The 100,695-nt window shown below is 70.8% G+C and carries 83 protein-coding genes and 1 pseudogene; 32 read left to right on the top strand and 52 right to left on the bottom strand.

Features of this window, described 5'->3' with window-relative positions; translation table 11 throughout:
- Positions 1–378, top strand: a 378-nt coding sequence (locus AB0B66_RS30745) for a transposase (protein ID WP_360536517.1), incomplete at its 5' end; no start/stop codon positions are given.
- Here AB0B66_RS30745 and AB0B66_RS30740 read toward each other — a convergent pair.
- From AB0B66_RS30740 to AB0B66_RS30730, 3 genes are all read right to left on the bottom strand, one after another.
- On the bottom strand, positions 357–1,898 hold the full coding sequence (locus AB0B66_RS30740; protein WP_360536515.1) for a protein kinase: 1,542 nt from the start codon (positions 1,896–1,898) through the stop codon (positions 357–359). The two genes, AB0B66_RS30745 and AB0B66_RS30740, sit on opposite strands and share 22 nt — an antisense overlap.
- A 57-nt stretch (positions 1,899–1,955) precedes the next feature.
- A complete protein-coding gene (locus AB0B66_RS30735) occupies positions 1,956–2,153 on the bottom strand; it encodes a hypothetical protein (RefSeq protein WP_360536513.1) in 198 nt (65 codons plus the stop codon).
- A 149-nt stretch (positions 2,154–2,302) separates the two neighbouring features.
- Positions 2,303–3,730, bottom strand: a complete 1,428-nt coding sequence (locus AB0B66_RS30730) for an RICIN domain-containing protein (RefSeq protein WP_360536511.1) — start codon at positions 3,728–3,730, stop codon at positions 2,303–2,305.
- A 277-nt stretch (positions 3,731–4,007) separates the two neighbouring features.
- Between AB0B66_RS30730 and AB0B66_RS30725 the strand changes: the two genes are divergently transcribed.
- On the top strand, positions 4,008–5,138 hold the full coding sequence (locus tag AB0B66_RS30725) for a substrate-binding domain-containing protein (protein ID WP_360536509.1): 1,131 nt from the start codon (positions 4,008–4,010) through the stop codon (positions 5,136–5,138).
- Between the two features lie 31 nt (positions 5,139–5,169).
- On the opposite strand, the gene AB0B66_RS30720 is transcribed toward AB0B66_RS30725, so the two are convergent.
- The 15 genes from AB0B66_RS30720 to AB0B66_RS30650 all read right to left on the bottom strand — a co-directional run bounded on the left by AB0B66_RS30720 (position 5,170) and on the right by AB0B66_RS30650 (position 26,874).
- The gene (locus tag AB0B66_RS30720; protein ID WP_360536507.1) at positions 5,170–6,540 is read right to left on the bottom strand and encodes a family 43 glycosylhydrolase; all 1,371 of its coding nucleotides are present in this window, start codon (positions 6,538–6,540) and stop codon (positions 5,170–5,172) included.
- 90 nt (positions 6,541–6,630) lie between these two features.
- Positions 6,631–8,079 (bottom strand): glycoside hydrolase family 43 protein, encoded by a 1,449-nt coding sequence (locus tag AB0B66_RS30715; protein WP_360536505.1) that lies wholly within the window; start codon positions 8,077–8,079, stop codon positions 6,631–6,633.
- A gap of 349 nt (positions 8,080–8,428) precedes the next feature.
- Positions 8,429–9,340: an ion transporter gene (locus AB0B66_RS30710; protein ID WP_360536503.1), complete on the bottom strand. Its 912-nt coding sequence runs from the start codon at positions 9,338–9,340 to the stop codon at positions 8,429–8,431.
- Between the two features lie 145 nt (positions 9,341–9,485).
- Complete coding sequence (locus AB0B66_RS30705; protein ID WP_360536501.1) at positions 9,486–12,275, bottom strand: AAA family ATPase; 2,790 nt, start codon at positions 12,273–12,275, stop codon at positions 9,486–9,488.
- 177 nt (positions 12,276–12,452) lie between these two features.
- Positions 12,453–13,775: a diguanylate cyclase gene (locus tag AB0B66_RS30700; RefSeq protein WP_360536499.1), complete on the bottom strand. Its 1,323-nt coding sequence runs from the start codon at positions 13,773–13,775 to the stop codon at positions 12,453–12,455.
- Positions 13,772–14,254 (bottom strand): VOC family protein, encoded by a 483-nt coding sequence (locus tag AB0B66_RS30695; protein ID WP_360536497.1) that lies wholly within the window; start codon positions 14,252–14,254, stop codon positions 13,772–13,774. Before AB0B66_RS30695 ends, AB0B66_RS30700 begins: the two co-directional genes overlap by 4 nt.
- A gap of 15 nt (positions 14,255–14,269) precedes the next feature.
- Positions 14,270–15,223, bottom strand: a complete 954-nt coding sequence (locus tag AB0B66_RS30690) for a thioredoxin (RefSeq protein ID WP_360536495.1) — start codon at positions 15,221–15,223, stop codon at positions 14,270–14,272.
- 147 nt (positions 15,224–15,370) lie between these two features.
- Complete coding sequence (locus AB0B66_RS30685; RefSeq protein WP_360536493.1) at positions 15,371–17,284, bottom strand: translation factor GTPase family protein; 1,914 nt, start codon at positions 17,282–17,284, stop codon at positions 15,371–15,373.
- A 232-nt stretch (positions 17,285–17,516) separates the two neighbouring features.
- On the bottom strand, positions 17,517–18,116 hold the full coding sequence (locus AB0B66_RS30680) for an antibiotic biosynthesis monooxygenase (protein WP_360536491.1): 600 nt from the start codon (positions 18,114–18,116) through the stop codon (positions 17,517–17,519).
- 105 nt (positions 18,117–18,221) lie between these two features.
- Positions 18,222–18,797 (bottom strand): DUF2199 domain-containing protein, encoded by a 576-nt coding sequence (locus AB0B66_RS30675; RefSeq protein ID WP_360536489.1) that lies wholly within the window; start codon positions 18,795–18,797, stop codon positions 18,222–18,224.
- A gap of 165 nt (positions 18,798–18,962) precedes the next feature.
- A complete protein-coding gene (locus tag AB0B66_RS30670) occupies positions 18,963–20,642 on the bottom strand; it encodes a GDSL-type esterase/lipase family protein (protein WP_360536487.1) in 1,680 nt (559 codons plus the stop codon).
- Between the two features lie 89 nt (positions 20,643–20,731).
- Complete coding sequence (locus AB0B66_RS30665; RefSeq protein ID WP_360536485.1) at positions 20,732–22,501, bottom strand: ABC transporter ATP-binding protein; 1,770 nt, start codon at positions 22,499–22,501, stop codon at positions 20,732–20,734.
- Positions 22,498–24,183, bottom strand: coding sequence for an ABC transporter ATP-binding protein (locus AB0B66_RS30660; protein WP_360536483.1), 1,686 nt, complete (start codon positions 24,181–24,183; stop codon positions 22,498–22,500). Before AB0B66_RS30660 ends, AB0B66_RS30665 begins: the two co-directional genes overlap by 4 nt.
- A gap of 132 nt (positions 24,184–24,315) precedes the next feature.
- A complete protein-coding gene (locus AB0B66_RS30655) occupies positions 24,316–25,281 on the bottom strand; it encodes a DUF389 domain-containing protein (protein WP_360536481.1) in 966 nt (321 codons plus the stop codon).
- A 15-nt stretch (positions 25,282–25,296) separates the two neighbouring features.
- A complete protein-coding gene (locus AB0B66_RS30650; RefSeq protein WP_360536479.1) occupies positions 25,297–26,874 on the bottom strand; it encodes an MFS transporter in 1,578 nt (525 codons plus the stop codon).
- 226 nt (positions 26,875–27,100) lie between these two features.
- Between AB0B66_RS30650 and AB0B66_RS30645 the strand changes: the two genes are divergently transcribed.
- From AB0B66_RS30645 to AB0B66_RS30635, 3 genes are all read left to right on the top strand, one after another.
- Positions 27,101–28,126: a cation diffusion facilitator family transporter gene (locus tag AB0B66_RS30645; RefSeq protein ID WP_360536477.1), complete on the top strand. Its 1,026-nt coding sequence runs from the start codon at positions 27,101–27,103 to the stop codon at positions 28,124–28,126.
- Between the two features lie 182 nt (positions 28,127–28,308).
- Complete coding sequence (locus AB0B66_RS30640) at positions 28,309–33,759, top strand: carboxyl transferase domain-containing protein (protein ID WP_360536475.1); 5,451 nt, start codon at positions 28,309–28,311, stop codon at positions 33,757–33,759.
- Positions 33,760–33,971: 212 nt separating this feature from the next.
- Positions 33,972–37,271 (top strand): NACHT domain-containing protein, encoded by a 3,300-nt coding sequence (locus AB0B66_RS30635; RefSeq protein ID WP_360536473.1) that lies wholly within the window; start codon positions 33,972–33,974, stop codon positions 37,269–37,271.
- 76 nt (positions 37,272–37,347) lie between these two features.
- On the opposite strand, the gene AB0B66_RS30630 is transcribed toward AB0B66_RS30635, so the two are convergent.
- The gene (locus AB0B66_RS30630) at positions 37,348–37,761 is read right to left on the bottom strand and encodes a MarR family transcriptional regulator (RefSeq protein WP_360536471.1); all 414 of its coding nucleotides are present in this window, start codon (positions 37,759–37,761) and stop codon (positions 37,348–37,350) included.
- 94 nt (positions 37,762–37,855) lie between these two features.
- On the opposite strand from AB0B66_RS30630, the gene AB0B66_RS30625 reads away from it, so the two are divergent.
- Entirely contained in the window at positions 37,856–39,643 is a 1,788-nt protein-coding gene (locus tag AB0B66_RS30625; RefSeq protein WP_360536519.1) for an ABC transporter ATP-binding protein, read from the top strand.
- Positions 39,644–39,659: 16 nt separating this feature from the next.
- The gene (locus tag AB0B66_RS30620) at positions 39,660–40,142 is read left to right on the top strand and encodes a hypothetical protein (RefSeq protein WP_360536468.1); all 483 of its coding nucleotides are present in this window, start codon (positions 39,660–39,662) and stop codon (positions 40,140–40,142) included.
- Positions 40,143–40,151: 9 nt separating this feature from the next.
- Here AB0B66_RS30620 and AB0B66_RS30615 read toward each other — a convergent pair whose 3' ends face one another.
- The 3 genes from AB0B66_RS30615 to AB0B66_RS30605 all read right to left on the bottom strand — a co-directional run bounded on the left by AB0B66_RS30615 (position 40,152) and on the right by AB0B66_RS30605 (position 43,991).
- Positions 40,152–40,406, bottom strand: coding sequence for a hypothetical protein (locus tag AB0B66_RS30615; RefSeq protein WP_360536466.1), 255 nt, complete (start codon positions 40,404–40,406; stop codon positions 40,152–40,154).
- A 66-nt stretch (positions 40,407–40,472) separates the two neighbouring features.
- Positions 40,473–42,347, bottom strand: coding sequence for a hypothetical protein (locus AB0B66_RS30610; RefSeq protein ID WP_360536464.1), 1,875 nt, complete (start codon positions 42,345–42,347; stop codon positions 40,473–40,475).
- Positions 42,348–42,446: 99 nt separating this feature from the next.
- Complete coding sequence (locus AB0B66_RS30605; protein WP_360536462.1) at positions 42,447–43,991, bottom strand: MFS transporter; 1,545 nt, start codon at positions 43,989–43,991, stop codon at positions 42,447–42,449.
- A 151-nt stretch (positions 43,992–44,142) separates the two neighbouring features.
- On the opposite strand from AB0B66_RS30605, the gene AB0B66_RS30600 reads away from it, so the two are divergent.
- Together AB0B66_RS30600 and AB0B66_RS30595 are read left to right on the top strand one after the other, a co-directional pair.
- The gene (locus AB0B66_RS30600) at positions 44,143–44,775 is read left to right on the top strand and encodes a TetR family transcriptional regulator (RefSeq protein ID WP_360536460.1); all 633 of its coding nucleotides are present in this window, start codon (positions 44,143–44,145) and stop codon (positions 44,773–44,775) included.
- Entirely contained in the window at positions 44,772–45,803 is a 1,032-nt protein-coding gene (locus AB0B66_RS30595; protein ID WP_360536458.1) for an alcohol dehydrogenase catalytic domain-containing protein, read from the top strand. The genes AB0B66_RS30600 and AB0B66_RS30595 overlap by 4 nt, the downstream gene beginning before the upstream one ends.
- A gap of 62 nt (positions 45,804–45,865) precedes the next feature.
- Here AB0B66_RS30595 and AB0B66_RS30590 read toward each other — a convergent pair whose 3' ends face one another.
- On the bottom strand, positions 45,866–47,542 hold the full coding sequence (locus AB0B66_RS30590; protein ID WP_360536456.1) for a cellulose binding domain-containing protein: 1,677 nt from the start codon (positions 47,540–47,542) through the stop codon (positions 45,866–45,868).
- 435 nt (positions 47,543–47,977) lie between these two features.
- Between AB0B66_RS30590 and AB0B66_RS30585 the strand changes: the two genes are divergently transcribed.
- Positions 47,978–48,400, top strand: coding sequence for a hypothetical protein (locus AB0B66_RS30585; RefSeq protein ID WP_360536454.1), 423 nt, complete (start codon positions 47,978–47,980; stop codon positions 48,398–48,400).
- A 66-nt stretch (positions 48,401–48,466) separates the two neighbouring features.
- Here AB0B66_RS30585 and AB0B66_RS30580 read toward each other — a convergent pair whose 3' ends face one another.
- Positions 48,467–48,784 (bottom strand): hypothetical protein, encoded by a 318-nt coding sequence (locus tag AB0B66_RS30580; protein WP_360536452.1) that lies wholly within the window; start codon positions 48,782–48,784, stop codon positions 48,467–48,469.
- Between the two features lie 170 nt (positions 48,785–48,954).
- On the opposite strand from AB0B66_RS30580, the gene AB0B66_RS30575 reads away from it, so the two are divergent.
- Positions 48,955–49,335: a DUF2255 family protein gene (locus tag AB0B66_RS30575; protein ID WP_360536450.1), complete on the top strand. Its 381-nt coding sequence runs from the start codon at positions 48,955–48,957 to the stop codon at positions 49,333–49,335.
- Between the two features lie 2 nt (positions 49,336–49,337).
- Here the strand turns inward: AB0B66_RS30575 and AB0B66_RS30570 are convergent, their stop codons facing one another.
- From AB0B66_RS30570 to AB0B66_RS30560, 3 genes are all read right to left on the bottom strand, one after another.
- Positions 49,338–50,345: a GNAT family N-acetyltransferase gene (locus AB0B66_RS30570; protein ID WP_360536448.1), complete on the bottom strand. Its 1,008-nt coding sequence runs from the start codon at positions 50,343–50,345 to the stop codon at positions 49,338–49,340.
- Positions 50,342–50,734 carry an HIT domain-containing protein gene (locus tag AB0B66_RS30565; protein WP_360536447.1) on the bottom strand — a complete coding sequence of 131 codons (393 nt, stop codon included), beginning with the start codon at positions 50,732–50,734 and terminating at the stop codon, positions 50,342–50,344. Before AB0B66_RS30565 ends, AB0B66_RS30570 begins: the two co-directional genes overlap by 4 nt.
- 150 nt (positions 50,735–50,884) lie before the next feature.
- Complete coding sequence (locus AB0B66_RS30560; protein ID WP_360536445.1) at positions 50,885–51,196, bottom strand: STAS domain-containing protein; 312 nt, start codon at positions 51,194–51,196, stop codon at positions 50,885–50,887.
- A 190-nt stretch (positions 51,197–51,386) separates the two neighbouring features.
- Here AB0B66_RS30560 and AB0B66_RS30555 point away from each other — a divergent pair, with 190 nt between their 5' ends.
- The 3 genes from AB0B66_RS30555 to AB0B66_RS30545 all read left to right on the top strand — a co-directional run bounded on the left by AB0B66_RS30555 (position 51,387) and on the right by AB0B66_RS30545 (position 53,883).
- On the top strand, positions 51,387–52,229 hold the full coding sequence (locus AB0B66_RS30555) for a PHP domain-containing protein (RefSeq protein ID WP_360536443.1): 843 nt from the start codon (positions 51,387–51,389) through the stop codon (positions 52,227–52,229).
- A 108-nt stretch (positions 52,230–52,337) separates the two neighbouring features.
- Positions 52,338–52,910 carry a hypothetical protein gene (locus AB0B66_RS30550; RefSeq protein ID WP_360536441.1) on the top strand — a complete coding sequence of 191 codons (573 nt, stop codon included), beginning with the start codon at positions 52,338–52,340 and terminating at the stop codon, positions 52,908–52,910.
- Between the two features lie 55 nt (positions 52,911–52,965).
- Complete coding sequence (locus tag AB0B66_RS30545) at positions 52,966–53,883, top strand: NAD-dependent epimerase/dehydratase family protein (RefSeq protein WP_360536439.1); 918 nt, start codon at positions 52,966–52,968, stop codon at positions 53,881–53,883.
- Here AB0B66_RS30545 and AB0B66_RS30540 read toward each other — a convergent pair.
- A complete protein-coding gene (locus tag AB0B66_RS30540) occupies positions 53,880–54,848 on the bottom strand; it encodes a WYL domain-containing protein (protein ID WP_360536437.1) in 969 nt (322 codons plus the stop codon). The two genes, AB0B66_RS30545 and AB0B66_RS30540, sit on opposite strands and share 4 nt — an antisense overlap.
- Before the next feature lie 67 nt (positions 54,849–54,915).
- Here AB0B66_RS30540 and AB0B66_RS30535 point away from each other — a divergent pair, with 67 nt between their 5' ends.
- Positions 54,916–55,470 (top strand): DUF664 domain-containing protein, encoded by a 555-nt coding sequence (locus AB0B66_RS30535; RefSeq protein ID WP_360536435.1) that lies wholly within the window; start codon positions 54,916–54,918, stop codon positions 55,468–55,470.
- Positions 55,471–55,485: 15 nt separating this feature from the next.
- Here AB0B66_RS30535 and AB0B66_RS30530 read toward each other — a convergent pair whose 3' ends face one another.
- Positions 55,486–57,144 carry a hypothetical protein gene (locus AB0B66_RS30530; protein WP_360536433.1) on the bottom strand — a complete coding sequence of 553 codons (1,659 nt, stop codon included), beginning with the start codon at positions 57,142–57,144 and terminating at the stop codon, positions 55,486–55,488.
- 40 nt (positions 57,145–57,184) lie between these two features.
- Here AB0B66_RS30530 and AB0B66_RS30525 point away from each other — a divergent pair, with 40 nt between their 5' ends.
- Positions 57,185–57,613 carry a GNAT family N-acetyltransferase gene (locus AB0B66_RS30525; protein WP_360536431.1) on the top strand — a complete coding sequence of 143 codons (429 nt, stop codon included), beginning with the start codon at positions 57,185–57,187 and terminating at the stop codon, positions 57,611–57,613.
- A 41-nt stretch (positions 57,614–57,654) separates the two neighbouring features.
- Here the strand turns inward: AB0B66_RS30525 and AB0B66_RS30520 are convergent, their stop codons facing one another.
- Together AB0B66_RS30520 and AB0B66_RS30515 are read right to left on the bottom strand one after the other, a co-directional pair.
- On the bottom strand, positions 57,655–59,217 hold the full coding sequence (locus tag AB0B66_RS30520) for a DUF4185 domain-containing protein (RefSeq protein ID WP_360536429.1): 1,563 nt from the start codon (positions 59,215–59,217) through the stop codon (positions 57,655–57,657).
- A gap of 77 nt (positions 59,218–59,294) precedes the next feature.
- Positions 59,295–60,407: a glycoside hydrolase family 172 protein gene (locus AB0B66_RS30515; protein ID WP_360536427.1), complete on the bottom strand. Its 1,113-nt coding sequence runs from the start codon at positions 60,405–60,407 to the stop codon at positions 59,295–59,297.
- Between the two features lie 183 nt (positions 60,408–60,590).
- On the opposite strand from AB0B66_RS30515, the gene AB0B66_RS30510 reads away from it, so the two are divergent.
- Together AB0B66_RS30510 and AB0B66_RS30505 are read left to right on the top strand one after the other, a co-directional pair.
- Complete coding sequence (locus AB0B66_RS30510; protein ID WP_360536425.1) at positions 60,591–61,562, top strand: LacI family DNA-binding transcriptional regulator; 972 nt, start codon at positions 60,591–60,593, stop codon at positions 61,560–61,562.
- A gap of 68 nt (positions 61,563–61,630) precedes the next feature.
- Entirely contained in the window at positions 61,631–63,139 is a 1,509-nt protein-coding gene (locus tag AB0B66_RS30505) for an FGGY-family carbohydrate kinase (RefSeq protein WP_360536423.1), read from the top strand.
- Between the two features lie 2 nt (positions 63,140–63,141).
- Here AB0B66_RS30505 and AB0B66_RS30500 read toward each other — a convergent pair whose 3' ends face one another.
- Positions 63,142–63,537: a hypothetical protein gene (locus AB0B66_RS30500; protein ID WP_360536523.1), complete on the bottom strand. Its 396-nt coding sequence runs from the start codon at positions 63,535–63,537 to the stop codon at positions 63,142–63,144.
- On the opposite strand from AB0B66_RS30500, the pseudogene AB0B66_RS30495 reads away from it, so the two are divergent.
- Together AB0B66_RS30495 and AB0B66_RS30490 are read left to right on the top strand one after the other, a co-directional pair.
- A pseudogene (locus AB0B66_RS30495) lies at positions 63,422–63,667 on the top strand (hypothetical protein); the annotation flags it as partial. The gene AB0B66_RS30500 and the pseudogene AB0B66_RS30495 overlap by 116 nt on opposite strands.
- A gap of 287 nt (positions 63,668–63,954) precedes the next feature.
- Positions 63,955–64,392: a hypothetical protein gene (locus AB0B66_RS30490; RefSeq protein ID WP_360536521.1), complete on the top strand. Its 438-nt coding sequence runs from the start codon at positions 63,955–63,957 to the stop codon at positions 64,390–64,392.
- A gap of 86 nt (positions 64,393–64,478) precedes the next feature.
- On the opposite strand, the gene AB0B66_RS30485 is transcribed toward AB0B66_RS30490, so the two are convergent.
- Positions 64,479–64,835, bottom strand: a complete 357-nt coding sequence (locus AB0B66_RS30485) for a hypothetical protein (RefSeq protein ID WP_360536421.1) — start codon at positions 64,833–64,835, stop codon at positions 64,479–64,481.
- A 72-nt stretch (positions 64,836–64,907) separates the two neighbouring features.
- Between AB0B66_RS30485 and AB0B66_RS30480 the strand changes: the two genes are divergently transcribed.
- Positions 64,908–65,477 carry a DUF1349 domain-containing protein gene (locus AB0B66_RS30480; RefSeq protein ID WP_360536419.1) on the top strand — a complete coding sequence of 190 codons (570 nt, stop codon included), beginning with the start codon at positions 64,908–64,910 and terminating at the stop codon, positions 65,475–65,477.
- A 10-nt stretch (positions 65,478–65,487) separates the two neighbouring features.
- Here AB0B66_RS30480 and AB0B66_RS30475 read toward each other — a convergent pair whose 3' ends face one another.
- The 5 genes from AB0B66_RS30475 to AB0B66_RS30455 all read right to left on the bottom strand — a co-directional run bounded on the left by AB0B66_RS30475 (position 65,488) and on the right by AB0B66_RS30455 (position 69,767).
- Complete coding sequence (locus AB0B66_RS30475; RefSeq protein WP_360536417.1) at positions 65,488–66,576, bottom strand: phosphotransferase; 1,089 nt, start codon at positions 66,574–66,576, stop codon at positions 65,488–65,490.
- Between the two features lie 67 nt (positions 66,577–66,643).
- The gene (locus AB0B66_RS30470; protein WP_360536415.1) at positions 66,644–67,270 is read right to left on the bottom strand and encodes a response regulator transcription factor; all 627 of its coding nucleotides are present in this window, start codon (positions 67,268–67,270) and stop codon (positions 66,644–66,646) included.
- Complete coding sequence (locus AB0B66_RS30465; RefSeq protein WP_360536413.1) at positions 67,267–68,301, bottom strand: histidine kinase; 1,035 nt, start codon at positions 68,299–68,301, stop codon at positions 67,267–67,269. The genes AB0B66_RS30470 and AB0B66_RS30465 overlap by 4 nt, the downstream gene beginning before the upstream one ends.
- Positions 68,291–68,863, bottom strand: coding sequence for a hypothetical protein (locus AB0B66_RS30460; protein ID WP_360536411.1), 573 nt, complete (start codon positions 68,861–68,863; stop codon positions 68,291–68,293). Before AB0B66_RS30460 ends, AB0B66_RS30465 begins: the two co-directional genes overlap by 11 nt.
- A gap of 55 nt (positions 68,864–68,918) precedes the next feature.
- A complete protein-coding gene (locus AB0B66_RS30455; RefSeq protein ID WP_360536409.1) occupies positions 68,919–69,767 on the bottom strand; it encodes an alpha/beta hydrolase in 849 nt (282 codons plus the stop codon).
- Positions 69,768–69,867: 100 nt separating this feature from the next.
- Here AB0B66_RS30455 and AB0B66_RS30450 point away from each other — a divergent pair, with 100 nt between their 5' ends.
- Positions 69,868–70,314: an SgcJ/EcaC family oxidoreductase gene (locus AB0B66_RS30450; RefSeq protein WP_360536407.1), complete on the top strand. Its 447-nt coding sequence runs from the start codon at positions 69,868–69,870 to the stop codon at positions 70,312–70,314.
- A 6-nt stretch (positions 70,315–70,320) separates the two neighbouring features.
- Here the strand turns inward: AB0B66_RS30450 and AB0B66_RS30445 are convergent, their stop codons facing one another.
- Positions 70,321–70,896: a hypothetical protein gene (locus AB0B66_RS30445; RefSeq protein WP_360536405.1), complete on the bottom strand. Its 576-nt coding sequence runs from the start codon at positions 70,894–70,896 to the stop codon at positions 70,321–70,323.
- A gap of 246 nt (positions 70,897–71,142) precedes the next feature.
- On the opposite strand from AB0B66_RS30445, the gene AB0B66_RS30440 reads away from it, so the two are divergent.
- From AB0B66_RS30440 to AB0B66_RS30420, 5 genes are all read left to right on the top strand, one after another.
- Complete coding sequence (locus AB0B66_RS30440; RefSeq protein ID WP_360536403.1) at positions 71,143–72,720, top strand: right-handed parallel beta-helix repeat-containing protein; 1,578 nt, start codon at positions 71,143–71,145, stop codon at positions 72,718–72,720.
- Positions 72,721–72,922: 202 nt separating this feature from the next.
- The gene (locus AB0B66_RS30435; RefSeq protein ID WP_360536401.1) at positions 72,923–74,167 is read left to right on the top strand and encodes an SGNH/GDSL hydrolase family protein; all 1,245 of its coding nucleotides are present in this window, start codon (positions 72,923–72,925) and stop codon (positions 74,165–74,167) included.
- Between the two features lie 202 nt (positions 74,168–74,369).
- Complete coding sequence (locus AB0B66_RS30430) at positions 74,370–75,410, top strand: hypothetical protein (RefSeq protein ID WP_360536399.1); 1,041 nt, start codon at positions 74,370–74,372, stop codon at positions 75,408–75,410.
- Between the two features lie 73 nt (positions 75,411–75,483).
- Entirely contained in the window at positions 75,484–77,226 is a 1,743-nt protein-coding gene (locus AB0B66_RS30425) for an ABC transporter ATP-binding protein (RefSeq protein ID WP_360536397.1), read from the top strand.
- Positions 77,223–78,989, top strand: coding sequence for an ABC transporter ATP-binding protein (locus tag AB0B66_RS30420; protein ID WP_360536395.1), 1,767 nt, complete (start codon positions 77,223–77,225; stop codon positions 78,987–78,989). Before AB0B66_RS30425 ends, AB0B66_RS30420 begins: the two co-directional genes overlap by 4 nt.
- 1 nt (position 78,990) lies before the next feature.
- Here the strand turns inward: AB0B66_RS30420 and AB0B66_RS30415 are convergent, their stop codons facing one another.
- The 3 genes from AB0B66_RS30415 to AB0B66_RS30405 form a co-directional block, all read right to left on the bottom strand.
- Positions 78,991–79,548: a DinB family protein gene (locus AB0B66_RS30415; protein ID WP_360536393.1), complete on the bottom strand. Its 558-nt coding sequence runs from the start codon at positions 79,546–79,548 to the stop codon at positions 78,991–78,993.
- Positions 79,549–79,670: 122 nt separating this feature from the next.
- Positions 79,671–80,273, bottom strand: coding sequence for a pentapeptide repeat-containing protein (locus AB0B66_RS30410; RefSeq protein ID WP_360536391.1), 603 nt, complete (start codon positions 80,271–80,273; stop codon positions 79,671–79,673).
- A gap of 10 nt (positions 80,274–80,283) precedes the next feature.
- Entirely contained in the window at positions 80,284–80,571 is a 288-nt protein-coding gene (locus tag AB0B66_RS30405) for a hypothetical protein (RefSeq protein ID WP_360536389.1), read from the bottom strand.
- Between the two features lie 664 nt (positions 80,572–81,235).
- Between AB0B66_RS30405 and AB0B66_RS30400 the strand changes: the two genes are divergently transcribed.
- The gene (locus AB0B66_RS30400) at positions 81,236–81,799 is read left to right on the top strand and encodes an NUDIX hydrolase (protein ID WP_360536387.1); all 564 of its coding nucleotides are present in this window, start codon (positions 81,236–81,238) and stop codon (positions 81,797–81,799) included.
- On the opposite strand, the gene AB0B66_RS30395 is transcribed toward AB0B66_RS30400, so the two are convergent.
- Entirely contained in the window at positions 81,796–82,959 is a 1,164-nt protein-coding gene (locus AB0B66_RS30395) for an XRE family transcriptional regulator (protein ID WP_360536385.1), read from the bottom strand. The genes AB0B66_RS30400 and AB0B66_RS30395 overlap by 4 nt on opposite strands.
- A gap of 619 nt (positions 82,960–83,578) precedes the next feature.
- On the opposite strand from AB0B66_RS30395, the gene AB0B66_RS30390 reads away from it, so the two are divergent.
- The gene (locus AB0B66_RS30390) at positions 83,579–84,193 is read left to right on the top strand and encodes a hypothetical protein (protein ID WP_360536383.1); all 615 of its coding nucleotides are present in this window, start codon (positions 83,579–83,581) and stop codon (positions 84,191–84,193) included.
- On the top strand, positions 84,190–85,623 hold the full coding sequence (locus tag AB0B66_RS30385) for a hypothetical protein (RefSeq protein ID WP_360536381.1): 1,434 nt from the start codon (positions 84,190–84,192) through the stop codon (positions 85,621–85,623). The genes AB0B66_RS30390 and AB0B66_RS30385 overlap by 4 nt, the downstream gene beginning before the upstream one ends.
- A 145-nt stretch (positions 85,624–85,768) precedes the next feature.
- On the opposite strand, the gene AB0B66_RS30380 is transcribed toward AB0B66_RS30385, so the two are convergent.
- The 5 genes from AB0B66_RS30380 to AB0B66_RS30360 are packed head-to-tail and all read right to left on the bottom strand — an operon-like array spanning position 85,769 to position 92,813.
- Entirely contained in the window at positions 85,769–86,944 is a 1,176-nt protein-coding gene (locus AB0B66_RS30380) for a macrolide family glycosyltransferase (RefSeq protein WP_360536379.1), read from the bottom strand.
- Positions 86,937–88,253, bottom strand: a complete 1,317-nt coding sequence (locus AB0B66_RS30375) for a condensation domain-containing protein (protein ID WP_360536377.1) — start codon at positions 88,251–88,253, stop codon at positions 86,937–86,939. The genes AB0B66_RS30380 and AB0B66_RS30375 overlap by 8 nt, the downstream gene beginning before the upstream one ends.
- The gene (locus tag AB0B66_RS30370; RefSeq protein WP_360536375.1) at positions 88,250–88,483 is read right to left on the bottom strand and encodes a phosphopantetheine-binding protein; all 234 of its coding nucleotides are present in this window, start codon (positions 88,481–88,483) and stop codon (positions 88,250–88,252) included. Before AB0B66_RS30370 ends, AB0B66_RS30375 begins: the two co-directional genes overlap by 4 nt.
- Positions 88,480–91,347 carry an amino acid adenylation domain-containing protein gene (locus tag AB0B66_RS30365; RefSeq protein WP_360536373.1) on the bottom strand — a complete coding sequence of 956 codons (2,868 nt, stop codon included), beginning with the start codon at positions 91,345–91,347 and terminating at the stop codon, positions 88,480–88,482. Before AB0B66_RS30365 ends, AB0B66_RS30370 begins: the two co-directional genes overlap by 4 nt.
- Entirely contained in the window at positions 91,344–92,813 is a 1,470-nt protein-coding gene (locus tag AB0B66_RS30360) for a class I adenylate-forming enzyme family protein (RefSeq protein ID WP_360536371.1), read from the bottom strand. Before AB0B66_RS30360 ends, AB0B66_RS30365 begins: the two co-directional genes overlap by 4 nt.
- Positions 92,814–92,960: 147 nt before the next feature.
- Between AB0B66_RS30360 and AB0B66_RS30355 the strand changes: the two genes are divergently transcribed.
- Together AB0B66_RS30355 and AB0B66_RS30350 are read left to right on the top strand one after the other, a co-directional pair.
- A complete protein-coding gene (locus AB0B66_RS30355; protein ID WP_360536369.1) occupies positions 92,961–94,421 on the top strand; it encodes a condensation domain-containing protein in 1,461 nt (486 codons plus the stop codon).
- Between the two features lie 208 nt (positions 94,422–94,629).
- Entirely contained in the window at positions 94,630–95,922 is a 1,293-nt protein-coding gene (locus AB0B66_RS30350; RefSeq protein WP_360536367.1) for a cytochrome P450, read from the top strand.
- A gap of 58 nt (positions 95,923–95,980) precedes the next feature.
- On the opposite strand, the gene AB0B66_RS30345 is transcribed toward AB0B66_RS30350, so the two are convergent.
- From AB0B66_RS30345 to AB0B66_RS30330, 4 genes are all read right to left on the bottom strand, one after another.
- Positions 95,981–97,606, bottom strand: a complete 1,626-nt coding sequence (locus AB0B66_RS30345; RefSeq protein WP_360536365.1) for a pectate lyase — start codon at positions 97,604–97,606, stop codon at positions 95,981–95,983.
- 411 nt (positions 97,607–98,017) lie between these two features.
- A complete protein-coding gene (locus tag AB0B66_RS30340) occupies positions 98,018–99,073 on the bottom strand; it encodes a hypothetical protein (RefSeq protein WP_360536363.1) in 1,056 nt (351 codons plus the stop codon).
- Between the two features lie 2 nt (positions 99,074–99,075).
- Positions 99,076–99,585 (bottom strand): SigE family RNA polymerase sigma factor, encoded by a 510-nt coding sequence (locus AB0B66_RS30335; protein ID WP_360536361.1) that lies wholly within the window; start codon positions 99,583–99,585, stop codon positions 99,076–99,078.
- A gap of 196 nt (positions 99,586–99,781) precedes the next feature.
- Entirely contained in the window at positions 99,782–100,591 is an 810-nt protein-coding gene (locus AB0B66_RS30330) for an NAD(P)H-binding protein (RefSeq protein WP_360536359.1), read from the bottom strand.
- Between the last annotated feature and the right edge of the window lie 104 nt (positions 100,592–100,695).

Below are 100,695 nucleotides of genomic sequence, written 5' to 3'. Positions count from 1 at the left end.
CAGCAGTGGCGCGGCGGCCAGCTGACCCCGGTCGACCGCTGGTACCCGTCGACCAAGACCTGCGCCCCATGCCGGACCGTCGCCCCCGCGATGCCTCTGCATCAGCGCACGTTCATCTGCGGCTCGTGCGGGTATCAGGCCGACCGGGACCTCAACGCCGCGGTCAACCTCGCCATCTGGGCCGAGCAGCACCACGCCCAGATCCGGGACCTCCACGCAGGGGGCCCGGTCACCAACGCCCGCCGAGGGGAAGGCCCTGGCCCGCGCACACGCGCAGGCGAAACCAGCCCCGACGACGCGGGAACCGCACCCACCCCACGCGGGGCGAGGAGCGGACGCCCGAGAAGGGCGCTGTCTCACAACTCCACCGAGTTATGAAACAGGCCGTAGGGCTTCGGCTTCTTCGGCGGCTTCGGTTTGCCGCCGTGCGGCTCGGGTTCGGCGGCGGGGCGGTGCGCTTCCGGGGTCGCCTGGACCGCGGCCGGAGCCGATGCACCACTGATCACGTCCACATTGCTCTGGCAGGCCGTGCCGTCCAGCTCGAACCGGGCGGGCAGGCCGGCCGACGCTCTTGCCGTGCCCGCGAGCGCGACGGCGGACGGGCTGCCCGCGACGAGCGCGGTGCGGCCGGTGACGACCACGCGCGGGCCGTCCTGGCGGACCTCCCCCGCACGGACACCGCCGACCCGCCAGCCGTCGGGGACCGTGAAGGTGAGCTGCCACCGCTGCGGGCGGCGGCCTGACGCGCCGACGGCGAGCGATGCGGTGTACTCGGTTCCGGCCGTGTGTATCTGCAGGCTGACGTGGCATGACTGCGCCGGCGGGGTTGTCTGGGTGGCGTCGGCCACGTCCGGGCCCGCGTTCAGCACCAGCACGCCTACCAGGCCGGTGACGGCGAGTGCCCCGGCCGACAGTCCCGCTCGGCGGCGGCGCGGCATGGTCCGCACGGCTGCGGCCACCCGGCCGGCCACGTCGGTGACCGGGTTCGGGTCGCGCCGGGTCAGTTCGGCGGGCAACGCCAGCAGGCGGGTGTGCGTCCGCTCGTCAGCCGCCTGCGCGAGGCGAGGCTCGGGAACGCTCCACTGTTCCAGGCCGGCGACCAGCTCGGCGGCGGTGGGCCGATCGTCGGGGTTCTTGGCGAGGCAGCTCAGGCACAGTTCTCTGATCGCCGGCGGCATGCCTGGCACGGGTGGCAGAACGTCCGGTGGGCTGAACACGTGCTGGCGCAGCCGCCGCGTCGGGGTGGTCGGCTCCCATGGCAGGTGCCCCGACAGGCACCGGTACATGACCATGCCGAGCGAGTAGACGTCGCTGGCCGGGGTCACCGCGCTGCGCCCGGTTACCCGTTCCGGTGCGATGTAGTCGACGGTCCCGACCAGTTCGTCCTCCTGGCCGTCGTCGAAGCCGGCCAGGACGCAGATACCGAAGTCGAGCACCTTGACCCCGGCCGCGGTCAGCATGATGTTGGCGGGGGTGACGTCGCGGTGGACGATGCCGCGCGCGTGGGCTGCGGCCAGGGCCGCGGCGACCTGCGCGGTGATCGAGAGGGTGGCCTGCCAGCCGAGGCCGGTGGCGGCCTCTCGCAGCGTCTGCCGCAGGGTGACGCCGTCCACCAGCTCCATGACCAGGTACGGCTGCTCGTGGCCGTCGAGCCGCTGCTGGCCGTAGTCGTAGACGCTGGTGATGCGCGGATGGCTCAGGCCCGCGACGGCGAGCGCCTCGGCCCGCAGCAGGCGCAGGTTGTCCGGCTGCGCGACCAGCCGCGGGGAGAGCATCTTGACCGCGACGGTACGGTGCAGGACCTGGTCGTAGGCGCGCCACACGACCGCCATGCCACCGGCGCCGACAGGCTCGACGAGCCGGTAGCGCCGGCCGAGCACCACGGGTTGATCTGTCACCGCACTGATCTACCCGGCCTCTGGCGGCGTTAACGTCGATCCGGCCGCCAGAGCCGGTCAGGCGAACCGGCCGTCGGCCGACTCGGCCCCGAGGCTGGCCGCCGCCTGGATCTGCCGGGCGTTCACCGAGGCCTCACACGGTGCCGGCTCACCGCAGTTGGCGCAGGACTGGTCCTCCACCGAGACGGGGTGATGGGTGCGCAGGAGCTCAGCGGCCGTGCTGACCACGACACTGTCGGCGTCGAACAGATACACAGGGGCCCCTCGGTCTCAAGCCTGTCGCGTGGCGACTGTTGCCGAGGGATAGCCGCCGATCCTGCCGGTTAAACATGTCCACGTCGGAGGTGGTGTGGCCGATGCCGGGTCGAGCGCCCGCCGGGCGCGGGCACTCGACCCGGCGTGGATCAGGCGGTGGACCGGCTCCACTGCTGGTTGTTGCCGGTGCCGCAGGTGTACTGCTGGATGTCGGCCCCGTCGCCGGTGCCGGAGCTCACCACGTCGAGGCACTTGCCGCTGTGCCGGGCGACGATCCGGAAATAGCTGCCGACGGCCTGCCACTGCCACTGCTGGTTCGTGCCGCTGCCACAGGCGTACTGGATGACGTTGGCCCCGTCGGCCGTCGACGCGCTCGCCACGTCCAGGCACTTGCCGCTGTTCTGGTTGACGATGCGGAAGTACCCACTGCCGGCGTCGGCGAACTCCCACTTCTGGTTGCCGCCGCCGTTCCAGGTCCACTGCTTGACCTCGGCGTTGTTGGCCGTCGACTGGTTCACCACGTCGATCACCTTGCCGCTGTTGCGGTTGCTCACCCGGTAGTAGGGCGGCGCGACGCCGGTGACGGTGCCCGCGGCCGCGTCGATGGTGACCTGCGGATACCAGCTCAGGCTCATCGTCGTGGCGCTCGGGAAGGCGATCGGCAGCCAGACGTACTGGGAGTCGCCGACCGGCCCGCCCCACGCGCCCGCCCAACGGTCCCCCATGTACAGGTAACTGGTCGCGGCGGTGCCCTGGATCGTCAGCACGAACGTCGACTGGGACCGGAACGTCGTCGAATCGCCGACGTTGGTCCAGCCGCTCCACGGGCCGGTGATGCTCGACGCGGTGGCGTACTTGGCCTGGTTCGGCGACCAGCCGGTCAGCCCCGAGGTGATCAGGAAGTAGGTGCTCCCCCGCTTGAACAGCGCGGGCGCCTCCCGGGCCGCGTCGTTCCAGAAGTTGCCCACCAGAGACCCGATGCCGAGGTAGTCGGCGGTCAGCCGGTAGATGTGCAGGTCACGATTCTCGTCGGCGGCCGAGAGCATGTACGCCGTGCCGTTGTCGTTGTAGATGGTGATGTCCCGGGACATGTGGCCGAGCGGCCGGAAGCTGCCCTGGTAGGTGTAGCTGCCGTCGACGGTGTCCCCGAGGGCGACCGCCGCCCTCGCCTCGCCGTAGTCCGAGCCGTTCTCCTTGTGCATCCACATCACGTACTTGCCGGTGGCGGCGTTGTAGATCACCTTCGGGCGCTCGATGTTCGCGACGCCGAGTTCGGCCGCCGACGACTGGGTCAGCACGTTGTTGCGAAACTCCCAGGTGCGCAGGTCGGTGGAGCGGTAGGCGGCCACCGCCTTGAACGTGTTGTCGGCGTTGCGGCTCTCCCCGAACCAGTAATAGTAAGCGCCGACCTTGAGGACCCCGCCGCCGTGCGCGTGCACGACGTTGCCGCCGGTGTCGGTGAACTGGGTGCCGTTGGTGACGGTGACGGGTGCCGCCTGCGCCGGCGGGACCGCCACGCCCAGCGACGCCACGATCGCGGCCACCGTCAGGGCCGTGAGCCGTCCACTCCTTCTCATCTCGCGTCCTTTCCCTCGGATAGCGGTGACACGTCGGTGACATCTTCGTAATCGGACGGGTCCGGTTTCCCCACAGTTCGGTGGCAGTCGTTCACGGTCGTACACAAACGAACGTCGGCCGCGGTGCGAACTTCGTCGATTTTTTCGGGGAAAGATCTGTTACGGTCAGGACCGCTCGACAAGCTGACGATGCCGACGAAAGGCACCGGTCAGCGCCGCCTTGTCGCGCGCTCCGCCGGGGCGACCCGGGCCGACCCATCCGGCGCAGGAGGCGCCCATGACGACGCAGCGACTCTTCGGCGTCCAGCGGCAGGAACTGCTCCTCGACGAGTTGCGCAGGCACGGTGCCGTGCGGGTGCGCGACCTCGCCCGCGAGCTGGCCGTCAGCGAGCTCACCATCCGCCGTGACATCGACTCCCTGGCCAGGCGCAACCTGGTGACGAAGGTGCACGGTGGCGCGACCCTGCCCACCCCCATCAGCCGCGCGAACCGGCCCCGGCAGGCGCGCGACCGGTTCACCATCGGCATGGTCGTGCCGTCGCTCGACTTCTACTGGCCGCTCATCGTCAGCGGGGCACGTGCGGCGGCGGCCGCCCTCGGGGTGAACCTGCAGCTGCGCGGTTCGAGTTACGAGCCGGACGAGGACCGCCGCCAGATCAGCCGGCTCGTCGAGGCCGGCCAGGTGCAGGGCCTGCTGCTCGCGCCGAGCCTGGACGGCGAGCGGGCGCACGAGATGGTCGACTGGATCGGCCGCCTGCCGGTGCCGACGATCCTGGTGGAGCGCCAGCCCGACCGGTGGACCTCGACGCCGCGGCAGATCGAGTGCGTACGCAGCGATCACTCGCTGGGCATGGAGATGGCCGTGCACCACCTGCACCAGCACGGGCACCGGCGGATCGCGCTGCTGCTGTCCAAGGGCAGCCCCACCTCGGCGTACCTGCTGCAGGGCTGGCGGGTCGCCTGCGCCGACCTGGGCATCTCGGATGCCATCGTGGTGCGCGAGTCGGTCGCGCTGACCACCCCCGGCCACCGGCAGATCATCCACAACGTGCTCGGCGAGTGCCGGCGCGCCCAGGTCACCGCGCTGATCGTGCACAGCGACCCCGACGCGATCTCGGTCGCCCAGTACTGCGCGGAGAAGGGCGTCAGCATCCCCGACGACCTCGCCATGGTCTCCTACGACGACGAGGTGGCCCACCTCGCCGAGCCCTCGCTGTCGGCGGTGCGCCCCGCGAAGACGCACGTCGGCCGCGTCGCGGTCGAGCTGATGGTGTCCCGCCTGCTCGACGGCGAACGCCGCCCCTCCCAGCGCGTCCTCATCGCCCCGGAGCTGTTCGTGCGCCGCTCCTCCCTCACCCGCAGCCGCCCCGCTGAAAAGCGAAGGAAGGGCACCTTCTACAACGCATAGCGATAAGAAGGTGCCCTTCCTTCGCTTTCGGTCAGAGGGTGGGGACGACGGGGGCGATGGTGCCGTCGGTGTTGAAGCGCATCGGGTCGACAGTCACCTCGCGGTTCATGCCGTCGCCGGCGGGGATGGCGAAGCGGTGGTAGGCGATGTACCAGGTGTCGGTGGTCGGGGCCTTGACGACGGAGTGGTGGCCGGGGCCCTTGACGCCGAGGCTGAGGTTCTTGGACAGGATGGTGCCGCGGTGGGTCCACGGGCCGAAGGGGGACGTCGCGGTGGCGTACTCGACGTGGTAGTTCTCCGAGCGGGTGTCGTCGACCGAGTACGACAGGTAGTAGACGCCGTTGCGTTTGAACGCGAACGGGGCCTCCCGGAAGTTCGGCAGGCTGAACGTCCGCACCTGCGCCGCGTCGAAGGAGATCATGTCCGCGTTGAGGCGCACCCCGTACGCGTAGCCGTTGCCCCAGTACAGGTACGACTGGCCGTCGTCGTCGGTGAAGACGTGCGGGTCGATCATCTGGCCGCTGCGGAACCCGGCGGCCACCAGCGGCCGCCCGAGCGGGTCGGTGAACGGGCCGGTGGGGCTGGTCGAGGTCGCCACGCCGATGTTGGTGTCGGCGCAGAAGTAGAAGTAGTACCGGCCGTTGCGGTAGGCGATCGTCGGCGCCCAGGCCCGGCTGTCCGACCAGCTGATCTGGGGTCCGAGGTCCAGGATCGTGCCGTGGTCGGTCCAGGTGAGCAGGTCGGTGGAGGAGAACGCCTTGAACCTGGTCGAACTCCAGCCGCTGTAGCCGTCGGTGGTCGGATAGACGTAGTAGCGGCCGTTGAGGTAGGCGATGTTCGGGTCGCCGTACAGGCCCTTGATGACGGGGCTGCGCCGCCCGGCCACCCACGGCGCGGTGACCTGGAACGAGCTGTCCGCCGCGAAGGTGCCGGGGTTGGTCGTCGACGGGTCGATCCAGAGCTCGTTGTTGCGGTGGCGCAGGTAGCGGCCCGGGAAGTTGGCCGACTCCAGGCGCACCGAACCGGTGGCCGAGCCGTCCCGCACGCAGAAGCTCGCGTCCGCCAGGAACGTGGTGCTGCCGCTGTTGGCCTCCAGCCGGATGCGGTAGTCCCGGTGCCGCAGCCACATGCCGTTGGCCGCCTGGAACGACACGCAGCCCGCGCCGCCGGCCAGCGCGGGCGTCACGGTGAAGGTCGCATCGCTCTTGGCCAACGCCGAACTGCCCGAAGTGACCGCGGCGACGCTGCCGAGGTAGTCGCTGTGCCGGACGTAGGAACCGGGGAGGTTGACCGACTGCAGCGACCGCGCGCCGGTCGGGATCTCGGCGGCCGTCGCCGGTTCGCCGCCCGCCACGGTCAGCAGAGACGCGGTCAGGCAGACGGTCAGCGCTCGGGAGATCACCCTGCGCCTGCCATGGGGGGAGGTTGTCACGGGGCCTCGCTCTCGGGAACGGGTGTGCCCCGGACACGGCTGCCCGGGGCACATCACGGATCAGCTGGTGATGAGGCGGAAGGTCGCGTCGGAGCGTTCGGTGGCGGTGCTGATCGGGTCGAGGCGGAGCAGGTAGTTGTAGTGGCGGATATAGCGGCTGGTGTTGTTGTAGGACTGGTACGACACCGCCGACGAGTCCGCCAGCCCGGCGACCTGCCGGAACGTGGCGTCCGCGGCGAACTGGGCCGAGCCGTCGCCGCGGACCAGGGCGAAGTCGTAGTTGCTGTGCCGCAGGTAGTAGCCCGGGAAGTTCACCGACTCGAACGACACGTAGCCGGAGGCCGAGTTCGCCAGCCCCGGCACGAGCCGCCACTGCGAGTCGGCGAGCGGGCTGACGTTCGGGTCGATGCGCGCGTCGAAGTTGGCGTGGCGCACGTACCGGTCGGTGAAGTTGAACGACTGCACCCGCCGCGCGGTGCCGCTGCCCCACCTGGCGCGCAGGCGGTCGTACTGCGCCTGGGTGATGCCGACGATGGAGCCGTGCCGCTTGTGGCTCGCGCCGAGCGAGTACTCGGAGGCCGCGCGGACCCGGTAGGTGCTGGTGGCGGCAAGGTTGGTCGAGGTCAGCGGAAGGTAGCCGCGACCGCTGGCGTACTGGTCGACCCACAGGCCCCACTCGTTGCGGCCGTTGTACTGGTGCAGGATCGGTCCCTCGACCTGCGCGCCGGTCATACCGAGGTGGGAGATGTCGCCGAGCCTGGTCCAGCCGCTGAGCAGCTGGTTGCTGCCCTCGATCGAGATCTGCCCGTCGCCGGACGCGCGGATGTAGCGGTACCCGCCGACGCTGCCGGGGATCTCCAGGATCTGGGTGTCGATGATGCCCTGGCTGCCGGGCCGGTCGATGTACGGCTGCGCGGCGGTGAAGGTGCGGAAGTCGGTGGTCCGGGAGTACCAGATGCGGGCCTTGTCCACGCCGTTGCGCGGCGAGATGGTCGCCCAGTAGACGAGGTAGTTCCCGGCGGCCGGGTCCCAGATCGCCTCCGGCGCCCATGCGCAGCCCGCACCGCTGATGCCCCCGGCCACGTCGACCAGCCGCGGCGCGGACCAGGTCACCAGGTCGGTGGACTCCCACACGACCAGCGACGTGCTGCCGGCGTGCTGGGCGGCGTCCCAGCCCTTGCCGCTGGCGATGCGCAGGTCGGTGGCGAGCAGGAAGAACCTGTCACCGGCCGGGGAGCGCACGATGCTGGGGTCGCGTACGCCGAGTTCGCCGACGTTGGAGCGCAGCACCGGTTGGGAGTAGTTGAGGTCGGTCCAGCGCAGACCGTCGGTGCTGGTGGAGAAGTAGATCTGCTCACCGCTGGCGCTCTCGCCGGTGAAGTGGGCCATGAGGTACGCCGCGTAGGTCTCGGCGGCCGCCGCGGGCGACGGCAGCGTGGTGAGACCGAGGGAAAGCAGCAGGGTGGCGGTGAGTCCGCCGAGCCCGAGCCGCCGCAACCGTTGTGTCATTCGTTCCTCCTCGGAACGTCAGTGCGGGCCTGCTGAACGGGTCCGGACTTCAGCGCACGACGGCATGGCGGCACGCGCCACCGGCATCGCTGCAGTCGGGCGGATCCGCGCCGGGCACGGCAGGGCGCCGCGCGGCAGGCGGCTGTGAACGGTCACACCCGCGCCTCGGGAAACCCTGGTGTCCGCCGGGGATCCAGAGTCGAGCCTGGTCAACTGCAGGTGCGGGCGCGGTGTTTCCCGTACCACACGGGAAGGTTAAGCCCGTGTTAGGAGAATGTTAGCGATAACATTCATGGTGTCAAGACGGTCGATCGATACCCGCGAAAGAATTTCGGTGCCGCGGCCGCCGTCAGCGCCGGGTCTGGTCCCGGTCCACCCGCAGGTCGCGCTCCAGCTCGTCGAGCAGGGTGCGCAGATCGTCGAGACGCCTGCCGACCGCGAGCCGGTCGACCTCGCCCAGTTCCGCGCCGCCGCCCGCGGGTGGCGTGAGCGGCTCGGCCTGCTCCAGGCGGCGGGCCTCCTCCATCGAGTTGATGATCACGCCGACCAGGATGTTGACCAGCAGGTTCGCGGTGATGAGCACGTAGCTGATGTAGAAGACGAGCGTCCACGGCGACAGCGCCATGCCCTGCTCGATGAGGTCGGGCAGGTTCTCCAGCGACAGCAGCACGAACAGGGTGAGCACGGCGCTGCCGATGGTGCCGTACTGCTCGGGCTGGTGCTCGGCGAAGACCAGCCAGCCGGCCATGCCGTAGACGTAGAGCACGACCACCGCCAGCGCCAGGAAGCCGCCCACACCCGGCAGGCTGCGCAGCAGCGCGGTGACGATGGTGCGCAGGCCCGGCATGAAGCGCATCAGCCGCACCACCCGCGCGATCCGGATGACCCGCAGGATCGCCGAGTCGCCGTGCAGGCCCGGGACGAACGCCGCGGCGACCACCGCGAGGTCGAAGACGTTCCAGCCGTGCCGGAAGAAGTCCAGCGGACGCCTGCCGTAGCTGAGCATTCGGATCGCGATCTCGACGACGAACACCGCCCGGAACAGCCACTCCAGCACGGTCAGCCAGCCGGCCGACCGCAGCTCGGGATAGGTCTCCAGGCCGAGGATGACGGCGTTGGCCGCGATCGCCGACACGATCGTGATCTCGAAGCCGCGGGAGGCGGCGACCCTGGCGCACCAGGCCGTGATCCCGGAGGGCGGTGCGGGTGCGGGCGCGACGTCGGCGTCAGCCGACGCGGTGCGTACGAGAAGCTGGCTCATGCCCCGATCCGGGTCGTCGACCGGCGGGTGCACGTCCGGATCGGACGGACCGCACCGGTGAGCGGAAATGACATGGGCGCCACCTTACGGGCAGCCACCGCGACGGCCGCCGGGGCCCACACCGGCGACCGGCTCGGCCGGTGTGCTAGCCGGCCGCCGCCGCGCGATCCTCCACCGTGGACGCGCTGACCGCGATCTCGACCCGGGAGCGCAGCCCGAGTTTGGCCAGGATGCTGGACACGTGCGACTGTACGGTGCGGGGCGACAGGAACATCTGCGCCGCGATGTCGGGATTGGACCGGCCCTCCGCGACGGCGAGCGCGACCTTGTGCTCGGTGTCGCTCAGGGCGGCCCAGCCGTGCTTCGGGCGGCCGCGCGTACCGCGTACACCCTGCCTGAGCCCTGCCTGCCGCGCGCGGGCGCGGGCCCGGTCGATGTCGCGCTGGGCTTCCAGGTCGGTGTAGAGCGCCACCGCCGCCGCCAGCTCGTCCCGGGCCGGCTGGAGGCGGCCGGCCGCGGCGAGCAGCACGGCCGCGTGTTCGCGGGCGTAGCCCTCGTGCATCGGCCAGCCGGTCTGCGCGAACCACGCCGCCGCGGCCAGCAGCTGCGCAGGGTCTTCGTGCAGCAGCCCGGCGCAGAACGCGGCGGTGCCCTCGACGCTGTCGATGGCCTGCCGGCTCAGCAGATCGGCCGTGGTGTCGGCGAGCACCCGCAGGCGGCCGGTGTCACCCGCTGCGTACGCCAGCCGGGCCAGGTCCGCGCACAGGCGGTAGCCGATGCAGCGAGGGCTGAAGGTCGGCGGCTGCTCCCAGATCGGAAACAGGATGTCGAGGGCCGCGCCAGGACCCGCCTCGTTCTCCTCCGCCAGGGCCTGGGCCCAGCGCAGCGGGGCCGTGAACGGTGCCTCCAGCACCCTGGCGGTCGCCAGTTCGTCCAGTTCCGGATCGAGGGTGCGCGCCTGGCCGCGGTGCATGGCGACCAGTGCGGCAAGGCCCCGCAGCGCCGGGGCCTGATGCATCGGGTCGGGGCAGTCCAGGGCGGCGCGGATCTCGGCCAGCGCGTCGTCCCAGCGTCCGCGCAGGAACAGCACGTTGGCGCGCAGCAGTTGCGCGCTGGTCAGATAGACCCCACCCGTGTCGCGGTTGCGCCGCATGGCGGCGTCGAGAACCAGGTCCAGTTCGGCCGGGCGGTCCAGCGCGAACAGGCACATCGCCCGGACCACGAGCGGGTCCACGATCATCGTGGCGTCGCCGTGGTCGAGCGCGGTCATCGCGTCGGTGTTGAGGTCGAGCGCCTCCAGCACCCGGCTCTGCGAGAACCGGAGCACCGCGAGGGTGTTGTGGCCGTACGCCTGCGCGACGGCGTCGCCGGTCGCCAGGCCGGTGCGCAGCGCATCGCCCGCCAGCCGGTCGGCGGTGTCGAACTCGCCGATCAGCAGCCGGCACACGGCGGCGAAGCCGTACAGGCGGCCGGGGTGCGCCGGCGCCAGCCGGGCCGCGTCCTCACCCGCGGCCGCGGCCTGCTGCAGCCGCCCCTGGCGGAAGTAGCCGTCCATGCGCAGTTCGAGCAGCTGCGTCCGGGTGGCCGGCGACTGGAAGGCGGCGAGCTGGTCGTGCAGGACCTGCTCGGCGTCGTCGGTCTGGCCGGCCCACAGCAGCGCCCGGATCAGCGCGAGGTTCAGGCTGGTCGCGGCCCTGTCGTCGGGGGCCGCGGCCGCGGCGGCACGCAGCAGGGTCACCGCCAGGTCCGGGGCGCGTACGGTCAGCTGTGGCGCCGCCGTCATCAGCCACTGCCCGTGTTCGGCATGGTCGAGCTGGGCGAGGTGCTCGGCGATCCGCTCGACGTCGGCGCCCCGGTCCATCAGCGCCTGGGCGGCTCGCTGGTGCAGCACGCCATGCACCGAGGACGGGGCCTGCCGGGCGAGCCCCTGCCGGATCAGATCGTGGCGGAACTGCAGCCCGGTGTCGGTTTCGACGAGCAGTCCCGCGCCGGCCGCCGCGGTGAACGCCTCGGCCAGCTCCAGCACCGGGGTCTCCAACACCGCGGCCAGCAGCGGCAGGTCCACGTTCCCGCCGAGCACGGCGGCGCGCTGCAGCACGGCCTGGGTCTGCGGTGGCAGCGGGCCCAGCCGCGACATGATCATCGCTTGTAGCGATTCCGCGGGGGGCGTCTCGTGGTCGGTCTCCGCCCGCCCCTGGCTGATCCGCAGCGCGCCGTCCCGGGACAGGCCCGCCACCAGCTCGGACAGGTAGAGGGGATGGCCTTGCGCGGCAGCGACCAGGTTCGCCAGCTGCGGCCCGGTCGGCGCGCCGACGGTCGCCTCGACCAGCTCGGCGACCGCCTGCGGGTCCAGCGGCGGCAGGGTCATGCGGTGCGCGCCCTTGGCGGCCATGCTGCGCACCAGCAAGCGCATCGCCTCGCCGCGCGGCTCCGGGGCCGCGGCCAGCACCAACAGCAGCGGGTACTGCGCTATGCCGCGGCACAGCCGGTGCAGGACCACGATGCTCTGCGCGTCGGCCCACTGGACGTCGTCGACGAGCACGGCCACCGGACCGGCGGCACACCAGTCGTCGACCAGGTCGAGCATCGCCTCGGTGACGACGAAGTCGTGACCGGCCGCGCCGGGCTGCCGGTCCGCGCCCTCGCCCCGCAGCAGCGCCGCGACCCGGGCCTGGTTCGCCTGGCCCCCGGTCGTCAGCACGTCCAGGCACGCCCCGGCGACCGCGAACGGCAGGTCCTGTTCCAGCTGCTCGCCCGTCGCGCGCAGCACCCGCATCCCCAACCGGTCGCAGTATGCCGCGACCACGTCCAGCAGCGCCGACTTGCCGATGCCCGCCTCGCCCTCGACCAAGGTCGCTGAGCCCCGGCCGGCGACGGCCTCCTCGGCCGCTGCCTGCAGCGACAGCACCTGCGGCTCACGGCCGAACAACGTCATCGGCACACCCCCGATTCACCGTGCGGCCCCGTTGACCATCACGGATCCGCGTTTCGTGACGACAGCACACGAACGGCGCGGAAACCGGCGTCCAGGCCCGGGCAGGCTGCGGGCGACGCAGGTGACCCGCCGGTAACCAGCGTACGGCGATCGGCCGGGCTGCGCCGGTGTGCCGGGTCAAGCGGTGGGCGGGCTGTGCACGCGGTCGCGGCCGGCCCGTTTGGCGGCGTAGAGCGCGACGTCGGCGCGGCGTACCAGCTCCTCGCCGGTCAGGCCGTCCTCGGGATACGTGACCACGCCCAGGCTCGCCGTGACCCGGACCGTGTGGCCCTGAAACTCGATCGGGGTGTGCGACAGTGCCGCCCGCACCCGCTCGGCGGTGCGCAGGGCCGCGTCGCGGCCGGTGTCGGGCAGCAGCACCGCGAACTCCTCCCCGCCGTGCCGGCCGGCCAGATCGGTGGAGCGCACCTGCCCCTGGAGGATCTTGCCGACTTCGCGCAGCACCAGATCACCGGCGAGGTGCCCGTACTCGTCGTTGACCGCCTTGAAATGGTCGAGGTCCAGCAGGATCAGCGAGAACGGCGCCCCGCGAAGGCGGGCGTGGTCCAGCTCGCGAGCCATGCCGGCGCGCAGCGCGCGGCGGTTGGGCAGCCCGGTCAGCGGGTCGGTCGTGGCCAAGTCGACCAGCTCCGCCCTGCGCTGCGCGATGCGTCCGGCCATCGTGTTCAGCGCCTCGGCCAGTTCCCGCAGCTCACCGCGGGAGTTCACCTCCGCCCGGATGGCGTAGTCGCCCTCGGCGTACCTGGCAGCCGCCTGCGTGAGGCGGCGGACATCATGGACCAGGCCGCGCGAGAACACCCAGCCCAGCCCGAGCGCCACCACCATGCCGGTCAGACCCGCCCCGATCGTCAGCCGGCGGCTGTGCGCACCGGCGGACAGCACCTGCTCGTGAAGATCGGTGTAGTCGAGCAGCAGGGCCCCGACGATGCCGTCGTCGGAACCACGGATCGGGACGACCATCACCTTGACCGCCGATCCCCCGTCCCCGCGGCTGACGTTGCGGATCAGCCCGTCGCGCAGCGTGGCGGCGATCTGGCCGTCGGGGTCGGCGCGCAGCCCCGGCGTCCCGGCGGGCATCGTGTCGGCGAGGCTGCCGCGCCGCAGGTCGACGATCTCCACCTCGCCGCCGGTCTGGCGTTTGAGGTTGTCGAGGTAGGGCTGTACGGCGGCGGGGTCGAGCTGGCTACGGCCCTGCGCACCGTCGCCTATGTTCGCGGCGATCACCCCGGCCAGCTGCTGGGCCTCGGCCTGGGCGTCCCGCGCGGCAGCGATGCGCTGCTCGCGTTCGGCGATCAGTCCGATCAGCGGCAGCAGCGAGCCGACCAGCAGGAACGCCACCGCCAGCCGCGGGCCGACCCGGGTCGGCCAGGCGAGCTCGTGCCATCGCCGCCGGAGTTGCGGAAACCCGCGTCGTTCCCACCAGGTGTGCCGCCCGGTCACCGCCCCGGTGCCCGCTCCTTGACCTCCTGCATCAGCCATCCGTTGCCGTCCGGGTCGGTGAACGTGGCGAACGAGGCGTAACTGCGGCCATCGGGGGCCCGGCCGTCCACCCGCTCCGGGAAGCCGTTGTCATAGGTGTTGTGGAACACCGGGCTCACCTCGACTCCCCTGCCGAGCAGATCCGCGCGGGCCCGGTCGAGGTCGTCGACGACGAGGTAGGTGCCCTGGACCGTGCCCGGCGCTGCCGGGGTGAGCCCCCGGCCCAGATGGACCGAACACGCCGACCCGGGCGGCGTCAGCTGCACGATCCGGAACCTCGGCCCGGCCTCGTAATCCGCGTCGAGACGCCAGCCCAGGCCGCGGTAGAAGTTCAGGGCGCGGTCGACGTCGGCCACCGGGAGGACGACGACCTCGACCTTCATGTCCACGGCCGGCGGGACGACGGCGTCGGTCGGCCGGTCTGGCTGCGCGCTGTTCATGCTGACCTCCTGTGATCACCCGAACGTGAACGCGTACGCCTCGGCGCCGGGCTCGGCGAACGTGATCTCCACGGTGCGCTCGCGGACGTCGCCGCGTTCGCGTACGAGCTGGTAGAGCCGTCCTTCATCGAGCACGCCCGCGCCGTTCTCGTCGACGTCCACGCCGTGCGAACGCCCCGGCGGGCGGCCGTCCACGAGTACCCGGAACGCCATCGGGCCGCGCTCGCCCGGGGACAGGACCAGGTGCGCGTCGCGCGCATGGAACCGGCAGGCCAGGGTGCCCCCGGCGCGGGCGTGCACGACGCTCTCGCGTTCGGCCGTCCACTCGCCGGCGAGCGCCCAGTGGTTGAGGCGCAGCTCTGCGGGCAGTTCATAGGATCGCGGCTCGTCGAACGCGATCCCGCCCCGCGAGGCGAAGTTCTCGCCGCGCGCGTAGCCCAGATACGTCTCGGGCGAGCGCAGGTGCGTCCAGTCCGCCTCGGCCTCCACGCCGTCGCCTTCGACGTGGGTGGAGACCAGCGCCCGCTCCACCCCGAGCAGCCGCTGGAGGACCTGCTCGGAGCGCTCGTAGCGGCCCTCGCCGAAGTGCTGGTCGCGGACCACGCCGGCGGCGTCGAGGAAGTAGAGCGCGGGCCAGTAGTGGTTGTCGAACGCCCGCCAGACGGCGTAGTCGTTGTCGACCGCGACCGGATAGTCGATCTCCCGCGCCGCCACGGCCTGCCGGACCCGGCCGCTGTCGCGCTCGAACGTGAACTCCGGCGTGTGCACGCCGACGACGAGCAGGCCGTCGTCGCGGTAGGCCTGCGACCAGGCACGCACGTACGGCTGGGCGCGCAGCCAGTTGATGCACGTCAGCGTCCAGAAGTCGACCAGCACGGCCCGGCCGCGCAGCTCCGGGCGGTCGAGCGGCGCGATGTTCAGCCACTCGCTCGCCCCGTCGAACGCCTGCAGGTGCACCGGCTCGGTCATGGTCGCCCTATCGCGATGGCGTGGTCGTCATGTCTTTCACCTCTCCGCTGATGTTAAGTGGCGGATCGGCTGCGGGAATGGCTATCCGACGCGGCCCCGGCCCGGAATGCGACATACCGCGCGGTGCGGCCGAGGCCGCCCATCCGGTCATCGCCGTCGCCTGCCGGACGTCGCCGCGCGGACCGGCCGGTAACCCGCGAACGCCGACTCCAGCACGCCTTCGCCGCCGGTCGCCTCCGGCAGCACCCGGTGCAGCTCCTGCGCGTCGGCGGCGGTCAGCGTCGCGACGAGCGTCATCTCGTCGCCGCGCGCGACCTGGTCGCCCACAGCCGCCCGCAACCTGCTGAGCAGGCTCAGGACCGGCCCGAGCGCCCAGGCCGGGAGGTCGAGGGTCACCCGGGCCAGCGGCTCGCACACGATGGTGCCGGACGCGGCCAGCGCCTGCGCCAGCACCAGCGGGGTCAGCTTGCGGAAGTCCGCGGACGTGCTGTCCGGCCCGCGCAGCGACGGCGGCCCGTCCGCGACGCTGTACCGCGACTCGGTCATGGTCACCACGCAGTCGGTCACCGGCCAGCCGCGCGGGCCCGCGCGCAGCGCGTCGCGCACGTACTCGTCCATGGCCTGCTTGAACAGGTCGAGGGTGCGGTACACGTACAGCGGCGCGTACCGGTAGTCCACCGGCACCAGCACCTGGACCCCCGAACCCGGCGTCGCGGGTTCGACCCTCAGCCCGATGGTGGCCTGGTACGGATTGGACGGTGTGTTGAGCCGCTCCACCGCCTCCCCGATCCCGGCGGGCCGCTCGACGCACAGCGTCGTCGTCTCCCGAAAGTGCGCGTCGATGCCGAACTCGGCGGCCAGGGTGGCCTGGATGACCTCCTTCTGCACCTCGCCGTAGAGCGACACGGCGGTGCCGAGGTGCTCGTCGGCCCGTACGTCGATCAGCGGGTCCTGCTCGGCGAGCTGTGCCAGCGCCGAGCGCAGGCGAGCGCCGTCGGCGGGGTCGGCGGGCACCACCAGCGCCTCCAGCATGGGCGGGGCGAAGTGGTGTGCGGCCAGGCCGTGCGCCGCGCCGACGGCGTCGCCGACCCGCACGGTGGCCAGGCCGCGCAGCGCCGCGATCCCGCCCGCGGTGACGCTGTCGTGCGGGGTCCAGTCGCCCTGCGCCAGCATGTGCAGCCCGGTGATCCGGTCCCGGCCGCCGGTCGGATGGTCCCGCAGGTGCAAGGTCCCGTCGAACAGGCGCACGTAGGCGACCTTCTCCCCCGCCGGGCCGCGTTCAATCTTGAAGATCCGCCCGCTCGGGGGCGCGGCGGGGTCGCCGGCCGACGCGGGCAGCAGCTCCGTCAGGCCCGCCATCAGGGCGTCCACGCCCGCGCCCGTCATCGCCGAGCCGGCGAAGACCGGGTGCACCGCGCACCGGGCCGTCTGCGCGGCCAGTTCGGCGCGCAGCCGCCGCGGCGTCAGGCAGGACTCGTCGGCGACGTACGCGGCGAGCAGCGCCTCGCTCTCGCCGGTGAGCACGTCGGCCAGGGCCCGGCTGTCCGGTTCGGCCTGTGCGCGCCGTTCGCCGGGCCACCGGACGCGGGTCATCGGCGCGGCCTTCACCTCGAGGCGGCGCACCAGGTCCGCGAGCGTGCGGCCGGCGTCGGCGCCACCCCGGTCGATCTTGTTAATGAAGATCAGCGTGGGTACGGCGAGCCGCCGCAGCGCGCGCATGAGCAGCCGGGTCTGCGGCTGCACTCCCTCCACGGCGGACACGACGAGCACCGCGCCGTCGAGCACGCCCAGGACACGGTCCACCTCGGCGATGAAGTCCGGGTGACCCGGCGTGTCAATGATGTTGACCACCGTGTCCGCGATACGCAGCGACGCCACGGCCGAGCGGATGGTGATGCCGCGCTGGCGTTCCAACGCCAGCGAATCGGTCTGCGTCGTGCCGGTGTCGACACTGCCGACCGTGTCGATGACCCCGGCCGCGTAGAGCAGCCGCTCGGTCAGTGACGTCTTACCGGCGTCGACATGGGCCAAGATCCCGAGATTGAGCGTGCGGAGCGACAAACGTCAAGTCCTTCGAACGAACGGGCAGGAGAGCTTCGAAAGAACCGACCGTCGCTCGCATGTCCCGCTCCTCGTCCGTGGAAAGTCTGCCGCCGACCACGTAACCACAATCCGCCCCACCACGCGACCGATTTCCGCCCCGCCGCGCCGCCGACAAACGAAGGAAGGGCACCTTCTACACGGACGTCCGTTAAGAAGGTGCCCTTCCTTTGGGCTGGGCGCGGGGGAAGGCTCAGCGACCGGATGAGGCCGTGCGCCAGGGGGCGGGGCGGCCGTGCAGCCACCACTCCAGCCGCCGGGTGATCCACGGCAGCATCAGGTAGGTCATCAGGGGGGTCAGGCACAGCGTGCTGATCAGCGTGCGCACCACCAGCGGGGCCCCGGCCAGGTAGCGCACCACCACGGCGTTGGCCAGCAGGCTGAGCGGGAAGAACACCAGCCAGATGGTGACCGCCTGCTTCCAGCGCGGCGGGGCGGGCGTACGCGCCTCCTCGACGCTGTGCTCCTGCGGCGGGTCGAACCAGCCCTCGATGCCCGTACGCCGCTCGGTGCGGGCGTGCTCGACGATGCCCTGGGCCGACGACAGCCACCACTGCCGCTGCGCCGACTCCTCCCAGGCGCGCAGCGCGTCGGCGTCGGCGAACCGGTACAGCATGTGCCAGTCGACGGAGCCCGGCCCCGGCCGCACCCACCCCGCCCCGAGGAACCCGGGGAACTCCTCGGCGAGGGTCGTGCCCGCCCGCATCCACGCGATCATCTCGCGGGCGTGGCTGGGGTCGGCCCGGCGCGTGATGGCGATGGTCACCGGTACGGCGCCGTTGCTGCTGGTCATGCCTCAATCTTGCGCGGTCGCGCGGCACGGCGGTGTTACCGGGATCGCGTTCGGGGCGCGTTCTTGGTCACGTCGGGGCGACGAGTCCGGCCGCGACGGTCCGGGTCAGCGGCCGCTCAGCCGCGACCAGAGCGAGCGCCGGTACGGATTCGGGGTCGGGCCGCCGCTCAGCGGCCGGACCGCGTGCCGGCCGCGGGCGCGGATCAGCTCCTCGGGCCACCGCTCGGTCAGCACCCGCGCCAGCAGCGGGTCATGGCTGTGCACCAGGCGGGGCACCTGGTCCGGGCCGGGCACGACCGCGCGGGTCCACGCGCCGAAGACGTCCGGCCAGGGCTGGAGCGCGGTGGCCAACCGCCCTTCGAAGGTGGTGCCCGCCCAGGCCGAGCCGCCCTTCCTGGCCGCCTCGTTGATCCGGGTCCACTCCTTGGCGTCGGGGACGCACAGCCATACCCCGAAGGTCGCGGTGCGGTCGTGCTCGACCGCCACAGGCAGGATCACCCGGATGAAGGCGCCCAGGCCCGCGATGTTGAAGACCTGCTCCGACTCGAACAGGGTGCGCTGCGCCCGGTCGTCGTCGTCCAGGTAGGCGACCGGATCCGGCATCTCCAGGTCCCACGCGAGGTTGCCCGGCGGCAGCGGCTCACCGCAGCAGCTGCACAGGATCGCGGTCTCCTCGGCCATGGCACGTCCCCCGTCACGATCATCGCCGCGGGCGCGGCGGGTAGACGTTACACCGTCACGCCCGCAGGGAAAGCCCCGTCGACAATGGTCGATCGCCAACGTGCAGGGCGCTTGGACCGGCCGTGGCGGAGGGGCAGGCGCCCACCCCTCCGCCGCGTCTGTCCGTCAGGACCCGGTGCAGGTGGCCGCCGAGGGCACCGTGGTGTCACCGGCGGGCCGGGAGGCCTGGAAGCCCCAGGTGGTGCTGCCACCCGCGATCAGGGAGGCGTTCTGGCCGGTGATCCCGCGAGCTGTGACGCTCTGGCCGCTCACGGTCACGGTCGCGTTCCAGGATCCGGTGAGGACGTGTCCGGCCGGCAGGGTGAAGGTGACCGTCCACCCGCTGATGGCCGCCGTGCCCGTGTTGGTGACGGTGTTGGGCTGCATGACGTAACCGCCACCCCACCCCGTCTGCAGGGTCAGCGTCGCCGAGCAGCCCGCAGTGCCGCCCACGGTGCGGACCGTGGCCGCGGCCGAGAAAGCGGACGTGTTGCCCGCGGCGTCTCGCGCACGGACCTGGTACCGGTACGTGGTCGCCGCGGTCAGGCCGGTGTCGGTGAAACCGGTCGTGGTCGACGTGCCGACCGAGGCGAAGCTACCGCCGGCCCCCGGTGCCCGATAGACGTCGTACCCGGTGACGCCGACGTTGTCGGTGGACGCCGGCCAGGTCAGGGTGGCGGTCGTCGCGGTCGTCGCCGACGTGGTCGGCGTGCCGGGCGTGGTCGGCGATTGCGTGTCCTGGGGCGGGCACGGCGGGGGCACCACGCTGACCGGGGTGGTGAAGGCGGAGGTGTTGCCGGCTGCGTCCCGGGCTCGGACCTGGTACTGGTACAGGCCGTTCAACATGTCCGGGAACGACGTCGCGGTGGTCGTGCCGATCGAGGTGAACGCCGCGCCGTTGGCCGAGCGGAACACGTCGTAGCCGGTGACCGCGACGTTGTCGGTGGACGCGGTCCAGGTCAGGGTGACTCGCAGACCGCAGTCGACGGTCGCGGCGAACCCGGTCGGGGTGCTCGGCGGGGTGGTGTCGCCCGGCGTGCTCCCGCCGAGCAGCGGGGTCAGCGCGGGATACCAGCGGTCGGACATCTTCTGAAAGCCCGAGTCGTCCGGGTGCACGCCGTCGCTGGTGTCGGCGGCGGTGTCGAAGCCGGTGAACTGGTCCACGACGGTGATCGGCGACTGGGCGGTCGTCCGGCTCGCGGCCCACCCAGGGATGGCGCTGTTCAGTGCGGCGACGCCGGACGGGCACCAGGAGCAGCCGCTGGGCGTCATCGGGATGATCTGGGCCACCAGGATCTTCGTGGCCGGGTTGCTCGTCCGCATCTGGTCGACGAGCTTGCCGTACGCGGCCAGGATCGTCGCCGTGGGGGTGTTGTTCCAGATGTCGTTGGTGCCCAGGTGCACGAGCACGATGTCGGGGTGGGTGGCGGCCAGCCATCCGGGCAGCTGGTTCTGGTCGGCGATGCCGGTGGCACGGTATCCGCCGTGGCCTTCGTTGTCGCCGTCCCAGCTCGCGAGGTTGCAGCCGCCGCCGGCCTGGGTGCCGACGAAGTCGATGTCGGTGAAACCGCTGCGTTGCAGGCGATCCCAGAGCACGGCGCGCCAGCAGCCGGGCCCGCCCGTGATGGAGTCGCCGAGCGGCATGATCCGGATCGGGGTCGCGGCCTGCGCGGGAGCCGCGCCGGCCACGGCGACGGCGAGCAGGACCACGAGCGCGGACAGCGTGGCGAGGACGGAGCGGGTGATACGCGGTCGTGCGTCGTGCGTCGCGAGTGGAGTGTCATGGACAGGGCGGGGTCGAGACATGGGCGTGCCTCCTGGAGTGTGTTCGGCTTCGTCGATGGAAGCGCTCCCACATTGCGATGGCGACTGAACAAAGTCAAGCCGGGCAGACCTCAGGCCTTGTCGCCGTGCCAGGAGCGCCACAGCGCCGCGTACGCCCCGTCCGCGCGGACCAGCTCGTCGTGGCTGCCCAGCTCGGTGATCCGGCCGTCGGCCAGGACGGCGACCCGGTCGGCGTCGTGTGCCGTGTAGAGCCGGTGCGCGATGGCGATCACGGTCCGTCCGTGCAGGACCGCGCCGAGGGAGCGTTCGGTGCGGCGGGCGGTCGTCGGGTCCAGCGCCGCCGTCGCCTCGTCGAGGATCAGCGTGTGCGGATCGGCGAGCACCAGCCGGGCCAGGGCCACCTGCTGCGCGTCGGCCGGGTTCAGCGCCCGCGCGCCGTCGCCGAGTTCGGTGTCCAGTCCGTCGGGCAGGTCGGCGTACCAGTCCGCGCCCACGGCGACGAGCGCGGCGAGCATGTCGTCGTCGGTCGCGCCGGGCGCGGCGAAGGCGAGGTTGTCACGCAGCGTGCCGATGAAGACGTGGTGCTCCTGGGTGACCAGCGCGATGCGGCGGCGGCGTTCGGCGGGGTCGAGGTCGGTCACCGCGACCCCGCCGAGGCTGACGGTGCCTTCGCGGGGCGCGTCGATCCCGGCGAGCAGGCGGGCCAGCGTCGACTTGCCCGCGCCGGAGGGGCCGACGACGGCGAGCCGCTCGCCGGGGCGCACCTCCAGGTCGATGCCGTGCAGCACGTCGTGGCCGCCGGCGTAGCGGAACCGCACGCCGCGGACCACGAGCCGCTGACCGGGCGGGGCCGTGGCGACGCCGCGGGGTTCGGGCGCGACCAGGCCGATGCCGAGGACACGGGCGAGCGAGGCGAACCCCCGCTGCGCCTGCTCCAGGAAGATCATGATCCGGTCGACCGGCTCGATCGACTGCTGGGCGTAGAGCGTGGCCGCCACCACCGCACCGAGGCTGACCCAGCCGTTGGCCAGGAAGAATCCGCCCGCGAGCAGCATCGCCGCGGCGGGCAGCGCGTATCCGAACTCGACGACGGGGAAGAACACGCTGCGCAGCGCCAGCGTGGTCCGGCGGGTCGTCCACTGCCGGGCGATGCGCGCGGTGCCCTCGCGGCTCCGCTGCTCGGTCAGCCGCAGGGCCTGCACGGTCCGCGCGCCCTCGGCGGTGGCCGTCATCGACTCCGTCAGCTCCGAGGCGGCCTCGCCCTCGGCCAGGTATGCCTGCGGAGCGCGGCGCAGGTACCAGCGGGCGACGGCCAGGGTCGTCGGCGCTCCGGCAAGGATGAGCACGCCGAGCAGCGGATGCAGCAGGAACGCGGCCGCGACGACCAGCAGCAGCTGGATGATCGAGATCAGCACCGTCGGCACGACCTGGCGGACGGCGTTGCCGACCGTGGCGACGTCGACGGAGCTGCGGGTGGCCAGGTCGCCGGTGCCCGCCCGCTCGACCACGGCGATGGGCAGGCGCAGCGTACGCGCGACGAAGTCCTCGCGCAGCCGGGCGTTGGCCCGCTCGCCGAACCGGTTGCCGACGTTCTGCGCGGTGCGCGACAGCAGGATCTGCGCCAGCACGCACCCGGCGATGGCCACGGCGAACATGTCCACGGCGGAGGCCGGTGCGCCGGCGGTGACCCGGTCGACGATCCGCCCCACCAGCCACGGCGAGGCGAGCCCGGCGATCGCGGCGGCCACGTGCAGCACGAGCGCGAGGATCAGCGACCGCCTCTCGGCGCGCGCCAGCTCGGCGACCGAGCGGCGCACGGTCGCCCGGTCCGCGACGGGCAGTGCCTTCATCGCCGAGGCGACGGCGGTGGTCTCGGTCATCGCGCTGCTCCCACTTCCCTGGCGGCGTCGGTCTCCGGCTCGTCGGCGTCACGGGCCACCAGCGCCCGGTAGCCGGGTTCGGTCTCCAGCAGCTCGTCGTGCCGGCCGACGGCGGCGACCCGCCCGTCGCGGACGAACGCCACGAGGTCGGTGCGGTCCAGCAGCAGCGGCGACGTCGCGATGACGACGGTGGTCCGGCCGGCGCGGTGCTCGTGCAGCCGGTCGGCGATGCGGGCCTCGGTGTGCGAGTCGACGGCCGAGGTCGGGTCGACGAGGATCAGCACATCGGGTTCGGCGAGCAGGTGCTGGGCCAGGCGTACCCGCTGGCGCTGGCCGCCGGAGAGGTTGCGGCCGCGGGCCTCGATCGGCGCGGCGAGCCCGCCAGGCAGCGACTCCACGACGTCGTCGGCGGAGGCGGTCCGGATCGCGGCGGCGAGCTGCGCGTCGGTGGCGTCGCCGCGGCCGCGCAGCACGTCGCGCAGCGGGCCCGGGAACAGGTACGAGTCGTGGTCGGCGACGAGGATGCGGGCCCGGACCTGCTCCGTGTCGACTCCGGTGATCGGCAGCCCGCCCCAGGTCACGTCGCTGGGCACGTAGCGGCCGAGCCGGTCGGCGAGCGCGATGGCGTCCGCGGGGTCCTCGGCCGCGACACCGAGCATGCGGCCGACCGGGACGGTCAGCCCTGACTGCGGATCGTGCAACTCGGCGGGGCCCGCGGGGGCGGTGCCGGACGCGGCGGCTGCGGGCTCGATGCGCAGCACCGCGATGATCCGGCGGGCCGCGACGATGCCGCGCACGGTCATGAAGCCGCCTTCGAGCAGGAACCAGACCGGCACCGACAGGACCGCGGTGTATCCGTAGACGGCGACCATCTCCCCGACGGTGATCTGCCCCTCGGTCGCCAGACGCGCCGCCAGCCAGACGGTCGCGGCCAGGAACAGGGCGGGGATGCCCGCGGTCAGCGCCTGCACCCAGCTCATGATCGAGCCGACCCGGTAGCCCCGCTGGAGCAGGCTCTGCGACCGGGCCGCGTACCGGCGGGCGAACAGGTCGCGGCCGCCGACCCCGGCCAGCACCCGCAGCCCGGACACGATGTCACCGGCCCGGGTGGTCAGGATTCCGAGCTCGTGCCGGTACGCGGTGTCGACGCCCTGCAGCCGGTTGAGCAGCGGCCCCACCGCGAGCGCGACGGTGGGCACGCCGAGCAGTACGAACAGGGCCAGCATCGGGTCGACCGACCACAGCACGACCGCCGCGATGGCGTAGGACAGGACCGCGCCCACGCCCGGCCCCGTCATCGTCAGCGCCCACGAGGCCTGCGACACGTCCGTGCCGCACACCGTCGCGATCTCGCCCGATGCGACCGTGCGGGGCAGCACCGCGCCGAGCCGGGCGATGTGGTGCAGCACCACCTGCGAGGAGCGGGCCGTGGCGTCCTCGCGCAGGAAGGTCATCGTCCGGTGCCGCATGATGCCCAGCCAGGCGACGACCACTCCGGCGACCACGATCGCGGCGACCCAGGTCAGCAGCGCCCCGGTGTCACCCGTGCGCAGCCCGTCGTCGATCGCCCGCGCGATCAGCCACGGCCGCACGGCCAGCCCGATCATCCACGCCGTGCCGACGAGGCTGCCGCGCAGGGCGCGCGGCCACTGGCTGCGGACCAGCCACCACAGGTACCGCACGGGGCCTCTGGTATCCGCAATGCCGGGATCGGGGTGTGGGAGGCGTGGGGGCATGGGGCCAGGCTACCGACGGCCCCCGCCTGCTGGCTTCCGGTTTTGTCCCATCTCACCGGTGTGTGCGCTCTGGACGGTTCACCCGTTCGGTGTGGCGGGCTCCGCACGGTCGCGCCGCTGCGCCACCCGGCGCCAGACGAACCGCTGTACGCGCAGCGTGAGCAAGCCGACCACGATCAGCACCACGATGTTGAGCAGCAGTTGCAGCAGGGAACCCCGGGCTTCGCGCCACAACGCGTACGCGCAGGCCACGCCGATGTCGGACGCGGCCGGGATCGTGGTGACCGAGATGAAGACGCCGAGCATGGTGCTGAACCGCGCCTCGGTGAGCGCCACCACCCCGACAACACCCGCCAGCACCGCGACGACCAGCGAGAAGAAGTTCGGCGAGTCGATCAGGTGGGACACCGGCCGCAGCCCCAGCTCGAAGGCGGGCGGCGTCCGGCCCGTGCCACGGACGACGAGGCCGAACCCGTACGCCGCCAGGCAGGCCAGCGCGAAACCTCCGACCAGCGCGGACAGCCCTTTGCGGACCGGGGCCCACGCATGGCGGTCCAGCCCCGCGGCGACGCTGACGACGGCCGCGTACTCGGGTCCCACGACCATCGCCCCGACGATCAAAATCTGCGAGTTGGTGAGGATGCCAACCGCGCCGATGACGCCCGCGACGGCCAGGAAGAGATAAAAGCTCGGCGTGTAGAAGGCCCCGGCCCGGATGCGGGACTGGACCTCGTCCCACACCGGCGCCCGCGCGAGCGCGCCGAGCCGCCGGGTCTCGGCCTGCGCGGCCCGCTCGGACAGGGCCAGCTCGACGTGTTCGATGACGACCGAGCCGCGCCGGTCGACGCCCAGGTCGCGAAAGCTGCGCAGGACCCGGTTGGCCGCGCCGGTGAGCAGGTCGCACTCGACGGCGTCGCCGTCGGGGTTGCGGGCCGCCCCGGGCAGCACGACCAGGTTGACAACGGCCGGATCGGCGGCCAGCACGCCGACAAGCCGGTCGCTGAGATCCGGCGGGCTCACCGCCCGGACGTGGATCATCTCCATGGGCCCGCCCGCCCGTCAACTGCCCGCGTCGGTGGCCGCGTACTCGTCGAGCAGCCGCTGCTCCTGCTGTTTGCGAGGGAAGAACGCGTACACGATGGCCGCGCCGATCAGCACCGCGACGATGCCGGCCAGGTAGGCCCACCGGTCGCCCTGCAGGAACGCCTCCTTCGCCCCGGCGATGATCTGCGTTGCGTACTGCGGGTACTGCTCGGCGGTGGTGGCGGCGCTGGAGAACGACTTGGTGAGCTGGGTCTGCACGTTGGCGGTGATCTCCGGATTGGGCGGGGCTGCGGTGACGGCGGCCGCGGCGGCGGTGGCGTACCCGGCGGTCAGCAGCGCCCCGAAGATCGACTGCATGACCGCGCCGCCGAGGTCGCGTTGCAGGTCGGCGGTGCCGGAGGCCATGCCGGCCCGGGTCACCGGGACCGCCCCGGTCAGCGAGTGTGAGGCGGGCGTGCCCGCGAACCCGACGCCCGCGCCGATGAAGGCGTAGCCGAGGCCGACCTGCCAGTAGCCGATGCCCTCCCGCCACAGCAGCAGCATGGTCAGGAACCCGAGCAGCACGAAGACGTATCCGGTGAGCAGCGTGAACCTGGCCCCGTGCGACTCGACCAGCTTCGCCGACCGCGGCGCGATGAGCACCATCAGGATCGCCGAGGGCAGGATCGCCAGGCCGGCCTGCACGGTGGTGTAGCCGAGCACGTTCTGCAGGAACTGCTGGCCGATGAACATCGCGCCCATCAGCGACCCGAACACGATGATGCCGGCGCAGGCCGCGACCCAGAACACCCGCCGGGAGGCGATGCCCAGGTGGTAGAGCGGGTTCGCGGCGCGGCGCTCGCGCAGCACGAACGCGACGACCGCGGCCAGCGCGAGCACGGTCAGGCCCGCGACGAGCGCGCCGGAGTTCGGCACGGGCGCGAAGTTGATGGCCAGGATCGCCGCGCCGACCAGGATCACCGACAGGATGCCGCCGAGGTTGTCGACCGGTTCGGTGGTCTCGTGCACGTGCGCGGGTACCAGCACCAGGGCCATGACCAGCGCGATCGCTGCCAGCGGCAGGGTGATCAGGAAGACCGAGCCCCACCAGAAGCGCTCCAGGGCGAATCCCGCGGCCAGTGGCCCCAGCGAGGCGATCGCGCCGCCGACCGCCGACCAGAGCGCGATGGCGTGGGTGCGGGCCGGTCCCGACCACAGCGCGGCGATGAGCGCGAGGGTGGTCGGGTAGGCCATGCCCGCGGACAGCCCGCCGATGAACCGGGCGACGATCAGGACGGTATCCGTGGGGGCGTACGCGGCGAGCAGGCACGCGGGCACCGACAGCAGGATGCCCAGCACCAGCATGAGCTTGCGCCCGTACCGGTCGCCCAGCGCGCCCAGGTAGAGCACGGAGCAGGCCAGGCCCAGCGAGTACGCGACCGCGATGAGGTTGAGCGCCGTCTGCGAGGAGTCGAAGGCCCGGCCGATGTCGGGCAGCGCCACGTTGGCGACGGCCAGGTTGAGATTGGCCACCGCTGCCACCATGATCAGCGCGGCGAGCACGAGCCCCTGCCGCGCCGGCGCAGACGGCCGCCCGTCAGGCGATGAGGTCATCGGCCAGTCCCCTCCCGTCCTGTCGGCGAGGCGTGTCGACCAGGCTATCGAGTGTCCTGTCCATCATGAGTTATTTGCAGTACTACGACCGCTCTATATGCCTAAAGGTGAAAAAATGGGCTCTGTCGATCCACACCGGAACGGGCCGGTTTCGTCGGCGGCGGATATGGTCGGAGGCGGAGACGACCGGCAGGAAGCAGATGATCACCCGCGCAGGTGGCGATCGATGAATCGACCGGGCCGCACCGGCCCATCGCAGGAATCCGCAGGCGACGGTGCGCCGGGCGGGTTCGCCTTCCTGTTGCCCGGTGACACGCGCGGAGCCGACAGCTTCCGCACGGTGTTCGTGGCGTTCGGGGCCAACCTGCTGATCGCGGTCGCCAAGACGGCCGCCGCGCTGATCACGAGTTCGGCGTCGCTGACCGCGGAGGCGGCGCACTCGTGGGCGGACACCGGCAACGAGGTGTTCCTGGTCGTGGCCAACCGCCGCGCCGCCCGCCCGGCCGACCGGCAGCACCCGCTCGGACACGGCCGCGAGGCGTACGTCTGGTCGCTGTTCGCGGCGGTGGGGCTGTTCGTGGCCGGTGGCGCGTTCTCGATCACGCACGGCGTCGGCCAGTTGCGCAACCCGACCCCGGCCGACGACTTCCTCCTCGGGTACGTCGTGCTGGCCCTGTCGTTCCTGCTGGAGGGCGTGTCGTTCGTGCAGTCGGTGCGCCAGGCCGGCGCGGACGCCAGGGTGATGCAGCGCGATCTCATCGAGCACGTGCTGGCCACCTCCGATCCGGCACTGCGGGCCGTGTTCGCCGAGGACGCCGCTGCCCTGACCGGCCTGGTGCTGGCGACCGCGGGGCTGGCCGCGCACCAGCTGACCGGCTCGGCCGTGCCGGACGCCGTCGGGTCGATCCTGGTCGGGGTCCTGCTCGTGGTGGTCGCGGCGGTCCTCATCAACCGCAACCGCCGGTTCCTCGTCGGGGAGGAGGCCGACCCGCGGGTGCGCACCGCGGTGCTGCGGTCGATGCTGGCCATGCCCGAGGTCTCCCGGGTGACCTACCTGCGGCTGGAGGTGGTGGGACCACGCATGATCTCGGTGGTCGGCGACGTCGACCTCACCGGCGACGACACCGAGTCGCAGGTGGCGGTGCGGCTGCGGGCGCTGGAAGCCAAGATCGCCGCCAGCGCGGCGGTGGCCGGAGCGGTGTTCAGCCTGTCCGCCCCGGACGAGCCGTCGCTGGCGCCGGACGACACCTGATCTTGTCCGGAAATGCGCCAGGATGTCCAATAGAGCGCCATCTGGTTTTGGTGGTTCTCCACAAAATTAGCTGTCGTCCCCTGACCAGTACAACGGTTTGCTACCGCTCAGTAGCTGCAAAGGTTGTTGACGGGGACCCACCCCATGGGGTTCTTCGTTCGGTTCTTTGGAAGGCTTATTCGGTGTTCAATCGCATCGCCATCGTCAACCGGGGTGAGGCCGCCATGCGGCTGATCCACGCCGTCCGCGAGATCAACGCAGAGTCCGGCGCCCCGCCGATCGAGACCATCGCGCTCTACACCGAAGCGGAACGCACCGCGACCTTCGTCCGCGAGGCCGACGACAGCTACTGCCTCGGCCCCGCGTCCGCGCGCCCCTACCTCGACCACGCCGTGCTGGAGCGCGCCCTGGTCGAGATGCAGGCCGACGCCGCATGGGTGGGCTGGGGCTTCGTCGCGGAGGACCCCGCGTTCGCCGAGCTGTGCGAGAAGATCGGCGTCACCTTCATCGGCCCGAGCGCCGACGCGATGCGCAAGCTCGGTGACAAGATCGGCTCGAAGCTGATCGCCGAAGAGGTCGGCGTGCCGGTCGCGCCGTGGAGCCGCGGCGCGGTGGAGAGCCTGGAGGCGGCCACCCGCTCGGCGGCCGAGATCGGCTACCCCCTGATGCTCAAGGCCACCGCCGGCGGTGGCGGGCGCGGCATCCGCGTGGTGCGCAGCGACGAGGAGCTGGCCGACGCGTACGAGCGCACCAGCCTGGAGGCCAAGCGCGCCTTCGGCAGCGGCATCGTGTTCCTGGAGCGGCTGGTCACCGGTGCCCGGCACGTCGAGGTACAGGTGATCGCCGACGGCCAGGGCACCGCGTGGGCGCTGGGCGTGCGCGACTGCTCCGTGCAGCGGCGCAACCAGAAGGTCATCGAGGAGTCCGCCTCGCCGGTGCTCGCCCCCGAGCAGGTGGCCGAGGTCAAGGCGGCGGCCGAGCGGCTGGCGCTGGCGGTGAACTACCGCGGCGCGGGCACGGTGGAGTTCCTGTACCACCCGGGCGAGAAGCTGTTCGCCTTCCTGGAGGTCAACACCCGCCTGCAGGTGGAGCACCCGATCACGGAGGCGACCACCGACTTCGACCTGGTCAAGGCCCAGATCCACGTGGCATCGGGCGGCCGGCTGGGCGACCTGGTCCCGACCGAGGTGGGCCACGCGGTGGAGGCCCGGCTCAACGCTGAGGACCCCGACCGCGACTTCGCCCCCTCCCCCGGCCGCATCGAGCGGCTGACCCTGCCCGCAGGTCCCGGCGTGCGGGTGGACACCGGTGTCAGCGAAGGGGACGTCATCCCCGCCGACTTCGACTCGATGATCGCCAAGATCATCGCGTTCGGGCGTACCCGCGAGGAGGCGCTCGGCCGGCTGCGCCGCGCGGTCGCCGACACCACCGTCATCATCGAGGGCGGCGCGACCAACAAGAGCTTCCTGCTCGACCTGCTCGACCAGCCCGAGGTCATCGACGGCAGCGCCGACACCGGCTGGATCGACCGGGTCCGCGCGCAGGGGCGCCTGGTCTCGGCCAAGCACTCCGGCATCGCGCTGGCCGCCGCAGCGATCGAGGCGTACGAGGACGAGGCGCTCGTCGAGCAGCAGCGGCTGCTGTCCACCGCGCACGGCGGACGTCCGCAGGTGCAGCACAAGAGCGGCCGCCCCATCGACCTCAAGCTGCGCGGCGCCGCCTACCGGGTGTCCGTCGCGCAGATCGGGCCGCACCGCTTCCGGGTCGGCATCGGCGAGGCCCCGACCGTCGACGTCGAGGTGGAGCGCTTCGACGAGCACACCGGCCGGGTCCTGGTCAACGGCCGCCGCTTCCGGCTGGTCACCGACACCCACGGCCCGATCCACCTGGTCGAGGTCGACGGCGTCACGCACCGGGTCAGCCGCGACGAGGGTGGCGTGCTGCGCTCGCCCGCCCCGGCGCTGGTGGTCGCGACCCCGCTGCAGGTCGGCGACGAGGTCGAGGCCGGCGCGCCGGTGCTCGTGCTGGAGAGCATGAAGATGGAGACCGTGCTGCGCGCACCGGTCAAGTCGAAGGTGCGCGAGATCGCGGTGTCGGTCGGCAGCCAGGTCGAGTCCGGCGCGCCGCTGATGCGGCTGGAGCCGGTCGGCGACGACAGCGCGGCCGAGGCCGCCACGACCGAGACCGTGGACCTGGAGCTGCCGCCCGAGCCGGCCGGCCTGACCGCCGAGGCGCGGGTCGCGCGCGGCCTGGCGGACCTGCGCAGCCTGCTGCTCGGCTACGACCTCGACCCGCGCGACGAGCGCCGGGCGCTGTCGGCGTACCTGGCCGGACGGGCCGAACTGGGCCGCGTGCCGATCGAGGGCGAGACCGAGCTGCTGCAGGTGTTCGCCGACCTGTCCGAGCTGAGCCGCAACCGGCCGGCCGGCGAGGAGACCCACGCCGACACCCGGGTGCACAGCCCGCGCGAGTTCTTCCACGCGTACCTGCAGAGCCTGGACGTCGACCGGGCCGGGCTGCCCGACGCGTTCCGCCAGCGGCTGGCCCGGGTGCTCGCGCACTACGGCGTCGACGGCTTCGACCGCACACCCCAGCTGGAAGAGGCCGTCTTCCGGATCTTCCTGGCGCAGCAGCGCTCCTCGGCCGACGTCGCGGTCATCGTGTCGCTGCTGCAGCAGTGGCTGACCGAGCCGATCCCGGCCGAGGCCCAGCGCGACGCGGTCGGCCAGGCGCTGGAGCACCTGATCTGGGCGACCCAGGTCCGCTTCCCCGTCGTCGGCGACCTCGCCCGCAGCATCGTGTTCCGCTGGGCCGCCCAGCCGATGCTGCGCCGCAAGCGCGCCGAGGTCTACAACGACGTCCGCGACCACCTGCGCCACCTCGACCAGAACCCGGACGCGGCAGACCGCGACGAGCGCATCGCGAAGATGGTCGCCTCGCCGGAGCCGCTGGTGCGGCTGCTCGCGCAGCGCATCGGCCGGCCGAACGCCGACAACGGGCCGATGCTGGAGGTGCTCAGCCGCCGCTACTACGGCAACCGCGGCATCAGCGACACGCAGTGCATCGAGGTCGCCGGGCACCCGTTCTTCACCGCCGCGTACGACCGCGACGGCGAGCGCTTCCGGCTGATCTCGACGGCGACGGACTACGCCGACCTGCCCGCGGCCCTGGAGAAAACCGCCGGGCTGGCCGACGGCGCGTCCTTCGCCGACGTCTACCTGACCTGGGCCGACCAGCCCGACACGGACACCATGGCGACCACGCTGCGCGAGGTGCTCGACCGCGCCGGGCTGCTCGACGTGCTGCGGCGGGTGACGGTGTCGGTCGCCGGACCGACGGGCGCGGCGATGCACCACCACTTCACGTTCAAGCCGGGCCAGGGCGAGGACCGGGTGCTGCGCGGGCTGCACCCGCAGATCGCCGAGCGCCTGCAGCTGCCGCGGCTGCGCAACTTCGACCTGACCCGCCTGCCGTCGATCGATGAGGAGGTCTACCTCTTCCGCTGCGTCGCCCCGGACAACCCGGCCGACGAGCGCCTCGCCGCGATGGCGCAGGTCCGCGACCTGACCCCGCTGCGCGACGCGGACGGCCGGGTGCTGGCCCTGCCGGCCCTGGAGGGCATGCTCGACGGCTGCCTCGACGCGATCCGCAAGGTGCAGGCGCGGCGACCGGCCAAGAAGCGCCTCGACACCAACCGCATCACGCTGTACGTCTGGCCGAACAGCGAGCTGACCATGGAGGACCTGAACACGGTCATCCAGCGCGTGCTGCCGCGCACCGCCGGGGCGGGCCTGGAGCAGGTGCTCGTCCTGGGCCGCCAGCGTGACCAGGTCACCGGCGAGATGAGCGACGTCGCGGTCGAGGTGTCCTTCGACCAGGGCATGCGCATGTCGGTGACCGCGCCGACGACCGAGCCGATCGAGCCGCTGGACGACTACCGGCAGAAGGTGCTGTCGGCCCGCCGCCGCGGCACCACCTACCCGTACGAGCTGACCGGCCTGCTGGCCGGCCGCGAGGGCAGCTTCACCGAATACGACCTGGACGACACGGGTGAGCTGGTCGCCGTGGAGCGGCCGAAGGGGCGCAACAAGGCGGGCATCGTGGCCGGTGTGGTCAGCACGCCGACCGAGCGCTACCCCGAGGGCGTCACCCGGGTGGTGCTGCTCGGCGACCCGACCAAGGCGCTGGGCGCGCTGTCGGAGCCGGAGTGCGCGCGGATCATCGCGGCGCTGAACCTGGCCGAGCGAATGCAGGTGCCGCTCGACTGGTTCGCGCTGTCGGCGGGCGCCCGGATCTCGATGGACTCGGGCACCGAGAACATGGACTGGGTGGCCGCGGCGCTCAAGCGCATCGTGGAGTTCACCCAGGACGGCGGCGAGATCAACATCGTGGTCGCGGGTATCACGGTCGGCGCTCAGCCGTACTGGAACGCCGAGGCCACCATGCTCATGCACACCAAGGGCATCCTGGTGATGACCCCGGACTCGGCGATGGTGCTGACCGGCAAGCAGTCGCTGGACTTCTCCGGCGGCGTGTCGGCCGAGGACAACTTCGGCATCGGCGGCTACGACCGGGTCATGGGCCCCAACGGCCAGGCCCAGTACTGGGCCCCGGACCTGCGGGCCGCTCAGGGCGTGCTGATGGCGCACCACGAGCACACCTACATCGCGCCGGGTGAGGCCGGTCCGCGCCGGGCGGCCACCACCGACCCGGTCGACCGCGACATCTCGCCGTTCCCGCACTCGGTGCCGGACAGCGACTTCACCACCGTCGGGCAGATCTTCTCCAAGGAGCACAACCCCGACCGCAAGAAGCCGTTCGACATCCGCACGCTGATGCGCGCGCTGGCCGACCAGGACCACGCAATCCTGGAGCGCTGGGCGGGCATGGCCGACGCCGAGACCACGGTCGTGCAGGACGTGCACCTGGGCGGCATCCCGGTGTGCCTGCTGGGCATCGAGTCCAGGTCGGTGCCGCGGCGCGGCTTCCCGCCCACCGACGGCCCCGACACGTACACCGCGGGCACACTGTTCCCGCAGTCGTCGAAGAAGGCGGCGCGGGCCATCAACGCCGCCAGCGGCAACCGGCCGCTGGTCGTGCTGGCGAACCTGTCCGGGTTCGACGGCTCGCCGGAGTCGATGCGCAAGCTGCAGCTGGAGTACGGCGCGGAGATCGGCCGGGCGATCGTCAACTTCCGCGGCCCGATCGTGTTCTGCGTGATCTCCCGCTACCACGGCGGCGCGTTCGTGGTGTTCTCCAAGGCGCTCAACCCGAACATGACGGTGCTGGCGCTGGAGGGCTCGTTCGCCTCCGTGCTCGGCGGCGCGCCGGCCGCGGCCGTGGTGTTCGCGGGTGACGTCAACGCCCGCACCGCCAAGGACCCGCGGGTGGTCGACCTGGAGACGCGCATCGTCGCCGCGACCGGTGGCGAGAAGGCGGCCCTGGTCGGGCAGCTGCTCGACGTGCGGGCCTCGGTCCGGGCGGAGAAGCTGAGCGAGGTCGCCGCCGAGTTCGACGGCGTGCACAGCATCCAGCGCGCCGTGCAGGTCGGCTCGGTGGACGCCATCATCAGCGCCGCGGAGATGCGCCCACAGATCATCGCTGCAGTCGAGCGCGGTCTCAGGACTGCCTAACAAGTGATCTCCGGCGGAAGCCGGCCAGCGTGCCAACTGGCACATGGCCGGCTTCCGCTGTTGGTTTACGCCTGGCGCATATGCCAGACCATAATTCACAGAGCCCCTCTGTCGCAGACCTGACAAAATAGGTGCCGCAATGTATGGCCCAAGCGCGCGTAATCTGACCTTCCGATGAGCCGAAGCCGAAGATGAGCCGAGGGGTCAAAACCATGCCAGCATTGGAATCGGCTGCGCTCGGGCTTGCACGAGCCGTAGCCAGCCAAGCCGCAACCCTCTGGCTCAGCCATCGACGCGACCGGACAGAAAGCTCAAGTCAACTCTCCGACCTGATCACAATGCAATTCCGGGACCGTTTTCAACGGCGCAAGGCAGAGCTACAACTCGAAAGCATGGCATCCGACATTGCCGAGCGCATAGAGCAGCTATTCGAAGCCGAGGGTACACCTATACCCAGCAACGAGGCCATCGCCGCAATTGACGTCGTTTCCCAGACGTTACATCGCGACGCCCTGAGTGACAAAACCCTACTCGCAGCCAATGCAGACCCATCTGCATTGATTCGAGTTCTCAAGCCCGAGTTAACGAAGAACATAGACGCATCGGGTCTCGGCGAAGGCGCCGCGCGGATGGCAGAGATCGTTTTGCAAGACTGCGTTAGATGTTATGTAGAACTCGTTCGCCACCTTCCGGCCTTCAACAACCGCGCGAGCCAGGAGACACTTGCACGGTTGTCGCAGATTTCCGCAGACCTCTCGGCTCTTCTGTCAATGATGCCACCATTACGATCCGCCGAGAGTATCCACGTTGAAGATCCACAACTGGCGCTGGACCACTACATCAGCTTCATCTCTGCACATTACGACCACCTTGGTCTGTTCGGGGTGGATGTTCGCAACTTCAGCCCAGAGACGACGCTAAGCATCGCTTACCTAAACTTGGCCGTCTCTGGACCAGATTCCATTACGCGAAAATTCCCCCGCCGGCGCCCTACAAATCAGTCATTCCTCAGCAATACGAAAGGTGCGCACGAGGAGACGACTGGACTTCGAGTCGAGTCCGCCCTGAGCAAAAGCAATCGCATTCTAATTAGAGGCGAAGCTGGTTCAGGAAAAAGTACATTGCTGCGATGGCTCGCAATCACCGCTGCCCGTCGCGAGTTCACAGGCAATCTGAGTACGTGGAACGGCAAGGTACCGTTCCTGGTCAAGCTCAGAAGCTATGCCGATCGCGCACTTCCCGCCATTGGCAACGAACTGGGCGAAGATATAGCGAACTTTGGATCGGATCTACCCGACGGTTACGTAAATCGTCTATTCTCGGACGGTCACGCAATCTTGCTCGTTGACGGCGTCGACGAACTTATCAAGAACCAGCGCATTGCAGTGCGAGGATGGCTACGAAGAATCCTCGACCAGTATCCAGATGTGGTCGTCGTTGTCACGTCTCGACCCACTGCAGCGCCAGCACGGTGGCTCACGAATGAGGGATTTACCGCACTAATGCTGGAGCGGATGACTCCAGCGGACATCGCGGAATTTGTCCATAGGTGGCATCGTGCGATCAAAGGGGCCCACCATCTGCCCTGCGAGGTAGACGACCTACCGCGTTACGAACGCCGTTTACTCGCTCGGCTGGATGCCAACCATCATTTGCGCGGCTTGGCAACGAATCCGCTTATGTGCGCGATGCTCTGTGCCCTCAACCTCGACCGGTCCGACGACCTGCCACATGATCGCCTTAGCCTTTATAGAGCCGCATTGGATATGTTACTCGAACGGCGTGATGCCGCACGTAGCGTTCCGGCTTATCGCCGAATAGCCCTAGGCGCCCAGTATTCCATGGCCCTCCTGCAAGATCTCGCATGGAGACTGAGCATCGCCGGACACGCGGAACTCGACATAGACCATGCAAAGTCACATGTCGAGCGCAAGCTTAAGACCATGCCGAAAGTCGATGCACCCGCAGACGACGTCTTCGAGCACCTACTTGATCGCAGCGGCATCCTAAAGGACATTGCAGAAGACCGTATCTCCTTTGTTCACCGCACCTTTCAGGAATATTTGACAGCCAAGGAGATCGCCGAGGAAAACTACATCGATATGTTAATACAACACGCTAGTCGAGATATGTGGCGAGAGACAGTCATTATGACAGCCGGCCACGCAAGCACAGAGTACCGGCACCGGTTGATTAATGGCCTGCTGGACAAAGCTGAGAACGCAAGTCGCAAACAAGCACGATGGTTGCGGTTACTTGCCGCAGCTTGTATCGAGACTTCGACCGCACTCATACCAGAGTTGCTAACCCGAATTGACGAAAATCTAGCCATTCTTGTACCGCCTAGAAGCGTTTTGGAGGCCCGTTCATTAGCCCTCGCTGGCGAACGGGTCATCGATCTCCTCCCGGATGACGCTTCAGTTCTGTCGGAAACCGCCGCTCGCGCCGCAGTAAGCACAGTTTCATACATCGGAGGACCTAAAGCATTACGCAAGTTGGCCAGGTACGGCACAGATGGCAGAACATCAACCGTAGAAGCCTTGCTTGATGCCGCAAATAGTTTTGAACCCGAGGAGTACGCGCGCGCCGTACTCGCGGATTCACCTTTAAGTAATGGATTCATTAATGTCAATGACTGGACGTTTCCCATGCTTCCGCATCTTCGGAGGCTCACCGGCGTGCGGGCGATGGTCGAGGACGTCGATGCATTCCTGAAGTTGTTGCCCCCGGTCCAACGACTGGAAATCTTACATCGTAGAACCTTCCGCAAAGGCGACGCGCTAAACTTGGCAAGCTTGACCGGGCGAATCAATATAGAAGACCTTATCGTCGAGCCATTTGCGCACGCGGACACTATCCCGGCAGACCTAATTGGACTCAAGCGGCTCGTGCTCTATAGCGTATTCTCTGACACGTCCAAAATGGACCTCAGTTGGCTCAGCAACTTCCCGCATCTGGACTCTCTTCACCTTGGCGAATTCATTGGCGCGCGCAGCATGAGCCCTCTATCGGGACTTAGGTCCCTGTCGTCGGTAACGCTCAACGCGAGACTAGATCGCAAACCATTCGGCAACGTCAAGTTCATTGCCGACATGCCACAATTGGAGTCGCTTGGAATTAACGGATGTACGGATGAAGACATTCTGAACATAGTCGCCGCGTCACAGGCAAAGTTATCTTATCTACAGCTCATGAGGCTTAATATTCGCAGCCTTGATTTGAGTCCTATCGCACGTCTTCCCTTGACACACCTGGACATCGATTCATCTGCTAGCTACGTGGATCTAGGCCCGCTTGCCGGAAACCACACCATCGAGACGCTCGACATTCGTAACTGCAGATCAATGAGCGACCTTTCTCCACTTGCTTCCATGCATAGGCTAACCGATGTATATTTGTACGGCATACCCGACCTAGACCTCGCACCGTTGGCAGGATTGAGTCGACTCACCGTTTGGGCATACGGAAATGAGCTCAGAAATTCTTCCGGGGTGCGCGTGCAATCATACTAATGACTTTGCATTTCACCTCTATTAGCGCACGTGGCACCATCTCCAATTCGCGCCCCATTTGGCCAGCCGTCGACTTCTACATAAGCGTGCGTAGGATGCGGTTCAAGTGAGCCCGGTCCGCCATGTTCAGACTGTCAAAAAAGCGGCTGGCTTCCGCGCGACGGGCAGCTTCGATCGCCTGCGCAGTTTCTCGGCCTGGGCTGGTGAGGGCGACCAGGGTAGCGCGGCGGTCGGCGGGGTCGGGGCGGCGTTCGACCAGGCCGCGGGCCTGGAGGTCGTCGACTACCTCGGTGGCCGAGCGCGGTGCGATGCGCAGCTGCTCGGCCAGCTCGTTGAGGCGCAGCGCCTCTTGGCGGCCCAGCACGTTCAGCGCGCGCGACTGCGACGGCGTGATCTGCCACGGGGCCAGCGCGTCCTTGGTGAGGTGCCGCAGGCGGCGGGCGACCGCCCAGAAGGCCTCCGACAGGCCCGCTTCCTCGTTCTCGTCCACGGGAATACCGTATCAGTGGTTGCTGTTGGAACCTCATGTTGAGGTAACCTCAGCATTTACCTACGGAAGGACCCATCCCTTGGACAGCCCACAGATGGAACGAGGAGGCCGCCGCGGCGGCCCGCACACCGTCACCGCCGAGGAGAAGGCGCAGGCCCGCGAGGTCTCGCTGCGCCGCATCGGCGGCCTGTTCACCGCCCACCGCTGGCAGCTCGCCACCGTCACCGCGATCATCGTGGCCTCGTCCGTGATCGCCATGGCCACACCGTTCCTGCTGCGCGAGGTCATCGACGTCGCGCTCCCCCACGCCGACCTCACCCTGCTGATCTGGCTGGTGCTGGGCATGGTCGCCGTCGCCGCGCTGACCTCCGCGCTCGGCGTCGTGCAGACCTGGATCTCCACCACGGTCGGCCAGCAGGTCATGCACCGGCTGCGCACCGACGTCTTCACGCACCTGCACCGGCAGTCGATCGCGTTCTTCACCCGCACCCGCACCGGCGAGGTGCAGTCCCGCATCACCAACGACATCGGCGGCATGCAGGCCGTGGTCACCTCGACCGCCACCTCCGTCGCCTCGAACCTCACCACCACCGTCGCCACCGCCGTGGCCATGGCCGCGCTGTCCTGGCAGCTGTCGCTGGTCTCCCTGGTCGTGGTGCCCCCGGCCGTCTACCTGACCCGCCGGGTCGCCCGCATGCGCCGTACGATCACCGCCCAGCGCCAGCGCGAGCTGGCCGACCTCAACGTCACCATCGACGAGGGCCTGTCGATCAGCGGCGTGCAGCTGAGCAAGACCACCGGCACCGGCCCCGCGCTCGTCGAACGCTTCGCGACTTCGTCGGCCCGCCTCATCGACCTGGAGCTGCGCTCGGAGCTGGCCGGCCGCTGGCGCATGGCCTCGATGAGCATCGTCTTCGCGGCCATCCCCGCCGTCATCTACCTCAGCGCGGGCCTGCCCGCGACCGCCGGAACGCTGAGCATCGGCACCCTGGTCGCGTTCACCGCGCTGCAGGCCAACCTGTTCAGGCCGCTGATGGGCCTGCTCAACGTCGGAGTATCGCTGACCAGCTCGCTGGCCCTGTTCGCCCGCATCTTCGAATACCTGGACCTGCCCGTCGACGTCGACGACCCCGCGCACCCGGTCGAGCTCGACCCCGCCCGCGTCACCGGCCACCTGCGTCTGGAGGACGTCACCTTCGCCTACCCGGGCACCGGGACCGCCGCCGTGGCGGGCGTCAGCCTCGACGTGCCCGCCGGCACCTCGCTGGCCCTGGTCGGCGAGACCGGATCGGGCAAGAGCACCATCGCGTCGCTCATCGCCCGGCTCCACGACCCGTCGGCTGGGCGCATCACCGTCGACGGCGTCGACCTGCGCGACCTGCGGCTGGCCGACGTCGCCCGGATCGTCGGCACGGTCAGCCAGGAGACCTACCTGCTGCACACGACGATCAGGGAGAACCTGCGCTACGTCAAACCGGACGCCACCGACGCCGAGATCGAGCAGGCCGCCCGCGACGCGCAGATCCACGACCTGATCGCCGGGCTGCCCGACGGCTACGACACCGTCGTCGGCTCGCGCGGGCACCGGTTCTCCGGCGGTGAGAAGCAGCGCCTGGCCATCGCCCGTACGCTGCTGCGCGACCCGCGCATCCTGGTGCTCGACGAGGCCACCAGCGCCCTGGACACCCAGACCGAGCGAGCCGTGCAGCGCGCCCTCGACGAACTGACCCGCGGGCGTACCACGATCACCATCGCGCACCGGATGTCGACCGTGCGCGACGCCGACCAGATCGCCGTGCTCGACCACGGCCGCATCATCGAGTCCGGCTCGCACCGCCGGCTCGTCGAGGTGGGCGGCCGCTACGCGGCGCTCGCCGGGTGACCGGAAGACTGGACCCATGACCCGGCACCGCTTCCACGGCGACGAGACCCGCTTCGACGTGCTCGCCGAGTACGTCACCACCCGGTTCCCGCAGGCCCGCTACGTCGCCGACGTGGCGGGCGGCCAGGGCATGCTGACCCGGCTGCTGCGCAAGCGGTTCGGCCTGGAGGCCGAGGTCGTCGACCCGCGCGGCTGGACGCTCAAGGGCGTACCCGCCCGCGCCGAGCCCTATTTGGCCACGCTCGCCGACTACTACGACCTGATCGTGGGCCTGCACCCGGACGAGGCGCTGCGCGAGGTCGTGGACTCGGCCCGGGTCCGCCCGGTGCTCGTCGTGCCCTGCTGCAACTTCTGGGACCGTGACCGCAAACTCGGCCGCGACGAGCTGATGAACGCCATCACGGCCCACCACCGCGCGCTGGGCGGCCAGGTCGAGCACGTGGAACTCGCCTTCCGCGGCCCGAAGAACCACGCCCTGGTCCTGCTGCCGCCGCAGTGACCGAGCCGCCTATCGGGCTCGGCTGCGCCGTCGTGCCAGGTACAGGTGGAGCAGGGTCACTCCGGTGATCAACACCGCGACGGCCACCGCGATGACGATGATGACGATGCCGGACAGCGCCACCATGCCCTCCAGTTCGCCTGCGAGGAATGCGACGAGCATGAGCACCGTGACCACCACGGCCGCCAGCCAGGCGACACTGGACAGTCCGATCAGGATCTTGCCGAGCAGCGTATGCGTGCGCCGCGGTGCTGAGTCTGGCATGCGCGGCAGCGTAACGCTTCGCGTCGAAGGGCCGCAGCGGCTACGGCCCTTCGACGCGCGGGCGGCTCAGTCCGTGGCGATCACGATGACGCTGTCGCCCGCGTCCAACTGCACCATCCGGGACCGGCGCGGATTGAGCACGACGCCGTAGAACGGGGGCTGGTCGGCGTCGTCGCGGCGGCGGAAGCCGATCGCCGACTCGCCGCGCCGCCGGGCCGACTCCACCACCGTCGCGAAGGTGATCTCCGCGCCGGGCTGGACGTAGTCACCGGCGGGTTTGAGGTGGATCTCGGCCCCCGAGGCGTCGAACAGGTCGGCGAACACCTCGTACAGGTGCCGGTTCTCGGCCAGCTGCGTCATCAGCAGGCTGATCAGCCGCGCCGAGACCACGAAGTCGTCGGCCTTGGTGACCTGGGCGACCTCGCGGTTGCCGTCGTCGTTCATCTCGGTCACGATCGAGTACGGCTCGCCCAGGTTGACCTCGATGTCACGCAGGTGCAGCAGGGTCACCAGGGTGCGGTCGTCGGCGTGGTCGGGCTCGGCGGTGTCGTCGGACAGCACGATGATGTTCTGGTATCCGCCCAGCTCCATGGCCTCCAGGTCACGGCGGCTGGTGGGCTGGCAGCGTTTGTGGCCGACGGTCACGTTGGCCCGCTGCGCCGACAGGGCCTCCTCCGGCGCGAGCGGGGCGGCGACGTCGAGCACGGAACCCGGCTCGGCGAAGCGGTCCAGCAGGTCCAGCACCCGGTCGGCGCGCGAGTTCCAGCCGACCATCAGCGTCCGGTCCGGTGCGCGCTTGCTGTCGGGCACCAGCACGATCGCGTCGCTGTGCACCCGGGCCGGGTCCGCGGCCAGCTCGATCAGCAGGTCGTCCTCGGCGATGAGGATGACCTCGTCGCCGTCGGCCAGCACGGTGTCCATCGGCGGGTTGACCGTGATGGCCCCGTCGGCGCGGCGCAGGCCGATCGGCGCGCCCGCCTCGAACGCGCCGAGGATCTCCCCGTACGCCCGGCCGGCCAGCGACGGCTCGGACCTGATGTAGATCTCGTTGCCGGCGAAGTCGAGCAGGTCGGTGCAGACGGTCGACAGACCCGACTGCCGGTGCGACTGCACGACCATGCGTACGGCGATGTCGTCGGCGTCGACGATCAGCGCGTGCCGCCCGCCGGCCAGCTTCGCCGCGGCGACGTTCGCCGACTCCTGCACCGCGGCGACCACGTGCGGGCGCGCCTGCGGCCAGGGACGGTTGTTGAGCAGCAGCAGCACCTTGATGACGTCGATGTCGGGGTCGTCGCCGGCCGGCGACAGCACCATGACCGCGCGGGCGGTGTCGAGGCTGACCAGGTCGAGATCGGTGCGCTTGAGCGGGCTGCCGGACCGGCACACCACCCGGGTACGGCCGGTGTCGCCGACGCGGGCGCGGATCTGGTCCTCCATCTCGACCTTGTCCCGGTCGGCGAGCACGATCACGCTGCTGCGGCGCGAGCTGCGGTTGGCTGCGGCGAGTTCGCTGACGACCGTGAACACCTGGTCGGACCAGCCCAGCACCACGATGTGGCCCTGGGCGATCACCTGCGAGCGGCCCTTGCGCAGGTTGGTGATGGCGTCGTTGAGGCCGGTGGTGAGCACGCCGATCAGCGAGCTGACGAGGAAGATGCCGCCGATGGTGACGACGAGCATGAGTCCGAGGTAGAACGGCCCGCCGCCGTCGGCGCCCATGGTGCCCGGGTCCAGGGTGCGCAGCACGCTGCGCCACAGCACAGCCGCCCAGCCGCCGTCGATCCGGGTCTCCGTCGGCGCGAACAGCGCCGCGAGTCCGGTCACGACACTGATCAGGATCAGCGACGCCAGGCCCAGCCAGCCGATGAGGGCGGGGGTGCCGCGGTCCATCGTGCCGTCGAACCAGACGCGTACGCGTCGCCGCACTCCCAGCCGCACCACTGAGGTTCCTCCCACCGCCGCCGCTGCCGGCCGCTCCTCGAATGTCGCATTAGCAGAGACATCCTAGGAGCGGCCGTGATCCGGCCCGGCCGTCGGGTGTCACCGGCCGGGCGAGGCCTGCTCGTGCTGCCGCGTCACGTGCAGGTGGGGCAGGTGCAGTTCGGGCGGCTCGGGCGGGAGGTCCTCGACGCCGGTGGCCACCGCCTGCTCGTGGCGGCGGTGCGCCGAGGGCAGGGCGAGGGTGGCGACGACGGCCAGCACCGCCACCCCCGCGCAGACCCAGAACCCGGTGCTGAACGCCGTATCGGTGGGCAGGCCCCGCGGGGTGCTGTTCGACGTGATGACGGCGGCGACGACGGCCGAGCCGATGCTGCTGCCGATGGTCCGGGCGATGGTGTTGACGCTGGTGGCCTCACCGGTCTGGGTGGCGGGCACGCTCTCGATGATGGCGTTGGACATCGCTGCGAACGCCAGGCCGATGCCCGCGCCGACGAGCAGCCCGGAGACGACGACCTGCCATTCCACGTCGTGCGCGAGGGCGGGCAGGGTGAAGCCGCCGACGACCGCGACCGCGCCGAGGAACATCGGCAGCTTCGGGCCGAACCGGCGGACCAGCAGGCCGGCGAGCGGTCCGAACAGGACCATCGACACGACGGTGGGCAGCAGGAACAGGCCCGCCTCGGACACCGACTTGCCGTAGCCGTAGCCGGTGGCGGCGGGCAGCTGCAGCAGGGTGGGCACGAGCAGGAACGAGCCGAACATCGCGAAGCCGAGGATCAGTGCGACGAGGTCGGTGGCCCATACGCCGCGGATCTTCATGAGGCGCATGTCGACGAGCGGTTCGGCGACCCGCAGTTCGATCACGACGAACAGGATCAGGGTGACCACGCCGGCGGCGAGCAGGCCGATGGTCTCGGCGGAGCCCCAGCCCCAGGATTGGCCCTTGCTGATGGCGAGCAGCAGGGACACCAGGGAGACCGACAGGACGGCCGTGCCGAGCAGGTCGAGCTTGCCAGGCTTGCGCACCGGCGACTCCTGCATCCCGAAGATCGCGCCGAGCAGCGCGATGACGACGAGCGCCAGGGGTAGCCAGAACAGCCAGTGCCAGGACAGGTGCTCCACGATCGGCCCGGCGGCCACGATGCCGACGCCCGCGCCGACGCCGAAGATGGCCGACAGCAGGCCGACGGTGGCGCTGACCTTCTCGCGGGCCAGCTCGTCGCGGACCATGCCGATCGACAGCGGCATGATGGCGCCGGCCGCGCCCTGCAGGGCGCGTGCGACGACGAGCACGGCCAGATTCGGGGCGAGCGCGGCCAGCAGCGTGCCGACCGCGAGAACGGCCAGCACGGCGATGAGGACCCGGCGCTTGCCGACCATGTCGCCGAGGCGGCCGAGCACGGGCGTCAGCACCGACGCCGACAGCAGGTACGCCGTGAGGACCCAGCTCGCGCTGGCGGTGGTGACGTTCAGGTCGTGCGCGATGGTCGACATCGCCGGGGCGACCAGGGACTGCAGCACCGCGAAGGCCAGGCCGCCCAGTGACAGGTACAGCACCAGCGTGGTGGCGTTGGTGTGGCGGGCCGGGCTCGGCTCGCCGCCGGTGACGCCGACGGCGCCCGGCCGCACGATCGTCTGGGTCATGGAACGCCCCCTGGAGCATGTTGTAAACATCTGCTGACTTGGCGAGTATTCACCCTCCCCGGCGTCGTCAACAGTTGCTTACATCACTTGTAAGCAGTTGTTTACGTCACGTTCCGGGGCCGCTATCCTGGTTCCGGAGCGAGAGGAATCCATGGCGACGAGCAGTCCGCGCACCTCCACCACCGGCGAGGCCGGGCAGCGCCGCCGCGACGCGGCCGGCACCCGCCGGCTGCTGCTGGACGCCGCCCGCCGCCGCTTCGCCGCCGACGGATACACCGGCACCACCGTGCGCGACATCGCGGACGAGGCCGGTGTGAACGTCGCGCTGATCAGCCGCTACTTCACCTCCAAGGAAGGCCTGTTCGAGGCGTGCCTGGTCGGCGCGGTCGACGAGCTCAGCCACGCAGTGGACCCCGACGTGACCCTCGACCGGCTCCCCGAGACCATCGCGACGCAGCTCGCCGGCACCGGCCGCGGCGGCAAACCGAACCAGTTCCTGCTGCTGCTGCGCTCCTCCGGCGACGAGCGGGCCGACCAGATCCGGCGCAACACGGTGCACTCCTTCGCCGAGCGCCTGGCCAGGGCCGCGGGCTGGCACCCCGACCACCCCGACGCCGACAGGCTCATGCTCAGAGCCCAGATCGCGCTGGCCACCGGGTTCGGCATCGTCCTGCTGCGCACATCGACCGGGCTGGAGCCGCTGTCCTCGGCAGGGCGTGTGGACCTGGTGGGCCCGATGCGGGACCTCGTCGACGGCCTGCTGCGCGAGCGCGACGCGAGGTGAGCGCCCCGACGATGCGCGCCGCGGTGATCACCGCGCCGGGCGAGTGCTCGGTGCAGCGGGTGCCCGCCCCGCGCGCGGCCGCGGGCGAGGCCGTCGTGGACGTCGAACGGGTCGGGGTCTGCGGCACCGACGTCGAGTTCTTCACGGGCGAGATGGCATACCTACACGAAGGGCATGCGCAATTCCCGATGCGGCTCGGCCACGAGTGGGCCGGTGTCGTGCGGGCCGTCGGCGACGGCGTCGACCCGGGCTGGATCGGGCGGCGCGTCATGGGCGACACGATGCTCGGCGACGGCACCTGCCGCCGCTGCCGTCGCGGCCGCCAGCACGTCTGCGCCCGGCGGCAGGAGGTCGGCATCCGCGGTGGCCGCCCCGGCGCGCTGGCCGAGCAGCTCGCCGTGCCGGTCGCCTCGCTGCACGAGCTGCCTGACAGCGTCGACCCGGCGCTCGGAGCGCTGGTCGAGCCCGGTGGCAACGCCCTGCGTGCGGCGCGGGCGGCCGAACTCACGCCCGGCGACCGGGTGCTCATCCTCGGACCGGGCACCATCGGGCTGCTCACGGCGATGTTCGCCCGCGCCGCGGGAGCCGAGGTGCACGTCATGGGCCAGACCGGTGCGTCGCTGGACTTCGCCCGCTCCCTGGGCTTCGCCAGCGCCTGGACCGAACAGCAGCTGCCTGACCTGCCCTTCGACGCGGTCATCGACGCCACCAACGCCGCCTACCTGCCGGCCCGGGCGCTCGACCTCGTCGAACCGGCCGGCCGGGTCGTCTACATCGGCCTGGCGGGCGCCCCCAGCCACATCGACACCCGATGGCTGGCACTCAAGGACGTCACCGCGGTCGGGGTCCTGTCGGCCTCACCCGGCCTCGCCGCCACCATCGCCGCGTTCGCCGCCGGACAGGTGGACCCGCGGCCGCTGGTGGCCGCCACGGTCGGCCTCGACCAGGTCGGAGCGGTGCTCGCGGGCGAGCGCATACCCGGGGCGGGTCCCGGACCCAAGTTCCACGTCGATCCGCGCGCCCGCTGACGGCGGCCGGATTCACCGAACCGGGCGGGACCGGACGATCCCGGTCCCGCCCGGTCGGCGGCCTACGACGCCGTGCAGGTGTATCCGCTCGGCAGCTGGGTGTTGCCGTTGGGCCGGCTGACCTGGTAGCCGAAGTTGGCCACCGAGCCGCCCGGCGGGATCGTGCCGTTGAAGCTCACGTTCCGGGCGGTCACAGTCTGGCCGCTGGTCGTGACGGTCGCGTTCCACGAGCCGGTGACGGCGTGCCCGGCGGGCAGGGTGAACGTCAGCGTCCAGCCGTTGACGGTCGAGGTGCCGTTGTTCATGACGGTCACCGGCTGGATGACGTAGCCGGTCGCCCACTGCGTCTGCACGGTTCCGGTCGCCGAGCAGCCCGACCCGGGCGGGGGCGGTGACACGCTGGGCGAAGGCGGTGCGCTCGGCGAAGGCGGTGCGCTCGGCGAGGGCGGTGCGCTCGGCGAGGGCGACGTGCTCGGGGACGGCGGCGCGCTGGGCGACGGCGGGGTGCTCGGGCCGTCGGACAGCGTGGGGGTCTGCCAGTCCCGCCACTCGGCGAGGTTGCCGGCGGCGCGGCTGGAGATCCGCATCGCGCCCGGCGCGTTGCCTGTCTTCAGCAGGAACTTCTGAATGTTCTGCTGCAGCGGGGTGCTCCACTCCGGCCTGGTGGCGCAGTGGCTGCCGTTCTGGATGTCGGACCAGTAGGTGATGTTCTCCCCGGCGCCCAGCGCCTTGTAGACCTCCGCGCCGCCCAGGGCCGCGACGCTGGCGGACTTGGGGCCGAGGTTGACGATGTGCGGGTTGTCCATGATGAACAGCCCTCGCGGAGCGACCATGGCCACCATCTGGTGCGTGTCGACCGGCAGGTTGTTCGGGCTGCCGGTGAACGAGCCGAACGCGTCGCCCAGCCACGGCTGCTCGCCGTACGCGCTGCTCAGGCTCTGTGCGCCCTCGCCGGGAATGCCGCGGAAGATGGGCACGCCGGCGCTGCCCGACTCGATCGGCATGGTCAGCGCGATGCGCTGGTCGAACGCGCCGACCACGAACGCGCCCTTGCCGAATCGCGAGCACCCTGTCACGCCCATCGCGTCGGCCTTGAGGATGCCGCCGCCCGACTGCGCGACGACGTCGATGATCCGGCTGACGCCCCAGGACCAGGCCATCAGCAGCCCCGTGCTGCTGGTCGCGCCGTAGATGGTGTAGAACGCGCCCTGCTTGTTCGTGCGCGGCGTGCCCTCCCGGCCGACGGCGTACGGGTCGTAGTTGATGACCGCGGCCCCGGCTGCGCGGATCGCCGCGGTGTCCGCGCCGAACCCGCCGAGCACGACGACGGCCGGGAACGGCCCGGAGCCGCTGGGCAGCTGGACACTGGCGGAGAAGCTGGAACTCCTGCCGTTGTGCGTGACGTTGACCGTGATGCTCGTGCTGGAGACCGTCCCGGTGACGCTCGCCGGCTTGGCGGGCTTCTCGCCGTAGACGTACCGCTCCGCGAGCTTCTTGGTCTCCTCGCGGCGGCACCGCCAGTCGGACTTGGCGGTGATGCGGGTGCCGTCGATCTTCCGGAACGGGTCGGGGAGCCTGCTGTTGGCGGTCAGCGAGCCGGGCAGCGTCACAGGGCAGTCGGCGCCCTCGTCCTCGACGGCCGCGACGAGCGCGGCCTCGGCGGGCGCGGTCGTCGTCAGCACCGCCACCGCACCGGTGACCGCGAGTGCTGTCACGGTCAGCGCGACGACCGCGATCACCGATCTTCTCCCTGGAACAGTTCGCATGCGGGCTCCTCCTTGCCGCTGGACGCGCTCACGTATATCGATGGACACGCTCCCACAACGTTTCGGCGATTTCAAGGGAAGGTTTCAACGAAATTCCGGAAACGTTTCGAAGCAGCTCCATGAATGGCCGAAGCTACCAGCAGACTTTCCCCGCCAGTACCGTCGAAAGTTTCGGTTTGGGTATGAAAAATATCGATGGCAGCGATCGACCGTCGTGTCCATCACGGAGGGTCACCCAGTAGGCTGCGGGCAGTCTGCCGATCGCACGTTCGTCCGCTTGCGGATGCCATGGCGCCGGTGCTTTGATGCCGCGGGAGCCGGACGCGTCACACCGCCGTGGAGCACCCCCCACGAGGTGGCGGAAGGGTGCGAGAATGCCGACCCAAGATCTTCACAGGAGTGGTGTCCGTGGCTCTGCCCGAGGGGTTGAAGGCGACCGTCGTCGTGCTTGCCGCCAGTGCCGTGGCGGTCGTGTGCACGCCGTGGCCCGTGCCGCTCCTGCCGGAGGCGCTCACCACCGGCGACCAGCCCAGCCCGACGACGTGGCAGACCGTCGCGCAGCCGATCGCGCTGGCGCTCATCGCGCTGGCCGCCGGCCGGTGGGACCTGAGCATCCTGACCAGCGGGCTGGCCGTCACCGTGCCAGCCGCCGTGGTCTACGGCGTCTACGACGAGTACTTCACCGACAGCGACGGGTCCGACGCCTGGCCGATGGGCATCGTCGTGCTGGCGCCGATCGTGTTCGGGGCCGCGGTCGGGCTGGCCGCCCTCGGCCGGACGTACCGGCGGCGGCGCGCCGCCCGCAAAAGGGCGATGCGCACCGTCCTCTGAGCGACGGCGCAGTGCCCCCGCGGCGCATCCGAGCCGTTGACCGGCCCGGATGCGTGCCGGTCGACGTCAGCCGGCGTGCGGAAGCCGCACCTGGGCCGACAGCGTCAGCTGGTGCAGACTCTCGGTGACCTCCGGCCGGGTGCGCAGCAGGTCCTCGATCCTGGCCCGCCACTTGCCCCCTTCGACGTCGCGCGTGTTCGCGCGCGGCGAGGTCGTGAGCTCCTTGCGGGTGGCGGACAGCTCGCGCCGGCAGGACGGCCCGAACATGACCACGAGCTGCTCCGCGTACCAGGCGAACAGGCCGGCTTCGCCGCCCGCCACGTCCACCAGCACCCGGGCCGCGTCGAAGGCGACCCTCGGTTGGTGCCGCACCATGCCATTCATACATGCCTCCCCGTCGCTGCCGTGTCCAATCCCCAGATGGTGAGGGACAACCACGCGCTGCGCAAGACCTCCGACAGCGAAGCCGCCGCGATCGTAAAATGGAGGCGAGAACGCCGTGCGCCGGCCGTTCGACCGCGGCAGGCGTCCGGCATCGGGAAGGAACCATTCCGATGACCACGACCTGGACCACCAAGGAACTCGACCGCATCGGCGCCGCCGACGAACTGGACATCGCCGCCCGGCGGCGCGACGGCTCGCTGCGCAACCCGACCACGATCTGGGTGGTCCGCAGCGGCGACGACCTGTACGTCCGGTCCTACCGGGGTCCCGAGGGCGCCTGGTACCGGGCGACGAAGGCCCGCCACGAAGGCCACATCCGGGCGGCGGGCGTCGACAAGGACGTCGCCTTCGTCGACGAGCCCGACCCCGCCGTCAACGCCCGGATCGACGACGCCTACCGGGCCAAGTACCGCAGCCACGGGGCCGAGTACGTCGACCCCATGACCGCCGCGCCCGCCCGGACCACGACGACCCGGATCGTCCCGGCCTGAGGTCAGGGCGTCGGCACGTCGCCGGACTCCAGGTAGGTTCCGGCCGACACCCGCGCCAGGCAGGTGCGGATGCGCTGCGCCAGCCTCGGGACCATCAGCGCGTCGAGGTCGGCCACCGCGACGAACCGCCAGCCGCTGAGCTCGTCCGGTGCCGCCCGGATCGCCTCGGTCTGCGCGTCGGTGAGTTCGCCGCCGTCGAAGACGAACGTCAGGGCACCGTCCCAGTGCGGACGCGGCGGCGTCCAGTCGACGCCCAGCAGCCCACCAACCGGCAGGTCGATCCCGAGTTCCTCGCGGACCTCGCGGCGGCAGGCCTGCAACGGCGACTCGCCCGCCTCCAGCGCCCCGCCCGGGATCTCGGCGGTGTCCTTGTAGGTCGGCTGGACGACCAGCACCCGACCCTGCCCGTCCCGGTACAGCACACCTGCGGCGACCCGCACCCGGGTGAGTCCGGCGACATACTGCGGGTCGGGCACCTGATCGGCGTCGTCGACGGCCGTCGGCGCGACGGTCGGCTCCGGCTCGGCAACCGGAGTGGTGTCCAACGGCTTGGCCATCTGCTGCGCCATCACACCGAAGCCGAGGCTCTCGTACAGGGCGATGGCCCTCTTGTTGCCGCCGAACACGTTGAGACCGAGCCGGGAGACGCCCAGGTCGCGCAGCTCGGCCTCAAGAGCCAGGATCATCGCCCTGCCGTGGCCCCGGCCCTGGTGTTCCGGATCCACGTCGATGTTGTGCAGCCAGGCCATCTCAGGACGGGTGGGCGCGCCCGGCAGCATGGCCCAGAGCCAACCGACCTGGACGCCGTCCACCTGCGCGGACCGCAGGACCGACAGGTCGCTGTCCAGGCCTCGCGGCAGGACCACCTCCATCTGCCGGCGCGCCTCGGCCTCGGCGTCGGCGGGAGCCAGACCCTTCTCCCGCTCCAGGTTGCCGGCGTAGCGACGGCGCAGCATCGCCGCGCGCCGCTCGAAGTCCGGGCCCGACATGGGCACCAGAACCAGGTTCATACGTTTTCCTTGTCGAAGTAAGTACGGAGGCGCTCGGCATACACCTGACGCTCCTCGAAGGTCGCCCAGCCCGGCAACGCCTGCGACCGGTAGAGGTCGTCGCCGTCGTAGCGAGGGAACACGTGCACGTGCAGGTGCCAGACGTCCTGGTAGCCGGCGGGTTCGTTGTGCTGGCGGGTGGAGACCCCTGCACAGCGGTACGTGTCCCGGATCGCGATGGCCACCTCGCGCACCAGATCGCCCACCGCGCGATAGGCGTCGGCCGAGACGGAGTAGAGGTTCTCGTGGTGCTCGGTCGGGACGACCAGCACATGCCCGCGATTGTTCGGCCACCAGCGCGGCGCGATCAGGGCCGCCGCTCCCCCAGTGCGCCGCACCACGTCCTCCACGTCGTTGATCCCGTCGGATCGGCCCGCCAGGAGATCGCAGAAAGGACACTCGTATCCGACCGGCTCGTGCGTGATAGGCATCGCGCCACCTTACGGCCGACGCCGGGCGCTCGGTCGGCTCCCCACCGCCCGATGCCGCCCGCTGCCGCCTCAGGACAGGTCGAGATGGTCGGCCACCCCGGCGACCTGGAAGACACGCCGTACCCACGGCTGGACGTTGACGCACCGCAGCCGCACACCCTGTGCGCGAGCGTACTCGTGCGCCCGGACCAGCCCCGCGATGCCCATGGAGTCGAGGAAGCGGCTGCCGGAGAGGTCGACGTCCACGGTCGCACAGCCCGACGTGTCGATCGCCGCTCGCAGCCAAGCGGTGACCGCTTCGACCTCTGACATGTCGACGTCTCCGGCCAGCCGCACGGTGCAGACGCCGCCGTCGACGACCGTGGCGTGGGTGACTCGCATCGGGCCCAGCCTCCTTGCGCTGACCAGCGACAACTCCGGCGTGCAGTACCCGCCGGGTTCTTCTGCCAAACGCCGCCGGCGGCCACCGCAGCCTGGCGGGCGTCGATCGAGGGCGGCAACGGCGACGAACTCCGTATACGGTTACCGCAGCGACGCAGAAGGGCCGATGTCGGGGGAAGCGGTGGGATTCGTGACGTTGCCTGCGGACGGCCACCTGCACAGCGAGTGGTCCTGGGACGCCGAGAAGGGCTCCATGGAGGGCTCGTGCGCGCGGGCGGTGGAGCTTGGCCTGCCGGCGATCGCCTTCACCGAGCACCTGGACCACACCGTCTGGACGGTCCCGCTCGACACCATCAGGCCGGGTGGGCGCATGGCGAGCCTCACCGGACCGGACGGCCTGCTCACTCCCCCGTCGTTCGACGTGACCGGCTACCTGGAGGCCGTCGAGGAGTGCCGCGAGCGGTTTCCGAGCCTGCGCATCCTGAGCGGTCTGGAGATGGGCGAACCGCACTGGCACGCGGCTGCGGTCGCAAAGATCCTCGGCGCTGGGCGGTTCGACCGGGTGCTCGGCTCGGTGCACTGCCTCGCCGACGGGGACGGGTTCACCGAGCCGCCGGGCCTCCTCCGGCACCGGCCCGCGGACCAGGTCGTCCGGGACTACCTGGCCGAGGTCGCCCGGATGGCCGCCGGAAGCGACCTGTTCTCGGTGCTCGCCCACATCGACTACCCGGTCCGGTACTGGCCGGCCCAGGCCGGTCCGTTCGACCCGAACGCCTTCGAGGACGAGTTCCGGCACGCGCTGCGGGTGCTGGCCGGCAGCGGCCGGGCGCTGGAGGTCAACACGAAGGTGCCGCTGCATCCGGAGGTCGTGCGCTGGTGGCGGCAGGAGGGCGGGCGGGCGGTCACGTTCGGCAGCGACTCCCACGACCCGACCGGGCTGGCGTTCGGGTTCGGCGCGGCGGTGGACATGGTGCAGGCGCACGGTTTCCGGCCCGGACGGCATCCATACGACTACTGGACCTGCACCCGCTGACCGCACCCGGTCGGATCCGAAACTGCTCGGCAGGCTCGCCCGGGATCGCTTCAATCGCGACCGTGAACAGCTTCGATGCATGGATGGCGCACCTGTTCGACGAGTCACGTGACGACCGGCTCGCCGGACGAGCAGCCCTCCGCCTGGCTGGACCGGTACGCCCGCCAGGACACCCCCGCGGCCACCGCGGACCGCGTCCGGCAACTGTTCGGCGACGCGGGCGTGCTGCTGCGGCACTACTCCGACGATCAGGCCGCCCGCGGGCTGCGGGAGATCGTCGACGACGGGTCGCTGTGGGCACTGCGCGACCCCAAGGTGCCGGTGGTGGCCCGTACCCGCGGACTGCGCTCCATCGTCACGCTGTACGCCGAGGTCTTCGCCCCGCGGGTCACGGTCGAGCACCCGAAGCGGACGCCGAAGCTGGAGCAACTCTGCTTCATGTTCTTCGAGATCGCCCCGCTGGACCTGGGCGAGGACACCGTATTAGACGTGCTGGAGGAGACGTCGGCATTGCCATCGGTACCGTGCCAACGGGCCGCCCTGCACGGCCTGGGCCACGCGCACCACCACTCACCGGAGCACGTGCCGCCGATCGTGGACCGCTGGCTGAGCAGGCACCGGGACGCGGCGCAGGAGCTGCGCGACTACGCACTCGCCGCCCGCACCGGAGCCGTCATGTGAACTCCCGCTGATCTCGCGATTTGTCGCGGCACGATCCAACGTGGACGATGCGAACGTGAGAATTCTCGTGGTGGGTGGAACCGGCCTGATCGGCGCACACGTGGTGGAGGTGCTGGGCGAGCACGGCCATACCGCGACCACGGTGGCGCGCTCGGCGGGCGCCGACCACGTCCTCGACATCGGGTCGGCCGAGGTCGAGCAGTTGCGGCCGCTGCTCGCCGGGCACGACGGTGTGGTGTACGCGGCCCGCACGGACGAGCAGCGGCCGCTGCGCAAGCCGATCCATCCGGCGTTCCGCCGGGACATGGTCGATCCGGTGGTACGCCTGTTCACCGCCGCCCGCGCCGAAGGGCTCACCCGTGGCGTCGTCATGGGCTCGTACTATACGTATTTCGACCGGCTGCACCCGCAGTGGCGCCTGACCGACCGCCACACCTACATCCGGTGCCGGGTGGAGCAGGCCCGGGAGGGGCGGGCGGCCGCCGGGCCGTCGCTGCCGGTCGCGGTGCTCGAACTGCCGTTCGTCTTCGGCCGGGCCGGGGACCGCCTGCCGAACTGGGCCGGTCCGCTGGACGGCTGGGCCAGGTCGCGCGCGCCGCTGGCCGTGCCGCCCGGCGGGACCGCCGCGACGTCCGCGCGTCACGTGGCGGAGGTCGCGGTCGCCGCGCTGGAGCGGGCCAGTGGCGAGGACATCCCGGTCGCCGACGAGAACCTCACCTGGCACGACATGATCTCGCGGATCGCCGATGCAGTCGGCCGTGGCCGCCGCGTCCGCCGCCTGCCCGCCGGTGCGGTCCGGGCAGCCATGCGCCTCACAGGTGTGCTGCAGTCGCTCGGCGGCAAGGAATCGGGCCTGCACCCGGCCCATTTCGCCGGCCTGCTGCTCGCCCGGCTGTTCGTCGAGCCGGTGTCCGGCCGGTCGCTGGACGCTGCGCTGCGGGAGACGTTCGCCGAGACGACGCGGGCGCGTTAGGCGGTGGGCGCGTCCTCGACCGCGGCGAGCAGCCGTCGGCCGAGCACCTGCGCGGTGTGGCGGACTTCCGGGCCGCCCAGGATCCGGAAGGGGGCCGGCAGGGCGGTGAGCTGTTCGGCGTACCACCACGGGTTGCTGGTCGTGCCGGTCAGGCGGCAGGTGCCGGCGTCGACCGGTTCGAGGCGGCCGAGGTTGCGGGACACGTGCCGGGCAGCGATGTCCAGCGGCGCTTCGATGATCACCTCGACGGCGTAGTCCCAGCCGACCGCGAGGTGCTCCTCCAGCGTGGCAACCGGGTCGAGGTCGGCCGGTGGGACGAAGCTTTCGTCGAGCACGTCGAGGCCACGGACCCGATCGATCCGGTATGCGCGGCGGCCGTCGGACGTGTGCGACCAGCACAGCAGGTACCAGCGGCTGTGGCGCACGACGACAGCCCACGGGTCGACGTCGAGGTCGCGCTCCACACCGGCCTCGGACCGGTAGCTCAGCCGCACGCGCCGGTGCTCGGAGCAGGCGCGTACGAGTTCCGTGGTGGTCTGCGGGTCGGGCCGGGCGGCGCCTCGGTCGGGCGCGGGCGCGGTGGCCCGGCGGACCGCCTCGGCCTGGGCGGCGACCGGCTCCGGCAGCGCCCGCACGATCTTGCCGAGCGCGCTGCCGACGGCGCTGGTTGGGTCCCCGGCGTCGTGGTGGCCGTCGAGGACCGCCATGACCAGGCCGAGCGCCTCCGCCGCGCTGAACACCAGCGGCGGCAGCCGCAGGCCGCGGCCCACCCGGTAGCCGCCGTACGGGCCGCGCACGGACTCGATCGGGATGCCCGCCTCGCGCAGGACGCCGACGTAGCGCCGGGCGGCCCGCTCGGACACGCCCAGCTTGTCGGCGAGCCGGTCGGCGGTGATGCCCGGGCTGGCCTGGAGGAGTTCCAGCGCCATCAGCGCCCGTGCGGTGGGGCTCGCCTCGGGGGTCACCGGCTGTCCTTCCTGCGCTGTCAGTTCCGGACGTGAAACGTCCGGAACCGAATCTAGCCTGCCTCCCATGACCGACGACATCGTCCTGGACACCACGATCATCGAGCCGTCCATGACGGCCGGCGAGGTCGAGATGCTGCTGTTCGCCCTCGACCGCTCGCGCGCCACGTTCGCCTGGAAGTGCGGCGGGCTGGACGCGGCAGGCCTGAACCGTGCCCAGCCTCCGTCCACGCTGACCCTCGCCGGCCTGCTCAAACACATGGCGGCCGTCGAGGAGCGGTACACGATCGACTTCACGGGCGAGGCGCCCGGCCCGCCGCTGAACGTGCCCGAGGCGGCCGACCCGGGTTGGGTCTGGCGCAGCGCGGCCGACGACACGCCCGCCGAGTTGTACGGACTGTGGCAGGGCGCGGTGGACCGCTCGCGGGCGGCGCTGGGCAAGGCTCTGGCCGACGGTGGGCTCGACCAGCCGGCGAAGTACACGGCGGCGGCCGACGGCACGTCGCCGAACCTGCGCCGCATCGTGGTGGACCTGCACGACGAGTACGCCCGCCACGTCGGCCACGCCGACCTGCTCCGCGAGGCCGTCGACGGGCTCACCGGCGAGGACCCGCCGCAGTGACACACGGCCCCGCGCTCAGCCGGGCAGCCGCACGCCCGGTGGAATCCATTCGGGGTCGAGTTCGAAGACGATGCAGCACCCGTCGGCGTGGTCGGCCGGACCGAGAACCTCCCTCGGCCCAGCCGCCACACCGTCCACGAACTGCTGCCGGGCGGCGACTCCCGCATGCCACTGGTACACGCTCACCCACAGACTCAGTGCCGCCGCCATGGGCACGCCGTACCAGCAGAGCGGGTCCACCCGGAACTCACCGATGATCCGCTGGGCATCGAGCCGTGCGGCGTCACCGCCCGACACCTGCGCGGAGAACGTCAGCGGCCCCTCGACGGTCACCCGCAATCCGTCGTCGATGACGAGGGACAGGAGCCTGCGCGGCAGCACAGGATCCGTGCGAGCGACGCCGATCCACCACTCGGGGCGTTCCCGCAGGAACCTGGGAGGTGTCAGCACGACGATCCCGGCACCGTCGTACGTCGGGCGGCCGGCAGCGTCCAGCGCGACCGGCGTCGTCACTTGCTGCCAGCGGTCGCGGTCGTAGGGCAGTCCCGATGCCGCGAGGGTCTCTGCCACACCGGGGCGAGTCCCGTCCCACAGATCGTCGCGCCTGACGACCAGCGCTGCGAACCGGCTCTGCTGCGCAGACGCCGTACCAGGGGTGGGCAACCCGGACGGGAAGGCGTGGCGCAGGTAGGGAGCGAACTCCGCTGCGGGCCGCAACGCGCCGCCCAGGTCGACCGCCGCCGAGGCCGCCGCCAGCAATCGCGGGAAGTCGCCGACCCGTTCGCAGACGGTCCGGATCAGCACCCGGCGCGGCCCTTCCTGCAACTGGGGCGGGCACATCATCCGGTACGCCGGTGCCACGAACGGCTCGGTGAACGAGTGATCGAACGCGCGTGGATGTTCGGCGGCTCGCAGCAGCACCTCGGCCTCGTCGGCCAGTGCGGGCGCGAGCGCGGCACAGGTGCGCACCGCCAGCCGCGGATCGTCGAGCCAGTCCGTTGGCGCGACGCCGAGCTCTCCCAGGCCGAGGACCAGACCGGCGCAGTCGTGACGATCGGCGGTCTGCCGTGCGGTCTCCTGGTGATAGGCGATGACCTCGGCGCGCCGGTCCGCGAGTTCCGGGTGCCGGACGAGCATCGCCGTCGCGGCGGCGGCCATCACCCTGGTCGGCGCGGGCCAGTGGACCGGAATCGGCCACACCGCCGCGAAGATCTGCGGCAGCAGGTCGAAGGAGTCGACGATCGCGTTGTGCAGCAACACCTGTCCGGGGCGGTCGCCGTCCGACCATTCGTGCACGGCAGGCGGATCGGGGCTTGCGAGGTGACCGGCGAGCCAGTCCTGGACCGTGCCGTCGACGGCGGCGCGATGCCGGACCTCCGCGTCTGCCGTCACCCTCGCGACCTCGCGCAGCAGGAACAGGACACCGGGCCGGATCGTGTGATCGCCTGCGCCGAGGGCCGGGTCGTGTAACACCGATACGAGATGGCGTACGACCGGGGGCGTCGCGGGGGTGAGCCGTCCGCCGGCGAAAACTCGTGGCCACAGGGCGGTGAACGCCACACCGGCGGCGTCGGGGTCCGTGCCGCGCAGCGCGGCGAGGATCGCCGGGAGGTCGTCGGCTGGGCCGAGCGCGTGGAACAGCCCCGACCAGTCGGTCTCGTCACCGATCACCACTAGCGGAGGGTACTCGCCGCACCGTGGCTATGGTGACCGGATGGATCTGGTGGAGGCCGCGCCCGAGCAGACCTATCGGCTGCGGTCGGAGGTGCTCGGGTGGGGGTCGCCTGCGATCTCGATCGACGGCGACGGTGCGGGCCACCTGGTGCTGGTCGACGGCGCGGCCGTGGTGGGGGCGGTGTCGCATGTGGCGTGGCCGTGCCCCGATGAGCCCGGGGTCCCGGCGCGCTACTTCTGGGCGATGGCGGTCGACGGCGCGTACCAGGGCCGCGGTTTTGGGCGGCGGCTGCTGGCCGCGGTCGCCGACCGGGCCCGAGCCCAGGGCGAACGTGTGATGTGGGCTGACGCCCGCGAGTCCGCCGTCGGCTTCTATGTCGCCTGCGGGGCGCGCGTCACGGGCGACCCGTACGTGGACGAGGGCACCGGCCTGCCGGTCTGCCACGTCGTCTTCCGGCTGGACGGCTGATCGGCGGGCCCTGCGCGGGGCGGGGCCCGCCGATCCCGGGTTCAGACGCGGGTGAGGGAGAAGTCGTCGAGCTGGATCCAGATGTCGCCGTGGTCGGTCCAGACGCCGCCGAAGACGGTGACGGCGGTACGCGAGCCGCTGTTGAAGTTCACGGTGAACCGGGTCCACGGACCGACCGCTCGGAAGTTGGCCTCGGCGATGACGACGTCGTTGGTGCCGCGTACGCCGAAGAAGCCGTTGTCGCTGTTGGGCGAGGTGCGCAGGAAGCCGCTGAGCTGGTAGTTCGTGTTCGCGGTGACGGGCACGGTCTGGTGCAGGTCATGCCAGCCGCTGTTGTAGCGGGCGTAGCCGTTGCGCACGCCGGTGTAGCCCCAGTAGCCGTTGTCGAGGCCGCAGTTGCCCTTGCAGGCCCAGAAGCCGCCGGTGCCGTTGCCGTTGAGCGCGCCGCGTTCGAAGCTGGGGTCGCCCATCAGGTTCGGGTCGACGATCTGCCCGGCCGTGTTGATCCGGATCTTCATCAGGTACACGTTGTACGGGTCCCACTGCGACATCGCGAAGTAGATGTTGCCGCCGGAACTCCACGGGTGGATGTAGCCTCCGTACACGCCTGGGTAGTCCGCGGAGCTGACGGCGACCTGCGCGGCGCTCCACAGGCCGGTGGGGCTGGTCGCGGTGCGCAGGATGATGTCCTCGCCGGACAGGTACATCATCAGCCAGCGGCCGCTGTAGGCGTCGTAGCGCACGGACAGCTCCGCGGCGGGCGCGCCGACGATCGGGGTGGCTGCGGCGAGGTTGTTCGTGATCCAGCTGCTGCCGTTCCAGTACTGCCAGGCGCTTTGGGTCAGGATCTGCGCCTCGGGCACCCGGGCGAGCCGGATGCTGCCGCTGCGGCCGCTGGGGGTGCCGAAGACGTACAGGTAGCCGTCGCGGCGTTCGAAGGCGTGCATCTGGAACTGGTCGGTGAACGACGGGTTGTTCCAGGTCGGCGTGTTGGTGGTGGACCAGGTGGTCCCGTTGTCGTCGGAGTAGGCGAGCTTGGCGTAGTTGGTGGTCCACTGTCCGGGCACGCCCCAGTGGCGCACCGACATGAACGACACGTACTGCCGGCTGCCGACCGCGATGCCCGCGGTCGGGATCTTGGTGACCTCGCCCGTGTTGTCGGGCTGGTGCAGGCCGGGCAGGATCTCGCGGGCCCGCCCGTTGGCGGCGGTGACGGCACTGGCGAACGACATGCCGTCGGCGAGGTTGGTGTCGGCGGAGCGCAGCAGGACGTTGCTGCGCCAGTTCAGGTCGCCGGCGCCGAACGCGCCGCCGCCGGGGCCGATCCAGGCGTCGCCGAACGTGTCGCCGAACAGGGCCATCGTCTGGCCGGAGTTGTTGTCCCACAGGATGCCGAGGTCGGTGGCCTTGACGTTCCAGCGGCCGTAGGTGTCGTTGGGCGAGCCGACACCGGTGATCTTCTGGACGACGGTCGCCGGGGTGTGCGCGGAGGTGGCGGCGGCGGGCGCGACGGCGACGAAGCCGCTCGCGGCCACGGTGCCCAGGGTCAGGGCGATGCTGGTGAGGATTCGCGGGATGGATCTGAGCCCGTTGTGCGTGTGCATGTGCGGTACTCCTTCCATGTTCCGGGCACGGCGGGCCGCCGGGTGCGGCCCGCCGTCCCGGTCGGATGCGTGCCGGGTCAGTCCGGCATACGCGGGGGTTGCGCGCCGAGGTCGGGCACGGGGGCCGACCCCAAATGGACCTCCAGGTCGTCGGCGCTGGGCGTGCGGGGGCGGCGCGCCGTGGGCCGGTCGAGGTAGAACAGGGCGGTCGAGGCGATGTCGTCGCGCAGCGGCAGGTAGCGCCAGCCGGAGCGCCAGCCCAGCGCCTGGGTGTCGACGCGCAGCCGCTGTGCGAAGTGGATCGGGTCGGGCAGGTGCCAGCGGTACATGCCGAAGCGCTGCTGGCTGACGTAGAGCCCGTCGGGGCGGATCACCTGCGGCAAACCCAGGTACGGCGTGGAGTAAGCCGTGTAGCCCTTGCCGGGCACGTCGAAGTTCCACGCGCCGCCGAAGTAGTCCTCGGTGCCGGTGCCGCAGATGGTCGGGTAGTCCTCGTCGTCGTCGAGGTAGAACTTGATCTCGCCCTCGCCCCACCAGCCGTTGCTGTTGACGCCCCAGGCCAGGTACGTGCCGACGTAGTGGCCGCTGCCCTCGACGCCGTCGACCAGCACGTGGGTCTTGAGGTATTCGAGGGGGTTGCTGCGCCGCCACTGGGCGTGCAGGTAGCCCTGGCCGGAGTAGTCGCCGCCGATCTCGTAGGTGATCTGGTAGTAGACGCGGACGCTGACCGTGGACAGGTTCTCCAGGGTCAGGCGCGCACCGTCGGCGAACGGCATCGGCCAGTACGAGTTGAAGCCGCCGTGCGGGTTGGCGGCGATGACCTGAGAGTCGACCTGGGCGAACTCGCCCCAGCCGCTGCAGAAGAAGTCGCCGTAGGGGACCTCGATCGCGGGCTCGTCACTGCCGTCCCAGTACGCCCGCAGCAACAGCGTGCGCCAGTTGTCCTTGTGCGTGGTGATCCAGATGTGCGTGATCTTGCCGGGGCCCTGGATGTTCGCCAGGTCGAAGGTCTCCCCGGCGGCGATGTCGACGCTGGGCGAGATCTTCCAGCCGGGTCCGAGGTCGCGGGCGCACGCCGCGCCGGTGCCCTCGGTCGCCCGGCCCCCGCCACCTGCCGATCCGTCGAAGTTCTCCGGACTGATCGAGCGGGTCTGCACGGCCCTCAGGCGTGCGATCGTACTGAGGTCCACGGTGACCACTGGTTCTCCTCGACCATGCGGAACAGGATCAACGGCACGGCGGAGGCACCGCGCGTGCAATCGATTTCATTAAGGTAGGGTGAGGCGGCAACCGTGTCAACGGGTCGCCGACGCCCCAGCCCACACGCCCCACAGCGCCACCGGCGGGACGGCCGGCCGATCGATGAGGAAACGATGCCAACGATCTACGAGGTCGCCGCCGCGGCCGGTGTCTCCCCCGCCACCGTCTCGCGCGTGTTCAACGGCGCCAACGTGTCCCCCGAGAAGGCCGAGGCGGTGCGCAAGGCGGCCAAGGCGCTCGCGTTCACCCCGAGCCGCACCGCGCGCACCCTGCGGCTGCAGAGCTCGGAAGTGATCGCGCTGGTCATCCCCGACATCGAGAACCCGTTCTTCACCGCGCTGGCCCGCGGCGTCGAGGACGTGGCCCGCGCCGCCGGCTACTCGGTGGTGCTGTGCAACACCGACGAGGACCACGACACGGAGCTGCGCTACCTCGACGTCGCACTGAGCGCGAACATGGCCGGCGTGATCATCGCGGCGGCCGGCGGCAACAGCGACCTCAGCGGCCTGATCGCCCGCAAGTGCCCGGTCGTGGCGGTCGACCGCAGCCCGCACGGCGTGGACGTGGACGCGGTCATCGTCGACCACCGGGCCGGCGGCCGGGCCGCCACGCAGGCCCTGGTCGAGCAGGGATTCCAGCGCATCGCCTGCATCACCGGCCCGAGCGACGTCGAGACCGCCACGCAGCGCGCCGACGGCTGGCGCGACGCGGTCACCGCCGCGCGGCCGGTCGACGAGCGCTACCTGCGATACGCCGACTTCCGCGCCGAGGGCGGCGCGGCGGCCATGAGTGAACTGCTGGCGCTGCCCGAGCCGCCCGACGCGGTGTTCGTCGCGAACAACCTGATGAGCGTCGGCGCCCTGCGGGTGCTGTCCGAGCAGGGCGAACTGCCTCCGGCCACGGGCGTGGCGGTCTTCGGCGACCTGCCCTTCCTGCCGCTGGTGCCGATCCCGATCACGGTGGTGCACATGCCCGCCCGGCACCTGGGCACCACCGCTGCGAAACTGCTGATGGAGCGCATCACCGGCGACGACCAGCCCGCCCGCACCATCGTCCTGCGCAACCAGCTGACGCCCATCGGCTGATCCCGCCGGGCAACGCCGCGGCGGTGCCGGTGCTTGACGGTGAAATCGATTTCTGACAAGGTACGGGCATGTTGAGGCAAGCCTGTGTCCTCGGCGTCGACATCGGAACGTCGAGCAGCAAGGGCGTGCTCGTCACGCTCGACGGCACGATCGTCGCCACCGCCACCCGTGAGCACGAGGTGCTCCGGCCCGCGCCCGGTCACGTCGAGATGGACGCCCACGTCTGGTGGGACGAGGCTGCCGGCATCATCCGCGAACTGCTCGCCGCGCCCGGCGCGCCCGAACCGGCGTTGGTGCGGTCGGTGGGCGTGAGCGGCATGGGCCCGTGTGTGCTGGTCACGGACCTGGCGGGCGAGCCGCGCCGTCCCGCGGTCCTGTATGGAATCGATTCCCGCGCCACCGCGCAGATCGAGCGCCTGACCGACCGGCTCGGCGGAGCCGACGTGATCCGCGAGCGGTGCGGCTCGGCGCTGAGCACGCAGGCGGTCGGGCCGAAGCTGGCCTGGCTGGCCGAGCACGAGCCGCAGGCCGTCGCCGGGGACTGGCGGCTGTTCCAGCCCAGCACCTGGCTCGGCTGGAAGCTGACCGGCGCCTACTACCTCGATCACCACTCGGCCAGCCAGTGCACCCCGATGTACGACGCGGTCGAGCAAGGCTGGCACGGCCCGTGGGCGGCCGAGGTCGCCGCGGGCGCGCAACTGCCGCCGCTGGTGTGGCCGGGTGACGTCGTCGGCGGCGTGTCGGCGCAGGCCGCGGCCGAGACCGGGCTCGCCGCCGGGACGCCGGTGATCGCGGGCACGATCGACGCCTGGTCGGAGGCGATCAGCGTCGGCGCGCACCGGGTCGGCGACCTGATGCTGATGTACGGCACGACGATGTTCCTGATCAACACCGTGGACAAGCCGCTGACCTCGCCGACGCTGTGGGGCACGGTCGGCGCGCTGCCCGGCACCCGCAACCTCGCCGGGGGCATGGCCACCTCGGGCGCGATCACGGGCTGGCTGCGCGAGCTGTTCGGCTCGCCCGGCTACCCGGAGCTGCTGGCGCTGGCCGAGGCCGCCGGGCCGGGCGCGCACGGGCTCCTCATGTTGCCGTACTTCGCCGGGGAGCGGACCCCGGTCGCCGATCCCGACGCGCGCGGGGTGCTGGCGGGGCTCACTGTCGCGCACACCCGCGGCGACCTGTACCGGGCGGCGCTGGAGGCGACGGCGTTCGGTGTGCGGCACAACGTGGCCGCGATCGAGCAGGCCGGTGGGCAGGTGGAGCGGATCGTGGCGGTCGGCGGCGGCGCGCAGGGCAGCCTGTGGACCCAGATCGTGTCCGATGTGACCGGTCTGCCGCAGGCGATCCCCGCCAAGACGATCGGGGCCGCGTTCGGGGCGGCGTTCCTGGCCGCGGGTGCGGTCGGCGAGCCCGACATCGAGCAGTGGAATCCGATCGTCGAGACGCGTACGCCGCAGCCGTCGGCCCGCGCCGACTACGACGAGCTGTACGCGCTCTACCTGGACCTGTATTCGGCGACCGCGCCGACCGTGCACGCCCTCGCCACCCGCGAGCGGCTACGCGCCGAGCGCTGAAGTCACCCCGGCTGACCCGTCGACCCCTGGACGGAGATGTGCCCCGTCATGCCCGTACAACCTGAAAACGCCGTCCGGGAGCGCGGCGTGCACCACTTCCCGAAGTACGCCGGGCAGCCGTCGAACGCGTGAGCCGACGAGGACCGGCTGCGCGGCACCCGGTTCGGCAGCGACCTGCCGGACGACGACACCCGGCACGGCACCGCGGTGCCGGCCACCACCGACCCGGACACAACGGCGAGGCCGCAGTGGCTGTCCGGGTTCTGGCAGCACGGCGTGCAGGTGTTCTGGGACGAGCTGTGCTCCACGGGGCGGCTGACGCCCGAGACCAGGTTCAGCATCGACGAACCGCCGTACCCGGACTGGTACACCAGGCTGCGGGTCTGCTCGCTGGGCATCGCACACCGGCTCGCCCCCGGCGAGAGCAGGGACTTCGAGTTCCTGCTGCGCTGGCACTTCCCGAGCCGGCCGCGCGCCTGGCCGGGCAACATCAACCTGGACGACACGCACGCCGGTGAGCTGGTCCGCAACAACTACGCCACGGCGTACGCCGACGCCTGGGCCGTCGCGCGACGGCTCGCCGCCGACCTGCCCGAGCTGGCTGGATTCCAGGGCTGCCGGCCGTATCGCGTGGACCGCACGGCCGGCTCCACGACGCTACGATCGCCGCGTGGCCGCAGTGGTCGACGACGCGCCGGGTGTGGCCACCCGGCGAGACCTCTCTGCTGTGCAGGAGCCGCCGGGCTTGTCGCGAGGTGGGGCGGTATGGCCGGTCAGGGCTCCGCTCGGACGCCAGCCGCTGCCCGCGCAGGCGCATGTACTCAAGCAGCGAAGCGGTCTGCGCCCTGCACGAGGAGGCCGGACGGCTTCGGCTCGGCCTCGGCGGGGGCAGCCCCTGGCTGCCGGCCCACCTGGACCCCGACGGCGTGCACTACGTGGTGCCGGATCCGGCGAGCTACTACTGGCCCGGGAACCCCGACGGCCGCGACGGTGTGATCCGGTGGTGGCAGTGCAGGCTGCTGCTGCGCATGTACGACGGCGAACAGGTCAGCAGCATGGTCGCGGTGCTCCCGGAGACCTTCACCGCGCTGCCCTCGACGCTGCCCCGCAGGCGGCAGCTGCGGCTGTTGCACGACGCCCGCACCATCAAGCGGGACACCTACCTCTGGGGGCGGGACCACGAGGCCGAGTGCGGCTCGCAGAGCTGCGGATTCACGGCCGAGCCAGCCGCCGGCCCGCCGCCTGCCGACTGATCGGCCGGGCCGGCGGGATCCCGGGAACTCGGCTCGCCGCGCTCGCGGTCAGAGATCGGCGAGCATCGCCTGCGTGCCGCGCTTGATCAGCGAGTCCAGCACCCACCGGAACTCGGCGGTGAAACGGGCATCCTCGGCAGGTCGCTGAACAGGTCGCGCCGGCGCAGGAACGCCAGCGACTCGTCCCGCCGGCGGGCCGCGTGCGCCATGACGATGTCGCGCCGACCGTCGACAACGTCGATCGTCTCGCCTACATCGTCGACACCCTCGGCGTAGCGGGCCCAGCCGGCGACGATCGCCGCCGACAGCCGCGCGATGAGCGGATCCTGCGTGGCCTCGTGCACGTAGTGGTATCCGCTGAGCCGACCGAAGTAGCACAGCCCCTGGTGACTGGCGTTGAGCAGGGGCAACTTCATCAGCTCGGACGGCTCGACATCGGTCACCAGTTGCTCCCCGGCAGGGAAGTGGTCCTCGGGGGCAGCCGGTGAGGCCCACCGGCGGTTACCATCTGCGCTGTGCTGACGGGGATGTCCTGGCTGAACGAGCCGGGTGAATGGTCGCAGGAAGGCGACGTGCTGCGCGCCGTCACCGAGTCGCGAACGGACTTCTGGCGCAGGACGTTCTACGGCTATGTCACCGACAACGGGCACTTCTACCACCGGCCGGTGACCGGCGACTTCACCGCCGAGGTCGTGGTCTCCGCGGCGCACACCACGCTGTTCGACCAGGCCGGCATGATGGTCCGGGCCGACGCGGGCAACTGGCTGAAGACCGGCCTCGAGGTCACCTCGGGCACCGTGCACGTCAGCACGGTGTACACGCGTGAGTTCTCCGACGTGTCGATGGTGCCGGTCCCCGGTCACCGCGGCGAGATGGCGATGCGGGTGACCCGGTTCGGCGAAGCCCTGACCGTGCACTTCCGCAGCGCCGACGGCACGTGGCGGCTGGCCCGCCTCGGCTACCTCGACCTACCGGAGACCGTCGACGTCGGCGTCATGTGCTGCTCGCCGGAGCGCGCGGGCCTGGAGGCCACGTTCCGCGACCTCCGGATCGGCCCGCCGATCTCCCGCGAGAACCTCGAGTAGCCCGGACTCGTCAGCCGCGGAAGGCGGGGGCGAGCGCCAGCGGCACCTCGCCCCACCTGCCCACCAGCGCCTCGCGCAGCTCACCGGCGAACGCGGCGATCTCCGGCACCGCCGAGGTCTGGCGTGCGAGGTCGAGGCGGTGCAGCAGCAGCGCGCGTCGCCGGGGCGAGTCCAGCCCCTTCGCGGCGGCCGGGTCCGCGGCGAGGGTCTGCGGCAGGAACCATGACGAGTACAGCGCCGCCCACAGCACCGTGGCCGCATCGAGGTCGCGGTCGAACTCCGGCGTGCTCACGTACGGCAGGTGGGCGGCCATCGCCTCGCGGTAGCGGGCCACCGCCCGGTCGGCCACGTCGTCCGGCAGCCGCCAGGAGCACCAGCACGACGGCCACGGCACCCGCAGGTAGGCCACATCCCAGGCGACGTGCCGCCACTCGGCGTGCTCGAAGTCGATCAGCGCGAGCCCGTCGCCGGTGAGCACATTGTTGTCCGGGCAGGCGTCGCTCGGCGACAGCGCCGACGCGGCGTCGTCGTCGAGGCGGGCGGCCTCGGCCCGGAACGCGCCCGCCAGGGACTCCGGCACGGCGACACCGAGCGGCCCGCACACCTCCCGCAAGCCGGTGATGTTCTGGTCGAGCTGCGCGGCGACCGAGGTCATCGGCGCGGCACCCGGCTGGGCACGGGCGTCCAGCTCGGCGCGGAAGGCCTCCCGCAATCCCGCTGTCGTCCGGTGCACGGCGGCGATCGCGTCGGCCCAGGCGTACACGGCGGACTCGGCGGCCGACGGGTCCGTGCCGAGCAGGGCGTCGGCCACGTTCGTGCCGGTGCCGAGGTCCGACATGACGATGACGGGCGGGACCGGCCCGGCGGCGAGCAGCCGCGGCGCCGGCGTGCCCGGGGGCAGCACCGCGAGGGCGGCCGACTCGCGCGCCCAGCTCTCCGGATGGAGGAAGGTCTTCACGATCACGGTCGTCGGCGGCTCGCCCGGTCGGGTGATCAGGGCCCGGCGGACTGCGGAACGGCTGCTGCCACCCAGGGCGTCCACCGGGGAGACTGTCACACCGGGCAGCAGGGCGCGTACTTCGTCCAGGTCGTCGGTCACCGCGCCAAGCTACCGCGCCCCTCACCCCGGCGCAGCCGGAAAACGCGGGTCGACAGCCCGGGTCGGGTCAGGACGTCAGTCCGTGGTCGCGGGCGTAGACGGCGGCCTGGGTCCGGTCGCGCAGGCCGAGGCGGTCGAGGCTACGCGACATGTGGTTCTTCACGGTGCCCTCGCTCAGATGCAGCTCACGGCCGATCTCTCGATTGGTCATCCCCTGGGCGACCAACCGCAGGATGTCCGTCTCCCGCACGCTCAGCGCGACGGCCGGGGTACGCCGCGGGAGGGCGGCGGTCAGCCGCGCCGCGACGGCCGGGTCGAGCGGGAGCACGCCCGCGTGGGCCAGCTTCACCGCGGCGGCCAGGTCCCGGGACGGCAGGTCCTTGAGCAGGTATCCGGCCGCGCCCGCCTGCAGTGCCCGCACCACGTAGTCCTGGTCGTCGAACGTGGTCAGCATGACCACCCGGCACGCGGGCAGTTTCGCCGCCAGCACCGCCACCGCCGCCACACCGTCCATGCCCGGCATGCGCACGTCCATCAGCACCACGTCGGGACCGGTGCGCAGGGCGACCTCGACCGCCTCACGGCCGTCGGCCGCCGTCCCGACGACCTCGACACCGTCCTGAATGCCGAGCAGCGAAGCGATCCCCTCCCGGATGAGCCGCTGGTCGTCGACCACCACCACCTGTGTCGTCACAGCGGCACCATCACTTCGATCCGGGTGCCCGACGCGGCTTCGCTGCGCACCTCGACCTGGCCTCCGACCCCGCGGACGCGCCGGCGCATGCCGCGCAGCCCGAACCCCTCCCGGTCCGCGGCGAAACCGGGGCCGGTGTCGGTGACCGTCAGCAGTGCCCGATCCGGACCCAGGTCGGCGTACACCTCGACGACGCCGTCCCCGGCGTGCCGCCGGGCGTTGGTGATCGCCTCCTGCGCGGCGTGGAACAGCGAGCGCAGCACCGGCTCGGGATAGCGGCTCTCGTCCCCGGCGAACCTGAGCACGACCGCGTCCGTGCACAGCTCGCGCAGCGCCGTGCCGAGGTGGAAGTCCCACGAGCGCACCGAGGTGCGCACCTCGGTCAGCGCACGCCGGGCCGAGCTGCTCGCGTCGGCCAGGGCGCGCTGCGCGGCCCGCGGGTCGCGCTCGCGGAACGCCTCCGCCTTCTCCAGCAGCACGATGACGGCGGTCAGGTGATGGCCCAGGTCGTCGTGCAGGTCGCGGGCGAGCCGCTGGCGTTCGGCCGCCGCGGACAGCTCGGCGATACGCTCCCGGCCCCGGCGCTCCTCCACGGCCACCGCCGCCATCGCGATGGCCAGGGCGATCGCCAGGGCCAGCATGAGCAGGTCCGACACCTGCTCGGTGTCGGACGTCCAGCCCGGCCGGCGCAGCTGCAGGACCGTGGCGACTCCGGCCAGGCAGGCCGTGCCGAGCGCGATGCCCGCCGTCCGGCCGAAGGCGAAGTACGCGGTGAACGGCAGCAGGGCCAGCAGCACGCGGGACAGGCCCGATCCGTCGGCGGATACGACGGCGGCGATCAGGGCGATGCGCCCGAGCAGGGCGATCAGGTCATGCCGCACGAACTCCAGGGCGAACAGCGCGGCCATGCCGCCGAGGAACAGCGGCAGCCGGGTGTCGCCGATGCCGACCAGCCAGGCGTGCAGCCCGGCGGCCAGGACCGCCGTGTACAGCACCGGCGACACCCACCGGACGGAACGGTCAGGGTTCACGGAACGAGGGTACGGCCCACACGGCGGCGGACAGCCAGACCAGTGACGCCGCTGCCGCGACGTGCGCGGCGCTGCTGAGCAACGAGTCCGGCAGCGGGGCGAGCGCGGCGAGCATGACCAGCGAGACGATGTAGCCCACCGCCGCGACCCGGGGCAGCACCCTGGCCCGCATCATGGACACTCCGAACAGGACGCTGCCCGCGATGAAGACCATCCCGCTGCCCAGCACCGCCCACCGGGTAGGCCCGTCGAGCACCGCCGACACTGTCGACTCGTCCAGGAAGAACAGGACCAGGTTCAGCGCGAAGCCGACCCCCGTGAACAGCCCGAGCCCGATGACGTTGACGGCAAACGCGACCACGCCGAACCGGCCCGCCGCGTCCGCCTGGCGCAGCTGGTAGGCGTACAGCGCGGGAGCCCCGAAGGCCGCGCCGAGCCCGGCCACGAAGCTGGTCACCGTGGTCTCACCGGTGAACGCCTCCACCACACCCGGCACGCCGAGGGACAGCGCGAGGATGATTCCGCAGACCGCGCCGAAACGCGACAACCATGGCATTGACATGCGGCGCACGGTAAGCAGGCCGTTAGTCACTCCGGCAGTGCCGACCGTCCCATGTTCACGGACCCGTGCCGGCCGCGTTTTCTGCCACCAGCGCGAGGACGAGTTCGACGACCTCGTGCGGGGTGTCGGTGATGGAGAAGTGAGCCGCACCAGGGATGGTCTTGAGCGTCACGTGCGTGGCTGCCGTGATCGCCGCCTGTTCCTCCGTGGTGAAGCCGACCTCGTCGCGGTCGCCGCGGCCGACCCACACCGTGTTGCCCGTGCCGGCCAGCCGCGAGGCGAGGTCGCCGTGTCGGCGCAGGTTGTCGAAGAAGCCGGCGACCAGCCGCCGGTTGGCGGCGTGCGGGTTGCGTTTCATCTGCGCGAACAGCTCGTTGAAGCGGTCCGAGGGCAGCCGGTCGCGCATGCCCTTCTTCAGGGTCGGGTTGATGCCGAGCCAGACCAGCGTGCCGACCACCGGGACGTGGCCCGCCTCGTCGAGGGCGATCAGGTCGTGCTCCTCGTCGTCGCGGGAGAAGGACGGCGACAGCAGCAGCAGGCGACCCGGGTAGTCGCCGCGGGCGGCGATCTCGATGCCGACGTTGGCGAAGTACGAGTGCCCGACGATCACGTCGACGGCTTCGCGGGCGGCGAACTCCTCAACCAGGTCGGCGTAGCGTTCGATCGAGTAGTCGAACCCGGACGGCACGGGGCGGCCGGCGAAGCCGGGCGGGTCGGCTGCCATGGCGAGCACACCCGCCTCGGCAAGCACCGGATCGGCGAGCATGGCCGTGTAGAACTCGGCGGTGCAGAACAGGCCGGGCAGCATGAGCACCCGGTGCCGGACCGTGGCGGGCTGGTTCGAGATGATCGCCCAGCCGTCCTGCTCACGCCGCCGCAGCGGCTGGTGCTGTGTCGCGGTCACGGCACTCCTCCCGTACCCCCGTCTTGATCTTAGTTGGACGGTCTCGGCCGGGTGCGCGTTTCCGCAGTTCCAGGACGGTGACGGGTCGTAGGCTGCGGGCATGGGCGGGGTCGCGGGCAGGGCGCGGGACGAGGAGGCGATCGGCGCGGTGATGGCGCGCCTGGCGCAGGCTTTCGCGGGCCTGTCCGCCGACGGCGTCGCCGAGTTGTACACCGCGGACGCCGACTGGACGAACGCGTTCGGAACCAGCCGCACCGGCGGCGCGCAGATCGAGGCGTACCTGGCAGCACTTTTCGCCGACCCGCACTTCGCGGCGGGCCGGCCGCTCGGCCCGCCGCGGGTGGAGCTCCAGTGGCTGGACGCGGACGCGGCGGTGGTGAAGACCTATCTCGAACGTGAGGGTCAGCTGCGCGCCGACGGGTCGACCATGCCCGTGCGGCGCAACTTCTCGCTGAAGGTGTTCGTACGCCGGCCCGACGGCTGGAAGATCGCGTCTGACATGTACATGGACGCCCGCGACGACAGCACCCTGCCTCAGGAGTCCTGACCGCGCTCAGGCGGCGGACGCCCCGGCCGCCTGCGCGGCGGCTTTCACGTGCTCGGGATACCAGGCGGTGAACTTGAAAGCCCCGGCCAGCAGCGCGATCGGGATGATCCAGTTCAGCCACGCGGAGCCGCCGTTCTCGGGCTGAGCGAGGAAGCCGAGCACCGCGCAGACGGCGAACACCAGCCCCCAGACCAGGGTCAGCATCCGGTTGACGTGTTTGAACCGGGGTGAGGACCAGAACTGCTGCGGCACCTGCTCGCGGGCGTACTGCTCGGTGAACGGCGTGAACGCCAGCGAGCCGAGCACGACCACGGCGAGCACCGCGCTGGAGATCGCCTGCGCGTACTGCTCCAGCCACAGCAGCCGACTGTGGTCGAGCACCAGCCCGGCTACGGTCAGCGCGCCGAAGAACAGCACCGAGACGATCTCCAGCAGTTTGATCCGGCCGTGTTCGTGCGACGGGATCAGCAGGATCAACGCGGCGACCAGCGCCCCGCCGGCCGCGAACTCCCAGGTGCTCGGCCCGCTCACGACCCAGAAGATGATCCACGGCACGAAACCCCGGAACGCCTTAGCCCCCATTGTCCAAATTTCCCACATCCCCGTGGGCCGAGTGATCGATTCCGGATCTCCCGATCGGACGGCGCTCGCCTGCAACAAATCTGCAAACGTCAACCCTTGCCATGTGGCAAGCGCTTTCCAGAGACTGGGTCGCATCGACGTTCCGGGTTCTTTCCGGGCGAGGACCCTCGCGCGTCGTCCCGCCCCTGCGGCGTGTGTCCCGCACGGCCGTGCGTTCGCACCACGCCGCTCCAGCATGGGAGACAGATGAGAGTCACATCATTGGCCGCGGGCGCCGCCCTGGCCGTCGGCGCGGTGCTCGCGCTGCCCGCGCCCATGGCCGCCGCTGCGCCGACCCGCCATGAGGCCGAGACCTCGCCCGCCGTCTGCGTCGGCACCGTCGACAGCAACTGGGCCGGGTTCTCCGGCTCCGGCTTCTGCAACGGCACCAACAGCACCAGCGGATACGTGCAGTTCACGGTGACGGCATCGGCCGCGGGCACAGCGACGCTCGGTGTCCGCTTCGCCAACGGCACCACGACCGCGCGGCCCGCCGCCCTGGCCGTGAACGGCGCGACCGTGCAGACCGTGTCCTTCGAGGGCACCGGCACCTGGGACGCCTGGACCACCAAGACGCTGACGGTGAACGTCAACGCCGGCAGCAACACCGTCCGCCTCACCCCGACCACGTCCACCGGCCTGGCGAACGTGGACTACCTGGAGTTCGAGGCCGGCTCCACCCCGCCGCCGACGACCGCGCTGTACGTCGCGACCGGTGGCAACGACGCGAACGCGGGCACGCTGAGCGCCCCGGTGAAGACCATCCAGCGCGCGGTCGACCTGGCCCAGCCCGGGTACACGATCTACGTGCGCGGCGGGACGTACGCGCCGAGCACGAACGTGCAGATCCTCAAGAACGGCACGTCGAGCCAGCCGATCGTGCTGCGCAACTACGGCAGCGAGAAGGTCGTGCTCGACGGCGAGAACATGTCGTACACCCCGGGTGCGGTGGACTCCACCATCCCCCGCTCCGAGCGCGGCGCGATCCACATCGAGGGCGACTGGTGGCGCATCGTCGGCCTGGAGATCATCCACGGGCCGTACGCCGTCTTCGGCCTGGACACCAACAACAACGTGTTCGAGCGGCTGATCACCCGCGACAACTACGAGAGCGGCCTGCACCTGCAGGGCGCCTCCAGCAACAACCTGATCCTGAACCTGGACAGCTACGGCAACCGCGACCCGCGCAAGAACGGCGAGAGCGCCGACGGCGTGGCCATCAAGGAGGGCTCCGGCAGCGGGAACGTGGTGCGCGGCGCGCGGCTGTGGAACAACTCCGACGACGGGCTCGACTTCTGGATGTTCTCCTCGCCGATCCTGCTGGAGAACAGCCTGTCCTGGGGCAACGGCTTCAACCGGTGGAACCTGCCCAACTACACCGGCGACGGCAACGGGTTCAAGCTCGGCGGCAACGCGGTGTCCGCGAGCCACACCGTCCGCAACAGCATGACCTGGGACAACGCGGTCGGCGGCTTCATCGACAACAACAACCCCGGCCAGCATCTGATCGACCGCTGCACGGCCTGGGACAACCCCGGGACCGGGTTCAACGTCAACCGCTCGGACAGCACGCTGACCAAGAACCTCGCGATGGCCAACGGGACCGCCGTGTCGCTGGGCTCCAACTCCAGCGGCTCGGGCAACTCCTGGGACCTCGGCGGCACCTGGTCGCCGCAGAGCACCGATCCGAGCACGATCACCGGGGCCCGTACCTCCGACGGTTCGATCCCCTCCTCCACGTTCCTGCGTCCGGCCAACGGCGCCGACGTCGGGGCACGCTTCTGATCCGCGGTAGACCGGCAGGCCGCCCGGTGCCCCCCGGGCGGCCCGCCCACCGCACGTCCGGACGTACCGGATAAATAAGCCGAACCGGTAATCACGACAGCAGATTCGTATATCTCCACATTGGAGATTTATTGACATCGTGATGCCGGTGGCGGGACGGTCCGCCGCATCCCCTCGGGAATCGACGGAGGTTCCACACGTGATGATCAACCGAAGGCGCGCCGGGGCCGCGCTCGCCGCGCTCGGCCTGCTCGCCACCACCCTGGTCGGCGCGGCGGGACCGGCCTCCGGCGGGTTGCCGCCGCGCTGGGTGGGCACCTGGGGCACCGCGCTGACCGCGCCGAGCCTGGCCAACACCGGCAGCTCGCTCAACGGCTTCACTGACCAGTCGATCCGCCAGCTCGTGCGGGTCTCCCTCGGCGGGCAGAAGGTCCGGCTGCGCTTCACCAACGCGTACGGCACGCAGCCGCTGACCATCGGCCACGCCACCGTCGGCCTGCCCGCCGCACCCGGCTCCCCCACCCTGCAGCCCGGCAGCCTGCGCGAGGTCACCTTCAACGGCAGCGCCTCCACCGTGGTCTACAAAGGCGCCGAGGTGCTCAGCGATCCGGTCGACCTGCCCGTCGCCGCCTCCCAGGATCTGGCGGTGACGCTCTACCTGCCGACCGCGACGGGTCCGACGTCCTGGCACTGGACCGCCCGGCAAACCTCGTACGTCTACGCGGGCGACCGCGCCGGCGACGTCGACGGCAGCGGCCAGAGCGCCGCCTACAACCACTTCTACTACCTGGCCGGAATCGAAGTGCTCACCCCGACCGGCCTGGGCACCGTGGTGGTGCTCGGTGACTCGATCAGCGACGGGTCGGGCTCCACGCTCGGCGCGAACACGCGCTGGCCGGACTACCTGGCGAGCCGGATCACCGGCACGTGGCCCGCGCTGGCCGACCCGGGCGTGCTCAACCTGAGCCTGGCCGGCAACCAGGTGACCCGCGACGGGTTGACCCTCAACTCGCCCGCGCTCGGCGACAGCGCCCTGGCCCGCCTCGACGACGACGTGTTCAACCAGCCCGGCGTACGCACCGTCATCGTGGAGCTGGGCATCAACGACGTACACCTGTCGGGTTACCCGGCCGACCGGATCATCGCCGGGCTGCGCCAGCTCGCGATCCAGGCCAAGGACCGCGGGCTGCGGGTCGTGGTGGCCACGCTCGGCCCGTTCGAGGGCTACTCGTCCTGGACGGCCGACAAGGAGGCCGTCCGCCAGGCGGTGAACGCGTGGCTGCGCGGCGACAACGAGTTCGACGGGCTGCTCGACTTCGACCAGGTCCTGCGTGACCCGGCCGCGCCGAGCAAGGTCCTGCCCGCGTACGACAGCGGCGACCACATCCACCCGAACGACACCGGCGCGCAGGCCCTGGCCGCGGCCGTGCCGCTGTGGCTGCTGTGACCCGATGACGCCGGATTTCGCGCGGAATAACGGCCTCCACCGGCTTTGATGGCATGCAACAAATCTGCACATGCACATACTTGATACCGGAAAACGCTTACCCGTAGCGTTGGTCCGCGAGGTTCGGTTCCCTGACCGGGACCGAGAAGTGCAGACGGGGGCGGCCGGCATGCCGCCCCCGTCTTCTCCCCGGGACGGTGTGATGGCGCAGCTGCTCGCCCTTGTGGAGAAGACCAAGCCCTATCCCCTCGCGGTGGCGGGCCCCGCCGACTTCCGCTGCGAGCCGGTGGCCTCCGTCGATCCGGGCATCGTGCTGACCGAACCCGGCCACAGCCTGTACTGCCTCGACCACGACACCCGCCGCGCCCTGTTCACCAGGACCGACGTCGACCCCTGCGGCGCGCCGTTCTACTTCCAGGCGCAGTACGAGCACGCCACCGGCCTCGTCGCCCTGTCCTACGACGAGCTGCACGCACTGCCCACTGCAGGCGAGCCGAGCGGCGTGTTCCTCTACTCCACCGGCCGCTGCGGCTCCACCCTGGTCGGCGCGGCGCTGGCCGAGCACGGCGAGCTGACCGGCCTGTCCGAACCGGACGTGCTCACCCAGCTCGTCACGCTCGCCCCGCGCCTTCGTGAGACCGAACTGCGGGAGCTGGCCCGCAGCTGCGTTCGGCTGCTGTCGCGGGGACGGCCCGTCGCGATCAAGCCGCGCAGCTTCGTCATCGAACTCGGCGCGCTGCTGCACGACGAGTTCCCGCAGCTCGCCGCCGTCTTCCTGTACCGGGAGCCGCTGTCGTGGGCCCGGTCGACCGCACGGGCGTTCGCCGGGTACGACCCCGCGCTGACCACCGACCCCGCTGCCGTGCAGGACCGCCTCGGGCGGCTGATCCCGCTGGTCGCCAGGTGGCGGCAGCGGGTCGGCCGCCTGCTGTCCCCCGAGGAGGTCATGGCCTGCCAGTGGGTGGCGCAGCTGGAACGCGCCCTGGCGCTGCGGCAGCGGGGCGTCGACGTGTTCACCGCGACCTACGAGGACCTGCTCGCCGACCCGCCGGGCGTGCTCGCGGCGATGTTCGCCCACTGCGGCCTGCCCGCGCCCACCGGGCCGGCCGGGTTGCCTGCCGGGGACTCCCAGGAGGGCACACCCCTGTCCCGGGCGGCCACCTCCGCTCGCGGCGAGCCTGGGTTCGACAAGACCGCGTTCATGCGTACCGTCGCCGAGCTGTGGGTCGAGGCGCTCCGATGAGGGCACGTGAACGCCGCCGCCTCCCCGGCCCCAGCGCGGCAGGCCGCTGCGATGCCAGAGCGGACGCGCTGCGATGAGGACATCCGAGCTGGTGGCCCAGGGTGCCCGGCTGTGCGCCCGCATGATCCGGTCCGAGCCGCGGCTGTTCCTCGTCTCGCTGGGCGGGGCGGCCCTGGTGGTGGTTCTGTCGATCGGCAGCGCGTTCGCGATCGGCGCGGTGGTCGCCGACGTGGTCGCGCCGATGCTGGACGCCGGGCGGGTCGACGCGGGGCTGCTCGTCGCCGCCGCGGCCGCGCTGCTGGCGCTGAGCGCGCTGAAGGTGGTCGGCATCTTCAGCCGCCGCCTGGGCGCGGTCTACCTGCAGCAGAGCCTGCAGGCCGGGCAGCGCAAGGCGATCGTGCGCAAGTACCTCAGCCTGCCGCCCGCGTGGCATCGCGACAACCCGACCGGGGCGCTGCTGTCCAATGCGTCGTCGGACGTGGACGCGGCGGCGTCGCCCGCCGGCAGTCTCGCCTACGCGATGGCGACGGTGTTCCTGCTGGCCGGGGCGCTGACCGCGCTGTTCGCGGTCGACTGGACGCTCGGGCTGGTCGGCCTGGTCGTGTTCCCGGGCCTGGTCACGGTGTTCGCCGTGTACTCCCGCCGGGTCGCCCCGCGCCACCGGCAGGCGCAGTCGCTGCGGGCGAGGGTGACCGCGCTGGCGCACGAGAGCTTCGACGGGGCGCTGACGGTCAAGGTGATGGGCCGCGCGGACCACCAGACGGCCCGGTTCGCCGGCCAGGTCGGCGAGCTGCGCCAGGCGCTGGTGTCGATCGGCCGGACGCGGGCCTGGCACGACCCGGTCATCGACGCGCTGCCCCAGATCGGCACGATCGCGGTGCTGGTCGTCGGGGCGTGGCGATGCGAGCAGGGCGCGCTCGGCCTGAGCGACCTCACCGCGGCGGCGTTCCTGTTCGCGCTGATGGACATGCCGATCCGCGCGATCGGCTGGCTGCTGGGCGCGCTGCCCCGGGCGGTCGCGGGGTCGGAGCGGGTGGACCGGGTGCTCGCCGCCGCGGACGACGCCCCGCCCGGCACGGCCACCCTCGGCGGCGAGCGGGGCGAGCTGCGGTTGCGGCAGGTGGGCGTACGCAACCTGACCGAGGTGTCGTTGCGGGTCGCACCGGGCCGGGTCGTCGCGCTGGTCGGGCCGACCGGCTGCGGCAAGTCGACCGTCGCGGCCGTCGCCGCGCGGCTGCTGCACCCGGAGTCGGGGTCGGTGCTGCTCGGCGGGGTGGACGTGCGGGAGCTGACGGCCGCGGCATACGCGGCGGCGGTGGCGTACGTGCCGCAGGTGCCGTTCCTGTTCGCCGACAGCGTGCGCGGCAACGTCGCGCTCGGCCGTCCGGGCGTCGACGACGCCGCGATCTGGCAGGCACTGGCGGTGGCCCGCGCCGACGACTTCGTGCGGCTGCTCCCGCAGGGCCTGGACACCGGGCTCGGCGAGCGCGGCGCGGCCCTGTCCGGCGGGCAGCGCCAGCGGATCGCGCTGGCCCGCGCCCTGGTCGGCGGCCCGTGGCTGCTGGTGCTCGACGACGCCACCAGCGCCGTCGACCCGGTCGTCGAAGCGGACGTGGTCGCGGGGCTGCGCGCGGCCCCCGGCGGACCGGCGATGCTCGTCGTGGCGACCCGCCGCCCGACGATCGCGCTCGCCGACGAGGTCGTCTACCTCGACCGGGGCCGGGTCGAGGCGTGCGGCCCGCACCACGAGCTGATGCGGTCGGCGCCCGGCTACCGGGAGCTGCTGGCCGCCTACGACCGGCGGGAGGCGGCATGAGCGGCGGCGGCATGTGGGACACGTTGCGGCGGGCGCTGCGGCTGTCGCCGGAACTGCGGCGGGGCCTGGCCGTCACGCTGCTGCTCGCGGTGGGCATGACCGCGGGCCGGGCGGCGGTGCCGGTCGCGGTGCAGCGCGGCATCGACGACGGGCTGCGCGGCCCCGGCGGGCCGGACGCCGGGGTGGTCGCGGTGATCGGCGCGGCCGGGCTGGCCGTGCTGGCACTGTCGATGATCTGCGGGTACGCGATGATGCTGCGCCTGTTCGACGTCAGCGAGTCGGCGCTGGCGGCCGTGCGGGTGAAGGTGTTCCGGCACGTGCACGACCTGCCGGTGCTGCGGGTCGGCGCGCAGCAACGCGGCGCGCTGGTCGCGCGGGCGACGTCCGACGTGGACCAGATCACCTCGTTCCTGCAGTGGAACGGCGTGGTCCTGTTCATCTGCGTCGGGCAGACAGTGGTCACCGGGATGGTCATGTTCCTGTACTCGTGGCCGCTGGCGCTGGTCGTGCTGGCCGTGTTCGCGCCGGTGGGGTGGGTCGTGCGGGGCGCGATGCGGGACCTCGCCGACGCGTACGGGGCGGTGCGGCAGCGGTCGGCGGAGATGCTCGCGGTCGTGTCGGAGAGCGTCGTCGGCGCGGAGGTGATCCGCTCCTACGACGCGTCGGCCCGCACCGTCGCCCGCCTCGACGAAGCCGTCGACGCGCACCGGCTGGCGTCGCAGCGGGCGTCGCGGCTGACGGTCACGGCGTACTCCGCCGGCGAGATCGCGACCGGCGTGGCCATGGCGGCGACGGCAGCCGTCGGCGTGCTGCTGGGCGTCGGCGGGCGGATGACGGTCGGCGAGATCGCCGCGTTCCTGTTCCTGGTGGCCCAGTTCGCCCTGCCCGCGCAGGTCGCCGGGGAGATGCTGAACGGGCTGCAGAACGCGGTCGCCGGGTGGCGGCGGGTCCTCGACATCCTCGACGTCGAACCGGACGCCGCCGACCACGCCGAAGCGGTCGACCTGCCGCCAGGGCCGATCACGGTGACCCTGCGCGGGGTCGGGTTCACCTACCCGGACACGTCCGCGCAGGTGCTGCGGGACGTGGACATGGAGATCGCCGCGGGCAGCCGGGTGGCGGTCGTCGGGCAGACCGGGGCGGGCAAGACGACGCTGGCGAAGCTGGTCGCTCGCCTGGCCGAACCGAGCCGGGGCCAGGTGCTGCTGGCGGGGGTGCCGCTCGACCGGGTGCGGCTGCGGTGTCTGCGCGAGCGGGTGGTGATGGTGCCGCAGGAGGGCTTCCTGTTCCGGGGCACCCTGGCCGACAACATCCGGTTCGGGCGGGCGCTCGGCGATGACGACCTGGCCGAGGTGCTGCGCGAGCTGGGGCTGCTGGACTGGGCGGCAGGGCTGCCCGTGGGGCTGGACACGGTGGTGGGTGAGCGCGGCGAAGGGCTCAGCGTCGGCGAGCGGCAGTTCGTCGCGGTCGCGCGGGCCCATGCTGCGGGTGCTGACCTGCTGATCCTGGACGAGGCGACCAGTGCGGTGGACCCGGCGACGGAGGTGCGGCTGCGTACGGCGATGGACCGGGTGTCGCGCGGGCGGACCACGATCACGATCGCGCACCGGCTGGCCACGGCCCGCGGGGCCGACGAGGTGATCGTCGTCGACGACGGGCGGGCCGTGCAGCGCGGGCGGCATGAGGATCTGGTCGCGGTCGCGGACTCGCCGTACGCGAAGTTGCACGCGGCCTGGCTGGCGGGCGAGAACGCGCTGGCCTGAGCTATCGGCGGATTGTTCCGTCCTGCCAGCGGTAGAGGTCACGGAGCAGGGAGATCTCGGCGCCGTGATGGATCAGTTCCCGGTTGACGTGCAGGACGGTGACCTCCAGGGGAAGGCGCTCGGGACCGGCCGTGGGCGGATTGTCCAGGTCGGCGTCCGACAGCTTGCGGACGCCCGCGTTCCATCGACCGTACATCTCGTCGAGCTGCTTCAGCGCCTCGTCGGCGGTCCCGGCGTAGGGGAAGGTCTGGTAGTCGACCTCCTGACCGCCGAAGTGCCAGGCGACCCGATAGGCCAGGCAGGAGACGACGATGTGCGCCAGCCGCCAGGCGATCGTGGTCACCGGCGCCGGCTCCGGGTCAGGGGACGCGAAGTCCATCGTCCATTCCCCCGAACCCGCCGACATCGGCGCGGTCGACGTGCCCTGTGGGCGGATGCTCCAGCAGCCGGGCACCGGCTCCCAGAAGTACTCCTCGTCGGTGAGACCGTGCAGCCTCGGCCGCAGGCGCCTCTGCCAGTACCAGTCCAGCTGGTCGGCGATTCGCTCGCTTCTTGTCACCTGCACACACTACCTACACCGCGGCTGAGACCATGCGGACGCCGTCGCTGGTCGTGGTCCGCAATGACGTACCGCACCGGGTGAACCGGGCTGCGGATGTTTTGAGGGGTCGAAGACGAGCGTCACCGCACGATCAGGGAAAGATCGTTAACTAGGGCCTCCGTCAGCGCGGGCAACTGGACATCGGCGACGATCGCGCCGCGCAGGGACATGATTTCCCCGACTGTGGAAAGGTCGTTGCCGCGAAGGTCCGCTCCACGCATGTCGCATGCCTCGAAGCGGGTCGACGTGAACCGGCATTCGTCGAACGCGAGCACGTTGAGCTTGCACCTGGTGAACTCGGTTTGGACGACGGAACATCCGATCAGTGCGACTGGGCCCGTGGCCCGCAGGTCGGTGAAGGTCGCGTAATCGAGGCGGCAGTTCTCCAGAACGACATTCTTGAACGTGGCTCCGGTCCACTGCGATCCAGTCAGTGTGCAGCCCTTCAACACGCAACGGTCGAGAGTGACCCGGTCGAACTGCGAGGACGTGAGATCGGCGTCGACGAACAAGGACCGAGAGACTGCCACTCGTCCGAGCTGAGCGCGGGACCAGGCCTCTCCCCTGATCAGCACCTCGATGAGGTTGGCACCGTCGCGGGGCAGCTCGTCAGCCAGGTCGAGCTCGTCCGGTTCCGCGCCGGGAAGCAGCACAGACAGCTGGCGCAGGGTTCGGGTCTCCATCAGACATCACCTATCGTGTTGTTCCTGCGGACCAGCCTTGAGTGATCTGCTCGATCGTCGCGCGGCCCTCGTTGTTGAGCTGCAAGGTCAGACCTCGGGCGCGGCGCACCAGGTTCATCAGCCGTTCGCCCAGCATCAGGTGCAGAGTCGCAGTCACCGCCCCCACCGACACGTCCGGTAGCGATGCTGCTAGCTCGCGGACGGTCCAAGCCCGGCCGGGCTCATCGAGCAGGACCTGGTAGATCCGCTGCCGGGGTAGGCTGCGCACCGCCAGCACCTCGGCGTGTGGTGGCTTCATGGGAGGTCGCCGTCCTGCACTGCTTGAGCCCACCGAGCTTGAGAGCACGGGAACCGGGCGAACGTACAGGTGAACTCGTAGCAGCCCTGGCATAGGCCGTCTCCGTCGGACGTATGCACCAGCAGGATCGAGCGCGCGTCCATCCCGATGTCACCGTCCGGCTTGTCGGCTGTAATGATCATGACCACGGTCCTGTTCGGGTGTCCAGCACCAGGACCTCGGCGGTGCTCCACCCGGCGTCGATGAGCGTGTCGAAGGCCCAGCTGTAGGTCGTGCACGGGAACGTCTCGTGGCAGTTGAGGCAGCGATCACCCTCTGGCCACGAGATTGGGCAATGTACCCGCGCCAGATGCTGGGCTTGAGGCTGGCACGCGCCGGTCGGCTTGATCGCGTTCGCTGCGGCGTTCACCGCTGAACCCTCCCGTCGTATCGCGATGCGCCCGGCCGGACGGAGGCGGTGTCACGTCCGGCCGGGGCCTTCTCCCGCAGTCGGCGCAACCGCGGTGCGTGGCGGTGCCCGATGGCGGGATCGACGGAATGCCCGTCGATCAGTAGCGTGGCGGCTGCGGCTTGTCACCATGAAGCGGACAGGCGTCAGCTGTTGTCGGCCGACGCCGGCAAACGGTCAGGTGTCGAGCGCGGCCGGACCAGCTAGGGTCGTTCCATGCAGGTGGGTGGCCGTCGGGCCCGTGAGTGGACGATTCACGGCGAGCGGGTGGTCGACGACACCCGGCGTGCGGCGCTCAGCATCGCCGACGTCGAGCTACCCAACGGGGTCCGCTTCGAGCAGTACGTACTCCGCGTGCCCAAAGCCGCAATGGTGATCGTGGTCGATGACGCCGAGCGGGTGCTGATGATGTGGCGCCACCGCTTCATCCTCGACCGGTGGGTGTGGGAGCTGCCCGGCGGCTACATCGACCCTGACGAGGACCCGGCCGTGTGCGCCGCACGCGAGGTGGAGGAGGAGACCGGCTGGCGGCCCCGGTCGCTTGAACCGCTGGTGACTTTCCAGCCCATGGTGGGCACCATCGATCAGACGAATCTCGTCTACCTGGGCCGGGGTGCCGACCACGTCGGCACCGCACCCGACATCAACGAGGCCGAACGAGTCGAGTGGATCCCACTTGACGACGTCGAACGGCGGATGCACCTGGGCGAGCTCGTCGGTGCGGGATCGGTCTCCGGCCTGCTTGCTGTCCTCCTGCTCAAGGCTCGGGGCAAGCTCTAGACCGCAGCGAGCACAGGCCGGACCCGTTCGGCGAATGCGCGCACGGCAGGCAGGCCGACATGCTTGCCCAGCCGGTCCGACAATTCGCCCAGGTAGTCGCGAGCGCGCATGGAGTCCAGCCCTTCAGCCGCGTCGACCGCTTGCATCCCTATGGCGCTCGCCTGCTCAAGGTCGCCTGCCTGCGCGTGTGCAGTCGCCAGCAACGCCAGGTTGAACTGCTTTCCGCGCGCGTAATGCCGGCCGTCCATGTCGAGCGAGCGCTCGGCGAACCGCTGTGCAAGATCACCTCTGCCGAGAGCGGCGAAGCAGTGGCCGAACTTGGCCGCCAGGTACGACTCGTCGAAGTACCCGATCCACTGCGGTGCACTGGATCGATCGGCCTTGTCGAACGCGCGCTCAGCCCGGTCCAGAGCCTTGGCACAGGCAGCCTCATCACCACCGGATGCGTGGCCCTGCGCTTCCAGAACCGCGGACTCCGCCTCGATCGCCTTGATCCCGGCTTCCGCCGCCACACGACCCGCCGCCCGAGCGAGGTCGACGGCGTAAGAGGAAGCTCGCAGGTAGGAGGCCTGGTGGCTCATCGCCGCGAGGATCTCCGCGCCCAGGGCATGGTCACCAGCACCGTATGCCAGCCGCAACGCCTGGATCATGTACCGCTGAGCAAGGCCGTTCATGCCGATGTCGTATGACGCCCACCCCGCCAACTGTGTGGCCTCGGCCGCGGCCGAGAGCAAAGCCCGGCCGGTGCTCGCGTGGTAACGGCCTCGCAGCATCGCGGCTACCTCGCCATCGAGGAAGCGCACGATGCTCTCGCGCACGTGTCCGCCGCCGAACTGGTTGTCGAGTGTGCGGTAGGTCGCGGTGATCCGCTTAACCATCTCGATGTCGGGCTCACCGATCAGCCGGTCACCGTCGCCGGCCGGACTTTCATCCATTGGCGAGACGAGCCACCGCATCGCAGGCGACATGAACGCTGTCGCACTGAATCCCACTGCCCGGAGAACATTTCGCCGTTGCACATCTTCCTGCCATAGGTCTACGGCGACCTCGATACCCTGCCGCCAGTCCGGCGCAAACTCTAGCCCGCGCCCAGCCTCAGCGTCGCCAGAGTCCATGGCGTCTTTATGTCCGCCGCTGTCGGCCGACACCTCGCGAACCATGGCTGACAATCCGCCATTGCCACCTAATGCAGCATCCAGTAAAGCGGCGACCGCAACGCTAGGCCGCTTATTTCCAACTTCTAGATCCCACAGGTGTCCGTGGGAGCAATGCACCTGCTAGCCGAGGCGGCGCAACGAGACTCCTCGCAGCTCACGAAGTAACTTGAGTTGCGCAGCAAACCCTTGATCGACCAAAACCAACCGTTGCGACATGGCTACGCTTCCTGACGATGAATCGAACACGCCCTACCTACGATTACCATAAGCGCTTGGCGCGCAGATTGTGCTCTTGACAACCATGCCGTTGGCGTCTATCTAGTTACGACTCTTCGGGTGATGGCAGATCTTCGAGCGGTCCGCGTCGCCACTGAAAGTTGATTCCGACGGAATCTGGAGCCAACCGATGTGTTGGTAGCGAGACCCTGCCAGGTGGAACCCAACGGACTGACCGTGCCGCCGACGCGGGGTGCACCGGCTGACAGGTGCGCCCCGGCCTTTATCAAACATGCGGGGCGCCCGACCTCAGCCCTTGCCACCGAACACGCACAGCAACTCCCCCGTGACAGTAACGACATTCGGGGGATGTTGGCTGGAAAGTCACTCGTCTATGGTGCCGTTCATGGCCGGTGAAGACATGCACGAAAAGGGGCGAGAGGGCCTCCACCGCGCTAAGCAGTGGCTGGATCGGTCCACGCGAGTGGCCCAGAGTTGGCCCAGCAGTGACAGGGCACTGGGTGAGTTTCTGCACTTCCAATGGCCCGATGCCTCGGGTACGTTCTCTTTCGATCTTGGCGGGAAGCTTAGAGGTGGAACGCTCGCCGGGCGAACCTTCGTTGCGGAGATCAAGAACTACACCAAGGAACTCGACCTGGCTACGCACTTCCGGGACTTCCAGGCCAAGTCATATGTGGCGTACTGCGCCAAGCCGGATCGATGTGATGTCTTGATGTGGATATCATGGTCGCCCTTTAAGGCACGATCCTGGGATGAGCACACGACCCCCGCTAGCGTCCGCAAGGCCATTCTTGATCCCGCAAACCGGTACCGTGTTCTCAAAGAGGAAGATCTTGATCGCGCGTCAGCACAGTTGAACGAAGAGGCTGTGGTCGAGGTCTCGCGACGCCTTTGGATGATCACCCTCTGTGAGCGGCAGGAAGAACTGGTGATTTCCGATGAGCACATGGGCGAGTTGATGAAGTACATGCAGGTGTCTGGCGGAGGTACGTGGGAATGATGATTTCGCTGGCGTCGGCTATCAGAGCGTCCCTTGAATTCGGCAGTCCTGAAGATCGGATTGTCGCCGCAAAAGATGCGGTTACACGTCACCTGCTTGCGGTTGATGGCCGAGTTAGGGTGCGTCAAACCGAATATTTCAACCACAGTGTTGCTCCTGATATCGTCGTAACTTGGCCAAGGGAGAGGCGGGAGCGATATCTGTACCTGCGTCCTTCGACCAACCCGCAGTGGCTAGCTCAGGACCTACGTTGGATTGCCGAGAACAAGCCCATCGTTATGAGCCTTGATCCGGAGCCAACCACCGCAAACACGGATATGGCGGCCGTAGGTCATCAGGCGCTCGTTGCCGACACCCTCCTCGTCGATCCGACAGCGCTGGACGAGTTTGCCGCCAGTCACGGTCCTCTCGGCACCTTGCTCGCCCACGCAGTCCTGCAGGGCGGCAGGGGCCTTGTGGACCAAATTGTCGCGAGAGAGGCGGGGTTTGTTGCCGCGGCCGGCTTTGCGGGAGCACAGCAGCTGGCCGCGCAACCCATTCGAGATGCCACCGAGTTCGCCTCCACTATTTTCGCGAAGGAGCACGCATCTCGTATAACTCGCATCCTTCGCGCCGTTTGGGAGGGGCATGGCGGATCGGCTCTTGACTTTCCTTCGGTGGGAACGCTGTCTGGACCGCTTACCGCCGAAGACATCGAAGTCCTCCTCGCATCGGTGGACACAGAAGATCGAATCTTCTGGCGTCGTGTCGGAAGGACCATCACCCTGGCGATGCTCACCTCCCTCACCGTCGCCGACCCTTGTCCCAATCTCGGGTGGCTAGTAATGGCGAATATCGACCGCCTATCCGCTCGCGCTCTGCGCGTTCAGGCCGGTCAGCCGACATTATTTCACGACAACGAATCGCGATGGACCATCGCGCGTAACTGCCTGCTGCTGCGGGGGGAGGATTGGCTCGCCTACTTTGCAGCCAGGATCGACGACCTGCCGCCCGGTGCTGAATATGTCGGCATCGACCTGTTCGATCTCCGAGAGCAAGCGGCTCGGCGAGGTCAGACTGTTACCGACCTGACCGTGGAGCGCCCAGACCTCGCGATCACGTTCGAGTCCACGACCGAGAGCAACGTTGTCGACAGCGAGGACCTTGCCAGCATGGCAATAAGAGGTCACGCGACCGCCCGGCGGGCATCGGTTGCCTTGCATGGCGGGCGAGCAGTAAAGATCGATTTCCTGTCTGCAACCGCCGGTGGCGCCACCAGCGCCTCCTTCACGCTGGCTGATCTCGGTTACCACGCGCTCCCTCTGCTCTTGCACACAGTCGTTGGTCCCCTGGCGGACTTCACTGTGGACCTAGCGGAAGCGGGGTTCGGCGAGGATCCGGCGCAATCCGAGCCTGAGCCAGGCCAGCTGCTGATCGACGATTTCTTGTAGGTAGGAGGGCAGCTAGCTTCATGGCTGTGGAGACTTCACCTTCCGAACCGTCTTTCGACACGATGGTTCGGGCGATAGCAGTTCGCCGGTGATTAACAGGTAGCGGTTCGCGTTCGATGGCCACGGGCGGCACCCTGTCTCTCAGTCAGGGTAGACATTGCTCGATGACGTCGGCAGCGTGTGCTGTGCCTCCTGCGCCAGCGATCGCGCGCCGCAGGTGGTCGACCCCGTCCATGATCGCCGGGTCCTTGACCATGAGTTCGATCGCGGTCCTGAGCGCGCCGGGGTCGGCGTGCTCGTCCGCCAGTCGCGTGCCGAGTCCAAGCTGCTCCACGCGCAGCGCATTGGCCTCCTGTTCCAGAGTCTGCGGCGCGGCGAGCACGGGCACGCCGTGGCTCATCGCCTCCATGACCCCGCCCATGCCTCCATGGCAGATCATGGCCGTGGCATGGGCGAGCACGTCGAGCTGCGGGACGAACCGCCGCACCTCGACGTTGCCCGGAACCCGGCCCAGCGCCCCGAGGTCGATGCGCTCGCCGACCCCGAGCACCACGTGCCAGTCCGTGCCGCCGAACGCCTCGACGCAATGCCGGTAGAAGTCGGGCCGGTTGTTGTAGACCGTGCCGAGGGTGACCAGCAGCACGTCACGGTCGCGGGGCGGCCGCCACCGCAGCGGCGTACGCCGCAGGCACGGCCCGACGAACCGGTACCCAGGCCCGAACAGCTCCCCCGCGTACTGGAACGAGCGCGGGTAGAACGCCAGGTGCGCCTCCGGCTGCGGGCTGAGGAACTGTGCCGGGTCCAGGACCGGGCAGTGCTCGGCCAGGAACGACTCCAGCCGCGACTGGTAGATCCCGAGGACCGGGTCGGCGGGGTCGAAGGCGGCCAGCGCCTGGCCCATCGACCAGTGCTCGTTGGACACCAGCATCGGCCACAACTGCACGGTCGGCACGTCCAGCCGGGCGGCGAGCACCCGCCCCGCGAACGCCATCCGATCGAAGACCACCAGATCAGGCCGGTCGTCCCGGTACAGCGGCGCAAGCTGGGTGTACGTCGCCTCGGCCTCTTCAAAAAACGCCAGCAACGTCTGGCTGATGTACCCGTCCCGGGCGGGCGCACACAGCGTCGGATCATGGTCCAGCGGCCGCAGCGACCGATACGGCCGCACGACAGCACCCGCCGCCTCGACCACCGGCCGGCGCTCCTCGGTCGTGCAGTACGTCACCCGGTGCCCGCGCCGGGTCAGCTCCTCCACCACCGGCAGCGTCGGAAACACGTGCCCGATGGCCGGGATGTTGAAGAACGCGATGTGCCTACCCACGGGACACCACCAGCTCGGACAGGCGATCGCCCGGCCGGGCGACCACGGCGGACAGGATCTGCTCATACCGCCGGGCCATCGCCTCGACGGTGTCCGGCCGGAAAAGCGCCGTGTCGTACCGGATCCCCGCGCGCAGCCCCGTCTCGTCAAGCCGCCAGATGTCGAACACGAGGTCGTGCAGCACCTTGGCGTGCCCGTGCGGGAAGCCCTCGACCTCCACCGGCCCGAGCCGCGACAACGCGGCCGGAGTGTCGTTGCGCATGCTGAACACCACATCGAACAGCTGGGTCCGCCCCGGCTCACGGGGCACACCGAGCGCCGCGATGACCCGCCCGAGCGGCGCCGACTGCCGCTGCAACCCCCCGATGACCGTCGTCCGCGTACGTCTGAGCAGGTCGCTAAAGGTCGGGTCACCGGTCAAGTCGGCCCGCAGCGCGAGGGTGTTGGCGAACAGCCCGACGACCGGCTCGAACTCGGCGCGCACCCGCCCGGCGACCGGGGTGCCAACGCAGAAGTCGTCCTGGCCGCTGCGTTCGCCCAGCAGCACCTGCAGCGCGGCCAGCAGCACCATGAACGGCGTGCAGCGGGCAGCGCGGGACAGCTCGACGACCTTTGCACCCAACTCCGGGCTCATCTGATGCAGATGCTCGGCGCTGTGCGCGGACTTCTCCGCCGGGCGGGGCAGGTCGGTCGGCAGTTGCAGCTGCGGTGCCCCGGCGAGGCGCTCGCGCCAGTACGCCAGGTCGCCGGCCTGGTCCTGCTCGGCCTGCCACAGCGCGAAGTCGCCGTACTGCAGCTCCAGGTCGGGCAGGTCGGGTTTGGCCCCGTCGAGCGCGGCGACGAAGCCGGCGCGGATCTCCCGGCCGACGATGCGCAGCGACGCCCCGTCGGCGAGCAGGTGGTGCATGGTGAAGCACCACACGTGGTGGTCGTCGGCCAGCCGCAGCAGGCACGAGCTGACCAGCGGGTCCGCGGTGAGGTCGAGCAGCCGGTGGGTACGGCCCGACAGCAGCTCGGCCGCGCGGCCTTCCCGCTCGTCCTCCGGGAGCCCGCGAAGGTCGACGACCTCGGTGTCGATCCCGGCGGGCGGCAGGACCACCTGGACGGGTTCGCCGTCGCGGAGCACGAAGCCGGTGCGCAGGCTCTCGTGCCGGTCGACGACCGCGCTCACGGCCGCCTGCCAGGCGGTCACGTCGAGCGGGCCGCGCAGCCGCCAGTTGAGCACCAGGATCGGCGACGCGTCCCCCGGGTACGCCGTGCACAGGTACCAGAAGCGCTGTTGCAGCGCGGACAGCGGCAGGTGTCTCATAGCCGGTCAGCCACCATCCTGGTGATCGCGTCGAGGGTGTCCGATCCGGACCCGAGGTCGATCTCGACGCCGAATTCGAGGTCGATGGCGTCGATGAGCCGCAGCGCGCCGAGCGAGTCCAGGCCCAGGGCGCGCAGCGAGCCGCCGGTCAGGGCCTGGCCCGCGGTGACCGACCCGCCGGTGACGTCCTGGACGAGCGTGGCCAGCCGCCCGCTCAGCTCGGCGCTCACGACTGCTCCCGCAGGTAAGCGGCGATGTCGGCGATGGTCGGGGTGTCGAAGAAGACCTCCAGCGGCACGTCCTGGCCGAGCTGCTGCATGATGCGCACGTTGATCCGGGTGATCGTCAGCGAGTGCCCGCCGAGGTCGAACAGGTCCTCGTCAACGCCGATGTCGTCGACGCCGAGCACGTCCTGCCAGATGCCGCGCAGCACCTCGACGAGTTCGTCGGAGCCGCCTACGGCAGGTTGAGCCGCCGGCGCGCGGACCGGGGCCGGTTCGGGCAGCGCGGCCCGGTCGAGCTTGCCGCTGGGCGTGACCGGCAGCCCGGTGAGCACCGTCCACGAGGTCGGCACCGTCGCGGCGGGCAGCCGGGTCGCGAGGTGGCGACGCAGTTCGGCGGCGTCGGGTGCGTCGCCGCGAGCGACGATGTAGGCGGCCAGGTCTCCGCCGCGCAAAGCCACCGCCGCCTGGGCGATGGCGGGATGCTCGCGCAGGTGAGTCTCGATCTCCTCCAGCTCGATCCGGTGCCCGCGCACCTTCACCTGGCTGTCGTTGCGCCCGCCGAAGGCGATGCGGCCGTCGGCGGTCCAGCGGCACCGGTCGCCGGTGCGGTAGAGCCGCCCGCCACCGAACGGGTCGGGGCCGAAGCGCTGCTCGGTGAGGTCGGGGCGGCGCAGGTAGCCGTCGGCAACGCCGTGGCCGCCGATGCACAGCTCGCCCCATACGCCGATGGGCAGTGGGCGTCCGTAGTCGTCGAGGATGTAGGTGCTGGTGTTGGCGATCGGGCGGCCGATGGTGACGGTGTCGGGCTCGGCGGGGATCTCCTCGGCGGTGGACCAGATGGTGGTCTCGGTGGGGCCGTACACGTTGACGAGCCGGGCCACCCGGGCGCGCAGTCTCCTGGCCAGGTCGAGCGGGAGGTTCTCGCCGCCGGCGAGCGCGGTGACCGAGGACCGGCCGTCGAAACCGGCCTCCAGCAGCACCTGCCAGCCCGACGGGGTGGCCTGCACGTGGGTGACGCCTTCGCGTTCGATCAACGCGTTGACGGCCCGGCCGTCCAGGTTGCCGGACTCCCCCGCGATGACCAGGCGGCCGCCGGTGACCAGCGGCAGGAACAGCTCCAGGCCGGAGATGTCGAACGACAGCGGGGTGAGCCCGAGCCACCGGTCCCCCGGCCTGCTGCCGACCGTCTCGGCCATGCCGAGCAGCAGGTTGGCCAGGGCGGTGTGCGGCACGACCACACCTTTGGGGCGGCCGGTGGTGCCGGAGGTGTACATGACGTACGCAGTGCCCTCGGGTACCTCGCCGCCCGCCGACGGGGCCGGGACGGCGTCGAGGTCGTCGAGGACCAGTGCGGGCTGGGCGTCGGCGAGGATCAGCTCCTGCCGGGCCACGGGATAGGCCGGGTCGATCGGCACGTACGCGGACCCGGCCCGCATCACGGCCAGCATCGCCACCAGCGCCTGCCGGCCACGGGGCAGCCGGATCGCGATGAGCGCGCCCGGACCCGGCAGCCGAGTCGCCAGCTCGGCGGCGGCGGAGTCCAGTTCGGCGTAGGTGAGCCGGTGTTCGCCGTCGACGACCGCGATGTCCTGCGGGCGCAGCCGGGCCTGGGTGGCGAACAGCTGGGCCACGGTGCCGCGCTGCTCGCGGGCGGTGTCGTTCCAGCCGTGCAGGACGGCGGCGAGTTCCTCGTCCGGCATGACCGCCATGGCCGCGACGTCGGTGTCCGGGTCGGCGGCGACGGCGGCGAGCACGGTGCGCAGGTGCTGCCCGATCCGGTGTACGGCGGCGGTCGGCAGGTGGGCGGGGCTGTGCTGCAGGCTCACCGCGAGGTCGCCGTCGGGGCCGTCGACGATCTGCAGGTGCAGGGCGTTGCGCGCCGCGCCGTGGAACAGCGACCAGAGCACGTCCGTGGACAGGCCGGGGAAGGCCGGAGCGGGGCCGCGCCGTCGGTAGCCTACCGACACCGTGGTCAGCGACGGCGCGGCCCGCAGGCCGCCCGCGACCTGGGCCAGGGGCACGGTGCGATGCCGGTACAGCTCACGCAGCCGCGAACGTAGGTCGTGGGCGTACTCCCGGAACCGCCCGTGGGCCGGGGCCACTCCGATCGGCAGCTCGTTGACGTGCAGCCCGATGCGCGCGGCGGTGTGCTCGTCGCGGGTGGACAGTCCCACCCCGACGGGCAGGCCGGTGTTGCCGTACCGCGCCAGCAGGACGTGGATCGCGGCGAGCAGCACCTCGAAGCGGGTGAGGCCGGGGACGTCGACGGGCGGCACGGCCAGTTCGACGGTGTGGCCCGGTTCGGCGGCGGCCGGGGTGCCGGTCAGGTCGGGCAGCACGGCTTCGCCGACGCCGGTCCAGTGGTCGGCCCAGTAGGCGCGGGCGGCTTCCACGGCCTGGTCGCCGGGTTCGGCGGCGGCCGTTTCGGGCAGCGGCGGCAGGTCCGCGCCGCGGTAGGCGGCGGCGAGGTCCTGGAGCAGCAGGTCCTTGGACATGCCGTCGAAGACGAGGTGGTGGGCGGTGAACAGGAGCAGGTGGCGGGTGGCGGACTCGCGCAGCAGCGTGAACCGGGCCAGGGGGCCGCGGCTCAGGTCGTACGGCCGGGCGATCTCCTCGCGCACCAGCGCGTCGCTGTGCGGCGCATCGCTCAGGGTGATCTTCTCGGCGGCGGGGACCAGCCGGGGCAGGTCGCCGTCGAGGACGACCGCGCAGGCCAGGGCCGGGTGTCTCGTCACGACGGCGGCGCAGGCCTCGCCGAGGGCGTGCCGGTCCAGCTCGCCGTCGAACCAGACCCCGAGCGCCATGTGGTACGCGGTGCCCGCCACCGCCGCCTGCTCGGTGAACCACACGCCGTGGCTGATCGGATTCACGCGCCACCTCCGGTGCCGGCTGGGAAGAGTTTCACCAGCTGTCGTTTGAGGACCTTGCCCGCGTCGTTGCGCGGGAGCTGATCGAGCACGAGCAGGTCGCCGGGCAGCTGGTGGTCGGCGAGCCGCTCGGCGAGGAACGCGCGGATGCCGGGCAGGCCGACCTCGCCCGCGTCGGGCCGGGCCACGATCGCCGCCGCGAGGCGTGCGCCGAGCACCGGGTGCGGCACGCCGACGACCGCGGCCGCGGCGACGGCGGGGTGCTCGTGCAGGACGGCCTCCACCTCCAGCGTGGAGATCTTGTACGCGCCCGACTTGACCACGTCGCTGTCGCGGTCGGACAGGAACAGGTGGCCGCCCTGCAACCGGCCCAGGTCGCCCATCCGGACCCAGCCGTCCTGGAACGTGTCCCGGGTGGCGTCGTCGTCACCGAGGTAGCGACGGGCGTGCGGCGAGCGCAGCCACACGTGGCCGACCTCGCCGTCGGGCAGCGGCGTGCCCTCGGCGTCGGTGATCCGCACCGCGCCGGTGGTCACCCGGCCGACCGCGTCCGGGTGCGCCGGGTCGAAGATCATGTTGGTATGGGCGGGAGCCGCCTCGGTGGACGTGTAGTGGTTGACGATCGCCGCGCTCGGAAACGCCCGGCTCAGCCGCAGGGCGACGGCCGGCGGCAGCGGCGCGGCGGTCGAGCCGACCAGGTTCACCCCGGACAGGTCGAGGCCGTCCAGCGCTCCGGAGTCGAGCAGCTCGATCGCGGTCGCGGGCACCAGGAAAACGGTGCCGACCTCGGTCAGCCGCTGGGCGAACCGGCGGGGCGTGAACCGCGGCAGGGTCAGCGCGGAGGGGCGCGCGGTCAGGGCGTTGATCAGCATCGTCTGCGCGGCGTTGGTGCCGATCGGGAAGGCGTGCAGGAAGCGCCGGGAGTGGGCCAGCGCCAGGCGCTTCGGGTGCGCCGGTACGCCGTCGGTGAGGTTGGCGTGGGTCGCGGCGACCGCCTTGGGCTGCCCGGAGGTGCCCGAGGTGAACAGGATCTGGGCGATCCCCTCGGGACGGGCGTCGTCGGCCGGGTCCGGCGCGCCCGCCTCGACCAGCGCGTCCACCTCCGCGCGGCCGCTGATGACGAGGTCGGATCCGCAGGCCGCGAGCAGCTGGGACAGCCGGGCCGGCGGCAGCTGGTCGGGCAGCGGCACGGCGACGGCCCCCGCGCGCTGCACGCCGCAGTACGCCACGGCGAAGCCGGTCCAGTCGCGCCCGGCGAAGACCAGCCCGACTGCCGCGCCCGGGGTGACGCCCCGGCGGCGCAGCGCAGAGGCGAGTGCGGAGGCGTCACGGTCCCACTGCTCGAAGGTCAGCGTGTCGACGCCGGCGACCTCGATGGCGACGTCGGCGGGGTTGCGGGCACGCCGCCACGCGAGCAGCCCGGGGACTGTCCGGCACGGTTGAAGCGGGGGTTCGCCGATCCCGGGCATGGGAGAACGTCTCCTAACGCGACCTGGAAGCGGGGATCGGCATCTCGCCCGCATGTATCGACCCGAGTCTGCATCCGGGGGGCGGCGGGCAGGGATCGGCCGAACGGAGGAAAGCGCTTTCCGTCATCGACGTCCTACGCTGTCGTGATGTCCGCCCACGGCCACTCCACCGACACCGCGACACCGGCCGCCGCGATCGCGCACGCCACGCAGGCGACCGCCCCCTTCACCGGCCCCGCCGACCCGGGCGCGCCGCTCACCTGGGGCCAGCGGGCGCTGTGGATCGCCATCCGCCGCCACGGCGCCGCCCACGCCATGTTCAGCCTGCGCCGGGTCGTCGCCGCCCCGCGCCGGACCGCGCTCGACGTGCCGACGGCGCTACGGGCGGTAGGCGCACTCGTCTCCCGGCACAGCTCGCTGCGCACCCGCGTGCAGGAGGTCGGCGGGCAGTTGCGCCAGGTCGTGGCCGAGCGGGGCGAGCAGCCGGTGCTGGTGATCCCGCTCGAAGAACCGCCGGGCGACGGCGGCGCGGCACTCTCCCAGCAGGTGGCCACCGAACTGGCGGCCACGCCGTTCGAACACGACCGGGAGTGGCCCCAGCGGTTCGCCCTGCTGGTCGCCGACGGGCAGGTGCGGCAGATCGTCGTCGTGCTGAGCCATACGACCGTCGACTTCCGGGCCGCCGAACTCGTGCTGCGTGACCTGCGCCTGCTGCTGGTACGCGGCGAGGTGTCCGCCGCCCCGCCCGCGCAGTCGGCCGACATCGCCCGGCTGGAGGACGGCGAGCGCCTGCGGCGGCGCTGCGAGCGGGCGGTGCGCTACTGGCTCGACAGCCACCACCGGCTGCCCGCCGACACCCTGCCCACCGTCGGACCCGCCCGCTCACCCCGCTTCCAGCGCTGCGTGCTGACCTCGGCGGCCGCCGACACGGCCGCGCGGGCCGTGGCACGGCGCGAGCGCGTGTCCAGCTCGACGGTGCTGCTGACCGCGGTCGCCGGGGTCATCGCGGCCTGGTCCGGCCAGGACACGTGCGGGATCTACACGATGGTCAACAACCGGTCCGCCGACGAGTACCGGGAGGCGATCTCGAAGCTGAACCAGCTCGGCCTGCTGGTCATCGACCTCGCCGACCGGCCGTCGTTCAATGCCGCGCTGCCCCGGGTCTGGCACGCGGCGGTCGAGGCCTACCGGCACGCCTACTACGACCCCGAGCGCATGGCTGCGGCACACGAGGCGGCCGGGCTGCCGTACGCCACGGGGGTCAACAAGCACTGCTACTTCAACGACATCCGGCTCGCGCCCGAGGCCGACGCGCCCGGCGACGACCTGGACGAGGCCGCGCTGCGAGCGGCCCTGGCGAGGAGCAGTTTCGCGGTCGCCGAAGGGCTGGACACGTTCACCTGGCTGATCCGGGTGGAGGTGATCGACGCGCCCGGTGGCATGGGCCTGGCCGTCACCGGCGACACGGCATACCTGCCTCCGGACGTGGCCGAGCGGTTCCTGCGCGACGTCGAACGGCTGCTGGTCGACGCGGCGCTCGGCGTGCTCGCCTGGCCGTGGTCCGGCCCTCGGCTCGCCGAGCCCGTTGCGCCCGCCCGCGCCGCGTGAAACGATGCTCGGCAATATAAGCCTCTCTATATAGGAGGTTGTCATGGTGCGTGCGCTCCGCCACGTCGCCGCTCGCCTGATGGGCAGGTCACAGGTCAGCGGCCGGTACCCGTACTGGTTCTACAACTACCCCGAGTAGGCCGACCCCCGCCCCGAAACCCGGTCGCAGGACCTCGATCCGGGGACCTGCGACCGTAGGGAGAACGCGATGGCGCGGGCCGAGCAGCGCACCCGGCCGCCGGGGCCGCGCGGGCACTGGCTGACGGGCAACACGCCCGCGTACGACGACGACCGCATCGGCTTCCTGCGCCGCACCCACGCCGAGTTCGGCGACGTGTTCGCCTTCGACGAGCGCACGGTCTTCGTGATCGATCCCGAGGTTGCCCACGATGTGCTCGCCCGGACCAACACCGACTTCCTCACCGAGCTGGCGCCGTTCGACGCCCAGCCCGACCTGGGCAGCGCCGCCGCCGAGGCCGGGGCCTGGATGTCCGCGCGCCGCACGGTGTGGCCCGGCCTCAACCACACCGCCGCCGCGGCCGCCGACGCCCGCACCGTGGAGATCCTCGACGAGCTCGCCCGGCCCGCCACCACGCATGAAGTCGACGTCCTCCCGCTGGCCCGCGCGTTCACCGCGTACGCCGTCGCCGACTACTGCTTCGGCCGCGACGCGGCGGGCCTGCCGGAGCTGCTGGCCGACAACCTCGACATCACCGAGCCGTTCACCGCCTCGTCGTACCAGTTCCCGGCCTGGCTACCGCTGCCCCGCCACCGCCGCTTCTTCCGGGTCCACCGGCACACCGTGCGGACGCTGACCGACCTGGTCCGGCGGCGGCGTGGCGAGCCCCGCCCAGCGACGCCGCGCGACCTGCTGGACTTCCTGCTCGACGCCGACCCGGCGATGCCCGACGGCACCGTGATGGCCACACTGCGCGGCATCCTCATGGGCGGGCACGGCATCCCGGCGGCCGCGATCGTGTCCATCGTGCGCGAGCTCGCGCTGCGCCCCGAACTGGTCGCCGACCTGCGCGCCGAGGCGGGCGACGCCCTGCCCGCGGCCCGGCTGCCGCTGGCCGAGGCGGTGGTCAAGGAGGTGCTGCGGCTGTATCCGCCGGTGTGGCTGATGACCCGCACCGCGCGCACGGCGACCACGCTGGCGGACTGGTCACTGAACCCCGGCGACGAGGTGCTGCTGAACCCGTACCTGATCCACCGTGATCCGCGCTGGTGGGAGCGCCCGGACGAGTTCGACCCGGGCCGGTGGCTGACCGGGCGGCCCGCGCCCCGGATGGCCTACCTGCCGTTCGGCGCCGGACCACGGGTCTGCGTCGGCTCGGCCCTGGCGATGCGACAGCTCACCCTGACCACCTCGCGACTGGCCCAGGCGTACACCGTCGAGTCGTCCAACGCCGCCTCGGCCGCCCCCAGGTTCCTCGGCCGCCTCGCCCCGGCGAACCTGCGCGCCCAGCTCTCCCCAACCGGCCGCTGCCCCATGGCATGAAAGGAAGGGCACCTTCACAACGCTATGCGTTGTAGAAGGTGCCCTTCCTTTCCTCAGGTCAGAGTTTGCCCGCGCCTGCGCCGGCGGTGACGGAGGACTTGACCGTGGCGGAGCTCTGGGCGGTGTAGGCGTACGGGACCGCGGCCACCGAGCCGTTGGTCTCGCACGGGCCGGACGCGGTGAGCAGGTTGTCGCGGGCCACCAGGCGGCCCGGGTCGGAGTCGGCGTAGCCGCTGGCCGACCAGCACGCCTGCACCACGTTCTCGAACACGTTGCCCTCGACGAGCACCCCGGCGTTCATCGTCGAGGCGATGCCGTACGACGAGGTGTTGTTGTCGATGTTGGAGTAGTAGTTGTTGTAGACGTGGACCGTCTCGCCGAAGCGCACCCGCGGGTTGCGCTCGAAGGTCCGGTCGAACCAGTTGTGGTGGTACGTGATCCGCAGGTGGCCGACGTCCTCACCGGAGTTGCCGTCGGAGTGCCCGACCAGCGAGTTCTTCCAGTGGTTGCGCAGGATGTTCCACGACACCGTGATGTAGTCGCCGGCGTGCGTGATGTCGACCATGCCGTCGTAGAAGTCGACGTCGCTCTCGATGGTGCTGGACATGGTGTTGTGGTCGATCCAGATGTGGGTGGCGTTCTCGATCTGGATGGCGTCGCCGCCGGGCACCCCGCGGATGTTCAGGTTCTGGATGATCACGTTGGCCGGGTGCATGTCCTCGATGTTGAGGGTGGTCCCGGAGATGCCGGAGTTCGCGCCGACACCCTGGATGGTCTTGTTCGCGGTCACCTCGATGGTGCCCGATCCGCTGAGCATGCCGTTCACCAGAATGGTCCGGGTGCCGGCGGCCTGGGCCTGGGTGCGCAGGTCGGCCCAGGTGCTCACGGTGACGGTGGCCCCGCCCGCGCCGCCGGTGGTGCCGCCGGCCTGGGTGGCCCAGCCGACGATCCCGCCCGGGGGCGGCGGCGGGCTGGTGCTCGGCGAGGGCGGCGCGGACGGTGAGGCCGACGGTGACGCCGGTGGTGAGGCGGGTGTGGTCGGCGGCGTCGACGGGCTCGGGCCGGCCGCGTCGGTCGCCAGCACGTCGTCGAACGAGCCGGCCGTGTAGTTGGCCAGCAGTCCGGCGCGGCCGGTGGCGTAGGAGCCGTCGGAGACCGACACCACCTGGGTGCCGTTGACGGAGCCGACCAGCGAGCTGCCGGTCGCGCTCAGCGACAGGGTGTACCAGGTGCCGGCCGCCGCGGAAAACGGCGCGGAGGCCAGCGTGGTGGTGCTGCCCTTGCGGATCTGGACCGCGGTGGAGGTGAGCACGAGGGCGTAGAAGTTCGACGTGCTCTGCACCCGGGCCGCCACGCCGATGCCGCGCGAGGCCGAGTTGCTGAACGTGTTGGCGCGGACCTTGGCCGACACCGTTGCGGTGGACCAGGACGTCGAGCCGGACAGGGCTTTGGCGCTGGCGCCGGTGCTCGACTGGGAGTAGGCGCCGGACGACACCGACCAGCTGCCGCCCGAGGTGCTCCAGCCGGTGGCGTTGCCGTCGTTGAAGTCGTCGGACAGTAGCGTGGCCGCGTTGGCGGCCGCGCCGATGGTCAGGACCAGCGCCGTGACGGTGACGCTGACGGCAGCGGCCAGGGCGCTGCGGGCGCGCCTGCTCCGCCGGAGGGGGACGTGCGCTTCCTGCACTGTGGACCTCCCTGTGTTGGAATGCGCTTTCCGCCAACATAGGAAGGTACATATATGTCAGTCAATGGCCTGGATTTGCAGCTTTGTTGCATTGAATGTGGCAAAACGCCCATAGCCGACTGTCGGCCGGCCCTCATTGGATAGCTATTGCCAACTTTGCGGCGTGGGTGGTTGTCCCTCCGTTCGCAGGATGGGGACGATTCTATGGCAAGCGCTTTCCGGTAGCCACCGGTCGCGTGCCGCCACTGAGGTGGCCGGCAGGCCGTTCGGGACCGGGCGCGCGGCAGCCAGCGCAGCGGCCTGACAGGGCAGCAGCGGAAGGACGGCGACTACCTCCGGCCGCCGTCGGCCACATGTCCGCGTGCCCGTGCCGATAGGGGCCCGGCCCGGGCACACCGCGAATGCCGGCCGTCAAGTGATCACGACGACGGCCCCATCGGTCGCCATATCGGCGATGATCGCTTCACCGTCGCTCAGTGCAGCCAGCCAGGTCAGCTTGTGCCGGCCGGGTGGGGTGTCCGGCGGAACCCGTCCACGCAGAGTGAACCGCATGCTGCCGTGCGCCGCGATACTGGTGGGGGCACACGTGATGCGTCGCCAGGCATCGGTCGCCTCGGCGGCGAGGCCGAGCCGGTAGACCGGGCAGGAACGCAACTCGTAGTCGCGGGGAAAGGCGTTGTCGATCCGCACCGTGTAGGTGAAGTCCTGTCCGGCACGCAGAGTCGTCGGTGCCTGGACGGTGGCGTTCAGGGGCGCGTAGTCCAGAGGCGGCTCGACGAACCATGGGCTCACGTCCGCGCCGCACACATCGGTCAGAACCCGGAACTCAGGCAACTTCAGCTGCCTGGTGCCGACGGTGAGGACGAGAGCGCGGTATGACCGGGGGTTCTGCCCTTCCGGACAGGTGGTGGCCGCGCGGATATGGATGCGGGCGGGCTCGCCGGGATCGACGGTGGCCGGAAACTGGCGGCTGATGCGATCGTCGAGCGGGCCGACGCTCACGGCGGTGATCGGTTCGGACATTCCGGTCGCGACGTTCGTACCGGACAGTTGCGGTGTGCCGGACAGGGTGCAGCGCTCGCTGTTGTTGGGCCGCAGCGCGAACCCGGTCGACGGTCCCCAGGGCGCGGACTGGACGATCCACTCCAGCGACTCGACCCGGTCCAAGCGGCACGGCTGCCGGTCGGCGCGGGGGGAGCGACGCTCGATCAGCGGCTCCGCTGCCTGCTCGGTGGCGTCGACCGTGGCGAGGGTGGTCGGTGGCGGGGTCGTGGACCGGACGAGAGGTTCGGTAACGGCCACGCCGATCAGCAGTACCGCCGCGGCGACAGCCGCGACCGACCTGTTGCGCCTGCGGCGGGTGATGCCGTGCTCGACCCTTGCCACCGGGTCGGGCCAGCCGGGCACGGGGGGCGGTCCGGCGTGCATCGCGGCGCGGAGGTCGTCCTCGATCGTCTGCGGGTCCATGGTCACAGGGCACCTTCGCTGGCCAGTTGCTGGTGAGGATCGTCGGTGAGGTCGCGGCGCAGCCGGGCGATCGCCCGCGACGCGGTGCTCTTGACCGTTCCTGCCGAGCAGCCGAGCGTCTCGGCGATCTGCGCTTCGGAATAGTCCAGGTAGTAGCGCATGACCATCACCGCCCGTTGCTGGCGCGGCAGACAGGAAAGCAGTCGCATCAGTGATCCGTCGGAGGGCTCGGCGTCAGTCACGCTGGTGTCGGGGGCGTCGCTGACGAGCTGTTCACGGCGCAGCGACCGGACGCGGTTGAGGTAGCGGTTGGTGATGATCCGACGCACGTATCCTTCGGGGTCGCCCTGCCGTTCGATGCGCCGCCAGGCCATTCCGGTGCGTTCCAGCCCGTCCTGCACCAGGTCCTGCGCGAGGTGCGGATCGCCGCATAGCAGGTACGCGTATCGCAGCAGCGCCGCATGTCTGTTGCGCACGAATTCGGCGAACTGTTCGGGCGCCGCCCATCTCATCACGAACCCAGGACACCGCAGGGGCAGAGTTGGTTGTCACGCGTACGGCGCGCTGCGCTCACGCGGCCTCTGCCAGGATTCGCGACTCCCCCGTCTGCCTCGGCGACGGGCGGCCGGACGAGATCCGCGCACGCCGAATCGCCTGAACGCATACACCGGGACGCGGAGATGTCCGCGTCCCGGCTTGCTCGGCACGTCAGGCGAACGCCTGCGCGTTCTCCCGACACCACTGGGCGAACGTGCGCGCCGGTTTGCCCGTCACGTCCTGCACGGTGGGCACGACGGTGTATCCCACCTCCGGGGTGTTGCCGTATGCCCAGATCAAGAAGTCGATGATGTGCGGGGCGAGACCCTCGCCGGCCCACTTGTCGCGAGCCTGCGCCTCGGTCAGCTCCTCCAGCCGGATCTCCCGCCCGATCGCCTTGCCGAGCAGCTCGACCTTGTCCGCCACGGTCAACACGTCGGGGCCGGTGACGGTGTATACCTGACCGCCGTGGCCGTCCTGGGTCAGCGCCGCGGCCGCAACCGCGGCGATGTCGGCCTCGTGCACCATCGCGCTGCGGCGACCGATGAACGGCTCGCTGACCACGCCGTCGCGGACGGCAGGTGCCCACTTCAGCGCATTGGCCATGAACTCCACCGGCTGCACGACCGTCCAGGCCAGGCTGCTGCCACGGACCGCCTTCTCGACGCCGTTGTCGGCGTTGCCGCCGAGCACGGTCACCCGCTTCACCCCGGCCCGCTCGGCCAGCTCGACGATGTCCGCGCCGGTCTGCAGCGGCTCGTAGCCACCACCGTCGAAGGTGATCAGATGCATGGCGTCGACGCCCTCCAGCGCTGCGCCGAGGCCGGCCGTATCGGTCAGGTCGCCGACGACCATCTGCGCTCCAGGCAGCGTGGCGGCGGGGTTGCGGGTCAACGCCCGTACCGAGTGTCCCTGCTCGACAAGCTGCGCGACGATCTGACGGCCCACGGTGCCGGTCGATCCGGCGATCAGAATTCTCATACGCAGAACGCTAGTGTGCTGCGCCGGAAATCCGTTGTAGATATCTGGCGAGGGAGTCGAGGATTTCCTCGGCAGACTTTCTCCATACGAATGGCTGCGGGTTG

The sequence above is a fragment of the Catellatospora sp. NPDC049111 genome (assembly GCF_040648615.1).
Taxonomy (GTDB): domain Bacteria; phylum Actinomycetota; class Actinomycetes; order Mycobacteriales; family Micromonosporaceae; genus Catellatospora; species Catellatospora aurea.
The sequence above is the reverse complement of the archived record's forward strand: the minus strand, read 5'-3'. Positions and strand labels throughout refer to the sequence as shown.

Bases quoted from the DNA above. Each gene is read 5' to 3' on its own strand.
- AB0B66_RS30730 (WP_360536511.1), bottom strand. From the start codon at position 3,730: ATGAGAAGGAGTGGACGGCTCACGGCCCTGACGGTGGCCGCGATCGTG.
- AB0B66_RS30725 (WP_360536509.1), top strand. From the start codon at position 4,008: ATGACGACGCAGCGACTCTTCGGCGTCCAGCGGCAGGAACTGCTCCTC.
- AB0B66_RS30715 (WP_360536505.1), bottom strand. From the start codon at position 8,079: ATGACACAACGGTTGCGGCGGCTCGGGCTCGGCGGACTCACCGCCACC.
- AB0B66_RS30710 (WP_360536503.1), bottom strand. From the start codon at position 9,340: ATGAGCCAGCTTCTCGTACGCACCGCGTCGGCTGACGCCGACGTCGCG.
- AB0B66_RS30705 (WP_360536501.1), bottom strand. From the start codon at position 12,275: ATGACGTTGTTCGGCCGTGAGCCGCAGGTGCTGTCGCTGCAGGCAGCG.
- AB0B66_RS30695 (WP_360536497.1), bottom strand. From the start codon at position 14,254: ATGAACAGCGCGCAGCCAGACCGGCCGACCGACGCCGTCGTCCCGCCG.
- AB0B66_RS30690 (WP_360536495.1), bottom strand. From the start codon at position 15,223: ATGACCGAGCCGGTGCACCTGCAGGCGTTCGACGGGGCGAGCGAGTGG.
- AB0B66_RS30680 (WP_360536491.1), bottom strand. From the start codon at position 18,116: ATGACCAGCAGCAACGGCGCCGTACCGGTGACCATCGCCATCACGCGC.
- AB0B66_RS30675 (WP_360536489.1), bottom strand. From the start codon at position 18,797: ATGGCCGAGGAGACCGCGATCCTGTGCAGCTGCTGCGGTGAGCCGCTG.
- AB0B66_RS30670 (WP_360536487.1), bottom strand. From the start codon at position 20,642: ATGTCTCGACCCCGCCCTGTCCATGACACTCCACTCGCGACGCACGAC.
- AB0B66_RS30665 (WP_360536485.1), bottom strand. From the start codon at position 22,501: ATGACCGAGACCACCGCCGTCGCCTCGGCGATGAAGGCACTGCCCGTC.
- AB0B66_RS30655 (WP_360536481.1), bottom strand. From the start codon at position 25,281: ATGGAGATGATCCACGTCCGGGCGGTGAGCCCGCCGGATCTCAGCGAC.
- AB0B66_RS30650 (WP_360536479.1), bottom strand. From the start codon at position 26,874: ATGACCTCATCGCCTGACGGGCGGCCGTCTGCGCCGGCGCGGCAGGGG.
- AB0B66_RS30645 (WP_360536477.1), top strand. From the start codon at position 27,101: ATGAATCGACCGGGCCGCACCGGCCCATCGCAGGAATCCGCAGGCGAC.
- AB0B66_RS30635 (WP_360536473.1), top strand. From the start codon at position 33,972: ATGCCAGCATTGGAATCGGCTGCGCTCGGGCTTGCACGAGCCGTAGCC.
- AB0B66_RS30625 (WP_360536519.1), top strand. From the start codon at position 37,856: ATGGAACGAGGAGGCCGCCGCGGCGGCCCGCACACCGTCACCGCCGAG.
- AB0B66_RS30620 (WP_360536468.1), top strand. From the start codon at position 39,660: ATGACCCGGCACCGCTTCCACGGCGACGAGACCCGCTTCGACGTGCTC.
- AB0B66_RS30615 (WP_360536466.1), bottom strand. From the start codon at position 40,406: ATGCCAGACTCAGCACCGCGGCGCACGCATACGCTGCTCGGCAAGATC.
- AB0B66_RS30605 (WP_360536462.1), bottom strand. From the start codon at position 43,991: ATGACCCAGACGATCGTGCGGCCGGGCGCCGTCGGCGTCACCGGCGGC.
- AB0B66_RS30600 (WP_360536460.1), top strand. From the start codon at position 44,143: ATGGCGACGAGCAGTCCGCGCACCTCCACCACCGGCGAGGCCGGGCAG.
- AB0B66_RS30580 (WP_360536452.1), bottom strand. From the start codon at position 48,784: ATGAATGGCATGGTGCGGCACCAACCGAGGGTCGCCTTCGACGCGGCC.
- AB0B66_RS30575 (WP_360536450.1), top strand. From the start codon at position 48,955: ATGACCACGACCTGGACCACCAAGGAACTCGACCGCATCGGCGCCGCC.
- AB0B66_RS30570 (WP_360536448.1), bottom strand. From the start codon at position 50,345: ATGAACCTGGTTCTGGTGCCCATGTCGGGCCCGGACTTCGAGCGGCGC.
- AB0B66_RS30560 (WP_360536445.1), bottom strand. From the start codon at position 51,196: ATGCGAGTCACCCACGCCACGGTCGTCGACGGCGGCGTCTGCACCGTG.
- AB0B66_RS30535 (WP_360536435.1), top strand. From the start codon at position 54,916: ATGACCGACGACATCGTCCTGGACACCACGATCATCGAGCCGTCCATG.
- AB0B66_RS30525 (WP_360536431.1), top strand. From the start codon at position 57,185: ATGGATCTGGTGGAGGCCGCGCCCGAGCAGACCTATCGGCTGCGGTCG.
- AB0B66_RS30520 (WP_360536429.1), bottom strand. From the start codon at position 59,217: ATGCACACGCACAACGGGCTCAGATCCATCCCGCGAATCCTCACCAGC.
- AB0B66_RS30510 (WP_360536425.1), top strand. From the start codon at position 60,591: ATGCCAACGATCTACGAGGTCGCCGCCGCGGCCGGTGTCTCCCCCGCC.
- AB0B66_RS30505 (WP_360536423.1), top strand. From the start codon at position 61,631: ATGTTGAGGCAAGCCTGTGTCCTCGGCGTCGACATCGGAACGTCGAGC.
- AB0B66_RS30500 (WP_360536523.1), bottom strand. From the start codon at position 63,537: ATGCCCAGCGAGCAGACCCGCAGCCTGGTGTACCAGTCCGGGTACGGC.
- AB0B66_RS30490 (WP_360536521.1), top strand. From the start codon at position 63,955: ATGTACTCAAGCAGCGAAGCGGTCTGCGCCCTGCACGAGGAGGCCGGA.
- AB0B66_RS30460 (WP_360536411.1), bottom strand. From the start codon at position 68,863: ATGTCAATGCCATGGTTGTCGCGTTTCGGCGCGGTCTGCGGAATCATC.
- AB0B66_RS30450 (WP_360536407.1), top strand. From the start codon at position 69,868: ATGGGCGGGGTCGCGGGCAGGGCGCGGGACGAGGAGGCGATCGGCGCG.
- AB0B66_RS30445 (WP_360536405.1), bottom strand. From the start codon at position 70,896: ATGGGGGCTAAGGCGTTCCGGGGTTTCGTGCCGTGGATCATCTTCTGG.
- AB0B66_RS30440 (WP_360536403.1), top strand. From the start codon at position 71,143: ATGAGAGTCACATCATTGGCCGCGGGCGCCGCCCTGGCCGTCGGCGCG.
- AB0B66_RS30435 (WP_360536401.1), top strand. From the start codon at position 72,923: ATGATCAACCGAAGGCGCGCCGGGGCCGCGCTCGCCGCGCTCGGCCTG.
- AB0B66_RS30430 (WP_360536399.1), top strand. From the start codon at position 74,370: ATGGCGCAGCTGCTCGCCCTTGTGGAGAAGACCAAGCCCTATCCCCTC.
- AB0B66_RS30425 (WP_360536397.1), top strand. From the start codon at position 75,484: ATGAGGACATCCGAGCTGGTGGCCCAGGGTGCCCGGCTGTGCGCCCGC.
- AB0B66_RS30420 (WP_360536395.1), top strand. From the start codon at position 77,223: ATGAGCGGCGGCGGCATGTGGGACACGTTGCGGCGGGCGCTGCGGCTG.
- AB0B66_RS30410 (WP_360536391.1), bottom strand. From the start codon at position 80,273: ATGGAGACCCGAACCCTGCGCCAGCTGTCTGTGCTGCTTCCCGGCGCG.
- AB0B66_RS30405 (WP_360536389.1), bottom strand. From the start codon at position 80,571: ATGAAGCCACCACACGCCGAGGTGCTGGCGGTGCGCAGCCTACCCCGG.
- AB0B66_RS30400 (WP_360536387.1), top strand. From the start codon at position 81,236: ATGCAGGTGGGTGGCCGTCGGGCCCGTGAGTGGACGATTCACGGCGAG.
- AB0B66_RS30395 (WP_360536385.1), bottom strand. From the start codon at position 82,959: ATGGTTCGCGAGGTGTCGGCCGACAGCGGCGGACATAAAGACGCCATG.
- AB0B66_RS30390 (WP_360536383.1), top strand. From the start codon at position 83,579: ATGGCCGGTGAAGACATGCACGAAAAGGGGCGAGAGGGCCTCCACCGC.
- AB0B66_RS30385 (WP_360536381.1), top strand. From the start codon at position 84,190: ATGATGATTTCGCTGGCGTCGGCTATCAGAGCGTCCCTTGAATTCGGC.
- AB0B66_RS30375 (WP_360536377.1), bottom strand. From the start codon at position 88,253: ATGAGACACCTGCCGCTGTCCGCGCTGCAACAGCGCTTCTGGTACCTG.
- AB0B66_RS30360 (WP_360536371.1), bottom strand. From the start codon at position 92,813: ATGCCCGGGATCGGCGAACCCCCGCTTCAACCGTGCCGGACAGTCCCC.
- AB0B66_RS30355 (WP_360536369.1), top strand. From the start codon at position 92,961: ATGTCCGCCCACGGCCACTCCACCGACACCGCGACACCGGCCGCCGCG.
- AB0B66_RS30350 (WP_360536367.1), top strand. From the start codon at position 94,630: ATGGCGCGGGCCGAGCAGCGCACCCGGCCGCCGGGGCCGCGCGGGCAC.
- AB0B66_RS30340 (WP_360536363.1), bottom strand. From the start codon at position 99,073: ATGGACCCGCAGACGATCGAGGACGACCTCCGCGCCGCGATGCACGCC.
- AB0B66_RS30335 (WP_360536361.1), bottom strand. From the start codon at position 99,585: ATGAGATGGGCGGCGCCCGAACAGTTCGCCGAATTCGTGCGCAACAGA.
- AB0B66_RS30330 (WP_360536359.1), bottom strand. From the start codon at position 100,591: ATGAGAATTCTGATCGCCGGATCGACCGGCACCGTGGGCCGTCAGATC.